Genomic DNA, 113,684 nt, shown 5'->3' on the forward strand with positions numbered 1-113,684 from the left:
GGGGCGTCGTCCGTGAGAGGCGTCAGCCGGCCAGCGGCACCGACTCGCCGTCGGGCAGGTCGATGTTCACGGTGGCGCTGCCACCCTCCTCGACCGTGAACTCCACGATGCCGCCGAGCTCGCTCGCGGCCGTGCCGAGCTCGGTCGCGGCGGGCGCGGTGACCTCGCCCACGGCGTCGTCGACCGTGCTCTGCAGCTCCTCGACCGCGGCGGGCTGGATGCCCTCGAGCTGCGAGGCGAGCTCGGTCGGCAGGCCCTCGGCGAGTCCCTGCACCTCGGCGAGCAGCTGCTCGTCGATGCGGTCGGAGACGCCCGAGAGGATCTCCTGCACGTCGGCCTTCACGAGGTCGACGACGGCCTGATCCGCGAGGGTGGCGTCGGCGGGCAGGCCGTTGACCTCGATCAGGGTCTGCAGGTCGACCGTGACCGCGCCGGAGGCGAGGTCGATCGACACCGCGCCGTCCTCGCTCACGAGGGGCTCGGCGCCGACGTCGGCGATGACCTGGGCCGGGTCGATCGGGAGTTCGGGGATGTCGGTGTGCCCGCCGTTCAGGAGGCCCTCGAGCGGACCGAGGTCGAGCGATCCGGTCTCGACGGCGGCGCGGAGCGCCTCCTCCGCCCGCTCGTCGAGGCCGGCGATGACGGTGGCGAGCTTCTCCTCCAGCTGCGTCGAGGTCTGGGCGACGGCCGGGCTGTCGAGCTTCACGGTCGACGCATCGACCTGAGTGGCCGTGGTGGCGCCGTCGGCCTGCGCGGCCGCCTCGGCGTGGTGGCGCTCGTCGCCGGTCGTGGCGCTGGCGGCCGAGGCGCCGAACGCGGCGCCGGCGATCACGGCTCCGGCCGCACCGACGGCGGCTGCGCCGCGCAGGGTGCGCTGGGTGGTGGACTTCGGGCTCGTGCTCTTCGACATGCAGTCGATTCCCTTCGTTCCGGTTGCCCCTCCGCGGAGTTCGCGGAGGCGGTGCCCCACGGGGCACGTCGGCGACGTTAGGCAGATCCGTCCGCCCGTCTCAAACGCACAGCCGGGCTCACACGCGATGCATAACGGCCTTTCAGACACGCCGCCGCGTGCGTCCCGGGCGTGTCCCGGCGGCGACGCGCGGCGCCGGATCGTCGCCGGGTCAGCGGTGATCCACGTCGGAACCGGACCAGAGATCCGCGCACTCGACCTGATGCGCGTCGTGCGCCGCGAGGTAAGGCCGCGCGCCCCGGTCGCCCGAGACCGATGCGGCGACGGCGTCGAGGTGGTCGGCGCCGAGCAGCACCGGATGACCGGGGCGGCCCGCGTAGGTCGCCTGCACGAGGGCCGCGCGCGGAGCATCCAACGCCGCGGCGAGGACGCGGGCGACCGCCTCGGGAGGGGTGTCCGGGGTGTCGACGGGGAGGATCACGACGGCGTCGGGTTCGCGTCGTCGGGCGGCCGCGATCCCGGCGCGCAGGGAAGCGGAGACTCCCTCGGCCCAGTCATCCGCGACGACCTCGCGCGCTCCGGGCGGGACGAGCGCCGCCGCCTCGCCCTCGCCCGCGCCAAGCACCACCAGCACGTCGTCGCATCCGCCCGCCCGCAGCGCGTCGACCGCGCGCGCGATCCACGGCGTGCCGTCGGGAGTGCGGGCGAGAGCCTTGGGGCCGCCGAAGCGTGTGCCTGCCCCGGCCGCGAGCACGATGCCGCAGACGGCGGGGGCGGCGGGCGTCATGAGTCGCGAGTGTAGCCGCGCGCGGGCGCGCCGGCCTGCCCCCCGAAGTGCCGGTTCGCAGCGGCATCTCGGGGACACGGGCGCCGAGATGTCCCCGAAGTGCCGCATCCATCCGGCAACTCGGGGACACGGGCGCCGGGATGTCCCCGAAGTGCCGCATCCATCCGGCAACTCGGGGACACGGGCGCCGGGATGTCCCCGAAGTGCCGCATCCATCCGACACCTCGGGGACACGCCGACCCGACGCACGGGCGCGCCGTTGCTGTAGCGCACCGGAAACATGGCGGGGCTAGCGTTGCCGCATGTGGGAACTCGCGGACCGGCTGCGCGACCGGCTTGAGGCGGGACGACGGGTTGCGGTCGTGACGATCACGGGCGTGGCGCGAAGCGCCCCACGCGGCCTCGGAGCATCGATGGCGGTGACCGACGAGGGCGAGGTGATCGGCTCGATCTCGGGCGGCTGCGTCGAGGGCGACGCGGTCGTGCTCGCGCACAGCGTGCTCGCGACCGGCACCGCGGCCACCGCGCGGTTCGGCTTCGATGACGCGACCGCGCACGCCGCCGGCCTCGCGTGCGGCGGGCAGATCGATGTCATCGCGTACGAGGCGCGGCGGGATGACCCCGTCCTGACGCGGGCGCTGGCGGATGCGGCGGCCGACCGGGCCGTGACCGTCGGCCTCGCGCTCGAGGGACCGGATGCCGGCCGGCTGATCGACGACCCGGATGCGGCGACCGCCGCGGGGCTCGACGCGGCCGCCCTGCTCGCCGAGACGCGCGTCATCGCCGGCGCATCCGGATCCGTGCTCGCCCTGTCGCACGCGCCCCGGCCCCGGCTGATCGTGCTTGGCGCGGGAGATCACGCCGCCGCGCTGTGCCGCGTCGCGTCGGCCGCGGGCTTCGCCGTCACGGTGTGCGACGTCTGGCCGACGCTCGTCACGCGCGAGCGGTTCCCCGAGGCGGTCGAGCTGGCGGCCGAGGAGCCGGCGGCCTACCTCGAGGCTCAGGCGGGCCGCGTCGACGCCCGCACCGCGGTGTGCGTGCTGACGCACGACACCCGCCTCGACGTCCCCGCCATCCGCACTGCCCTGCGGCTGCCGGTGGGCTTCGTGGGCGCGCTCGGCGCCCGGGCCACGGTCGCGCGCCGCGCCGCGCTGCTGCGCGAGGCCGGCGTCAGCGAGGCGGACCTCGCACGCCTTCACTCCCCGCTGGGCCTCGACCTCGGCGGCGCCGCCCCGGAAGAGGTCGCGATCGCCGTGCTGGCGGAGATCGTGCAGACCCGCCACGGTGCGACGGGCCGCCCGCTGCGCGAGGCATCCGGACCGCTTCACCGCCCGCACGCACGCGCCGACGAGGCGTCGCCCGCGGCCGCATCCTGCGCCCTGCCCGTCCCGGCGCCGGGGGCCTGAATGGACCTCCACACCGTCACCTCGTTCCGCCGCGCGCGCACGCGGGAGGATCTCGCGCTCGCGCCCGGCGAGGCGTTCGTCGCGGGAGGCACGTGGATGTTCGGCGAGCCGCAGCCCGACGTCACCGGCCTCGTCGACCTGACCACCCTCGGCTGGGCCGACCTCGAGGCCACGGACGCGGGCCTGCGCATCGGCGCCACCTGCACGATCGCGCGGCTGGTCGCCTTCGCGCGCGAGGCGCCGCCCGCCTGGCCCGCCGCGCGCGTGATCCCCGACGCGGCCGACGCGCTGCTCGCGTCGTTCAAGATCTGGAACACCGCCACCGTGGGCGGCAACATCGCGCGCTCGTACGCCGCCGCGGCGATGGTGTCGCTCGCCGCAGGGCTCGACGGCGAGGCCGAGATCTGGACGCCGGATGGCGGCAGCCGCCGGATGCCCGTGTCCGCGATCCCCGCCGACAACGGCGTCAGCACCCTCGCCCCCGGCGAAGTGCTGCGCGCGATCGAGCTCCCCGCGCGCACGCTGCGCTCGCGGTTCACGCTGCAGAAGATCGCGCTGGCCGAGCTCGGCCGATCCGGATCCGTCGTCACGGGACGCGCGGACGACGACGGATCCGCGACCTTCGTGATCACGGCCGCCACGCGCACGCCCGTCGTGCTGCGCTTCGGGGCGCTGCCGGCCGCGGGCGAGCTCGCCGCGGCCGTGCGGGACGCGCCGGGTTACTACACGGATCCACTCGGCCCCGCCGACTGGCGGCGCGGGGCAAGCGTCGTGCTCGCCGAGCGCGCGCGGATCACGCTCGAGACGGAGGCGACGGCATGAGGATCGACGTCGACGGCACCCCGATCGAGACCGACCCGCGCCCGGGCCAGGTGCTGCGCACGCTGCTGCGCGAGCACGGCGCGACCCAGGTGAAGAAGGGGTGCGACGCGGGCGACTGCGGTGCGTGCGCGGTGCTGCTGGACGGCGAGCCCGTCCACTCGTGCCTTGTCCCCGCCGTGCGCGCCGAGGGCCGCGCGGTCACGACCGCCGCGGGGCTCGCGCCCGGCGACGACCTGCATCCCGTGCAGGAGTCGCTCGTCGAGGGCTTCGGCTTCCAGTGCGGCTTCTGCACGCCCGGGATGAGCGTGACGGCGTCGTGCCTGACGGCCGACGACCTGCCCGAGCTCGACAAGCGCCTCAAGGGAAGCCTCTGCCGCTGCACCGGCTACCGCCCCATCCGCGACGCGGTGCGCGAGGCCGTGCTCGGACCCGTCCGGGAGACCGGGCCACGGGCCGCGACCCCGGAGGACGCCGGCGTCGGCCGCTCCGTCGTGCCCGAGGCCGCCCGCCGCGTGGTGCAGGGCCGCGAGCCGTACGCGTTCGACGAGGTGCCGCAGGATGCGCTCATCCTGCGCGTCGTGGGATCCCCGCACGCGCACGCGCGGATCCTGTCGATCGGCGTCGAGGCGGCGCGGGCCGTGCCGGGCGTGGTGGCGGTGTTCACGCACGAGGACGTGCCCGCCATGCGGTACTCGACCGCGCGGCATGAGCACCGCGAGGACGACCCCGACGACACGCGGATGCTCGACGACATCGTGCGGCACGTGGGCCAGCGCGTCGCGGCCGTCGTCGCCGAGACGGCGGCCGCGGCCGAGGAGGCGTGCCGGCTGATCCGCGTCGCGTACGAGCCGCTGCCCGCCGTGTTCGACCCCGAGAAGGCGCGCACGCCCGGCGCTCCCCGCGTGCATCCCGACCGCACGCCCGCCGACCGGGTCGCGGACGCGTCGCGCAACGTGGTGGCGGCGCTGCACTCGGGGTACGGCGGCGATGTCGACGCCGCGCTGGCGTCCAGCGACGTCACCGTGTCGGGAACGTGGCGCACGTCGCGCTCGATCCACGCCCAGCTCGAGACCCACGGATCCGTCGGCTGGATGGATGACGACGGTCGGCTCGTGATCCGCTCGTCCACGCAGGTGCCGTTCCTCACCCGCGACGAGCTGTGCCGGCTGTTCGAGCTGCCGCGCGAGCAGGTGCGCGTGTACGCGCCGCGCGTGGGCGGCGGGTTCGGCGGCAAGCAGGAGATCTTCACCGAGGACCTCGTGGCGCTCGCGGTGCTGCGCACGGGGCGCCCCGTCGCGTACGAGTTCTCGCGCGAGGACGAGTTCTGGCGCTCGGCACTGCGGCATCCGATGCGCGTGTCGGTCTCGCTCGGCGCCGACGCAGACGGGCGCCTCACGGCGATCAAGCTCGACGTGCTGAGCGACACGGGCGCGTACGGGAACCACGCGATCGGCGTCATGTTCCACGGCTGCACCGAGTCGGTGACGCTGTACCGCTCCCCCGTCGTGCGGGTGGACGCCGAGGCGGTCTACACGAACAACGTGCCGTCGGGTGCGTTCCGCGGCTACGGCCTCGGGCAGGTGACCCTCGGGATCGAGTCGGCGCTCGACCTGCTGGCGCAGCGGCTCGGCATGGATCCGTTCGAGCTGCGCCGGATCAACGCGGTGCGTCCCGAGGATCCGCTGCGCCACGCCGACGGCACGATCGACCACGAGACGGTGTGGGGAAGCTACGGCCTCGACCAGTGCCTCGACCTCGCGCAGGATGCCCTCGCGCGCGGCAACGGCACCGCGGCGCCGGACGGCTGGCGGGTCGGCGAGGGGATGGCCGCGTCGATGATCGCGACGCTCGCGCCGCGGGGCCACGTCGCGCACGCTTCCGTGACCCTGCGCCCGGACGGCACCTTCGCGCTGCGCACCGGCACCGCCGAGTTCGGCAACGGCTCCACCACGGTGCAGCGCCAGATCGCCGCGAGCGTGTTCGGCGTGGGCCTGGACCGGATCGCCCTCGCGCACGCCGACACGGACGTCGTCTCGTACGACACGGGGGCGTTCGCGTCGGCCGGGATCACGGTGGCCGGCAAGGCGCTGCACGCGGCGTGCCTCGCGCTGCGCGACCGGATCACGACGGCTGCCGCCGAGCGGGCGGGCGTGCCCGCGCCGGAGTGCGCGCCGGAGCCGGGCGGCGTGCGCACCCCCGCCGGGCTGCTCACCTACGCCGAGCTCGCGGGGCCCGACGGGCTGACCGCGACCGGCGAGGAGCACGGCGACCTGCGCTCGATCGCGTTCGACGTGCACGCGGTGCGCGTCGCAGTCGATCCCGAGACGGGAGCGGTGCGCATCCTGCAGTCGGTGCACGCGGCCGACGCCGGTTTCGTGATGAACCCCGCGCAGTGCCGCGGGCAGATCGAGGGCGGCGTCGCCCAGGGAATCGGCGGGGCGCTGTACGAGGAGGTGCTGGTGCAGGACGGCGTCATCCAGAACGCCGTCTTCCGCACCTACCGCGTGCCGCAGTCGGTCGACATCCCCGACACCGAGGTGCTGTTCGCCGAGACCTCGGATGACCTCGGCCCCTTCGGCGCCAAGTCGATGAGCGAGTCGCCGTACAACGCGGTCGCTCCCGCGATCGGCAACGCGATCGCCCGCGCCCTCGGCGCCCGCCCGTTCGTGCAGCCCTTCACACGGGATCGCGTCTGGCGCCTCGCGCAGGGCGGCTGACAGGTCCGGCGCATTTCGCGCGCCATCCCGCCCTTGCGTGAAGCGCGAGCTTCACGGATTTACGTGGGCGAAACCGTGGGGAAACGGCCGGGAGCGGCGGGCGCGATTGACTGCGGGCAGCGCGATCCCCGCACCGGCGTCCCGCCCGCACGCGCACCGTCCCCCACGAAAGGCGCCCCTATGTCCCCTCGCCGTCTGCTCGTCCCCGCCGCCGCCCTCGCCGCGCTCGCCCTGACCGGATGCTCCGTCGGCACCGGCACCGCCGCGGACACCGCGGATGCCGCCCCGGGAGAGACCGTCACCGTCAAGGTCGGCACGCTGCGCGGCCAGCCGCACTTCTACGCTCCGTTCCTCTACGAGGACCACGCGGTCGACGGCGTCGAGTTCGAGGTCGTCACGCTCGACACCACCCCGGCGCTGAGCGACGCGCTCGTGGCCGGCACCGTCGACTTCGCGATCAGCGGCGTCACGCCGACCATCTCCTCGATCGCCCAGGATCGCGACCTGAAGATCGTGGCATCGGCCGCGGACGGCGGAGCGGGCTTCGTCGGCAACGACGAGGTCGCCTCGCCCGCGGACCTCGTCGGCAAGACGGTGGGCTACATCCAGGGATCCGCGCAGGAGGTCGCGATGCGCCTCACGCTCGAGGAGGCCGGCGTCGACCCCGAGGACATCGACCTCGTGACCGTGCCGGTTCCCGAGATGGCCGGGCAGTTCGCGGCGGGCGATCTCGATGCGTTCTTCGGCGTCGAGATCGGCGCCTCGATCGCGCTGCAGAACGGCGGCCAGGAGTTCGCCGACCCGTACGCGACCCCGATCGGCAAGGTGAACATCGGCCTCATCACCACCGGCGCCCTGATCGAGGAGAGCCCGGATCTCGTCCAGAAGGTCGTCGACACGCACGTCGCCACCACCGAGTGGATGACCGGAAACGAAGAAGAGTGGCTCACCGAGATGGTCGACACGTTCGGCGGCGATCAGGCGATCTTCGACACCGCGATCGAGAACTTCTGGATGCGATCCGACCTCTCCGACGAGTACCTCGGACAGCTGGAGGCGCTCGCGGGCGAGATGGCCGAGCTCGGCTTCATCGAGGACGCTCCGGCGATCGAGGACATCGCCGACACCTCGTTCGTGGAGTGATCGTGACCGCCACCGCCACCCCGCTCGCCGCCCCGGCCGCCGCGGTGGCCAGGCCACGATGGCGACGCGGCCCCGGCCGCTCGGCCGCGGCGCGCGTCGCGCTCGGCCTCGTCGTGCCGATCCTGTTCGTCCTGTTCTGGCACATCGGCCGGCAGATCGAGCTGGAGCTGCCGTTCGGCATCCGGATGGGCTACCTGCCGTACCCGGTGGACGTGGCCGTGACGCTGTGGGACTTTGCCTTCGGCGGGCTGCGCGACGACGCCTTCAGCGCGACGCTGTGGCAGCACCTGGGGGCGAGCGCCGCGCGCGTCGGCGCCGGCTTCGGGATCGCCGCGCTGATCGGCGTGCCGGTGGGCGTGCTGATGGGGCGCTTCTACACGGTCGACACCCTGCTGGATCCGTTCATCAACCTGATCCGGCCCATCCCCGCGACCGCCTGGGTGCCGCTCGTGGCCCTGCTGATCGGCATCGGGGATCAGGCGACGATCTTCCTGATCACCCTGTCGGCGTTCTTCCCGATCGTGCTCGGCGCCGCGAGCGGCACGCGGCAGGTGTCGGAGCGGCTCGTGGAGGCGGCCCGCATGCTCGGCACCACGCGCGCCGCGGTGCTGTGGCGCGTGATGGTGCCCGCCGCGGCGCCGGCGATCATGAACGGCCTGCGGGTCGGGCTCGGGCTCGCCTGGGTCGTGCTGGTGCTCGGCGAGACGACGGGCGTCAACGAGGGCCTCGGCGCCACCATCACGCTCGCGCGCGACATCGTGCGCACCGACCTCATCGTCGCCGGGATGATCGTGATCGGGCTCGCCGGCTTCCTGTCCGACAAGCTGCTCAGCCTCGTGCTGCGCCTGATGGTGGGACGCCGTCCGGTGTTTCAGAAGGGAGCGCGCTGATGAGTGCGGAGATCCGGATCGAGGGGCTCGAGAAGCGGTACGAGACGCCCTCCGGCGACGTGCTCGCGGTGGCCGACGTGACGCTGGACGTCGCGGCGGGCGAGTTCGTCGCGGTCGTCGGCGCGAGCGGCTGCGGGAAGAGCACGCTGCTGCGCATCCTCGCCGGCTTCGAGGAGCCGAGCGGTGGCACCGTGACGGTCGCCGGCGCGCCGATCACCGGGCCGGGGCCGAACCGCGGCGTCGTGTTCCAGGACTACGGCCTGTTCCCGTGGCTGACCGTGCACGAGAACGTCGCCTACGGCCCGGTGCGGCGCGGCCTGTCGCGCACCGATGCCAGGGCGAAGGCCGACCGGTACCTCGAGACCGTGGGCCTCACGCGCTTCGCGAAGAAGTTCCCGGGCGAGCTGTCGGGCGGCATGCAGCAGCGCGTCGCGATCGCCCGGGTGCTGGCGAACGATCCCGCGGTCATGCTGATGGACGAGCCGTTCGGCGCGCTCGACGCGCTGACCCGCAGCGACCTGCAGGCGCAGCTGCGCGGCCTTCAGCGCGCCGAGGGCCGCACGGTCGTGTTCATCACCCACTCGATCGAGGAGGCCGTCTACCTCGCCGATCGCGTCGTGGTGATGACGGGCGGCGCCTCGCACGGGCTGCCGGGTCACATCCGCGAAATCGTGCAGATCACCCTCGGAGACGATCGCGACGTGACCTCGCCCGCGTTCAACGCCTTCAAGCGCCAGATCTCGGAACTCGTGCACGAGCGCGCGGCGGCCTGAGCCGCGACCCTACGCCACGGGCTCGGCCCCGAGGTGGGCGACCGCCTCGGCGAGGGCGCGGAGCCCGAGGGCCACGTCCGCGGAGGACACCGCCTCGTCCGGGTGATGGCTGATGCCGTCCGGGTTGCGCAGGAACAGCATCCCCACGGGCGCGACGGCGCCGAGTGACATGCCGTCGTGGCCCGCGGGGCTGAACAGCGTGGCCGGCTCGGCGGCACCCGTGCCGGCGACGATGCCCTCGCGCACGACGTCCTGCAGCAGCGGCGCGCAGAACACGGCGGGCGCGCTGTGCACCTCCCGGGCGTGCCAGCGCAGGCCGCGCCGGCCCATGATCTCGTCGAGCTCGCGCTCGATGGCACCCCAGGCCCTATCCCGCCGCTCGTCGAACTCGCCGCGCAGGTCCAGGCTGAACCGCGCCTCGCCGGGCACGACGTTCACCGCTCCGGGGAACGCCTCGAGCTGGCCGACCGTGCCGATGATGTGGTGCTCGCCGCGGCAGATCCGCTCCACCGCCAGCGCGGCCTCGCTCGCACCGAGCAGCGCGTCGCGGCGCATGTCGTACGGTGTGCCGCCCGCGTGCCGGGCCTCGCCCTCCACGACGAGCTGGAACCGGCGGGCACTCGCGATCGACGACACAACGGCGAGCGATTCGTCGCGGCGGTGAAGCTCGGGCCCCTGCTCGATGTGCGCCTCGAGGTACCCGACGAGCTCTCCCGGCCGCCGCGCGGCCTCGCCGATGCGGCCGGGGTCGAGACCGAACTCGCGGAATGCCTCGCGCAGGCTCGTGCCGTCGGCGTCGGTCAGGTCCCACCACGCATCGTCCCATGTGCCGGCGACGGCCGAGGATCCGAGCAGCGCCTTGCCGAAGCGGGTTCCCTCCTCGTCGCTGAACGCCGCGACCTCGATGCCGAACGGGAACGGCGAACGGGATCGGCCGTCCTCGCCCTCGACGCGGAGCAGGCGGACGACCTCGATCGCCATCAGCACACCCACGATCCCGTCGAACCGTCCGGCGTCGATCACGGTGTCGAGGTGCGATCCGAGCATCAGCACGGGCGCATCCGGATCCGCGGCGGGAAGCAGCCCGAGCTGGTTTCCCGCGGCATCCTGCCGGGCGGTCATGCCGGCCTCGCGCATCCACTCGGCCGCGAGGCGGTTCACGCGCGCGTGCTCGGGCGACAGGTACACGCGCGTGATGGCTCCCTCGTCGGCGCTCACCCGGGCGAGCTCGTCGCAGCGGGCCATGACGCGCCGTGCGGCGGCCGCGACGACGTCGGGCGCGAGCTCGCGCAGCCGCGTCACATGGCCTCCCGCACGGACGACGCCGCGAACACGTCGGCGGCGGCCTCGACGCCACCGCCCGCCGGCACGGAGACGCCGTAGCGGCGCAGCACGGCCTCGAGGGCCGCGAGCGTGGTGAGCACCGTGTCCTTGCGCGCGTTGGCGCCCATGGTGCCGATGCGCCAGACGCGGCCGTGAAGCGGGCCGAACGAGGTGCCGATCTCGATGCCGAAGTCCTCCAGCAGCGCCCCGCGCGCCTCGTCGCCGGGCAGCCCCTCGGGGATCTCGACCGCGACGACGTTGTTCATCTTGTGCGCGACGTCGCCGAACACCGTGAGCCCCAGCCCCTCGACCCCGGCGAGCATGGCGGCACCCGCGACGCGGTGCCGGTCGATCACGGCGGAGCGCCCCTCCGTCAGCATCACGCGCGCGCACTCGCGGGCCGCGTAGAGCATCGACGTCGCCTCGGTGTGGTGGTTCAGGCGGCGCGGGCCCCAGTAGTCGAGGATCATGCCGAGATCGAAGTAGTTCGACCGGATGAAGTCAGCCGAGTTCTCGTCGCCCTCCTCGCGGATCCCCGCCTCGATCCGCTTCCGGGACCGGATCACCTCGACCGCGCGATCCGACAGCGTGATGGGGGCGGACCCGCTGGGCCCACCGAGGCACTTCTGCAGTCCGGCGGTGGCGGCGTCGACGCCCCACGCGTCGGCGTCGAACTCGTTGCCGCCGAGCGACGCCGTCGCGTCCGTGTAGAACAGCACGCCGTGCTTCGCACACAGCTCGCCGACCTCGTCGAGCGGCTGGTTCATCGTCGTCGACGTGTCGCCCTGCACAAGCGCGAGCAGGTGCGGCTTGACGCGCACGATCGCCTCCTCGATCGCCGACAGCGGCACCACCTGGCCCCACTCGACCTCGATCGTGTGCACCTCGGCGAGCGCGCGCTCGGCGATCTCGGCGAGCAGGTGGCCGAAGCGGCCGAAGACGGGCACAAGCACGCGGTCGCCCGGCTTCACGAGCGACACGATCGCTGCCTCGATGCCCGCCCGCGCGGTGCCGTCGATCAGCAGCGTCGCGTCGTTGCGGGTCGCCCACACCTGGCGGTACAGCTCCTGCGTCTCGGTCATCGTGGCGGTCATGAACGGGTCGTACTGGCCGATCAGCGGCGACGACATCGCGCGCAGCACGCTCGGGTAGGCCGAGATCGGGCCGGGCCCCATCAGCAGCCGGGCGGGCGGGTCGAGCGGGGCGATGTTCATGCGATCTCCAGGGTGGATGCGAGCTGCCGCGCGAGGCGGACGAGCGCGATGTCGGTGCCCGCGCGCGAGGCGAGGCACACGCCGACGGGCGCGGGCCCGAGGCGCGACGGGATGGTGAGCAGCGGGGCCGACACGGCCGGGATGCCGGCGACGGCGACGGGCGTCGTGAGGCGCAGCGTCGCGGTGCGCACGGCGTCCACGCGGGCGCCGTCGGCCGTGCGCATCGGGGCGGGGCCCGGAACGGTCGGCAGGATGAGCACGGCGTCGGCCACAACACCCTCGATCCGCTCCTTCAGCGGCTCGAGGGCCGCGCGGGCGTCGCGCTCCTGGTCGGGCGTGATCGCCGCCGCGGCGCGGAAGCGCTCGGCGACGGCAGGCCCCACGGATCCCGGGTGCGCGCGCAGCCACTCGCCGTTGTTGCGCCAGGCCTCGGCGCCCTGCACGATGCGGAACGGCTCCTGGTACGCGGCGAGCGCGCCGATCCCGATCCGCTCGACCGGCAGCTCGAGCCGCTCGAGCAGCGCCTCGAATGCCGCGCGGGTGTCGGGCTCGACGATCTCGAGCGCCTCGGCGGGCACCACCAGTCGGCGCGGAAGCTCGTCGCTCGATTCGCCGTAGACGTTCTCGGTCGATGCGGATCCGTCGTAGCTGAGGCACCAGTCCGCGACCCGCTGCAGCGTCGCGCCGTCGCGCGTGAGCCAGCCGACGGTGTCGAACGACTGCGCGAGCGGCAGCAGGCCTTGCCGGGGCACGAGGCCGTGCGTGGTGCGCAGGCCCCACAGCCCCTGGTACGACGCCGGCACGCGGACGGATCCGGCCGTATCGGTCGCGAGCCCGATGTCCGCGTGCCCGGTCGATACGGCTGACGCGGGGCCGCTCGAGGATCCGCCCGGCAGTGCGCCGGGAACGGCGCCGTTGGGCGGGGTGCCGTAGTGCGCGTTGTCGCCCGCGACCGAGTACGCGAACTCGTCCGTGCGGGCGATGCCGCGCAGCGACGCTCCGCCGCGCAGCAGGTCGGCGACCGCCGCGGCCATGCTCGTCTCGGGCTTGACCGACTCCAGGTACGCGGGGTTCCCCGCGCCGATGCGGTAGCCCTTGATCGCGAACAGGTCCTTCACCGCGACCGTGAGCCCGGTGAGCGGGCCCTCCCACGCCCCCTGGAACAGCGGATCGCCCACCGTGCGCCAGATCGCGCGATCGAACGCCCGCGGGCGCGGCGAGACGTGCGCAGCGGTGATCCGCCAGCCCTCCGCTGTGCGGGTCCACACCTGGGTCTGCAGCCCACGGCCACCGGCGTGGAAGCGGGAGACCGAGGTGATCAGCGCGACGTCGTCGGCGAGCGCGCGGTGCTCGATCCGCTCGATGTCGCGGCCCGAGACGCCGCCGCGCAGCGACCGGAAGGCGCTGATCGCGTCGTGGCCGACGAGCAGGCCCGCGTCGTCGCCGCGCATCGTGCCCTCACCCGGCGCGAAGAACGCATCCAGCGCGTCGAGGTCGTTCGCCAGGATCGCGCGCTCGTAGGCGAGGAAGGCGGCGAGCAGGTCGGCGGGCACGGTCTCGGCCCCGGGAATCGCAATGCCGTCCACGTGCTCGGTGTCTTCCACGCGCTCAGTGTCTTCCACGGGCTCAGTCTCGGTCATCCGGCGCCTCCTCGAAATCGGACAGCCGGATGCGCGCGTGAACGCCCGACACGATGTCCACGACCTGCGAGATGTCGAAGTCGGTCGCGGCGGACAGATAGGCGTACGCGAGGTGCTCGTCCATCCCCCACCGGGCCTGGATCAGCGCGATCGCGGCGCGCACCGCCTTGCGCATCGCCTCGCCGAGGTCGGCGTCGAGGCCCGTCGGAACGAGGTACTCGGGGGTGCGCACGAGGGGCCCGGCGACCTCGCCGAACGCGGCGAGCGCCTCCGCGCGGGGCACCACGTCGAACCGCAGCGTGGCGCGCAGCGATGCCTCGAGCGCCGTGAGCGCCACCTCGCCGTCGCCCTGCGCGAAGTGCGGGTCGCCCACGTAGGCGAGCGCGCCGTCGACCTGCACGGGAAGGTGCAGCTGGGTGCCCTCCACGAGCAGCTTGATGTCGATGTTGCCGCCGTAGTCGCCCGGCGGCACGGAGTGGGGCCGCTCGCCCGTCGCCGGCGCGACGCCCATCGTGCCGAGGAACGGCGCGAGCGGGAAGGTCACGTCGCGCGGCCCGCCCTCGACCCGCGGCAGGGCACCGACGAGGCGCCCGTCGCGGCGCTCGACCGGCGCGAACACGCTGACCGTCGCGCCCGACCGCGGCAGCTCGCCGGGAACGGCGCCGCGGCCGTGCCGGTTGGAGATCACGCCGTAGGGAACGCGCGGCTCGAGCCGCAGCACCGTGATGCGCAGCAGGTCGCCGGGGCGTGCGCCCTCGACGCGGATCGGCCCCGTCACGACGTGCGGGCCGTCGGCGGCGGCATCGCGCGGCGACTCCGCGGCGATCGCCATCGCGTCGCGCAGCACCGCACCCTCCGCCACCCCGTGCCCGGCGAAGAACGCGGCCGGATCCTGCCCCTGGTCGGGAAGCAGGCCCTCGTGGCTGACCGTGTCGATCACGACCGAGTCGCCGGATCGGATCGTCAGCACGGGCGCGTCCGTCGCGCAGGGAAGGCGCCCCCACAGGATGGTCCCGGGCCCCGCGGGGAGGTACGTCGCGCCATCCGGCACGCGCTCCCCCGGCTGCAGGATCGGCAGGTCGGCGAACGCGGGCACGTCCGATCCGCGGCCGAACACGTTCGATCCCGGCGCGGGGGTCATGCCGCACCGCCCGCGAGCACGTCGCGCCCCTCGCGGGCGAGCACTCCCTCGCCGTCGCGATAGACGACGCGGCCGTGGAGGTACGTCTCGGTCACGACGCCGCGCAGGGTCGCGCCGTGCCACGGCGACAGCTTGTTGCGGTACTCCAGCCGCGCGGCGTCGACCGTGTGCTCCCGCTCGGGATCGAACGCGGCCAGGTGCGCGGGCGCGCCCGGCGCGATCCGGCCCCGGCCGCCGAGCCGCACGAGATCGGCCGGCCCGGTCGTGAACAGCGGCAGGATGCGCTCGAGCGGGATCCCCCGTCGGCGCGCCTCGGTCCAGACCGCGGTGAGCCCCGTCTGCACGCCCGAGATCCCGCCCCACGCCTCGCCGAGGTCGGGCCGCAGCTTGAGGTCGGCCGTGGCGGGCGAGTGGTCGCTCACGATCGCGTCGATCGTGCCGTCGAGCACGCCCTCCCAGAGCAGGTCGCGGTTCGCGGCGTCGCGGATCGGCGGGCAGCACTTGAACGTGCCGGTTCCGTCAGGCACGTCCTCCGCCGTGAGCGCGAGGTAGTGCGGGCATGTCTCCACGGTGATCCGCACGCCGTCGGCCTTCGCGGCGCGCACGTCGTCGAGCGCGGCCGCGGCCGAGACGTGCACGATGTGCGCGCGGGCGCCCGTGCGCCGGGCCGCCTCGATCACGATGCGGATGGCGGCGACCTCGCCCTCGGGCGGGCGGGAGGCGACGAAGTCGCGGAACACGGGCCCGGATGCCTCGTGCAGGTGCTCCTCGAGCTCGGCGTGCGCGATCAGCAGGCCGTCGCCATACGCGCGCAGCTCAGTGAGCGCGGCCTCGATCTGGCCGGCGTCGAGGTGCCCGAACTCGTCGATGCCGCTGGGGGCCATAAAGCACTTCACGCCCACGACCCCGGCGTCGAGCAGAGCACCGAGCGATCCGAGGTTCTCCGGCACCGCGCCGCCCCAGTATGCGACGTCGACCGCGAGCTTGCCGCGGGCGGCGTCGCGCTTGACTGCGAGCGCCTCCGGATCCGTCGTGACCGGCACGCTGTTCAGCGGCATCTCGACGACCGTCGTGATGCCCGCCGCCGCGGCCGCGGCGGTGCCGGTGGCGAAGCCCTCCCAGTCGGTGCGGCCGGGCTCGTTGAGGTGCACGTGCGAGTCGACGAGCCCCGGCAGCAGCACGAGCCCGTCGTCGAGCACGACGTCGGCGGTGTCGTCGAACGGATCGACCGAGGCGATCCGTCCGTCGGCGATCCGGACGGTCGCGGGCGCGAAGGCGCCTTCGAGGAGCACGCGCTGCGCGGCGATCGAGCCGGGCGCAGCGGCGGATGAGGGGGTCATGCCCCCACGCTAGCGACGCGCGCCGTCGCCGCCTCACCGGCGGCCACCTCCGCCGGCCGCACGGGCGGCGGCGCGTACTCGTCGCGCTTGCTCGTGCCCACGCGCATGCGCACCATCGCGGCGACCAGCCCGGTCGCCGCGGCGACGCCGTCGATCACGGGCACACCGAGCCGCTCCTGCAGCCGGTGGCACAGGTCGGCCATGCCCGCGCAGCCGAGCACGATCGCGTCGGCGCCGTCCTCGCGCACGGCGCGCTCGCACCACCCCAGGATGTCCTCGAAGGCTTCGGATCCGGTGTCCTCGAGCTCGAGCACAGGGATCCCGGTGCCGTACGCCGCGACGCAGGCGCGCTCGAACTCGTAGCGCGCAAGCAGATCCTGCGCCCGGCCCAGCGTGCGCGACAGCGTCGTGACGATCGCGAACGACCGCCCCGTCATCGCCGCCACGTGCATGGCGGCCTCGGCGATGCCCACCACGGGCACGTCGACGAGCTCGCGGGCGGCGTCGAGGCCGGGATCGCCGAAGCAGCCGATCACGTAGCCGTCGCTTCCGCCTGCCGCGAGATCGGCGCGCACCGCGTCGATCACTGCCGCTCCGGCGGCGATCTCGTCGACGTGGCTCTCGACGGCCGCGGGGCCGGCTCCGGGAGCGGGGCAGACCGCGACGATCTCGACGCCGGGGCCCGCCACCTCCCGGGCGGCGTGACCGATCTTGTCGGTCATCGCCCGGGAGGTGTTGGGGTTGATCAGGGTGATGCGCATCGCTCCGTGTCACTCCTTGGCGCCGGCGGCCGCCGGCTGCTCGGTCTCGTCCTCGGCGGGTGCCGACCGCAGGGCGGCCTCCGCCTCGACGATCGCCACCGCGGCGGTCGCGGTGTCGGGGTAGCCCTCCCGCACGTCGGGCCCGAACACCGAAGGCACGGTGCCGTCCGACACTCCCGCGGTCTCGCCCTCGAGCGTCGGCACCCGCGGGTGAAGGCGCTCGAACAGCACGAGGAACACAAAGCCGAGCCCGCAGCCGACGAACCAGCTGAAGTCGCTGATGGTCCCCCAGCCCGCGTCGAGCACGCCCGCGAACACAAGCGACTTCGGGATGATCGCGACCGCGATCGTCGGCACGCCGGCCGCGAGCAGCGCCCACATCGCGTTGGGGTTGTAGCCGCGGCGGTACCAGTACCGCGCTCCCTCGTCCATCGTGTACATGTCGTCAACGTGGATGCGCTGCCGCGCGATCACGTAGTAGCCGGCGATCAGGATGCCGAACAGCGGCCCGATGAGCGCGGCCAGGATGCCGAGCGAGTAGTGGATCGCCTGGTCGTTTCCGTACCAGTTCCACGGCGTCAGGATCACGGATCCGACGGCGGCGATCATCCCGCCCATCCGCCAGCTGATGCGGTGAGGCGCGACGTTCGAGAAGTCGAACGCGGGCGAGATGAAGTTGGCCACGATGTTGATGCCGACCGTCGCGGTCACGAACGTGAGGCCGCCCAGCAGGATCGCGAACCAGTGGTCGATCCGCTCCACAGTGTGGATCGGGTCGGTGATCAGCTCGCCGAACACCGGGACGGTCGCCGACGCCGTGATGACGGTCAGGATCGAGAAGAACAGGAAGTTGATCGGCAGGCCCCAGAAGTTGCCGCGCTTGACGGCCTGGAACGACTTCCCGTACCGGGCGAAGTCGCCGAAGTTCAGCATCGGACCCGAGAAGTACGACACAACGATCGCGATGGCCGTGAGCATGACCGGGATCGAGGCCCAGAAGTCGAGCGGCTCGCCGCTGGACAGGTCGAGGCTGATGTTCTCCCATCCGGCCTGCGAGACGAGGTAGATCGCGAGCACGATCATCACGACGTAGACGGCGGGCCCCGCCCAGTCGATGAACCGGCGGATCGCCTCCATCCCGTTCCAGAACACGGCGGCCTGCGCGACCCACAGGATCGCGTACGAGATCCAGCCGAGCGCGTTCAGCCCCAGGAAGCTCGGCTCGAGCAGCGCCGCGCTGCCCGGGATGAACTTGAGGAAGATGATGTTCAGCGATTCCGCGGCGAGGAACGTCTGCACGCCGTACCAGGCGATCGCGATGATTCCGCGGATGATCGCGGGGACGTTGGCGCCCTTGATGCCGAACAGGAACCGGTTCACGACCGGGTAGGGAACGCCCGTCCGCTGGCTCGGCTTGGCGACGAGGTTGGTGAAGACCTGCACGATCAGGATGCCGACGATCAGCGCGATCAGCACCTGCCAGCTGGCGATGCCGAGGGCGAACAGGGATCCGGCGGTCACGTACCCGCCGACCGAGTGAACGTCGCTCATCCAGAACGCGAAGATGTTGTACGACGACCACTTCTGCTTGCGCAGCGGCGCGAGGTCCTCGTTGGCGAGGCGGTGGTCGTAGCCGGGCCGCATGTTGCCGGAGCCGACGGGATGGCCCGCGGCCTCGACGACGTCCTGCGGCTTGGCCAGGGGCGCCGGTGTGGCGGCGTCCAGGGGGATGCTGCTCTGAGTCACGGTGGAGCCTTTCGAGTGGGGGACGGTCTCGAGGCGGAAGCTCCGGAGCGTGGCGCTCTCTCCGGACGGCGGATCGTGGTGTGAAGTTATCGCTTCACACTCACCGCACCCGTGTCAGACGTGTTTCGAGCGCGTAAATCGTGCCGGGAGGCCCGGCATCCGCGCCGGTTAGCATGGCCGCGTGACCGACACCGCCACAGGGACCGACGCGGACGCCGACGCCGATCGGGGCCACGTCGGACGGCGCCTGCGCGAGGTGCGCGCGCGGGCCGGGGTCTCGGTATCGGAGCTTGCGCGGCGGCTCGGGATCTCGACGAGCGCCGTCTCGCAGATCGAACGCGGCGTGATGCAGCCGTCCGTGTCGCGCCTGATCGCCATGACCGATGCGCTGGGAGTTCCGCTCGCCACCGTGTTCGGCCCGGGCGGAGACCAGCCGGCGGCGGATGGCGCCGAGCCGGCCGGCTACACGCTCTCGCGCGCCGCAGACGCCGCGCCGCTGCCGCTCGGCGGGGGCGTGACGTTCCGCCGCCTGTCCCCGGGCGACAGCCCCGGCATCGACTACTTCGAGTCGACCTACCCGCCGGGAAGCACCGCCACGGGAAAGGACCGGCTCTTCCGCCACGAGGGGTACGAGATCGGCGAGGTGCTCTCGGGCGAGCTCACGATCGACTTCACGCACGAGATCGTGGTGATGCGCGCGGGCGACACGATCAGCTACCCGTGCGACGTGCCGCACCGCCTGCACAACACCGGCACCGAGCCCGCCGTCGCCCGCTGGCTCATCGTCCACCCGGCCCGCTGACCCGAGCCCGGCGCGAAACGATCGCGAAACACGCCGCGCGCTAGCCTGACCCCGTGCTGCTCGACGACTTCCATGCCCTGCCGACCCACGAGGCCGCGTCGGTCGTGCGCGTGTGGGCGGATGTGCCGGGCTGGGTCACCACGCTGGTCGCGGAACGCCCCTACGCGTCGATCGACGCGCTCGCGGCGCGGGCCCAGCAGCTGGCGGCCGGGTGGACGAGCGACGACCTCGACGCCGCGCTCGCGCACCACCCGCGCATCGGCGAACGCCCCACCGCGGCCGGGGCCGACGGCGACCACTCCCGCCGCGAACAGGCCGCCATGGCCGACGCCGACGAGACGATCGCGGCGCGGATCGCGGCCGGCAACGCGGAGTACGAGCGGCGCTTCGGGCGCGTGTTCCTGATCCGCGCGGCGGGTCGCACGCCGGACGAGATGCTCGCCGAGCTCGAGCGGCGCCTCGCGAACGACCCCGACGCCGAGGCGCGCGAGGCCGCGGGGCAGCTGGCCGAGATCGCGCTGCTGCGGCTGCGCGCCGCGTTCGACGATGGGGAGGCCTGATGCCGCACCTGACCACGCACGTGCTCGACGCCGCGACCGGAACGCCCGCCGCGGGCGTCGCCCTGACCCTCACCGCCGCCGACGGCACCCCGGTCGCCACGGGCGCGACCGACGCGGACGGGCGGGCGGGCCTCGGCCCCGACCGGCTTGCTCCCGGTGACTACACGCTGCGCTTCGAGACCGCCGCGCACTTCGCGGCGCGCGCGGTCGAGACCTTCTACCCCTTCGTCACGGTGACCTTCGCCGTGACCGACGAGCGGCACCTGCACGTGCCCATCCTGCTGAGCCCGTTCGCCTATTCCACCTACCGAGGGAGCTGACGTGACCTACGTCCCCGCCGCCGAAGTCTCCGTCCACCTGGGCCCGAACAAATACGGCAAGGCCGAGAACCGGCTCGTGCGCATCGCGCGCGACGGGGCCCGGCACGAGATCGAAGATCTGAACGTCACGTCGCAGCTGCGCGGTGCCGCCCTCGCCGGCTCGTTCCTCACGGGGGACAACTCGCGGATCGTCGCGACCGACACCCAGAAGAACACGATCTTCGCGTTCGCCAAGAAGCACGGCATCGGGTCGCCCGAGCGGTTCCTCCAGATCCTCGCCGAGCACTTCACCGGCGAGTTCGACTGGATCGAGGGCGGCCTGTGGCAGGCCGAGCAGTACACCTGGGAGCGGATCGTCGCGGGCGGCGCCGAGCACGACCACTCGTTCGTCCGCACGGGGCAGGGAACACGCCTCGCCGCCGTGCAGGTCCTCGACGGCGCGACACACGTGATGGGCGGCGTGAAGGATCTCACGGTGCTGAAGTCGACCGGATCCGAGTTCTGGGGCTACCCGAAGACCGAGTACACAACGCTGCCCGAGACGACCGACCGGATCATGGCGACGTCCGTGACCGCGCGCTGGCGCTACCTGCCCGACGCGGTCGCGGCGGGCATCGACTACAACGCGCTGCACAACGAGGTGGTCGCGGTGCTGCTGGAGCAGTTCGCCGTCGTGCACTCGCTCGCGCTGCAGCAGACGCTGTACGAGATGGGCCGCGCCGCGATCGCCGCCCGCCCGGAGCTGGCGGAGATCCGCTTCGCGATGCCCAACAAGCACCACTTCGTGTACGACATCGGCCGCTTCGGGCTCGACAACGCGAACGAGGTGTTCATCGCCGACGATCGTCCCTACGGGCTGATCGAGGGAACCGTCGTGCGCGACGGCGTGGCGGACGCGCCCGACGCCTGGCGCGACGTCCCGAGCTTCATCTGACGGTTCGCCGCCCCGGGCAGGCCGGGGCGGCGGGGCGTCAGACGTTCTTGAGCGGGTGCATCCCCATGCGCGTCAGCGCCACGTCCTCGATGACCTGCATGAGGTTGTACAGGATGAGCGCCGCCGCCGTCACGAGCACAACCGACGCCCACACCTCGGGGAACTTCGACTGCGAGATCGCCGGACCGATGCCGCCGCCGATGCCGTCGCTCGTCGCGAGCCATTCGGCCAGCAGCGCGCCCGTGATCGCACCGGGAACGGAGATCCGGACCGCCGCGAAGAACGCCGGAAGCGACGACGGCAGCGCCACCTTGCGCAGCGCGGTGAACGCGGATCCGCCGTAGACGTGCACCACGTCGGTCATCTGCGGCGAGGCCGAGCGCAGTCCGAACACGATGTTCACGAGCGCCGGGAAGAGCACGACGATGCCGCCGATCACTGCGACGGTCCAGAGGTCGCGGCCGAAGACGAGCGTGATGACGGGCGCCATCGCGACGAGCGGCACCGAGCGCAGCAGCATCGCGAGCGGCATGAGCGCGTGCTCGACACCGCGGTTCAGCTGGAACAGGATCGCCGCGGCGAGCGCGACGACGAGTCCCGCCGCGAAGCCGATGAACGCGTGGCCGAGGGTCACCCAGAGGCGGCCGAGGAGCAGATCCCGGTTCTCGGGCGCCGCGGGAGCCGTGACGAGGAACGCCCAGATGTCGGCGGGTCCCTTGCCGACGTAGGCGTTGACGCCGAAGGCCCACAGCAGCACCTGCCACAGCACGGTCACCACAACGAGCGTCACGGCGAACATCAGCAGGCCCCGCCCGAGCACGCGGGCGGTGGAGGTGGCGACCTCGCGGCGGAGCGAGGTACTGGTCGCGGCTTCGACGGACTGAGCCTCGGGTGGCGGGCTGTATGACGAGAGGGCGGTCATCCTCATGCCCCCTTCGACCAGGGTGCGGCTGCGCGCGCGACGAGCCCGACGATCCAGTAGCCGACGAGCGCGACGAGCCCCGAGAGGATCGCGAGCGCCCACACGAGCGGCGGGTTGAAGTCGACCTGGGCGATCATCATCGCCCGCCCGACACCTGCCTGCACCTTGCCGAAGAACTCCCCCAGCACGGCGCCGAGGAACGCGGCGGGCACCGCGATCTGCAGGGCGTTGAGGATGGCCGGCAGCGCCGCGATCAGTCGCACCTTCCGCAGCTGCGTGAAGCGGGATCCGCCGTAGACGGTCACGACGTCGAGCGCGCTGCGGTCGGCGGCCTTGAGCCCCAGCAGCGAACCCACGACCGTGGTGAAGAACACACTCAGGGCGGCGAGGATCACCGACGTGAGCGACGGGCGCCCTGCCTGCGGGATCGGCAGCATCACGATCAGCACCATCCCGATCGCCACGATCGGCAGGCAGTAGGTGATGGTGGCGAGCTGCATGACGAGGCCCTCGACCTGCGGCACGACGAGCACGAGCGCGGCGAACACCAGCGCGAGCCCGTTTCCCCACAGGTAGCCGAGGCCCGCCTCGGCGAGCGTCACGCCGAACTGCGGCGCAAAGAACGACCAGCCACGCTGCACGGTCTCGGCGAGCACCTGCGCGGGCGTCGGGATCGGCTGCGCGCAGTTCGGGCCGAGGCACGACAGCACCGTTGCCGCCAGCACCCACCACAGCGCGACGATGCCGGCCACACCCACGACGCCCCACGCCCACGCGGGGACGGGGCGGCGCGCGGGTCGCGCGTCAGTGCTCATCGGCGTACGCGGCGGCGGGCGCGCCGAACAGCAGGTCGGATGCGTGGTCCACGTACGCGTGGAATTCGGGGGTCCGCATCATCTCGGGCATGCGGGGACGCGGCAGGTCGATGTCCATGACCTCCTTGATCCGGCCCGGCCGAGGCGTCATCACGGCGACCTTGTCGCTCAGGAAGATCGCCTCGGAGATGCCGTGCGTGACGAGCAGCGTGGTCGCCGGCTTCTCGGTCCAGATGCGCAGCAGCTCGAGGTTGAGGCGCTGGCGCGTCATGTCGTCGAGCGCGCCGAACGGCTCGTCGAACAGCAGCACCTCGGGCTTCATCACGAGCGAGCGCGCGATCGAGACGCGCTGGCGCATGCCGCCGGACAGCTGCGCCGGCTTCGCCTTCTCGAAGCCCGTGAGGCCCACGAGGGCGATGAGCTCGGCGACGTAGTCGCGGTCGACGGGCTTTCCCGCCACCTCGAAGGGCAGCTGGATGTTCGCCTGCACGCTGCGCCACGGAAGCAGCGCCGAGTCCTGGAACGCGATGCCGAGACTGTTCGACGCGCGCAGCTCCTTTGGCGACTTGCCGTCGACGCGCGTGGTGCCGCTCGTCGGATCCTCGAGCCCGGCGAGGATGCGCAGGATCGTCGACTTGCCGCAGCCGGACGGCCCGAGAAGCGACAGGAACGTTCCCTGCTCGGTGTGGAGGTTCGCATCCTGCAGGGCGACGACGTCGCGACGCCCCTGCCGGAAGGTCTTGTTCAGTCCGCTGATGTGCAGACCGGTGCCCAGGACGTCCTGGGCACCGGTCGCGGTCTCCGTGTGGGTCACGGTGTGGATCTCCGTTGGTTCTGGCGAAGGCCCGGGGTCAGCCGGCGTAGTCGACGAGCTCGGGGTTCTCCGCGTAGACCTCGTCGAGGAGGCTCAGGTCGAAGATGTCCTCGACCGCGACGTCGATGCCGGCCCCGGCGAGGCTGTCGACCGTCGCCTGCTGCATCTCCTCGGTGACGGTGAACAGGCCGTTCGCCTCGGTGTCGGGGGTCGAGATCAGCTCGGCCTGGGCGTTCATCGCCTCGAGGGTCTTGACGGGGTCGAGGTCGGTGCCGAAGTCGGCGACGACGTCCTCGGCGGCCTGCTCGGGGTCGGCGAGCACGTCGGTCCAGCCCTTGATCTCGGCGACGAGGAAGTCCTTGAGCAGCTCGCGGTTCTCGGCGAGGTACTGGTCGGTGACCGAGACCGTCTCGGCGACGAGCGGGAAGCCGTTGTCGGCGAGCGGCAGGTTGGTGATCTCGTTGCCCGCGAGCTTGACGGTGAGGGCCTCGTTGGTCAGGTAGGCGTAGAAGCCGTCGACCTCGCCGTTCGTGAGCGGCGCCGGGTCGTACTGCACCGCGACGATCTCGAGCTCGTCCTGGCCGATGCCGTTCGCCTCGAGGAACGCGTCGAACGCCGCGCGGTTCGAGTCCTGCACGCCGATCTTCTTGCCCTTGAGGTCGTCGACAGTGGCGATGTCGGCGCCGTCCTTGAGCGACAGCACGGTGAACGGGTTCTTCTGGAACGTCGCACCGATCATCTTGATCGTGGCGCCCTCGTTCGCGACCGCGGCGCCGACGGCGAGCGGGTCGTTCAGGGCCACCTGGACCGTGCCGCCCATAAGCTCCGCGACGCCGGTCGAGGGGCCCTCGAGCAGCGTGACCTCGTCGAAGCCGGCCTCCTCGTAGTAGCCCTTCGAGGTGGCGTAGAACTCGCCGGCGAACTCCTCGTTCTTGATCCAGCTCTGCTGGACGGTGATCGAGCCGTGGCCCGCGTCCTCGGTGTCGCCCTCGGCGGCCGGTGCTGCGCCTGCGGCGCAGGCCGACAGCGCGATGGCGCCGGTCAGGGTGAGCCCGGCGGCTGCGAGGCCACGACGGATGTAAGGGGTGCGGATCATTCGGGTACTCCACTCATGCGGGGATGGGGCGCGATCCGACATCCGGCGGGTACCGGGGGGTCTCGCGCCGGGAGGCACGATCAGCGGGAAGTCGGTCGGTCATTCCACCGTAGGTGCGGCGAATGAGCGCGACCGGACACCAGCGTTTCGGCGATGTAAAACATTCTGCCGGGGCGCAATGCCGCCGGATGCCAGATGCCAGATGCGCCACCCTGCGGTCACAGGTGTGTATCGAAGCGCCCCCGCCGTGGGCGAAGGCGCGATGGGATCCAACACATAGACTGTTGTCTATGAATCCGGATCACGTCTCCTCCCGGCCGCTCGTCGGCGAGTTCCTCGGCAGCGCGCTGCTCGCGGCGATCGTCGTGGGGTCCGGGATCATGGCGCAGCGGCTGTCGCCGGGTGATGCGGGCCTGCAGCTGCTGCAGAACGCCTTCGCCACGGCGCTCGGCCTCGGCGTGCTGATCGCGCTGTTCCAGCCGATCTCCGGCGCCCACTTCAATCCCGTCGTGACGATCGCCGACGCCGTCCTCGGCGCGCGCCGCTGGCGCGAGGCCGGCCCCTATCTGCTGGCGCAGATCCTCGGCTGCATCGGGGGCGCGGTGCTCGCCAACGTCATGTTCGACGCGCCCGCAGTCTCGTGGAGCACGACGGCACGGGCCACATCTGCCCACCTGATCGCCGAGGTCGTGGCGACGGCGGGACTGGTGCTGGCGATCTTCGTGCTGGCGCGAACGGGGCGGGCTTCGCTGGCCGCGCCCGTCGTCGGCGCATACATCGGCGCCGCCTACTACTTCACGGCATCGACGAGCTTCGCGAACCCCGCGATCACGATCGGCCGGATGTTCTCGGACACCTTCGCGGGGATCGCGCCGACCTCGACGCCCGCGTTCATCCTCGCTCAGCTCGTCGGCGGCGCGGTCGGCCTCGCTCTGGCGGTGTGGCTGACGCCGCAGCAACGGCCGGCGGCGACGGTGCAGCGAGCCGACCTCGTGCAGGCATCGCCTGACCGATGATGTCTTCGAATCTGGTCATCCAAAGATACGTCTGACATCGAACGAATGTCGGAGGCCCCTGGCAGACTTGCCCCATGGCCAGGACGGGCTTCGCGCAGAGATGGGACCTCGATCCCGCGCGCCGTGACGCGCTGAACGCGATCATCGACGGGGTCGCCGCGGCCGACCAGATGATCGCCGGCGTCACCGCGATCAAGGCGAACCTGCTCGCGCGGGCGCAGCTGTTGGCCGAAGATCTCATCCACGAGGCGCAGGCTCCGGCGAGGTGGGACCTTCCGGTGCGGGCGATCGCGGCCGACATCGCCGTGGCGACGAATGCCTCCGACCGCACGCTGCGCGCGCGGATGGAGGACGCCACCGTGCTGATCTCGAAGTTCCCCGCCACCTACGGCGCACTGTGCGAGGGGCGGATCTCCCCCGCTCACGCCACCGTCATCGTCGACGAGGGCGAGCGACTGGACGACGCCCACGTGCGCTCCCGCTACGAACGCGTCGTCGTCGGACGCGCCGCCGAGACGACACCCGGGCGGCTGCGCCCGATCGCGCAGGCGGTCGCCGAAGAGCTCGAACCGATCCCGTTCGTCGAGCGGCATGAGGCCGCCCTCGAGCAGCGTCGCACCTGGGTCGACGACCTCCCCCACGGCGTCAGTCACTTCAACGCCATCATCGAGAGCGTGCGCGCGCACGGCATCCAGGACATGCTGACGCAGATGGGGCTGTCGATCATGGATGCCGGCCCGCTCCCCGGCGACGTGCCTCTCGATGACGAGACGGCAGCCGCGACGAGCGCGGACACCCGTACCCTGCAGCAGCTGCGCGCCGACGCGTTCGTCGACTCGATGCTCGCCGGGGCCGCCAAGGCGCTCTCGGGTGACGGCGCGGCAGACACGACAGCGTGCTTCCAGCCGCGCGTGCAGATCACCATCCCGGTCGACACCCTCCTCGGCATCGGCGACGAACCCGCGTTCCTCGCCGGCCACGGCCCCGTCTCACCCGAGGTCGCGCGCCGCCTCGCGGGCCGCACTCACACCTGGGCGCGGCTGTTCGCCGATCCCGACACCGGATGCCTCCGCACCGTCGACACCTACGTCCCGACGGCCGATCAGAAGCGGTTCCTCGCCGCCCGAGACGAGCACTGCTGCTTCCCGGGCTGTCGGCAGCCGGTGTATCGCTGCGACCTCGACCACACGGTCGCGTATGCGGAGGGCGGTCGCACCGAGGTGAGCAACCTCGCGCCGCTGTGTCGCAGTCACCACGTGCTGAAACACAACTCCGACTGGGATGTCGAACACGGGCTCGACGGGCTGATGGCCTGGATCAGCCCGACCGGACGCCGGAAGACCGACGTGCCCGCCCGGACGGTGAGGTTCGTCGCCGCGATCGAGGCCTCCGCCGACCCGGACCCGCCGCCGGAGCCCGCCTGGCTTGACCCTGCTCCGTTCTAGGCGCCGGGGACGGGGTCGGCCGGCGCCGCCGAGCCGCGTGAGGCGGTGAACCGAGGCACTGAGCTCAGACGGTGAGCGTCAGGTACCGAGCTCAGACGGTGAGCCCAGGCAGTGAGCCCGGGCAGTGAGCTCAGGCGGTGAAGACCGTGTGCACGTCGCCCACCACGGCGCGGCCGCCGAGGTCGGTGAGCTCGAGGACCACGGCGGAGCCGGCGACGGCCGCGCCGAGCTCGGTCACGAGGCTCTGCGCCGCCGCGAGCGTGCCGCCGGTGGCGAGCACGTCGTCGAGCAGCAGCACGCGCTCGCCCTCGCGCAGCACTCCGGGCGCCTCGATCGTCGCCGTGCCGTACTCGAGCTCGTATGAGACCGCCGCCGCAGGGCGCGGCAGCTTGCCGGCCTTGCGGATCTGCAGCATGCCCACACCCCCGAGCGCCGCGGCGTATCCGGCGAGCAGGAAGCCGCGGGCCTCGATACCCGCGACGATGTCGTAGGTGCCCTCGAAGGGCCGGATCAGCTCCTCGATCACCGCGCGCAGCGCCCGGCCGTCCGCCAGCAGCGGCGACACGTCGCGGAACAGCACGCCGGGCTCGGGATAATCCGGGGTCAGGGCGATCAGGGACTCGGCGCGCGTGAGGGCATCCACTCCCCCATCCTCGCGCACGTACGCTGGTGACATGCCCCGACTTCAGGCCGATGCCGACCCCTCGCGCTGGGTCGCCGTGACCGGATCGCTCGGGCTGCGCGGGCGTCGGCACCGCAAGGCGGCGATCCGGATGCTGCTGGGCCAGGGCTCCCGGATGATGGGCGGCCAGGGCCGCGGCAGCGGCCTGCTCGCGTGGACGCTGAGCCAGGCAGCGCCGCTGATGCTCCGCCGCGCCGACGGCCGCGTCCTTGTGTGGGTCTGGAAGGATGATCCCGAGCTCGTTGTGGTCGCGGCGCAGGTGCAGGAGATCACCCCGCAGCTGCGAGCCGCGCGCGCGATGATGCCCATGGAGTACGACGACACCGAACCGTTCCAGGGCGCCTACCTCGGCATGGGCGAGAAGCTCGTGCTCGACCGCCCGGATGCGGCCGGCGCCCCGCCCATGGCGGAGTACACGTGGGACACCGGCGCGCACTTCGTGACGGTCACCGCCCTGTGCGGCGACCCGCAGCGCTTCGGCACGGTGATCGGAGCGGTGGATGCGCTCGCGCGCATCGTCCGCCTGACCGATGACCTTCGCGTCACGGAGACGACGGGCGTGCTCCGGCTCGGTCCCGCCTGACCCAGATCGCGCAAGGATCCGCAGGCGCATGCCTGTAGCCGCCCCGGGAAAGGGACGGTGCAGGCGCCGGATGATGTCTAGCGTTGCCGGGCGAGCGGCCTGGATCGCCGCCTGGCTCGACGCCGGGTGAGTGCGGTGGGGGCCTTGCGGTAGATGCCGCGCGGGTCGATCCACGGTGGTGCCTTGATCTCGGGCACGCCGAGGTTCATCCGGATGCCCCAGCCCGAGGTCTCGATCGTGTGGTGGTGCCACCAGCAGAGCAGCACTCCGTTGTCGGTGTGGGTCGGGCCGCCGGAGGCGTGCTCTTCGACGTGGTGCACCTCGCACCAGGCCGCCGGGACCGTGCAGCCGGGGATGACGCAGCCGCCGTCGCGGGCGGCGATCGCCTTGCGCTGGTGGTGGTTGAAGAGCCGCTCCTTGGTGCCGAGCCGGACGATGCGTCCGTTCCGATCGAAGACGACCTTCTGCACGGCGCCGGTGCAGGCGATCCGGTGCGCGACGGTGGCGGGCACGGGAACGTCCACGCCCTCGATGGCCGCCGTGCCGTTGGGGGCGGTGAGGTCTTCGAGGGCGACGTGGACGAGCAATGTCGGGGCCGCGCCGCCGAGGGTGGGGGTCTGTTCGCTGCGGGTGGCGGCGTCGAGGGCCGCCTGCAGGATGTCGTGCCGCTTCTGTGCGGGCGTGCGGAGGTCGGCGATGACCTCGTCCCCAGTCCACGGCTCATCCGGGCCCTTGTCGCCGGGAAGGGGCCCGAAGCGGACGGCGGGATTTGCGTGCGCATCCCAGAGGCGCTGCAGCACTCCGATGAGCTCCGGGGTGGCGTACCCGTCGACCCGGTGCACCCCGTCCTTGAGTGCGCCGACGGTGATGCCGCGGCGAGCGGCGGCCCGCTCGGGGTCGGGAGGTGTGCCGTCCTGGTCGAGCAGGATGCCCCAGGTCTGCACGTTCACCTTCAGCTCGGCGAACGTACACGGCAGAGCCCCGGTCTCGGACCCGGTGGCGAGGTCGACCAGCGCCTGTTCGGCGAGTGCGGCAATCTCGGGATCGGCGCGGTGCTCGACGCCGGCGAGCATGTCGGAGATCTGGGAGGCGGCCTGCGTGCCGATGCGTCCCTCATCGATCGCGCTCGCCAGCTCCGGAAGCAGTGGCGGGAGGCTCTCACCCGTGAGGGAGAGGCGAGACGAGGTGCGCTTGTCGAGTCGCACGCGACGGAGCACCTCGCCCGTCGGCGTCTGTGTGACGCGCTCGATCAGCTCCGTGCCGTTGCGGCAGCCGCGCTGCGCGGCGAGGTTCTGATCGCCCGGGCGGAGGGAACGCTTCGCCACTTCGCCCGCTGCGCGCACCCGAAGTGCGTCGAGGGTGCGGCCGCATTCCTCCACCACGCGGGCGAAGTCGACCGCGTCCGCGTCGGAGAGGCCGCTGATCCTGCCGAGCTGATCGCGCAGGTCCCAGCATGCGAGCCCGACTCGACTGACCGCGTCGAGCGGATCTTCGAAGTAGGGTACCTCATCCATGGCCTCAGTATAGTAGATACGTAGGACATTGGGAAGAACACCTCGCCACCATCGGCGAACATCTCCCCGAACGCCGCACGGGCCGGCGCGACCCAAACTCCCGCTCAGCGGAACGTCTAAGCGCATGTTCCCAGCGGATGTCAAGCCCCTGCCGACCTCATCCGCATCTCCGTAACGTGATTGTCGCGGGAGATCCCCGCAGGAAGGGAGCGCGTCATGGGCTTCATCGCATTCATCATCCTCGGACTCATTGCCGGAGCGATCGCGAAGGCGATCCTGCCTGGACGGCAGGGCGGCGGCTGGATCGCAACCCTCATCCTGGGCGTCGTCGGCGCACTGCTGGGTGGTTGGCTCGGCGGTCTGATCTTCGGTGCGAACCTCGAGGGATTCTTCGATATCACCACGTGGCTCCTCGCCATCGGTGGCGCGATCATCGTGCTGCTGATCTGGGGCCTCATCACGGGCCGCAACAAGACGGCCCGCTGACACCCAACAGACGTCGGCGCACCCCCTCGCGTCCGACCGCAAGGGGATCCCTCCTTCACGAGCCACCTGACCCCGCGGATCGCGGGTCGGCCCCGGAGGGTCGAGGATCCCGGCAAGCGAACGCCCGTCGCAGATGCGACGGGCGTTCTGCCGTGCACGGGCACGTGCAGAGCACACGGGAGGCAAGAAGAGAGCCCGGAGAGGACATCCTCTCCGGGCTCTCGCGCGGATCAGTCAGCCAGCCGGAACCAGACCGTCGCGAGCGGCGGCACCGCGATCTCCGCATGGCTGTCCGCGGGCACGTCGACGCGGCCGAGGTTCCCGACGCCCGAGCCGCCGTAGCCGGACCCGTCGGTGTTGAGCACCTCGTCCCACGCGCCCGGCTGCGGGAAGCGCAGCCGGTAGCGGTCGTGCGGCTGGGCCGAGAAGTTGCTCACGGCGACAAGCCGCGATCCCTCGCCGTCGGCGCGGGCGAACGCGAACACGTTCGCCCCCGCGTCATCAGCGACGAGCCATTCGAAGCCGGCCGGCTGGGTGTCGAGCGCCCACAGCGCCGGCGTCTCGCGGTAGCGCGCGTTGATGTCGCGCATCGCGTGGTGCACGCCGCGGTGGTCGGGAAGGTCGAGCAGCCACCAGTCGAGCTCGCGGGCCTCTGCCCACTCCGACTCCTGGGCGAACTCGCTGCCCATGAACAGCAGCTGCTTGCCGGGATGCGCCCACATGTACGCGAGATACGCGCGCAGGGTGGCGAGCTGGCGCCAGCGATCCCCCGGCGCCTTGCGCAGCAGCGATCCCTTGCCGTGGACGACCTCGTCGTGCGAGATCGGAAGCACGTAGTTCTCGGACCAGGCGTACACGAGCGAGAACGTCATCTCGCCGTGGTGGTGCATGCGGTGCACGGGATCGCGCTTGAGGTAGCCGAGCGAGTCGTGCATCCAACCCATGTTCCACTTGAACCCGAAGCCGAGCCCGCCACCGGAGGTCGGTCCGGTGACGCCGGGCCACGACGTCGATTCCTCGGCGATCGTCACCACGCCGGGGACCCGGCGGTAGACGGTCGCGTTCATCTCCTGCAGGAACTGCACCGCCTCGAGGTTCTCGCGGCCGCCGTGGATGTTCGGCGTCCACTCGCCGTCCTTCCGGGCGTAGTCGAGGTAGAGCATCGAGGCGACCCCGTCCACGCGCAGACCGTCGGCGTGGAACTCCTCGAGCCAATAGAGCGCGTTGGCGTAGAGGAAGTTGCGCACCGGCGGATTGCCGAAGTCGAAGATGTTCGAGCCCCACTCCTTGTGCCAGCCGCGCTGGGGGTTGGGGTCCTCGTACAGCGGGGCGCCGTCGAAGCGCGCGAGCGCCCACTCGTCGGTGGCGAAGTGACCGGGCACCCAGTCGAGGATGACCCCGATCCCCGCCTGGTGCAGGCGGTCGATCAGGTAGCGGAGGCCATCCGGATCGCCGAAGCGGCTGTCCGGGGCGTAGTACGACGTGACGTGGTAGCCCCAGGACCCGCCGAACGGGTGCTGCATCACGGGCATGAACTCCACGTGCGTGAAGCCGAGGTCGCTGACGTAGCCGACGAGCTCGTCGGCGAGCTGCGCGTACGTCTTGTCGCGGCGCCAGGAACCGAGGTGCACCTCGTAGATCGCCATCGGCTTGTCGGTGTGCCCCCGCGCGGCGTCGGCCGCCCGCCGGTCGAGCCATTCCGCATCGCCCCAGCGGTAGGACGACTCGTGCACGATCGAGGCGGTCAGCGGCGGCTTCTCGGCGTAGCCGGCCATCGGGTCGGCCTTCTCGCGCCAGACGCCGTCGACACCGAGGATCTGGTACTTGTACCGGGTGCCGGTGCCGACGTCTGGCACGAACAGCTCCCACACCCCCGACGAGCCGAGGCGGCGCATCGGATGCTCGCGGCCGTCCCAGTCGTTGAAGTCGGCCTTGACGCGCACCGCCCGTGCGCGCGGCGCCCACACGGCGAACGCCGTGCCGATGACGTCAGGCGCGTCGCCCCAGCCCTCGTAGCGGTGGACGTGGGCGCCGAGCACGCGCCACAGCGCCTCGTGGCGCCCCTCGCCGATCAGGTGCTGGTCGACCTCGCCGAGCGTCGGCAGGAAGCGGTACGGGTCGTCGCGGTCGTGGACGACCCGGTCCTCACCCTCGCCGTACGCGGTCTCGACGCGGTACGGCGGCACGTCTCCGGAGGCGACGCCCGGGAGCACGCCGACCCAGATGCCCTCGTGCTCGTGCTCGAGCTCGACCGCGGCCCAGCCGTCGGGGAACCGCCGGGTGGGCGCCGTCTTGTACCGCACCGTCACGCCCGCGGCGAGCGGCTTCAGCACGCGCACCGTCACGCCGCCCTCGTGCGGGTGCGGGCCGAGCACGGAGTGCGCGTCGTGATGAAGGCCCGCGGCGACCGCGGTGAGGGTCGGCTTGTCGACGGGCAGGATTGTCGCGTCGGTCATCATCCACCGATCCGTTCCAGCGCGGCCAGCGGGATCGCGATCCACGACGGCCTGTTGCGCTTCTCGTAGACGGCCTCGTACACGGCCTTATCCGCCACGTACGCATCGAGCAGCACGCTCTGCTGCGGGGAGAGCTCGGGGCCGTTGCCGAGCGCGGCGACGTACCCCTCGAGGAAGTGGCGCCGTGCGCGGGCCGACCACTCGCGCGCCCGCTGGGCGCGCAGCGGCGCATCCGGATCCTCCCCGCCGCCAGTCGACATCTCGACAACGCGCGCCGCGTAGTCGAACGACCGCAGCATCCCCGCGACGTCGCGCCAGGGCGAATCCGGCAGCGCGCGCTCGGCGAACGGACGCCCGGGCTCGCCCTCGAAGTCGACGATCTTCCAGCCGTGCGAGGTGCGCAGGGTCTGACCGAGATGCAGGTCGCCGTGCACGCGCTGCACGTCGAGCTGACCGAGTGCGGCGACCGCGTCGTACGCCGCACGCAGCCGCGCGGCGTAGGGCTCGACCTCCGGCACGACCCGGCGGGCCTGCTCGAGGCGCGCGATCATCGCGTCGGCGAGCTCGCCCGTCGAATCCTCGCCGCGACCCTGTTTCGGGAAGCTGTCGCGCAGCATCCTGTGCACCTCGGCGAGCGCCTCGCCGAGCCGGGTCGCCTCGCCGGCGAAGTCGCCGCCCGACTCCTCGACGCTGAGGTCGAGGTGCGCGAGCAGCGTGCGGACGCTGCCCGTGGCGAGCTCGAAGCCGTCGCTCGCAGTGCGGAGGAACTCCTGCAGCATCGCCAGCTGCAGCACTCCTGCGTCCTCCGGCAGGTCGATCTCGATCCAGCCGTAGAGGTCGGCGACGTACTCGGACCCGCCGCGCGTGAGCACCTCGTGGATCTCGATGTCGGGGTTCACCCCGGGGCTGACCCTGCGGAACAGCTTCATGATCGCGGTGTCGTCGAACTTCACCGACGAGTTCGACTGCTCGCCCGTCAGCGGCGCCGACTGCAGCTCTGGGTTCAGCGCGACGCCGGGCACGCGGCGGAACCGCATCCCGCCGAGCTGGGCGGTGCCGGTCGCCTCGGCCTCGACGAAGCCCTCGAGCCACAGCGTCATGGCCGCGCGGTCGTGGGCGGCGTCGTACAGGTGGACGGGGTGGCCGTCCTCGCCCTCGACGGATCCGACGAAGGCGTACGCGATGCGCTCCTGCACCTCGTCGTAGCGCGACAGCGGCACGTGGTACTGCTCGGCGCCGCCCTCGTCGTCGGCGTACTCGACCGTGACGAGGTAGACGGTGACGCGCCCCGCGCCCTCCGGTGCGGGGTCGACCGGGAGCTCGGCGAACCGGCGCACGCCGCTGACGTGGAAGGGCCGGCCCTTGCCGCCGAACCACCGGGTGCGCGACAGATAGCCCTCCCAGAGGGCGTCTTCGTTCTCCAGGGACTCGCTCACAGCAGGCCCACCTCCTCCTCGTCGACCGGCGCGTGCAGCTGGAACCAGTAGAACGCGTGCCCGCCGAGTGTCAACAGGTACGGCAGCTCCCCGATCCGCGGGAAGGGAACCCCGCCGATCAGCTCGACCGGCACCATCCCCTGGAACCGCCGCAGGTCGAGTTCGACCGGCTGCGGGAACTGCGACAGGTTGTTGACGCACACGATCACGTCGACGGATCCGTCGGGGTTCGTGTGCTCACGCGAGTACGACAGCACCGCCGGGTTCGACCCGCCGAGGTCGTTGAAGCTGCCGAGCCCGAACGCCGGGTGGCGCTTGCGCGCCTGGATGATCTGCCGCGTCCAGTGAAGCAGCGACGAGCGGTTCTCCTGCTGCGCCTCGACGTTCACCGACAGGTAGCCGTAGACCGGATCCTGCACCACCGGCAGCGACAGCTTGCCGGGGTTCGCGGTCGAGAAGCCGGCGTTGCGGTCGCTCGTCCACTGCATCGGAGTGCGGACGCCGTCTCGGTCGCCGAGCCAGATGTTGTCGCCCATGCCGATCTCGTCGCCGTAGTACAGCACCGGCGATCCCGGCAACGACAGCAGCAGCGCGGTGAACAGCTCGATCTGATCGATGTCGTTCTCGAGCAGCGGGGCGAGACGGCGGCGGATGCCGATGTTCGCCTTCATCCGCGGATCCTGCGCGTACTCGTTCCACATGTAGTCGCGGTCCTCGTCGGTGACCATCTCGAGCGTGAGCTCGTCGTGGTTGCGCAGGAAGATCCCCCACTGGGTGCCGGACGGGATGGGCGGCGTCTGCGCCAGGATCTCGCTGATCGGGTAGCGCGACTCTCGGCGCACCGCCATGAAGATGCGCGGCATCACCGGGAAGTGGAAGCACATGTGGCACTCGTCGCCGCCGACGTCCGGATTGCCGAAGTAGTCGACGACGTCGGCCGGCCACTGGTTCGCCTCCGCCAGCAGCACCCGCCCGGGGTACTCCTCGTCGACGATGCGGCGCACCTTGCGCAGGAACTCGTGCGTCTCGGGCAGGTTCTCGCCGTTCGTGCCCGGGCGCTCGTAGAGATACGGCACCGCGTCGAGGCGGAAGCCGTCGAGGCCCATGTCGAGCCAGAACCGCATGGCGTCGAGCATGGCCTCGTGCACCCGGGGGTTGTCGAAGTTGAGGTCCGGCTGGTGCGAGAAGAACCGGTGCCAGTAGTACTGCTGGCGCACCGGATCCCACGTCCAGTTGCTCGGCTCGGTGTCGACGAAGATGATGCGGGCTTCCTCGTACAGCTCGTCGGTGTCGCTCCACACGTAGAAGTCGCCGTAGGGGCCATCCGGATCCGACCGGCTGGCCTTGAACCACGGGTGCTCGTCGCTCGTGTGGTTCATGACGAAGTCGATGATCACCTTGATGCCGCGCGCGTGGGCGGCGTTGAGGAACACCTGGAAGTCCTCGACCGTGCCGAGCTCGGGCAGCACGCCCGTGTAGTCGGAGACGTCGTACCCCCCGTCGCGCAGGGGCGACGGGAAGAACGGCGGCAGCCACAGGCAGTCGACCCCGAGCCACTCGAGGTAGTCGAGCTTCTCGATGAGGCCGCGGAAGTCGCCGATGCCGTCGCCGTCGCCGTCCTTGAACGAGCGCACGAGCACCTCGTAGAACACGGCGGTCTTGAACCACTCCGGCTCGGTGGCGTCCGGGCTGTCGGGGAAGGGCTCCTGCGAGAGCACAGGGATGGACGAGGTGAACGGTGCCGGCTCGGGGGTCATCCGGCGCTCCTCACGCTCAGGATGTGCGCGACGTCGCCCGCGGGATCCAGTCGCACGTAGTTGTCGGCGCCCCACACCCACTCCGCCCCGGTGAGCTCGTCGCGGACGACGTAGCTCTCGGGAAGGCCCGCGGCCGCGAGGTCGAGGTGCACCGTCGTCTCGTGCGCTCCGTGCGGGTCGAGGTTGATCACCACGATGACGGTGTCGTCACCGTGGGTCTTGGAGAAGCACAGGATGTGCTCGTCATCCGTCGAGTGGACGACGAGGTTCCGCAGCAGCCCCAGCGCGGGGTGGCTGCGGCGCAGCTCGTTGAGGGTGCGGATGTACGGCATGAGCGTCTTGCCCGACCGCTCCGCTGCCTCCCAGTCGCGGATCCGGATCTGGTACTTCTCGCTGTCGAGGTACTCCTCGCTGCCGGGCTTGACGGCCACGTGCTCGAACAGCTCGTACCCGGCGTACATGCCCCACGCGGGCGTCGCCATGGCGGCGAGCGTCGCCCGGATCGCGAACATCGCCGGCCCGCCGTACTGCAGGGAGGCATGGAGGATGTCGGGGGTGTTCACCCAGAAGTTCGGGCGCATCAGGTGGTCGCTCTCGCGCGACACCTCGCGCAGGTAGTCCTCGATCTCGCCCTTCGCCGTGCGCCACGTGAAGTACGTGTACGACTGGTGGAAGCCCACCGATCCGAGCGTGTGCATCATCGCCGGACGGGTGAACGCCTCCGAGAGGAACAGGACATCCGGATCCGTCTCGCGGATGTCGCCGAGCAGCCGCTCCCAGAACGCGACGGGCTTCGTGTGGGGATTGTCGACCCGGAAGATGCGCACGCCGTGCGACATCCACAGCCGCACCACGCGCGTGACCTCGGCGACGACGCCCTCGAAGTCGTCGTCGAAGTGCATCGGGTAGATGTCCTGGTACTTCTTCGGCGGGTTCTCGGCGTACGCGATCGTGCCGTCGGCGCGCGTGCGGAAGAACTGCGGATGCGTCTTCACCCACGGATGGTCGGGCGCCGCCTGCAGCGCCAGGTCGATCGCGACCTCGATTCCCAGGCCGTTCGCCTTCTTCACGAAGGCGTCGAAGTCGGCGAAGGTGCCGAGATCCGGATGGATCGCGTCGTGCCCGCCGTGCTTCGACCCGATGGCCCACGGCGATCCGGTGTCGTCCGGGCCGGGGGTCAGCGTGTTGTTGCGCCCCTTCCGGTTGATCTCGCCGATCGGGTGGATGGGCGGCAGGTACAGCACGTCGAAGCCCATCGCGGCGACGCGGTCGAGGCTCTTCGCCGCGGTCCTGAAGCTGCCGCTCGTGACCTTGCCGGTCTTCGCGTCGAGCGTCGCACCCTCCGAGCGCGGGAAGAACTCGTACCAGCTGCCCGTCAGCGCCCGCCGCCGATCGGCGTACAGCGGGAACGGGCCGGCGACCGTGAGCAGGTCGCGCAGCGGATGACGCGCGAACAGCTCCTGCGTCTCGGGGCTCTCGAGCACCGCCAGCCGCGCCTCGACGGGCCGGATCTCGTCGGTCGCCGCGTCCTCGGCGGCGGTGAGCGCCGCCTCGTCGTCGGCGCTCAGGTCCGTCGCCTCGGCGCGGATGCGCTCGAGCAGCAGACGGGCTTCGAGGAACATCAGCTCGACGTCGACGCCCGCCCGGATCTTCAGGCCCGCGTCGTGCGTCCAGGTCGCCAGCGGATCGGAGAACCCGTGCACCTCGAACGCCCAGTCACCCTCGGCATCGGGCGCGTCCCACGCCTCGTAGCGGTCGGTGCCGCGGACGAGCTCCCTCATGCGCACCGGGGGCCGGCGTTCGCCGTCCGGGCCGATCAGCACGAGCTCGGCCCCGAGCTGATCATGCCCCTCGCGGAACACGGTCGCCCGCACCGGCAACGGCTCGCCCACTGTGGCCTTCGCTGGGCGCGCACCGCCGTGCACGACGGGGTGGACATCGATGACGGGAATGCGTCCGACCATGTGCCCAACTTGTCACAGACTGGTCACGGGGGCCACCTGCGGGCGGGGTCTTGCCAGAGACTTCACGAGGGTGTAACCGGTCGCGACCTGCCGCCCCCGGTCGTCGCCACTACCGTTGGCCTATGCGTGCGATCCGCCGATTCACCGTCCGTCCCGTGCTGCCCGAGCCGCTCGCCGCGCTCGGTGAGCTTGCCGGGAACCTGCGCTGGTCCTGGCACCTCGAGACGCAGGACGTGTTCGCCCACGTCGACCCCGAGCTCTGGCGGCAGCTGCAGGATCCGGTGCGCCTGCTGGGGTCCGTCAGCCCGTCGCGCTTCGACGAGCTCGCCGCCGACCAGGAGTTCCTCGAGCGGCTCGGCCGGGTGCGCGACGACCTGCGCGGCTACCTCGCCGACGACCTCTGGTACCAGCGTGAGGTGCCGGATGCGCCGCGCGCGATCGCATACTTCTCGCCCGAGTTCGGCATCGCGGCCGCGCTGCCGCAGTATTCGGGCGGCCTCGGCATCCTCGCGGGCGACCACCTCAAGGCGGCGAGCGACCTCGGCGTCCCGATCATCGGCGTGGGCCTGCTCTACCGCCACGGCTACTTCGCGCAGTCACTGTCGCGCGAGGGCTGGCAGCAGGAGTCGTATCCCGTGCTCGACCCCGACGAGCTGCCGATCACGGCGCTGCGCGACGGTGACGGCACGCCGGCCGAGATCGCGATCGCGATGCCGGGCGGCCCCGACCTTCGCGCCCGCATCTGGGTCGCGCGCGTGGGGCGCGTGCCGCTGCTGCTGCTCGACACCGACGTGGATCAGAACCCGGATCACTACACGGACGTCACCGACCGGCTGTACGGCGGAGGGAGCGAACACCGGCTCCGCCAGGAGCTGCTGCTGGGCGTCGGCGGCGTGCGCGCGCTGCGGGAGTACAGCCGCCTCACGAGCGCCCCGGTGCCCGAGGTCTACCACACGAACGAGGGCCACGCCGGGTTCCAGGGCCTCGAGCGGATCCGCGAGCTCACCGTCGGAGAGGACGCCGGACTCGGCTTCGACGACGCCCTCGAGATGGCGCGCGCGTCGACCGTGTTCACGACGCACACCCCGGTTCCCGCCGGCATCGACCGCTTCGACCGCACGCTCATCGCGCAGTACTTCGCGACGGAGGGCGGCGTGCTCCCCGGCGTGCCGACCGACCGCGTCCTGGCGCTCGGGGCCGAGGACTACGAGGGCGGCGACCCCGCGGTGTTCAACATGGCCGTGATGGGCTTCCGGCTCGGGCAGCGCGCGAACGGCGTCTCGCAGCTTCACGGCCACGTCAGCCGCGACATGTTCAACGGCCTGTGGCCGGCGTTCGACGAGTCGGAGGTGCCGATCGGGTCGATCACCAACGGCGTGCACCTTCCCACGTGGCTCGCGCGGGAGTTCCGCGAGCTGCTCGACGAGATCGGCGCCGACATCGACGGCGACCTCGGCGCGTTCGCGCGGGCCCTCGACACCGTGCCGTTCTCGCGCGTGTGGAACATCAAGCGCGACCTCCGCGAACGTCTCGTGACGGATGCCCGCGCGCGCCTTCGCGCATCCTGGAGCAAGCGGGGAGCCGTCGACGCCGAGCTCGGATGGATCGACGAGGCCCTCTCGCCCGACGTACTCACGATCGGCTTCGCGCGGCGGGTCCCCTCGTACAAGCGCCTGACGCTGATGCTGCGCGACAAGGACCGCCTGAAGCGCCTGCTGCTGGATCCGGAGCGCCCGATCCAGCTTGTGATCGCCGGCAAGGCGCATCCCGCGGATGAGGGCGGCAAGCGACTGATCCAGGATCTCGTCCGCTTCGCGGACGCAGCCGACGTGCGCCACCGCATCGTGTTCCTGCCGAACTACGACATCGGCATGGCGCAGCAGCTGTACCCCGGCTGCGACGTGTGGCTGAACAACCCGCTGCGCCCGTACGAGGCGTGCGGGACGAGCGGCATGAAGGCGGCCCTGAACGGCGGCCTGAACCTGTCGATCCTCGACGGCTGGTGGGACGAGTGGTACGACGGCGAGAACGGCTGGGCGATCCCCTCGGCCGACGGCGTCGCCGACCCCGACAAGCGCGACGAGCTCGAGGCCGCGGCACTCTACGACCTGCTCGAGCGCGAGATCGCACCCCGGTTCTACGCCCGCAACAGCGAGGGCGTCCCCGTGCGCTGGATGGAGATGATGCGGCACACGCTCGAGTCGCTCGGCCCGAAGGTGCTCGCGACCCGCATGGTGCGCGACTACGTCGGGCAGCTGTACGCACCGGCGGCCGCGTCGGCCCGCGCTCTCGACGGCGACTTCTCGGGGGCGATCGAGCTCGCCGCGTGGAAGCGGCGGGTGCGCGACGCCTGGCAGGGAGTGCGCGTGGAGCACGTCGAGTCGCACGGCGTCGACGAGGCGGCCGAGGTCGGCGCCGAGCTGAACGTGCAGGCCCACGTCGCGCTCGGCGGACTCACGCCCGACGACGTCGAGGTGCAGCTCGTCTACGGCCGCGCCGATGCCGACGACCAGCTGCGCGCGGTGCACTCCGCGGCCCTCGCCCCGCGCGAGGCGTTCTCGGGCGGGCGCTGCGCGTTCACGGGCACGGTGCGCCTCGACCGTGCCGGCCCCTTCGGCTACACGGTGCGCGTTGTGCCGAGGAACCCGCACCTCGCCTCGACGGCCGAGCTGGGCCTCGCCGCCCTGGCGTAGCGCCAGCGCGGGCCGCGCCTGTACCCCACCGGTTGCTGAGCGAGCGCCAGCGAGCCGAAGCGACCGACCCCAAGCCGCCCACCCGCGCGAGCCGTCATCTCGACTCGCAAGCTCGCTCGATAACCGGGCTGGGGTTCGCCCCACCGGTTGCTGAGCGAGCGCCAGCGAGCCGAAGCGACCCGCCCCAAGCCGCCCACGCGTGCAAGCGGGTCATCTCGACTCGCACGCTTGCTCGATAACCGGGGTTAAGCCAAGGGCCGGTACCCCCAGCGCGGTTGCTGAGCGAGCGCCAGCGAGCCGAAGCGACCGACCCCAAGCCGCCCGCCCGTGCGAGCCGTCATCTCGACTCGCTCCGCTCGCTCGATAACCGGGGTGGAGTACCCACAGAGGTGCGGCAAACGCAGCGATCGAGGCCCGCACAGATGCATACGCCGCACCTTTACCCCACCGGTTGCTGAGCGAGCGCCAGCGAGCCGAAGCGACCGACCCCAAGCCGCCCGCCCGTGCGAGCCGTCATCTCGACTCGCTCCGCTCGCTCGATAACCGGGGTGAGGCCAAGGGCCGGTACCCCAGCGCGGTTGCTGAGCGAGCGCCAGCGAGCCGAAGCGACCGACCCCAAGCCACCCGCCCGTGCAAGTCGTCATCTCGACTCGCTCCGCTCGCTCGATAACCGGGGTGAGGCCAAGGGCCGGTACCCCCAGCGCGGTTGCTGAGCGAGCGCCAGCGAGCCGAAGCGACCGACCCCAAGCCGCCCGCCCGTGCGAGCCGTCATCTCGACTCGCTCCGCTCGCTCGATAACCGGGGTGGGCCCGCGCAAAGGTGCGGCAAACGCACGGAACGAGGTGCGCAAAGGTGCACACGCCGCACGTTTACCCCACCGGTTGCTGAGCGAGCTTGCGAGCCGAAGCGACCGAGCCCAAACCACCCACCCGTGCGAGCCGCTTCTGAAAAGAACGCCTAGAGGGAACGCACCACCACGACGGTATGGGCGTCGAGCCTCATCGAGGTGCCGGCCTCGATGCGGGATCCTTCGGGGACGTCCGGATCGGTGGACAGCACCACCTCGCCGACGCGCACCCACTCGTTCTCGGGGAGCGCGACCTCGATCGCGTGGTCGTGCGCGTTGAACCAGAGCAGGAACGACGCGTCGAGCATCTGCTGGCCCTGAGGCCCCGGCTCGCGCAGCGGGCGGCCCGAGACGAACATGCCGACGGCCTTCAGCCCGGCGTCGCCCCAGTCGCCGTCGGTCATCGGGCGTCCGGCGGGGTGAAGCCAGACGAGGTCCCTCGGCCCCGCGGCGATCGTGGGGCGCCCTTCGAACCAGTGTCGCTGGCGCAGCGCGGGGTGCTCGCGGCGCAGGCGCAGCGCGGCCTTCGTCACCTCGTAGACGTCGAGCCAGGCGTTGTCGGCGCCCCAGTCGATCCACGAGATCTCGTTGTCCTGGCAGTAGGCGTTGTTGTTGCCGCCCTGCGTGCGGCCGCGCTCGTCGCCCGCCGTGAGCATCGGCACGCCGTTCGACAGGCACAGGGTCGCCATGAGGTTCGCCGCCTGCCGGCGCCGCAGGGCGAGGATGGCGGGGTCGTCGGTCTCGCCCTCCACGCCGTGATTCCACGAGCGGTTGTTGTCCGTGCCGTCGCGGTTGTCCTCGCCGTTCGCCTCGTTGTGCTTGTGGTCGTAGGACACCAGGTCGCGCACCGTGAACCCGTCGTGCGCGGTGATGAAGTTGATGCTGTTCGAGGCCGTGCGGCCGTCGTCGGCGTAGAGGTCGCTCGATCCGGCGAGGCGCGTCGCCACGGCGTGGATGGGGGCGCCCCCCCGCCAGAAGTCGCGGATCGTGTCGCGGTACTGGTCGTTCCACTCCGCCCACTGCGGCGGCATCCGGCCGACGAGGTACCCGTCCATCGACACGTCCCACGGCTCGGCGATCAGCTTGACGTGACGCAGGATCGGATCCTGGCCGATCGCGATCAGCAGGGCGCAGTTGAAGTCGACGTCGTAGCCGGTGCGGGTGAGGGCCGACATGAGGTCGAACCGGAACCCGTCGACGTGCATCTCGGTCACCCAGTACCGCAGCGAGTCGAGGATGAGCCGCAGGGCGAGCGGGTTCCACGCGTCGACCGTGTTGCCGCAGCCGGTGACGTCCCAGTAGCGGTCGTCGAAGCCGCCGTGGGCGGGATCCGGCAGCACCCGCTTGTAGAAGCCACGGTCGTCGAGACCGCGGAACGACAGCGTCGGACCGTCGGGGCCGGCCTCGGCGGTGTGGTTGTAGACGACGTCGAGGATGACCTCGATGCCCTCGCGGTGAAGCGCCTTCACCATGTTCTTGAACTCGGCGACCTGGCCGCCGCGGTCGCCCGACGAGCTGTACGACGCATCGGGGGCGAAGTACGAGATCGTGTTGTAGCCCCAGTAGTTCGTCAGCCCGCGGTCGAGCAGCGCCGGTTCGGAGAAGAACTGCTGCACGGGCAGCAGCTCGACCGCGGTGACGCCGAGGTCGCGAAGGTAGGAGGTCGCGGCGGGGTGGGCGAGCCCGGCGTACGTGCCGCGCAGCTGCTCGGGGATGCGGTCGTGGAGCTTCGTGAAGCCCTTCACGTGCAGCTCGTAGATCACCGTCTCGCGCCAGCGTGTGCCGAGCAGCTCGTCGCCCTCCCAGTCGAAGGACGGATCGACCACGACGCTGCGGGCGGTGTATCCGGACGAGTCGGTGAGGTCGCGGACGGCCGGCTCGCCCTCCCGCGCGCCGTAGATCGGCTGCTCGGCGATGATCGTGCCGCTGGTCGCGAGACCGTACGGGTCGAGCAGCAGCTTGTGCGGGTTGAACCGGTAGCCGTTCTTCGGGTCCCACGGTCCGTCGACGCGGTAGCCGTAGCGCTGCCCGGGGCGGATTTCGGGCAGGGCGCCGTGCCAGATCCCGAGCGTCTGCTCGGTGAGCTCGTAGCGCGTCTCGCGGTCGTCCTCGTCGAACAGGCAGAGCTGCGCGCTCGTCGCGTTCGGCGCGTAGACGGCGAAGTTCGTCCGCGCCGGCGTCCAGGTGGCGCCGAGGGGCCATTCCCAGCCCGGCCAGATCGGCGCGGTCTCGCCGAGCGTCCGCCAGGTGACAGGGCTCATCGGTCTCCATCCTCGTGCGAGCGCTGCTGCGGAGGCGTCCACAGCACGAGCTCGGCGCTGCGGCGCACGCGCGTGCCGGCGCGCAGCGTGACGACGGATCCCGTCGCCCCGGCCGCGAAGACGCGCGCGCCCGGGCGGGCGGCGCGTTCGGCCTGCAGCGCGTGCCCGAGGTCGCGCACGCGGCGGCGCAGGTCGCGCACCTCGTCCTCGAGATCGAGCACGCGCGCGATGGCGGCGAGGCTCATCCCCTCACCCGACAGCTTCGCGACCTCGCGCAGCTGCGCGATGTTGCGGGCCGAGTAGCGCCGCGAACCGCCGCGCGTGCGGCCCGGCACGACCAGGCCGATCCGGTCGTACTGACGCAGGGTCTGCGGATGCATCCCCGCGAGCTCGGCGGCCACGGCGATCGCGAAGACGGGCGCGTCCTCGTCGATCTCGTACGTGTCGCTCATCCCGTCCTCCTCTCGCTCGTGCCGTGTGTCCAACTATCCGTTCGCTGAGCGAGCGAAGCGAGTCGAAACGCGGTGATCATCGCCGTCGGCTCGGCTGCACCGTTTCGACTCGGTCGCTGCGCTCCCTCACTCAACGACCGATCAGCCCGACGCCTTGCCCATCAGGTCGGCGCGCGGGTTGCCCTGCGGGCCGACCTCGACGAAGCGGGCGAGCGCCTCGCGAGCCTCGTCACTCAGGTGGCTCGGCACGACCACCTGCACCTCGGCGAGCAGGTCGCCGGTGCCCTTCTGGGAGACGATGCCGCGGCCTTTGACGCGCAGCACGCGGCCGGACGGCGTGCCGGGCGCGACGCGCAGCTTCACCGGATCGCCGCCGAGCGTCGGCACCTCGATCGTCGCGCCGAGCGCGGCCTCGGCGAACGTCACCGGCACGACGACGCGCAGGTTGAGCCCCTCGCGCGTGAACACCGGATGCGGCCGCACCGCGATCTCGACGACGATGTCGCCGGGCTCGCCGCCGTCGGGCGAGGGACGGCCCTTGCCGCGCAGGCGGATCTTCTGCCCGTCGGCCACGCCGGCCGGGATCTTGATCTTGAACGGCTTGCCGTCCTCGCTCTGCAGCGAGATCGTCTCGCCCTTGGCCGCCGTGACGAAGTCGATCGTCGTGCGGGCTCGGACGTCGCCGCCCTTCTGCGGTCCGCCGAAGCCGCGGAAGCCGCCGCTCGGCTGGCCGAAGCCGCCGTTGCCGAATCCGCTCTGGCCGAAGCGTCCGCCGCGACCGCCCTGGTTGAACATGGCGAAGATGTCGTCGAAGTCCTGAGCGGATCCGCGGTTCTGCGTGAACGCGCTGAACACGTCGTCGAAGCCGCCGTTCGAGCCGCCCGCCGTGAAGCGCGCGCCCGATCCCATCGCGCGGAGCTGGTCGTACTCCTCGCGCTGGGTCGGGTCGGAGAGCACCGAGTACGCCTCGCTGATCTCCTTGAACTTCGCCTCGGCCGCCGTGTCCCCCGGCTTGGAGTCGGGGTGATACTGCCGCGCGAGCTTGCGGTACGTCTTCTTCAGGTCGGCCGCGCTGACGTCCTTCGACACACCCAGGACCTTGTAGAAGTCCTTCTCGAACCAGTCCTGACTGGCCATTTCCACCTCTTCGTAAGGCTTGGCGGTTTCGACTCGGTCGCTTCGCTCGCTCGCTCAACCAACACTGTTCGTTGAGCGAGCGGAGCGAGTCGAAACGGGCCGAGCCGACCCGGATGTCGAACTACTCCGCCGGGACGGCGACGACGACCTTCGCGGCCCGCAGCTCGATGTCGCCGAGCCGGTAGCCGAGCTCGACGACCTCGAGGATCGTCGCCTCGGTCGTACCGGGGACCGGCTGCTGGAAGATCGCCTCGTGCTGCTGCGGGTCGAACGCCTCGCCCGCGGCGCCGTAGGCGACGAGGCCCATGCGCTCGGCCACGCCGCGCACCTTCTCGGCGATCGCGGTGAAGGGCGTGCCCTCGCCGAGGTCGCCGTGCTTCTCGGCGCGGTCGAGGTCGTCGAGCACGGGGATGAGGCCCTTCACTGCCTCGCCCTTCGCGCGCGCGATCTCGATGTGGCGCTGCTCCTCGGTGCGCCGGCGGTAGTTGGCGTACTCGGCCTGGAGGCGCTTGAGGTCGTGCAGCAGCTGCGTCTCGTCCTCGCTCACGAGCTTGTCCTGCTCCTCGGCGTCATCGCTCTGGCCGATGTTCAGGATGTCCTCGACCGTCAGCTCGGGCTCACCCTGCTCGGATCCGCCGGGGCCGTCGGCCGTGTTCGCCGCGTCCTCGTCCGCGGGAGCAGCTTCCTGCGCCTGCTGCTCGGAGGTGCCCTCCTGAGGCGCCTCAGGGGCGGTCGCGTCGTGCGCACCCGCCCCCTCGGCCTCAGGCTGGACCTCGTCGCCGTTGTTCTGCTCGTCGGGCTGCTCGAAGTCCTTGCGGGTCATCAGCTCTTCTTGTCCTCGTCGTCCTCGACCACCTCGGCGTCGATCACGTCGTCGTCCGCGGCGGGCTGCTCACCGGCCGGGGCGCCGTCGGCGGGCGCGGCCTGCTCGGCCTGCTCGGCCTGCGCCTGGGCGTAGATCGCCTCGCCGAGCTTGGTCTGGCTCTGGTTCAGCTTGTCGAACGCGGTCTTCACGGCCTCGTCGTCATCGCCGGCGAGGGCCTTCTTGAGCTCGTCGACATCCGCCTGCACCGACTCCTTGACGTCGGCGGGCAGCTTCTCGTCGTTCTCCTTGATGAGCTTCTCGATCGAGTACGAGAGCGTCTCGGCCTGGTTGCGGACCTCGGCCGCCTCGCGGCGCTTCTTGTCCTCGGCCGCGTGCTCCTCGGCCTCGCGCACCATGCGCTCGATGTCGTCCTTCGGCAGCGACGAGCCGCCGGTGATCGTCATCGACTGCTCCTTGCCGGTGCCCTTGTCCTTCGCCGAGACGTGGACGATGCCGTTCGCGTCGATGTCGAAGGTGACCTCGATCTGCGGCACGCCGCGCGGCGCGGGGGCGATGTCGGTCAGGTCGAACGTGCCCAGCGGCTTGTTGTCGCGCGTGAACTCGCGCTCACCCTGGAAGACCTGGATCGACACCGACGGCTGGTTGTCGTCGGCCGTCGTGAACGTCTCGCTGCGCTTGGTCGGGATGGCCGTGTTGCGCTCGATGAGCTTGGTCATGATGCCGCCCTTGGTCTCGATGCCGAGGCTCAGGGGGGTGACGTCGATGAGCAGGACGTCCTTGCGCTCGCCCTTGAGGACGCCGGCCTGGAGGGCGGCGCCCACGGCGACGACCTCATCCGGGTTCACGCCCTTGTTGGGCTCCTTGCCGGTCTCGCGCTTGACGAGCTCCGACACGGCGGGCATGCGGGTCGAACCGCCGACGAGCACGACGTGGGCGATGTCGGACACCTTGATGCCGGCCTCGCGGACGACGTCCTCGAACGGCTTGACGGTGCGCTCGAGCAGGTCCTTGGTGAGCTCCTCGAACTTGGCGCGCGTGAGCGTCTCGGACAGCGACACCGGGCCCGACTCGGTCAGCGAGAGGTACGGCAGGTTGATGGACGTCGAGGTCGAGCTCGACAGCTCCTTCTTCGCCTGCTCCGCGGCCTCCTTGAGGCGCTGCAGGGCGATCTTGTCGCCCGAGACGTCGACGCCGGTGGTGTCCTTGAACTGCTTGATCAGGTGGTCGACGACCCGCTGGTCCCAGTCGTCGCCGCCGAGGCGGTTGTCACCGGCGGTGGCGCGCACCTGGATGGTCGAGAAGTCGTCGTCCTTGCCCACCTCGAGGAGGGACACGTCGAACGTTCCGCCACCGAGGTCGAAGACGAGGATGAGCTCGTCCTCCTTGCCCTTGTCGAGGCCGTAGGCGAGCGCCGCGGCGGTGGGCTCGTTGATGATGCGCAGCACGTTGAGGCCGGCGATCTCACCGGCGTCCTTCGTCGCCTGGCGCTCGGCGTCGTTGAAGTACGCGGGCACGGTGATGACCGCGTCGGTCACCGTGTCGCCGAGGTACTGCTCGGCGTCGCGCTTGAGCTTCATCAGGATGCGCGCCGAGATCTCCTGCGGCGTGTACTTCTTGCCGTCGACGTCGAAGGACCAGTCGGTGCCGATGTGGCGCTTGACCGACGCGATCGTGCGGTCGACGTTGGTGACGGCCTGGCGCTTGGCGGTCTCGCCGACGAGCACCTCGCCGTCCTTGGTGAACGCGACGACCGAAGGCGTGGTGCGGAAGCCCTCGGCGTTGGCGATGACCTTCGGCTCACCGCCCTCGAGGACGCTGACGACCGAGTTGGTCGTTCCGAGGTCGATACCCACAGCACGTGCCATGTGATGCTCCTTCTTCTGGACGTTCAGGAACTGACTGTTCCGACAAGCCGTCTCGCGAGTTGAGCCGCGATGACTCAAGGATAGACCGGGGCCGTTCCGCTGTCAATCGAACTTGATACGACCAGACTCAACTTTGCTTCCGGATCGCACGGATCACGCGCTGTGTCGGAGTACCGGATGTTCACCCGGCACCCCTAGCGTGTGGGCATGACGTCCGAGCACGACTCCGCCCCCCTCACCCCGCCGACGGTCGCCCGCACCGGCGCCCTCGGCCAGATCGGACGCGGTGTCGACCCGGAGCCCGCCCCGCGCAAGGTCGTCGTCTCGTGGGCGATGTGGGACTGGGCGATGCAGCCGTTCAACACGGTGATCCTGACCTTCGTCTGGATCGCGCTGTACCTGACCTCGCGCCAGTTCCTCGATCCGGCGGTGCGGGAGTCGGGGCTTCTCGCCGACGGCAGCTACATGAACTGCAACCAGTCGGAGTACATGGGCAGCGCGTACTGCCAGGGACTCACCGACCTGTCCGAGTGGTGGGGCTGGGCGAACTTCGCCGCGGGCATCCTCATCCTGATCCTCGCGCCCGCGCTCGGACAGCAGGTCGACGCCCGCGGCACGAAGAAGAAGTGGCTCATCGGCGCGACGATCGCGATCGCGCTCATCCAGTTCGCCCTCTTCTTCGTCGAGGCCGACCCGAAGTACTTCTGGTTCGGCGCGCTCGCCGTCGCGATCGGCGCGGTCGTCTCCGAGATCGGCAACGTCAGCTACTACGCGATGCTCTCCGAGGTATCGACCCCGCAGACGGTCGGCCGCATCTCGGGGCTCGGCTGGGGTCTCGGCTACATCGGCGGCGTCGTCGCGCTCGTCGTCTGCATCCCGGTGCTCTTCGGGCTCGGGCAGGACAACCCGCTCTCGTACAAGCTCGTCGCGGTCGTGTGCGCGATCTGGACGCTCGCGTTCTCCATCCCGATGTTCCGCAACGTGCCCGAGTCGCCGGCCTACGCCGAGGCCGAGAAGGTGAACTTCCTCCGGTCGTACGTCGTGCTCGCGAGGAACCTCGCGAAGCTGTTCCGGACGAACCGCTCGACGTTCTGGTTCCTCCTCGCCGCGGCCGTCTACCGCGACGGCCTCGCCGGCGTGTTCGCCTTCGGCGCGGTGCTCGCGGCGCAGGGCTTCGGCTTCTCGTTCCTCGAGGTCATCATCTTCGGCCTCGCCGCGAACCTCGTCGCCGGCATCTCGACGATCATCGCCGGCCGGATCGACGATGTGATCGGCCCGCGGAACCTCATCATCATCGCGCTGTGCGGTCTCGTCGCGATGGCGTTCGTCGTCTTCCTGCTGCGGGATCTCGGCACGATCGTGTTCTGGATCTGCGGACTGCTGCTGTGCGCCTTCGTCGGTCCGGCCCAGGCCGCGAGCCGCGGGCTGCTCACGCGCCTCACGCCGCCGAGCATGCAGGGCGAGATCTTCGGCCTGTACGCGACGACGGGACGCGTCGCCTCGTTCCTCGCGCCGCTGGCGTGGTCGCTGTTCCTCGCCTGGTTCGGCGGCATCGTCTACGGCGTGCTCGGCATCGCGGCCATCTTGCTGATCGGCCTGATCCTGCTGCTGTTCGTCAAACTGCCGCCGCACGTCCGGGCCTGATCGACGCGCCGCGGGGCGGTCGGATCCGGAATACGCGCCGGACGGGGCAGGTTGCGCCTGGCGTGGTGATCCTCCTCCCCCAGGCACCGCCGATCCCTCCGGCGGATCGCGACGGCGCCCGCGACGCGCGCCCGCCCCGGGATGAGGGCGCGGTCGAGCGGCTGCTCGAGACGCTTCGCTGGAGCGTGGGCGCGATCGAGCGGGTCGCGCTCGGGGATGCGGAGAGCCTGACGCTCGAGGCGGGCACCGCCACCCTCGTGTACGTGATCGAGGGCGCGGTCCGCCGCACCGGTGAGGACGCGACGCACGCCATCCCGCAGTTGCGGAATCGGCCCGCGCTCACCCAGGGCGCAGTGCTGTTCGCCGTCGGCCGCCGGCCCGTCGCCCTGCGCGCACGGGGCGACGCGCAGCTCGCGGTCGCGCGCCTGCGTGCCGCCGAGGACGCCGAGCGCGTGCTGTCGGCCGTCCCGGACGTGCTGTGGGTCGACGACTTCTCGGCGCTCGAGCCCGGTGTCGCGGCGATGGCGGCACACCTGGGCGCCAAGGCGACGGGCGAATGCGAGGCCGACGGCGGCCGCATCGTCTGCCGACTCATGGCGACCACTCTCGTCATCGCGACGCTGCGGGCGTGGGCCGCCGCCGGATGTGCCCCCGCCGACTGGGCGGCCCGCGCGCAGGATCCGTTCCTCGCCCGCGCCGTGGACGCGATCCACGCCGATCCGGGCGCCGCCTGGAGCGTCGACCGGCTCGCCGCGCGCGCCGCGATGTCGCGCTCGGCGTTCGCCGCACGCTTCCGCGCCACCTTCGGCAGCGCCCCCGCCGAGTACCTCACCGGGGTGCGCATGGACCTCGCGAAGTCGCTGCTCCGCGATCCGGATGCGAGCGTCTCGGCCGTCGCCCGGCGCCTCGGCTACGAGTCCGACGAGGGATTCAGCCGGGCGTTCCGCCGGCACACCGGCGAGACGCCGTCGTCGTGGCGGGCCCGCTCGGCGGGCCACGCCACGACCGCCTGACGGTCAGTCGGCGCGGCGGGCCGCCGTTCCGAAGATCAGCGCGCCCACCGCGACCGCGATCACTCCCGTGATGTAGGTGACCTCGACACCCGAGAGGTCGACGATGAGCCCGCCGATTCCCGCGGCGAGCATGATGGCGCCCTGGAATCCGGCGACGACGAGGCCGCCGCCCTCCTCCAGCCGGTCGGGCAGGCGCCGGCCGATCCAGGCGTTCAGCACGATCAGCCAGGCGGCGAACGAGGCGCCCCACACGAGCACGGCGGCAGCGACGAGCGCGAGCGAGTGCGGCCAGAGCACGATGGCCAGGATGGGCACCCCCACCAGCACGGGGACGACGCCCGACAGCAGCGCGAGGTGGCGGTCGACGATCGCGGCCGTCACCACGTTGCCGATGACGCCGCCGGCGCCGAACACGGCGAGCAGCAGCACGATGGCGCCCTCGTCGAGGCCCGTCGCGGCGGGACCCACCTCGATCCGCTCGAGCGCGAGGCGGATGTACGTGTAGGCGGTGATGTGCCCGAACACGATCAGCACGTGGCCGACGAGGCCGAGAGCCACCCCGGGGTGAATGAGCGCCGCGCCGAGGTCGCGCAGGCCGGCCGCCCCCTCGGCGGGCACGCGGGGAAGCAGCAGCCGCAGCGCGATCGCGACGGCCGCGCTCACGACGGCCGCGCCGACGAACACGGCGCGCCAGTCGGCGAAGGCGCTGAGCAGCACTCCCAGGGGCACACCCGCCACCGTCGCGAGCGAGACGCCCGCGGTCGTGAACATCACGGCGCGGCCGAGGTGCTCGGGCCCGGCGATCCGCGCCGAAACCGTGAGCGACATCGACCAGAACCCGCTCAGCGCGGCGCCCAGCAGGATGCGCGCGGCGAGCACCGTGACGAGGTTCGGCGCGATCGCGACGAGGAGGTTCGACACGGCGGCGCCGACCGTGAGCCAGACCAGCAGCGTGCGGCGGTCGAGGCGGGGCACCATGAGCCCGATCGTCGGGGCGACGAGGAAGCCCACCAGCGCTGTCACGGTGACGGCCTGTCCTGCCTGGCCGGGCGTCACCCCCAGCCCGTCGGCGAGCTCGACGAGCACGCCGTTCGGCAGGAACTCGGCGGTCACGAGCACGAAGCTCGTCACCATCATCGCCACCAGCGCGGCGTACCGGATCCGGTGCGGCGTGGCGGATCCCTCGTGGATCGTCGAAAGCGAGGCGGTGTCGGTCATGCCTCAACGCTCACAGACGCCGACGCCCGGCACCCGACCGCGCATCCGCGGCATCCGACCGATCGTCCGCGCACCGCCGATCAGACCTCTCGCCGCGCGAGGGGACGGTGATCCCGCCGTCGGCGATATGGCAAGCGGGATGGGCACTGCTCCCCATCCCGCTTCCACTCACCGGATGCGTCACCCCGCTGTAACAGGAAACCTGTGAAGATGCTCGGATCGGTCGCGCGTCCCCACCGATGCCCCCCCGGGCATCATCCACGCGCGATCCGATCGTGCGGCCATCCGACCGCGCGATCGTTCTATCCCCGGAGGAACAGTGAAGAAGAGCACCACATGCGCGCTCGGCACAGCGGCGATCCTGCTGGCCGGCTCGCTCCTCGTGCCGACCGCGGCATCCGCCGCCCCGGCGCCCGCGCCCGACGCCGAGTCGCACGCCGAGGAGCACAGCCACAACCGGCCCGACGCCCTCGCCGAGAAGCGCACGGCCAAGAAGCAGAAGGCGGCGCAGCTCGTCGCGAGGGGCGACGCCAAGGTCACCACCAAGGGCAAGGCCGGTCGCCAGAGCAAAGTCGTCGAGCTGAAGCCCGGCGAGTACGTCGAGTACGGCACGGCCGAGACCGCACAGCTGTTCACCATCCTCGTGGAGTTCGGTGACACGGTCGACCCACGCTTCCCCGCGGCACCGGCCGGCCCCGTCCACAACGAGATCCCCGAGCCCGGCGAGTCCGACAACTCCACGTACTGGCTGCCCGACTTCTCGAAGGCGCACTACGAGGAGATGTTCTTCGGCGAGGGCGAGTCGATGGAGGGCGTGTACGACGAGATGTCATCGGGCCGCTTCGACCTCGAGGGCGCCGTGTCCGACTGGGTGCAGGTCGAGACCAACGAGGCGTCGTACGGCCAGACCGAATCGCAGCAGGACATGACGCGTTTCATCCAGGACACCGCGAACGCCTGGTACGACGCGCAGATCGCCGCCGGCAGGACCGATGACGAGATCGTCGCGGAGCTGCAGTCGTACGACGTGTGGGACCGCTACGACATGGACGGCGACGGGATCATCAACGAGCCCGACGGCTACATCGACCACTTCCAGGCCGTGCACGCCGGCGCCGGTGAGGAGGCAGGCGCTCCCGAGTGGGCGATCTGGTCGCACCGCTGGGCCGCCGGCCAGTCCGGCCTCGGCACGCAGGGACCCTCGGGCTACGAAAAGCTCGGCGGCGTGCAGATCGGCGACAGCGACATCTGGATCCGCGACTACACGACCGAGCCGGAGAACGGCGGCCTCGGCGTGTTCGCGCACGAGTTCGGGCACGACCTCGGCCTGCCCGACTACTACGACACGAACGGCGGCGACAACGGCACCGCCTACTGGACGTTGATGAGCTCGGGCTCGTGGCTCGGCCACGGCGACGGCTCGATCGGCACCACGCCCAACCACATGGGCCCGAACGAGAAGCTGTTCCTCGGGTGGCTCGACTACGAGGTGGTCGAGGCGGAAGCCGATGGATCGGTGGACCTGGGACCGGCGTTCCACGCCAGCACGCGCGGAGCGCAGGCCGCGATCGTCGACCTGCCCGATGGCGAGGAGTTCGTCGAGGTCGGCGAGCCCTATGAAGGCACGCAGCACCTGTTCTCCGGATCCGGCGATGACCTCGACAACACCGCGACGAGCCCCGAGTTCACGGTGCCGGCGGACGGTGCGCTGACCGCGCAGGTGAACTACGACATCGAGGTTGATTGGGACTACGCGTACGTCGAGGTCACGACCGACGGCGGCGTCACGTGGACGCCGGTCGACACCGACCACTCGACGACGGACGACCCGAACGGCCAGAACGGCGGCTTCGGCATCACTGGCGCAACGGAGGGCTGGACGCCGTTGACCGCCGATCTGTCGGCGCACGCGGGTGAGACCGCGCAGGTGCGCTTCCGCTACTGGACCGACGTCGCGGCGACCAACCCCGGCTTCCAGGTCGACGCGATCGCCGTCGGCGACGCGCTGACCACGGATGACGGCGCCACCGACTGGACGCTCGAGGGCTTCTCGCGCATCGAGAACGGCGGCTACCTGCAGCCATACAGCCACTTCTACATCGCCGAGAACCGCGTGTACGGCGGCTACGACGCGACGCTGAAGACCGGTCCGTACAACTTCGGCTGGGCGCTGACGGCACCCGACAAGGTGGAGCACTTCCCGTACCAGGACGGCATGCTCGTCTGGTACGTGAACAGCCTGTACGGCGACAACAACACGTCGCAGCACCCGGGCGGCGGCCAGGCCCTGCCGGTGGACGCACGCTCCCAGGCGCTGACGTGGTCGGACGGCACGCTCGCGCGCAACCGCATCCAGTCGTTCGACGCGACGTTCGGCCTGCAGAAGACCGATCGCATCGCGCTTCACCGCGAGACCGAGGCGGGCATGACCACGCTCAGCGTGCCGTCGCAGAAGGCGCAGCCCACGTTCGACGACACCGACCCGTACGCGTACTACGACGAGGCGAACCCGCAGGGCTCGGTCATCGTCGGCGGCACGGGCACGTCGATCACCGTCACGAAGGAGAACGTCAAGAAGGGGACCATGACGATCTCCGTCGAGCGCGGCGAGCCGGCCGCGGGCTGACCGCCCGCTCGTCGCGGGCTTCGCGGCGGCCTTGCACGCGGATGGCCGCGTCCCGGATTCCGGGGCGCGGCCATCCCGCATTCTCAGGGCGCACGAGGAGTGCGCGTCTTCGGCGGCTTCGGCGGTCGCGTCAGGGAACGGGCGACCGCCGCCGCGATCCACTCGTCCAGCTGCTCGTCTGTTGGATGGGAGAGGCCGACGAAGCCGCTCATCGTGCGCTGACCCATCGAGAGCGGATGCGCGCCGCGAGCGAGCGCCTCGTGGAGCTCCAGCTCGCCGAGGGGGATGAGCAGCTCCGAACGGATGGCGCCGGCCACCATGTGTCCGCGCATCGTCCAGCAGAGCCCCCCGAACATCCGGATCTCGCGGGTCTCCGGGGTGTCCGGCACGTACGCGCGGATCCGATCCGCCAGCTCCTCGTCGTAGGCCACGGGCACAGGGTACGCCCGGCGGAGTGTTCCGCGGCGGCTCCGGCGGGGACCTACGCTGAGGGGGTGAGCATGCTCGAGCCCTGCCCCTGCGGAAGCGGGCAGGCGTACACCGCGTGCTGCGGCCCCCTGCACACCGGCGCCCGCCTCGCCGAGACGCCCGAGCAGCTGATGCGCTCGCGCTACAGCGCCTTCGCGCGACGCGACGCCGACTACCTGCTGCGCACCTGGCATCCGGGCACGCGGCCGAAGACGGTCGAGTTCGAGGAGGGCCTGCGCTGGGCCGGCCTCGAGATCGTCGACGCCTCCGGGGACGAGGTCGAGTTCGTCGCCGTGTACGAGACACCGCTCGGGATGGGCGCCCTGTCCGAGCGCAGCCGCTTCGCGCAGCGGGGCGGCCGGTGGGTCTACGTCGACGGCGACGTCAAGGCCTGACACACCTTTCCGACGGATCTTCGACGCCACGTCACCCGCCCGCCACCCCGCCGGGCGAGTCGTCGCCAGGTCGTCAGCCCGCGGTCATCCGCGGCGCGCCCGCGCCCGGAAGCGTGGAGGAGGTCAACGCTCCCCATCGAAACGGAGATCCTCGTGCGCATCCGCCACCTCACCGCCACCGTCGTCGTCGGCGCCCTCGCCGCCGTCGGCGCATCCACCCCCTCGTTCGCCGCCCAGCCCGAGAAGGTGTCGGTGGTGACCACGGCCCACCGCGGCGCCATGGCCTATGCCCCGGAGAACACGCTCGCCGCCTTCCAGCTCGGCATCGAGCAGGGCGCCACCTGGATCGAGTCGGACGTCCAGCTGACGAAGGACGGCGAGACCGTCCTGATCCACGACACGACCCTCACGCGCACGACGAACGTCGAGGAGGTCTTCCCCGACCGCGCGCCGTGGAACGTCAAGGACTTCACGCTCGCCGAGATCAAGCAGCTCGACGCCGGCTCGTGGTTCGGCCCCGAGTTCGCGGGCGAGCCGGTGCCGACCCTCGCCGAGATGATCGAGCAGGTCCGCAAGAGCCGCGCCGGCATCATCATGGAGCTCAAGTCGCCCGAGCTGTACCCGGGCGTCGAGCAGAAGGTCATCGACGTGTTCGACTCGTTCCCGGGCTACGTGAACTCGGCCCTGGCGAGCGGCCGCCTGTCGGTGCAGAGCTTCAACTGGACCTCGATGAAGACGTACTCCGACCTCGCGCCCGAGACGCCGGTCGGCCTGCTGGGCAAGCCCGCGGTCGCCGATCTTCCCGCGTACGCCGAGTGGGCCGACCAGATCAACCCGAGCGCCGGCCAGACCACCGAGGACTACATCGACGCGGTGCACGCCCTCGGCCTGGACGTCAACGTCTGGACCGTCAACGACGTGCCGACGATGACGCGCCTGCTCGACTGGGACGTCGACGGCATCATCACCAACACCCCCGACGTGCTCGAGAACCTGCTTCACGAGCGCAACCAGGGCTGATCCGACGGCGGAAGCCCCCGGCGGCCATCGGTCGCCGGGGGCTTCTCGCGTCGTGGGCGGGTCAGCGCCGCCGCTGGGCGTCGCGCGGGTCGACGCCGACCCGCACCGCGGCTCCCGAGGCGGCCGCGGCGAGCGCCTGGTCGATCTGCGTCAGCGGGTAGCGGGCGCTCACGAGCTCCTCGAACGGGCGCTCCCCCGCGTGCTCGCACAGCCAGCGGATGGCGCCGTCGAGGTCACGCGGGGCGTAGTTGTGGACGCCGCGGATCGTCACGAGTCCGCGCACAAGGCGCTCCGGGTCGAGCTGCAGCGGCTCGGTGGGGAAGACGCTGCCCACGAGCAGAACCACGCCGCCGACGCCCACCGCGTCGATCGCCGAGCGCAGCGCCCTGGGCGATCCCGACGCCTCGAGGACGACGTCGTACTCGGGCCGTCCGGTGGCCGCCAGGGCAGCCGTGAGGCCGCGGGGATCCGTCGGATCGGCGACCTGCGCCGCCCCGAAGCGCATGGCGAGCGCACGGCGGGAGGGATCCGGATCCGCGACGACGACGGTCGCGCCGCGGTCGACCGCCATCGCGCACGCGGTCAGGCCGATGAGCCCGGCCCCCAGGATGAGCATCGTCGCACCGTCGAGATCCGCGATGTCCTCGGCCCCCTCGAGCGCGGCCCAGGCGGTGGTGCCGCCGCAGGCAGCCGGGGCGGCGACCTCGGCGCGCAGGGCCTCGCCGATGCGCACGATCGCCGTGCCCGGCCGCAGGTGCGCGTGCGTCGCGAAGCCGCCGGTCAGCTCCCAGTGCACCTGGATGCGCTCGTGGCCGTACTTCAGCAGCGACCGGCACTTCTGCGGCAGGCCGCGCCGGCAGCGGTCGCAGTCGCGGCAGCCGGCCATGATCGACCAGACGATGCGATCGCCCACGTGCACGGGCGCGCCGTCCACCGCGCGCACCCCGTCGACGACGTCGATCACGCGGCCCACGTACTCGTGCCCCAGCACCAGCGGCGCCGGCGCGGGACGGCGCCCCTCGACGGTGTGGACATCGGATCCGCAGACGGTGGCGAGCTCGATCGCCACGAGCGTCTCGCCGGGGGCGAGTACAACACCGGGGACGGCGACGATCTCGTGCGGGCGTCCGACGCCCGTCCACACCATGGCGACCGCCGGCGGCTCGAGGACGACGTCGCGCGTGACCGGGGCGGATGCCGGGGTGGGCGTCGGGATGAGGGCCGGCGTCGCCACGTCAGACACCGCCCGAGGTCGCCATGGGCGCGACAGCGGGCAGCCCGATGAGCGTTCGCAGGCCGGAGACGTCGTCGATCACGTGGTGGGCGCCGGCGGCTTCGAGCGTGGCGCGGTCGTGGGCGCCGCTGAGCACGCCGACGACGAGGCCCGCGCCGGCCGACAGCCCCGAGGCGACGTCGCTCGCGGTGTCGCCCGCCACGGCGACGGCCGCGATGCCGGAGACCTGGGCGAACAGCGCCGCGCCGAGCACGAGGTCGGGGGCAGGACGGCCGCGTCCGACGTCGACGGGCGACAGCGCCACGTCGATCAGGTCGCCCCAGCCGAGGCCCTCGATCAGGGCGTCGCGGGTCACGGGCGCGAAGCCCGTCGTCAGGACGACGGCGATGTCGGCGTCGCGGAGGTCCTCGAGCAGCTCGCGCGCGCCGGGGATGGGCTCCACGCCCTCCTCGACGATGAGCTCGGCGTAGGCGCGTTCGAAGGCCGCGGTCGCCTCCTCGGCGCGGACGACGTCGCCGCCCGCGAGGTGGGTGAACACGTCGATCTTCGACTGCCCCATGGTGTCGCGGACGTACTGGAGGGCGTCGTCCCAGCTCATCCGATCGGCGACTCCTGTGCGCTCGTGGGCGCGCTGGAAGGCGCGCTCGACGACGCCGTCGTCGCGCACCGTCGTGCCTGCCATGTCGAGCACCACGAGCTCGATCTGGCGCGTTCCGGAATCGGCCATGGGGTCCCCTCTCGAAGCCGATCCGGCGGCTTCGCCGGATCGAACACCCCAGCCTGACACCCGGTTTCGCGCGGACTTTTCCACGCCGGGCATTGTTCAGGCGCCGTTAACCGAGCCTTCCGCCGGCACCGGGAGAGCCTTCACGCTCCCGCCTTCTGCTTCCCTACGTGCAGAGGCACCCGCGCCGCGAATCCGGCCTCGATCCGGCTCAGGTCTCAAGCCCCCGAAGCGGCGCTCCCCGCGCCCGACACATCCGTGCGGTGGAAGCTCTGGAACGAGCGCGACGCCGTGGGCCCGCGCTGGCCCTGGTAGCGGTTGCCGTACGCGCCCGAGCCGTAGGGATTCTCGGCGGGCGAGGTGAGTCGGAAGAAGCAGAGCTGGCCGATCTTCATGCCGGGCCACAGCTTGATCGGCAGGGTCGCAACGTTCGACAGCTCGAGCGTGACGTGGCCCGAGAATCCGGGATCGATGAATCCGGCGGTCGAGTGGGTCAGCAGGCCGAGGCGGCCGAGCGACGACTTCCCCTCGAGGCGCGCGGCGACGTCATCCGGCAGCGTGACGGTCTCGTACGTCGAGCCCAGCACGAACTCGCCGGGGTGCAGGATGAACGGCTCGTCCGGCGCGACCTCGACCAGGTGCGTCAGGTCGGGCTGATCCTCGGCGGGGTCGATGAAGGGGTACTTGTGGTTGTCGAACAGCCGGAAGTAGCGGTCGAGCCGGACGTCGACGCTCGACGGCTGCACCATCGCGGGGTCGTACGGGTCCAGGCCGACGCGGCCGGAGTCGAGCTCGTCTTTGATGTCGCGGTCCGAGAGCAGCACGCCACCACTGTATTGCCAAGCGGGCGTGGCCATCCGCCGCCCGTCCCCGCGGTGGTGACGCGACGCGTGGCACACGTTCCCCGCGCACGTCAACCCGCGCGCGCTTTGCACCGCATCGGCGTTAGATCGGAGGCAGAGTTCACGACGCCGGAAGGAGACGCCATGTCCCAGAACGAGACGAGCAGCGCAGACACCGGGGCGAAGCCGACCACCGCCACGGGCGCGAAGGAGGCGGCCGCCGCGGCCGCGGGCACGACGACGCCGGACGAGACGAGCACCACGCCGGCGAGCGACACGAGCACGACAGGGGCGGGTGCTGCGGGTGCGGGTGCGGGCGACCCGGTCGGCGACACGTCGCCTTCGTCCGAGCAGTACCTCACCGAGCCGAACGCCGCGCAGCAGAAGGTGGCCGAGGGCCTGCGCACCGCCGGCGAGAAGGTCGCCTCACTCGCCGGTAGCGAGGGCGTTGTCGGCGACATCGCCGGCAAGGCGTCGGACGGCCTGAAGCACGCTTCAGACTGGGTGTCCGAGCAGGACGCCGGGGCGATGCTGACCGAGACGAAGTCGTTCGTGCGCCGCAAGCCGTGGGTCGCCGCGGCCATCGGCGTGGGAGCACTGATGGTGCTCAACAAGCTGACGCGCGCCATCACGGGCGGCGGCAAGCGCTGACACGAGCCAGCGGAGGCGGCATCCCCGGATGCCGCCGCCTCCGCTCCTGCGCGCGATCACATCCGGTGCGCCTGGCGCACATCCCCGCCGCGATCGCACATCCCGCAGGCTGTTCGGTCGCGCGGAGGATGTGCACTCGCCGATGCCGGGCCGACATCCGGAGCGCTGTTATGCTGGCTCTCACGCGCTCCGGCGCGTACGGGGCTGTAGTTCAATGGCAGAACTTCTGCTTCCCAAGCAGACAGCGCGGGTTCGATTCCCGTCAGCCCCTCCATTGGGATGTTCGCGAAACTCGCGACATCCGTTCGCGAAACTCTGGCTGCCCGGCCCGCGAGGTCTCGCGTCTGCTTGCCCGACGAACCACGGCCCGTGAACGTCCCGGGCTTTCAGGAGTACCGGGCGACGCCGACCGCGATCAGCGCGGCACCAGCTGCCACCAGCGCCATCGGCGCGTATCCGCCTGCCGCCGTCGCAGCGAGCGGTCCGAGGGCGGGCCCGATCGCGGAGACGATCGTGATGGGGGCCGCGAACACCCCGTTGATGCTGCCGTAGCTGCGCGCACCCCAGCGTTCGATCACGGCGGACCCCTGAACGAGAGTCTGCGCGCCGCGGACCGCGCCCGCGGCGACCGCGATCACGACGAGCAGCCACTGCGGTCCCGGGACGAGGGCGAGCGCCGACAGGGCAACGGCTGCGAGGGACGCGGTCACGACGAGGGGCACCCAGGGACGGGCGGTATGCGGGATTGCCACATACAGAAGCCGGCCCGCGACCTGGCCGGCGCCGAGAAGGCCGAGCGACCAGGCAGCGAGTTCATAGCTCATGCCCTTCTCCGTGAAGAGCGGGATGATCGCGAGGGTGACCATGTACAGCCCGGTCACCAGCAGGAGGGTGGCTATCTGCAGCGCCCAGAACCGACGCGTCCGGAGCACGCCGCGGACGCTGTGGGCATCCGGCTCCGCATGCCGGTCGGGGGCCGGCGCCCACCGTCGTTCGAGCGTGAACCAGTGCACCGGGATGGTCACCACCGCGAGGACCACCGTCAGGATCAGGAACGTGGTGCGCCAGTCGGTGATGGCCAGCAGGGCAGCAACGATCGGAGCGAAGATCGTCGAGGCGAGTCCGCCGGCAAGGGTGAGGATGGTCATCGCACCCCGCCGACGCAGGTCGTAGCGGCGGGCGAGGACCGTGAAGGCGGCCTGGTAGAGCACAGCCGACTGGGCCGCGCCGGCGATGACCCAGCCCAGGCCGAAGATCCAGGGCGAAGGAGCGACGCTCACGACCAACAGCCCCGCCACTCCGACGACACTGCCCGCGGTCATGATGTCGCGCGGGCCGTGCGCATCGAGCCAGCGGCCTACCGGCACGCCCACAAGCGCGGACACGACAAGGCCGATGGAGAACAGCGTCGTGACCAGGGGCAGCGGCCAGCCGGTGTCATCCGTGACGACCGGGGCGGCGACGATCATCGCGTAGAAGAGGATCCCCCAGCTCACAACCTGCGCGACAGACAGCGCCGCGAGTCGCCAGGGCTGCCACGGCTCCGTGCGCGCGGCCGACTCGCTCGAGCCGGCGTGGCTCACGCGGTCGCGGTGGGGCGCAGTCGCTCGGCCAGACCCGTGACCGCCTCGCGGATGTGGTCCCGCAGCTCGCGGACGCCGTCTTCATTCCAGTTCGCGGGATCCGGGAAGGTCCATTCGACGAGCTCCCCGGCGACCGGTCCGGGGAGCGTGAGCCCGGGCTTCATCGTGACGACGACATCGGCCGTCTGGAGGTCTTCGGGGGTGACGGCGCGCGGGAATGCGTGTGAGGCGTCGACGCCCAGCTCGGCGAGTGTCGCGACCGTCGTCGGGCTCGGCGCATCGGCGGGGGCGATGCCGCCGCTGATCGCGGTGAACCGGTCTCCGGCAACGAGGCTGAGAAGGTGGGCACCGAGCTGGGAGCGGCCGGCGTTGTGCGTGCAGATGAACAGCACGGTGGGGCGATCGGTGGTCGCCGGGTCGACTGTGGCGTCGGTCATGGTGATTCCTCGGTGTCGGAGTGGCGTGCCGACGTTACGGCACGCTGGTTGCCTGGCGGTGAACAGGCAGAGGGGCGGCCGCCCGGAATCGGCCGCCCCGGTATCGGTGACTCAGCTGGCGTGCGCGGCCGGGGCGATCTCGGAGATCAGCGCTTCGACGTGCTCGCGGATCTCGTCGCGGACGCGGCGGACGCCGTCGACGTCGAGGCCCTCCGGGTCGGCGAGGTGCCAGTCGAGGTATCGCTTGCCGATGTACACGGGGCAGGCATCGCCGCACCCCATGGTGACGACGGCGTCGGCGGCGCGCACAACGTCATCGGTGAGGGGCTTGGGGAACTCGGCCGACACGTCTGCGCCGATCTCCGCAAGCACCTCGGTGACGACGGGCAAAATCTGCTCGCCGGGCTGTGACCCAGCGGAGCGGACGTGGACGCGATCGCCGGCGATCATGCGGGTGATCGCGGCGGCCATCTGCGAGCGGCCCGAGTTCTGAACGCAGACGAACAGCACCTCGGGCACGGCCTTGTCGATCAGTCCCTTGGACTGCGCCAGGGCGAGAAGGCGGTCCTGTGCGAAATGCTCAGCGAGAGGTGGCAGCAGCGTAGTGACCTTCGCGGTGCGGGCCAGGGCGGTGTACGACTCGAACACGATTCGCTCGACGGTCTCCTCGCCCACGATCCCGTCGAAGCGGACCGCGAGCCGCTCGGCCGCGCGATGCAGCACGGCGTCTGCGGACAGGAGCCCGCCGGGGGCGTTCATGCCGCTTCCTCTGCCGGGGCGATCTCGGCGATCAGCGCCTCGATGCGGGTGCGGATCTCATCGCGGATCGGGCGGACGGCGGCGATCCCCTGGCCTGCCGGGTCGTCGAGCTCCCAGTCCTCGTACCGCTTACCGGGGAAGATCGGGCAGGCGTCGCCGCAGCCCATGGTGATCACCACGTCCGACTCCTTGACGGCCTCGACGGTGAGCACCTTCGGGGTGTTGCCGGCGATGTCGATGCCTTCCTCAGCCATGGCCTCGACGGCGACGGGATTGATCTGGTCTTTCGGGGCGGAGCCGGCAGAGAGCACCTGCACGCGGTCACCGGCGAGGGCCTGCAGGTATCCGGCGGCCATCTGCGAGCGGCCGGCGTTGTGGACGCAGACAAACAGAACTGTGGGCTTGGCGGTGTCGGTCATGAGTGCTCCTCGCTGGGTGGACGTACAAGAAGCATAGATCACCATCTATGTATTGTGAAGTGCGTTTACCCGCCACCTCCTCTCGACGTTCATATAGGCGAGTATCGATACACTCGGGATGTGAACGCCCTGTCGCCGGTACCCGGCCATTCGTCGGGAAACCCCCTCGCCCGCGACACCGCGGAGGAGTTGGCGCGGACCCTGCGTGCGGTGGCGGACCCGACGCGGCTGCAGCTGCTCAGCGTGATCCTCGGCTCGGATGGCGAGCGGGCGACCATCGGCCAACTGGCGGACGCACTCGGGGTGAGCCAGCCGACGGTGACCCACCACGTGCGGATCCTGGACGAGGATGGGCTTCTCGTGCGCGAGCGTGAGGGGAAGTTCATCTGGCTCTCGATCGCGCCACACCGGCGAGCCGCCGTGGAGGACCTCCTGCGGTGAGCGCTCACCGGATCGGGCGACCGCTCGACGTGGACGAGGCACAGGCGCGCGCGAGGCAGGCCGCTGTCCTCGGGGAGGCCCTTCACCTGCGGGTGTTGAGCGCCATCGCCGCCGGAGCGCCCTCCGACGCGTTGGCCGAAGTCCTGCACGTCTCCGCCGAGCGCGCCCTGGCCGCCCGCGACGTCCTCCGCGCGGCCGGCATGATCCACACTGACGAATCGGGCGCCGCGGAGCTGACCGCCGATGCCTGGGTGCGGTTCGGTCGCATGCTCGCCGTCGTACCCCCGCACGCTCCTGAGGAGACCGAGGAACGGCCGATCGTGGCGCTGCCGCCTGCGATCGAGAGCGTGGCGCGCGATCTCGCCTACCGCTTCGGCTCGACATTCAGCCCACAGACCGTCTCCCGCTATGTCGCCGAGAGCTATCTGCTGCTGAGCCAGCGAGCGAAGGCGCAGGGACACCTCGCCACGTTGACCGCCCGGTATGCCGCTGAGCGGCTCGACGCCCTGGCCACCTCGACGTCGCGAGTGCTGCGAGGCACCCCCGAGGTGCTGTTCGTCTGCGTGCAGAACGCAGGCCGCTCCCAGATCGCCGCCGCGTACATGAGGCATCTGGCAGGCGGTGCGGTGCACGTGCGCACCGCGGGCTCCGCGCCACGGCACGCCGTTCACCCCCGGATCCATGCGGTCCTCGAAGAGGCCGGCGTGCCGATCACGGACGACTTCCCCAAGCCGCTGACCGACGAGGTCGTCCGCGCCGCGGACTACGTCATCACGATGGGCTGCGGCGATGCGTGCCCCGTCTACCCCGGACGCCGGTACATGGAGTGGGAGATGGACGACCCGCTGCTGCTCGATGACGCCGGCCTCCGAGGGGTTCGCGACGGCATCCGAGCGCGGGTCGAGGACCTGCTCGAGGAGATGCGGGTGCTCTGAGGCAGCTCAGCAGGCCAGACGGTACCCGACACCGACGACAGTCTGGACGGCGAGCTCCCCGGCAGTGGAGGACTCCGAGAGGCGGACGCGGATCCGGCGGATGATGCGGCGGGCAGCGAGGTAGGGGTCGGTGCGGTTGCCGATGTACTGCTGGGCGATCTCGTCGATGGTCGCCAGGTACGGGTAGGCCCGGGCGAGCGTGAGCAGCGCGGCGAACTCCTGCGGCGGGACGGCGATGATCTCCCCGCGCCAGGTCACCTGGTGCCGTCGCGTGTCCACGACCAGGTCACCCGCGGCATACACCGGATCGGACGTCGCATCCCCCGCACGGATACCTGGCAGGGTCCGCACGAGCCGCGCGACGCGGTCCGGCGTGAGCGGCAGGGCCACAGTGCCCCGAGCGCCGGCCGCGAAAGCCGCGCGGATGCTCTGCTCGTCGACGTCTCTGCCGAGGCCGAGGAAGACGGGTGCGTCGCATGCCACGGCGGCGAGCTCAATGACACGCGCGGCCGCGTGCCCGGCGAGGTCCGAGGCGACCACAAGCGCCGATGTCGGTTCCCTGCGTGTCTCCGCGATCGCGTCGAGCGGGTCATCGCGGGCAACGATCGTCGCTCCGACGTGGCGGAACTCCGCGGCGGATCCGCGCACGGCCACCGCCGGATCGACGAGGGCGATGAATCGCACCGCGTCGTCCGGCGGAATCATCCGAACCTGCCGGAGATGTAGTCCTCGGTGCGCTGGTCGCGCGGATGCTCGAAGATCTGGGCAGTCTTGCCGTACTCCACGAGCACGCCGGTGCGGGATCCGTTGGTCGCGTCGACCTGCGCGGTGAAGAATGCGGTGCGGTCGGCGACCCTCGCAGCCTGCTGCATGTTGTGGGTGACGATCACGATCGAGTAGTCGCGGCGCAGCTCGTGCATCAGGTCCTCGATGCGCATTGTGGCGATCGGATCGAGCGCCGAGCACGGCTCGTCCATCAGGATCACGTCCGGCTTGACTGCGATCGTGCGGGCGATGCACAGGCGCTGCTGCTGTCCACCCGAGAGCCCGAACGCCGACTGCTTGAGTTTGTCCTTCACCTCTGCCCAGAGGGCCGCTTTGGTGAGGGCCTCTTCGACGAGGTCGTCCATGCTGTCGACCTTCATGCCGGTGACGCGCGGGCCGTACGCGATGTTGTCGTAGATGGACTTCGGGAAAGGGTTCGGCTTCTGGAAGACCATGCCGATACGGCGGCGCACCTCGATCGGGTCCACGCCGGCGGCGTAGATGTCTTCGTCGAGGAAGACGACCTTGCCGCTCACGTGCGCGCCTTCGATGAGGTCGTTCATGCGGTTCAGCGAGCGCAGGACGGTGGACTTGCCACAGCCGGACGGACCGATGAGCGCGGTGATCTCGTGCGTGCCGAACTCGAGATCCACGCCGGTCACAGCCCGGAAGGAGCCGTAGTAGACATCGACATCCTCGCAGCGCAGCAGCCCGGACGGCTTGTCGGCGAGGGTGCGACCGCCGCTCGAGTGGAACTGAGGATGCGGATCGTGTGCGCCCGCGGACGTAAGGATCGGGTCGGTCATCGGGTTACCACCGTTTCTGGAACTTGTTGCGGATGTAGATGGCGAGGGCGTTCATCATCAGCAGCACGACTAGCAGCATCACGCTGGTGGCGGCGGCAAGCTGGTGGAAACCCTCCTGAGGGCGGCCCGTCCAGTTGAAGATCTGGATCGGCAGCGTCGTGTACCCGCTGAGCAGCCCGTTGGGGTCGAACGTGATGTAGACGAGAGCGCCGAGCACCAGCAGAGGCGCTGCCTCGCCCAAGGCTCGCGACAGGGCGAGGATGGAGCCCGTCGCGATGCTCGGCACGGAGGCCGGGAGCACCTGCCGCCAGACGGTCTGCCATTGCGTCGCCCCCAGCGCGAGGGACGCGTCCCGGATCTCGCCCGGCACGGATCTGAGCCCCTCGCGGGTGGCCATAATGATGACGGGCAGGATGAGCAGCGACAGCGCCAGCGCGCCACCGATGACGATGTTCTTGTTCGACACCTGCAGGAGTGAGAGGAACCCGAGCGCCAGCAGTCCGTAGATGATCGAGGGCACGGCGGCGAGGTTCTGCACGTTCAGTTCGATGAGCCGGTTGTACCAGCGGCTGTTGTCGGCGAACTCTTCCAGGTGCACGGCCGCGGCGATGCCGAGGGGCAGGGTCAGCACGGCGGTGGTGATGATGACCCATACCGAGCCGAGGAATGCCGGGCGCGCGCCAGCCTCGGCCGGGTCGGCGGACGGATAGTCGGTGAACAGGCGGGTCGACAGCATCGGCCAGCCTTCGAGGAGGATCGTCACGAGCAGGGTCGCGAGGACGGCGAAGGCGACGAGCAGCGACAGCCACAGTGCCGCGAGGAACAGCAGCGGCAACGGCCGGTACTCGCGGGGCACGCCACTGCGCAATCGCGCGGGGCGGATGGTCCTGGTGGCGTGCATCAGTAGGCCTCCCGGAAACGACGGACGAACCGGATGCTGATGAAGTTGATCGCCAGCGTGATGAGAAACAGCAGCAGCCCGACCGCGAAGAGGGTGTTGTACTCGAGACTGCCGACGCGGGAGTCACCGAGCGCGGCGTTGGCGATGAAGCCGGTCATGGTCTGCCCCTGCTCGAGGGCTCCGCCGACGATGCGTGCCTGGTTCCCGGCAGCGATCGCGACGATCATGGTCTCGCCGACGGCGCGGGAGATGCCGAGCACGACTGCAGCGACGATCCCGGAAAGCGCGGCCGGCACGACGACACGCAGCGAGGTCTGCATGCGGTTGGCTCCGAGAGCCGCGCTGCCTTGGCGCAGCGCGCTGGGGACCGCGGACATGGCGTCCTCCGACAGGGACGCGATGGTGGGGACGATCATCACGCCCATCACCAGACCTGCCGCCAGGACGCTGAAGGCGTCGGTTCGCAGCTGCAGCCACTCCTTCAGCACCACGTTCTGCACGAACTGCAGCGCGAAGAACCCGTAGACGACGGTCGGCACGCCGGCGAGGATCTCCAGCAGCGGCTTCAGCACCCGCCGCAGGCGCGGGTGGGCGTACTCGGACAGCATGATCGCTGCCCCGAGCCCCAGTGGCACCGCGACGACGAGCGCGATCGCCGTAGTCCACAGGGTCGCGGTCACGAGCGGTACGACCCCGAAGGAGGCGTCGGCGAACCGTGGCGCCCACCTCGTGCCAAACAGGAACTCGAGCACGGGCACCTCGGCGAAGAACTCCACCGACGGGATCAGCAGGGCGATCAGGATGCCGACGGTCGTGATGATCGTGAACAGCGCGGCGACACGCAGGATCTGCTTGATGATGGCCTCGCCGATGCGGCGGCGGGGCGCGAATTGGCCGTGCGGCCGAGGGCCCGAAGACGTCTTCGGGCCCTCGACTGTCGCGGTGGTGGATGCCATTCGGCGATCCCTCCTGTGTTGCGAGCGGTCAGGCGAGGTCAGCCGAGCGAGGCGAGCTCGTCCTGTGCGGTGACGATCTGGTCGTCGGTGAGCGGCACGAACAGGGCGCGCTCGGCGATCTCGACCGCGTTCTCGACGTAGTAGTCGACGAACGCCTTCACCTGGGGCTTCTCGGCGTACGACGCGTTGTTGACGTAGATGAACAGCGGCCGGCCGAGCGGCGTGTAACTGCCGTCCTGCACGGTCTCGACGCTGGGCGTGACGCCGTTCACAGACGCTCCGACGATCACGCCCTCGTTCTCCTCGACGTAGCTCAGGCCGAGGAACCCGATGCCACCCTCGGCGCCCGCGACGCCCTGGATCGTGATGTTGTCGTCCTCGGACGGGCTGTAATCGGCGCGGATCGCACCCTCTTCGCCGTTGATGGCGTCGGTGAAGTAGTCGAATGTGCCGGAGTCGGTACCGGCGCCGAACAGGGCGAGGGGCACATCGGGGAACGACGCGTCGACCTGGTTCCAGCTGGTGACCTTCCCCTCGGAATCGGGCGCCCAGATCTTGTTGAGCTGCTCGACCGTGAGGTCGGTGGCCCAGTCGTTCTCGGGGTTGATGATGACCGACAGGCCGTCGTTGGCGGCGACGATCTCGGTGTACTCGATCCCCGCCGCCTCGCACGCCGCGGCCTCCTCGTCCTTGATCGCGCGCGAGGCGTTGGAGATGTCGGTTTCGCCGGCGCAGAAGGTCTTGAATCCGCCGCCGGTGCCCGATGTGGCGACCGAGACGTTGACGCCGGGCTCGACGTCGCGGAACAGGTCCGCTGCGGCCTCGGTGAGCGGGCCGACCGTCGAGGAGCCGTCGGTGTTGACGGCGCCGCTGGCCGCACCGTCGCCGGAGCCAGCCGAGTTGGCGGCGGCCGGCTCCTGCTGCTGGCCGCCGCAGCCGGCGAGGAGGAGGGCGATGACGCCGAGCGCGGCCGGCGCGAGGATCTTGGCTGTGGTCTTTTTCACGATGCTCTTTCGGTGCAGGGCCGTGTGGCCGTGGAGACCACCGCAGGGCACGGCAGTCAGATAGGTGAGCTTCTATCTGACTCAGATAGAAAGCCATCTATGTGAACGGGGGGTGAACGCCCGGCCTGATTCGCGCGAACTCTGCGCGCAGCCGCCGGAGCAGGCGGTCCGAGGACTGAAAGGATCGCCTCATGCACCTCGTCATCGTCGGCGGCAGCGACGCCGGCATCTCCGCTGCTCTCCGTGCCCGAGAGCTCGCTCCCGAGCACGATGTCACCGTCGTCGTCGCGGACGCCTACCCGAACTACTCGATCTGCGGCATCCCGTACTACTTCTCCGGCGACGTGACCCCCTGGCAGTCACTCGCTCACCGCACCCGCGAGGACCTCGAGGCCGCCGGTATGGCACTGCGCCTGGACACCCTCGCGACCGCCATTGACGTCGAGCGGCGCCGGCTCAGGGTGCGTGACGCATCCGGGGAGAGTGACATCGCGTACGACGAGCTGATCGTCGGGACCGGCGCCCTTCCGGCGCATGCCGGGATCGCGGGGCTCGATCGGCTCGGCCCCGACGACGGCGTGCACGTGCTCCACTCGATGGGCGACACCTTCGCGCTCGACCGGTTCCTCGCAGAGCGTCAGCCGCGTCGGGCGACCATCATCGGCGCGGGCTACGTCGGCCTCGAGATGGCCGAAGGGTTCATGGGGCGCGGCATGGAGGTCACCATCCTGCAGCGCGGCCCTGAAGTGCTCTCGACCCTCGAGCCCGAGCTCTCCGCGCAGGTGCACGCCGAGCTCGTCGACCACGGCGTGATCGTACGCACCGGATCCGCCGTAAGCGGCATCGAGAAGGGCGAGGACGGATCGCTCACGGTCGTCGCGACCGACGGCACGCACGAGGCAGACGTCGTCTTGCTGGTCGTGGGAGTACGCCCCAACACCGCGCTGCTCGAAGCTGCCGGCGCGCGACTCGGTGCCGGCCGCGCCGTTGCGGTCGATCCGCAGATGCGCACCGGACTACCGCACGTGTGGGCGGCTGGGGACGGCGTCGTCACACACCACCGTCAGCTCGGCGAGACTTACCTGCCGCTGGGCACGACATCCCACAAGCAGGGCCGGATCGCGGGCGAGAACGCGGTCGGCGGATCAGTGACCTTCGCCGGATCCGTGGGCACGCAGGTCGTCAAGGTCTTCGATCTGGTTGCGGCGCGCACCGGGCTGCGCGATCACGAGGCGACGGCAGCCGGGTTCGGTCCGTTGAGCGCGACTGCGGTCGCCGACGACCACAAGCGCTACTACCCGGGTGCGCAGCCGATCACCATCCGCGTCACCGGCGATCGCCGAGATCAGCGACTGCTGGGCGCGCAGCTCGTCGGGCGCCTCGGCACCGAGACCGCCAAGCGGGTGGACACCTTCGCGGTCGCGTTGCACGCGGGGCTCACGGTGCCGCAGGTGAGCGAACTGGATCTGTCGTACACGCCCACGTTGGGATCGCCGTGGGATGCGGTGCAGGCTGCGGCGCAGGCCTGGGAGCGCACCGCCGGCGAGCGCTGAGTTCCCCCCGGCGGCTCAGACCAACTCGTCGAGCAGCACGCGCACGCGGGTTTCGATGTCGTCCCGGATGGGCCGTACTCCGGAGAGTGGCAGACCCGCAGGATCATCGAGGTCCCAGTCGAGGTAGCGACGCCCCGGATACACCGGGCAAGCGTCGCCACAGCCCATCGTGACCACGACATCCGCTGCGCGCACAGCCTCGTCCGTGAGTGGCTTGGGGTACTCGCCGCCGATCGGCACGCCGATCTCGTCGAGCGCCGTCGCAATGGTCGAGCGCATGTCGGGCGCGGGCATCGAGCCGGCCGTGCGGACGCTCACTCGATCGCCGGCGAGGTGGCGCAGGATCGCTGCCGCCAGTTGGGAGCGGCCCGCGTTCTGCACGCATACGAACAGCACCTCAGGGCGGTCTCGATCGGTGCCACGGGGTCGCGCAAGGGCCTCGAGGCGGGAAGCGGTGAACGCGGCCGTGCGCGACGCGAGGAGGGGCGGCGGGGATCCGTCTCGCGCGAGCAGTTCGGCGCTCTCGTGCACGTACGCCTCGACGGTTTCGGGGCTGAAGACGCCGCGGAAGCGCACGGCGAGATCGGCGGAGATGCGGTCCAGGTCGGGCGGGGCGCTGTCTGGTTCAGCGCCGACGAGTGCGGCGACCATGTCGTGATGCTCCGGAACGAGCGCGAACCAGACGATTCGACCCTCCGGGCGGCGAGTCACGATGCCGGCGGACAGCAGGGCCTTCATGTGGTGCGTCACGGTGGGCTGGCGCAACCCGAGCGATTCGGCCAGCTCTCCGACCCGTGCGTGCTGGTTCGGCGCGGACAGGATCAGCCGCAGGATCCGGTGGCGCGTCGGGTCTGCGATCGTCGTGAGCACCGTCCCCGAATCCATAGATCGCAGTCTATGACGACCGCAGTACCGAGACATGCGATCGTGACGATTGCCCATCCCATAGACTGCCATCTATGAATAGTGAGGCCAGGCCCATGCGTCCCGACTCGGTCGCTCGCCCGCTGACGGCGGAGTTCCTTGGAAGCCTGCTGCTCGCGGCGATCGTCATCGGCTCGGGGATCATGGCGCAGCGACTCTCGCCAGGGGACGTCGGGCTCCAGCTCCTCGAGAACGCGTTCGCCACCGCTCTCGGCCTCGGCGTGCTCATCATCCTTTTCCAGCCGATCTCGGGCGCACATTTCAACCCGGTCGTCACGGTCGCCGACGCGATCGTCGGCGGTCGGCGCTGGCGGGACGTCGGGCCGTACGTTGCCGCGCAGGTGCTCGGCTGCATCACGGGCGCGATCCTCTCGAACGTGATGTTCGCCGCGCCGGCCGTTGCCTGGAGCACCACCGCACGGGCGACGCCGATGAATCTGATCTCCGAGGTCGTAGCGACGGCGGGCCTCGTCCTCGTGATCTTCATGCTGGTGCGCACCGGACGGGGGCATCTCGCGGCGCCCGCGGTCGGCGCATACATCGGAGCGGCATACTTCTTCACCGCGTCAACGAGTTTCGCCAACCCGGCCATCACGATCGGGCGGATGTTCTCCGACACCTTCGCGGGGATCGCTCCAGCGTCCGCACCCTGGTTCCTCGTCGCTCAGTTCGTCGGCGGAGCGCTCGGGCTCGTGCTGACCTCTTGGTTGACGCCACAAGCACGCTCGGACCGCCCCATGGCGGGCGCTCGCCGCGGTGACAGCTTGCGCGCGGGCTTCCGTCGCGACGGTCGCGCCGTGAGCACTCGGTAGCATCCTGCTCATCTCGCTCATCGAGCCGCGTATGCCTGCCCCCTCCGGCGGGCGAAGGGCCCGAGCGACGACAGCTGAGCCGTCCCGGGATGGCAGAAGTCATACCGTGGTATCCCCCAGATGACACCTGCAGGCTGATTCGCCGCCCCCGCGCGCGCCGTACGTTTCCGGCATGGAGATCTTGGATGTCGCGCGGGAGCCGCGCGTGAACGCCCCCGTCGCCCTGGCGGACCCGCCTGCGCCGGCAGCGGCCGCGTTCGGCCTCGTGCTGCTTCACGTCGCGTTCTTCGCCGCCGGCAGCGTGCTGCTCATCATCGGCTTCGCAGCCTCGGGCGCGCAGCGGCTGGCAGCCGTGCTGCGCAGCCTCGGTCGACGATGAGCCAGGCATGGGCCCCGCGTCCGAGTGACGCCGCCACCATCCACGCGCCGCTCCCGGCGACGGTCCATCGCGGGCTCGTCGCATCCGGAGCCGCCGGCACCCGGCCTCGTCGCCTCTCCGGCAACGGGACGCGCCGGCCCGCCGACCGGTCGCGACGACGCCCCACTCCCACCGTGTCGATCGTCATCCCCGCACACGACGAGGAAGAGGTGATCGAACGGTGCCTGCTCGCCGCCGCCGACCAGACCGTCGCGGCCTGGGAGATCCTCGTCGTCGACAACCGCTCCAGCGACGCGACCTCCTCGATCGCCCGGCGCGTCGCCGAGCGCCACCCCGACGCGCGGATCCGGGTGATCACCCAGCATGCGCAGGTCGGTCTGATCCCCACGCGCGACATCGGGTTCGTGGTGGCGAGCGGCGACGTCCTCGGCCGCATCGACGCCGACACCGTGATCGGCCGCGACTGGGTCGAGCAGGTCACCGCGGCGATGAGGGATCCGGCCGTCGGCGCCGTGTCGGGACCGGTCGCGTACTACGACCTGCCTTTCCGCGGCCCCGCCGTCTCGGACGACCTCGCGCGCCGGGCACTGCGGCGCCTCGGTCGCCGCTACCCGTTCCTGTACGGCTGCAACATGGCGATCCGTGCGAGCGCGTGGCGGGAGATCCGCGACGAGGTGTGCCCCGATCCGCTCGACCTGCTGCACGAGGACATCGACCTGTCCGTGCACCTCTACGACGCCGGAATCGCGGTCCGCTATCTCCCCGCAATGCGCGCCGGGGCATCGGCGCGGCGCTTGTCGTCGTCACCCGCCGCATTCAATGCCTACGTCGAGCGCTTCGAGCGGACGTACGCGGCGCACGGAATCGACGAGTGGTACCTGCGCGCGCCGCAGCTGCTGCTCAAGGCCGCGTACTGGTGGGCGCGCGTGCTGCACGCGGTCGTCCCCGCCCGGCGCGCCGCCCCGGCCCCGGCCGTCCGCGCAGACGCTGTCGACACCGCGACCACCCAACAGCCGGAGGCGGTGCCCGCATGAACGCGCAGGTGTCGGCCGCGGGCCGAGGGCTCGCCGTCGTGCCGCGGCGAGGAGCCGTTGGCATCCAGGACTGGCGGGAACGCCCATGGACCTGATCTTCGCCTTCTTCGTCGCCCTGCAGGACGCTCTCGTCGCCGCCGCGACGTCCCCGTGGATGCCCCTCGTGCTGTTCGCGGTGTGCGTGCTCGACGGGTTCTTCCCTCCGGTGCCGAGCGAGACCGTCCTCGTCGCGAGCACGGTCGTCGCCTGGACGAACTCTCCCGCGATGCTTCCGCTGATCCTGGTGGTCGCGATCGTCGGCGCATGGATCGGCGACAATCTCGCCTTCGCGGCCGGCCGCCGGATCGCCGCCGCCTCCGCGCGGGGCCAGGCCTCGCGGCGGTCATCTCCCCTGGTGCGACGCCTCCAGCGCGAGATGGACTACCGGCCGGCCGGGATCATCCTGACGGGCAGGTTCATTCCCGTGCTCCGCGTGGCGGTGAACGTTGCCGCAGGAGCCGCGGGGATGCCGTGGCGGCGGTTCGTGCCCCTCAGCCTGCTCGCCGCGACGGGCTGGGTGACCGTGACGACCGCTCTCGCCCTGGTGGTGGGCACGCTCGTGCCGCTCGATCCGCTCGCCGTGTCGATGATCGCCGTGGGCATCGCGCTCGCGGCGGGTCTGACCGCCGATCGGATCGTGGCCTGGAGGCGCGATCCCGCGACCCGCAGTGAGACGGTGTGAGCTCACGCCGATCGCGGTGACAGCCGTCCGGCAGTGACCTCGGCCGGGCGCGTCACCGGATCAGACGACCGCCTCCCACGGGCCGTTCGCGTCTCCCGGTGTCTGGTTGCGCGTCCACCACTTCGCCTCGAAGACCTGGCCCTCGTGCGCCACGCGGTCGCCGGCCTCGAAGATGCGCGACGCCGTCCAGGCCGGCACGCCGTTCTCGTCCTCGGCGCCGAGCTCCTGCCACGGACCGTGCGGGTCGCCGGGCTCCTGACCCTTCGCGTACCAGGATGCGAGCCACTCCGCGCCCCCGAACGAGACGATGTCGCCCGCCTCGAAGACGGTCTCGGCGTCCCACGCGCGCACCGGTTCCGCAACGGTGACCGTCGCGGTCTGCGTGACGCCGTTGACCGTGACCGAGAGGGTCGCGGCGCCCGGGGCGACCGCCGTCAGGGTGCGAGTCTCCGGATTGAAGCGCACGACGTCGGCGGCCGCCTCGAGCGAGGCGGTGTCTCCGTCGTCGACGACCACGCCGTCGCCGCCCCACTGGGCGCTGACGGGCCAGCCCACCGGGACGAGTCGGGTGGTGTCCTGCGTGATCGTCGCCTCCACATCCGCCTGCGCGCCGACCTCGAGCGTGGCCGGCACACCGGTGAGCGTCAGTCCGTCGACGCGCGGACGCACCTCTGCCTGCAGCCACGCAGTGCGGTCCGCCACGGGCTCCGGATCCGCGACGACGCCCTCCTTCGCGTCGATGCCGAGCATGGCCCAGCCGGTGAAGCCGCCCTTGTCGACCGCACCCGACGGGCTCTTGCCCGAGTTGCCCACGGTCAGGTAGCTGACGCCCTCGGCACTGCGTCCGGCGAAGTTGCCGACGTGACCGTTGACCACCGCGATGGACTTGCCCGTCTCGGCCCGGAACTCGGCGAACGTCGCCTCGAGTTCGCGCGCCTCGACGCGATCGGCGAGCTGGCTGTGATCGCCGACGAGGTGATCCTGGGTCGGGTGGTGGAAGAACACCGTCACGCCCGTGATCTTCTTGTCGGCGGCGGCACCGGCGAGCGCGTCCTCCAGGAACTGCAGCTGGTCCACGGCGTCGCCGCCCCGGCCGAGCGTGCCGTAGGCCGAGTTGAGCGTGATGACGCGGGTGCCCTCGACGTCCTGCACCGTGCGGGGGTCGCCGAACTCGGCCTGGAAGTTCGCGATCTCGGCGCCCATCACCTCGTGGTTGCCGGGTACGTACACCCAGCGCAGCGCGTCGCCCACCTCCTCGTCCAGGATGCGGCGGGCGAGGTCGAAGTCGGCCTCGCTCGCCTCGTCGACGAAGTCGCCGTTGATGATCAGCAGGTCGGGCTGCGCCGCGACGATCTCGCGCAGCGTGCGGCGGGCGGCCTCGACGATCGGGCTGTCGGGGTCGCGCGCGACGAACTGCGAGTCGCTCATCACCGCGATCCGCGTCGGACGGTCATCCGCCGTGCCGTTCACCGCGATCACCGGATCGTGCACGGGGGCGGCCTCGGGCTGCTGCACCTCGGGCGCGTAGACGATGCCGAGGTCGGCCACCTGGATCGAGCCGTGATAGCTGGCTGCCGCGCGGGTCTCCATGATCCGGATCCGCTCGAACGTCAGGGGGAACGCGGTGCCCTCCGGCACCGTGAACTCGACCTTGCGCCAGCCCTCCCACGTGATCTCGGGGCCGTCGAGGTTGGTCGAGGCGGTGGCGCCGGCGGGGCGCACCTGCAGGCGCGGCCAGGCTCCCGAGCCGTCGCCGTTGATCCAGAGCGTCACGGCGCGCGGCTGGTTCGGCAGCGCGACCGGGGCGGGGGCGATGGCGTAGAAGCCGCGCGTGGCGGTGCTGGTGGTGAAGTCGTAGTCCAGGCTCAGCGCGTTCTGGCCGTCGGGACCCGCGCCGGGTGCCGGCGTGAGCGTGCCGGTCGCCCGCGCGACGCCCTGCGTCCACGACGCCGCGTCCGAGAAGTCGAGCACGACGTCCTCGGCGAGGCCGACGGTGGCCGGGGCCTCGAACGTGTGGCCGGCGACGGTGAAGCGCACGGTCGTGGCGCCCGAGGAGACCTGCGGCGAGACGGTGAACGTGTCGCGACCGGTCGGCTCGACCTTCACCCCGGGGCCGGCTTCGACCGCGATGTCCGATGTCTCGATCGGGGCCGCGTTGCCGTCGCCGTCGTAGCCCGTGATCCGGATCGTGGCGGTCTCCGCGGCATCCAGCATCGCGATCGCGCCGGTGCTTCCCTGGATGTGATCGAGCTCGCCCAGCACACGCAGCTCGAGCTCGCCGCGTTGCCCGCCGTCACCCGTGAAGCGCACGGAGCCGGTGCCGGCCTGCGTGCCCGTGACCGTCGCGGTGTCGCCGTCGGCGTCGCGCACCTCGAGCGGGCCCTTGGTGCGGAACGTGCCGGTGACCGCCACTCCCCCGAGGTCGTTGTCGAGGCCGGTCGCCGTGACCGTGCGCGCGAGGCCGGGGAACACCGCGTCGGCGCCGTCGATCTCGGGCGCGACGATCGCCTCGTCGGTGACGCCCTCGGGCGCGCTCGAGAAGAACGCGAGCGAGTTCGCGACGGCGCGCTCCGAGCCGTCCGAGGGGCGGTTCAGGAACTCCAGCTCGGTCTCGCCCGCCGGGCGACCGAGCATCGTAGCCGATCCGCCGCCGTCGAGGTTGACGGCGTTGTAGGCGCCGAGGTCGAGCATCAGCTGCGCGAGCTCCTGCACGGTCTGGCCGCGGCTGTCCGATGCGCGGCCGTCGATGGTGACGACGTAGATCTTGGTGCCGTCGCGATTGACGCCGACCGCCGTGCGTCCGGCCTCGACCTGGTCCTCGGTGCCCTTCTTCCCGTCGATCACGAGACGCTGGCTGCCGCTGACGGCGAGGTCGACGTCGGCCGAGGGGCCGACCTCGATCGCGACGCGGTCGCCGACCACGAGTGCGCCGATCACATCGGCGCCCGTCTCGCGTCCCACGAGGACGTGTCCGCCGTCCGGGATCTGCGGATCGCCGGCACCGTCGGCGACGGCCGTCACGACGCCGTCGACGACGGTGGCCCGGGCCACGTGCGCGGACATCTCGGCGGGACCACCGACGGGGTAGTCGAGCGTGAAGTCGCCCCACGCCGAGGTGTACACGCCGATGCCGTTGCGGGGGATGTCGGGGGCGTTGACCGCGGCGATCGGGGTCTCACCGGCGTCGGTGGAGAGCGTGCCGGTGGCCATCAGGCTCTGCACGGCGGCGACCCCGTCGGTGACCGTGAAGGCCTGGCGCGGTGACGCCGGTGCCGTGCGCAGTCCCTGGCTCGACACGTTGGTGCCGACCGGGGCGCCCGTGCGGTTCATGTCGAAGTAGTCGCCGTTGACGGCGGCCACCGCCCCCGTGCCCGCCACCTGCGCGCTGACGCCCGCGACGCTGGCGACCTCGCCCGAGTCGAGCACGTCCATCGACAGGGTCGGGGTCGTGAGATCGGCGACCAGGATGTCGCCGGTCACCCAGCCGCCGCCCTCGATGCGCGAGAAGGCGACGTGGTCGAGGCCCGGCGCGATGCGCTGCGACGACGCCTCGAGCAGCGACGATCCGCCGCCGGTGAGGTCGAGGCCGAGGGTGTCCTCGGGGAGGGCCGCGGCGGCGGGCGCGGTGGCGAGCAGGGAGCCGGCGAGCACGAGGCCGGCCGCGGCCGCGACAGTGCGGGAGGAGCGCATTGACAGTCCTGACGATCGGGTGGGAGGAACCGCACCACGGTAGGAAGGGCACATGGCCGCGAGGGTGCGCCACGATGAACGCGCGGTGCCCGTGAGCGCCGGCGCATGGGGACTTCTCCCCTGGATGCGGTCGTCGCGCCGTCAGCCGACGGAGCTCGAGAGCCGTGCCGCAAGCGGAGCCGCCGCGGCGCGCAGCGGGGCGGGCCCGACAACGGTGAACGGCGCATCGAAGCGCAGCACCCATGCGAGGAGGCCCACCCACGACCATGCGCCGACGCGCACCCGGGTCGTGCCGTCCGGCAGCTCCTCGAGCAGGCCGTCGCCGATCCACGGGGCGACCGACCGGGCGGGCAGCCCGATGACGAACTCCCCCTCGCACGGCCAGCGATCCTCGGCCTCCGACCCCTTCGCCCGCGCGGCGACGAACGCGGCGGCGTCGCCGGTCGGCAATGCCCGACGCGCGAACGGCGCCCCGCCCGGCGTGCGCGGACGCATCCGGTCGAGCCGGAAGATCCGCCACTCCGACCGCCCGAGGTCCCACGCGACCAGGTACCAGCGCTGGTTCCGTGAGACGACGGCATGCGGCTCCACCCGACGCGCCGGACGCTCTTCGTCGTCGCCGTAGTCGAACCGCAGGGTGCGCGTATCGCGTACCGCCGCGCTCACCGCCTCGAGCACAGTCGGATCCACTCGCTCCGGCGGTGGCGATCCGGTGAACGCGACCGCGTCCACACGGTGCCTCAGGTGCGAGGGCATGACCTGCCGCACCGTCGCGAGCGCCCGGGCCGCTGCCTCCTCCAGCTCGACGCCGCCCGACGCCGCCGAACGCAGCGCGACGGCGACGGCGACCGCCTGCTCCTCGTCGAACAGCAGCGGCGGCAGCTCCGCGCCCGCCGCGAGCCGGTACCCGCCGAGCGATCCCTTCGTCGCGGCGATGGCGTACCCCAGGTCGCGCAGCCTCTCGATGTCGCGGCGAACCGTGCGTCCGGTCACGCCGAGCCGCTCGGCGAGGGCGGGCCCCGTCCATTCGTGCCGCGCCTGCAGCAGCGACAGGAGCGACAGCATCCGCGATGAGGTTCCGGGCATACCGCCAGTCTCCTCGACATTGCGGACTGCACCTGTCCTCATTGCCGGCGATCGTTGATCCTGCGGCACACGGCCGCGGATCCTCGCCCCGAAAGGCACACGATGACCATCACGACCACCACCCACCTCAACTTCCGCGGCACGGCCCGCCAGGCGCTGGAGTTCTACCAGGACGTCTTCGGCGGGCAGATCACGGCTGCCACCTACGGCGACGTCGGTATGCCGGCGGATGCCCCGGGGGCAGACAGGATCGTCTTCGGCCGTCTCGACAGCGAGAGCGGCCTCCGGCTGATGGCCTATGACATCCCGGGCGAGGATGCCGCCGACAGCGCCGGGACGGCCGGCGAGACCCGCCGGGAGAACGGCCTGACCTTCACCGACCGGACCTTCTTCCAGTCGCTGCAGGGCGAGACCCTCGACGAGGTCGCCGCGTACTGGGAGGGGCTGTCCGCCGGCGCCGAGATCGTGGAGCCGCTCGCCGCGTCGCCGTGGAGCCCGGGGTTCGGCATGCTCACCGATCGGTTCGGGGTCACGTGGGTCGTCGACGTCCGCTCGCCTGACGCGGGCTGACCTACGCGGCCCCTGTCCCCGAGATGCCGCTGCGGAACGGCACTTCGGGGACACACCCGCGGTCCCGTCCCCGTGATGCCGCTGCGGAACGGCACTTCGGGGACACACCCGCGGCCCCTGTCCCCGAGATGCCGCTGCGGAACGGCACTTCGGGGACAGGGGCCCGTCACGGCGACACGGGACAACGTCGGGCCGGACGGGTTGCTGCCGGTACCGTTGAACCCATGACGCTGGACCCGCGTGACGACGAGGTCGACCTCCTCATCGACGCGTGGTCGCGCCGGCTGCCGGACATCGACCTGACTCCGCTGGATGTGATGTCGCGACTGCGGCGCGCGGCGAACAGGCTCACGCGGCTCCGTGCCGACGCGTTCCGCGGCGCGGGGCTCACGGCATGGGAGTTCGACGTCCTCGCCGCGCTCCGCCGCGAGGAGCCGCCGCACGAGCTCAGCCCGATGCAGCTGGTCACGGCGACCATGATCGGCAGCGCCGCCATGACCAACCGCATCGACAAGCTGGTCGCGCGCGGGCTCGTCGAGCGCCGACGTCACCCCAGCGACGGGCGAGGCGTGCTCGTGCACCTGCTCCCGGAGGGCATCGAGCGTGCCGACGCCGCCATGACGACCCTGGCGAAGCACGAGGCGGAAGAGCTCAGCGCGCTCAGCCGCGCTGACCAGGCAACCCTCGCGCGTCTGCTGCGGGTGCTCGCCAGCACCGAGCGCGGCTAGCCGACCGCTGTCAAGCCCGTACGGCGGCGGCGGGGCCGGCCATAGCGTGGTGCTCCCGAGCAAAGGAGGCGCGTCATGGTCGAGCCGGGACCCGCTCGCCGCGGCCGTACGCCCGCTGATCCCACGCGGATGCGCAACCAGCCTGCCCTTCACACGCCAAAGCGCTGGATCTGGCTCGTGCCGGGACTGCTGCTGGCGGTCGCGCGATCGTCGCCTTCGCCCTCGCGCTGCCGTCGAACTGGGCGCTCGCATGGATCGGCATCGCGTTCGTGGTGGCCTCGTCGGTCGGCCTGATCACGGCCGCACTGACCATCCAGGTCGACCGCACCCGCAACCTCACGATGGCGGGACTGATGGCGATCATGGCGGCGATGTCGCTCATCCTGCTGCTCGCGATCCTGTGGCAGACCCAGCTGCCGAACGTCTGAGGGGACGCGGGGGGCTCATCGGATCGGACGTCCTCCCAGTCCTCGGAGCCCGGCCGCGCACTCAGCGCGCGAACAGCTCGACGAACCGTCGCAGGATGCGGCCCGTCTCAGTGACCGGTACCCGCGCGACGGCCGCGAGGGTGTCTTCCAGCTCGTCCGGGGCGAAGTACCCGTGGCGGACATACGCGCGAATGCGCGTCGCGATGCCGTCGACGTCGAGCTCCGGGTGGAACTGCGTGGCGTAGACGCGGCGACCGACCCGGAACATCTGCACCGGCGAGCCGGGGGACGACGCCAGCAGCACGGCGGAGCCCGGCAGCGAGCTGATCGCCTCCTTGTGCCCGACGAAGGCGTTGAACGTCGGCGGCATCCCCCGCAGCAGGGGATCCGTCAGGCCCGCGTCGGTGAGCGTCACGGGGACGACCCCGACCGGCTCCCCGAACTCCTGGCCGATCGTGGCCCCGATGTGGGAGCCGAGCGTCCCGACGCCGTAGCAGGCGCCGAGAAACGGGATGTCCCGGGCGACGACCTCGCGCAGCAGCACCTCGAACTCGGCCTCGACCCGACGTTGGACCTGCGGCTTCCGCTCATCCGGATCCGAGGCGTTGAAGGGGCTGCCGCCGACGAAGATCCCCGAGATGGCGTCGAGATCGAGCACGGGCATCGGTCCTGCCTCGAGTCGCACCCGGATGAGGTCCTCGGGGCGAAGCCCGCCGTACCGGAGGAACAGCGCGTACTCCTCGTCCGCGGGTCCATCTTCCGGACGCGTGGCGAGAAGGACGAACGGGCGCATGCGGCTCACGATGCGTGGCCAGTAACACTCTCTCCGGCGAGCGCGGCGAGCACCTCGGCGGCGGTGCGCTCCTCGCGCAGGTCGCCGACCCCGAGGCCGGCGTTGATCGACATTCCGCGGGGGTCGTCGGCGGCGTTCGCGGCCGCGAGCTGCTCGGCGGCGGCGCCCTCGACGCCGTCGGCCCAGCGTCGCGTGAAGTCGTTGGCGAGCACTCGCTCGGGGATGTCGGCCGGCCAGCCGTAGCCGGCCGCCTGGTCGAACGCGGAGGTCAGGATGGTGTCCTCGGGCCGCGCCTCGATCAGCGCCCGGCGCGTTCCCGGCGAGGCGAGCGACTCGCGGCACGCGGCGAACGCCGTTCCCACCCACACTCCGCTCGCACCACGGTCCATGGCGCGTCGCACATCCGCCGCCGTCGCCATCGCCCCGGCAGCGAGCACGGGCCGCGAGGTCAGGTCCGTTGCCGCGTCGAGCAGCGCATCACGGTCAGCGAGCGGGCGCCCGTGGCCGCCGGCCTCCCGCCCGCGCACGACGATCAGGTCGGCACCGGCGGCATCCGCACGCTCGACACCGGCCGCGTCGAACACCTGGGCCGCCGCGAACACACCGCGGTCGTGAGCCCGGGCGATCCAGTCGACGTCGTCGCCGAAGCTCACCGACAGCACCACGGGCTCGGCGTCGAGCGCGAGATCGAGCAACCCAGGCTCCTTCCGCACGACCCAGTCGACGAGGCCGATCCCGACGCCCACGCCTGGGGGCACGAGAGGCAACTGCCGCTGCAGCGACGCGACGCTCCCCGAACTCCCCATGCCGATCATCCCGAGCCCGCCCGCCTGGGAGACGGCGGCGGCGAGCGCCCCGCCTGCGATGCCGCCCATCGGCGCGTTCAGGATCGGGACCCGGATGTCAAAGGGAAGCGCAGCGACCATGCCCCGATTCTCTCAAGGCCGAGCGCTTCGCGGATCCGGATGACGGTGCACGTCGCCGGGACCAGCCGCCGCACACGCTACGCCAGCGGCTCCGCCACGGGCTCGGGCCGACGTCGCCCGCGCGAGGTCCACACGGCGCCGGCACTCGCGCACACGACGAGCACCAGACCGAGGATCTCGAGCCAGGCGAGCTGCTGGCCGAGCAGGATCCACCCGGCGAGCGCGGCGGTCGCCGGCGCGAGGCTCATCAGGATGCCGAAGGCCGCCTCGGTGAGTCGGCGCAGCGCGATCAGCTCGAGCGCGTACGGGATGGTGGAGGACAGGATGGCCACCGCCGCGCCGAGTGCCAGGAGGTCGGGCCGCAGCAGCGCCGGGCCCGCCGTCGCGATGCCCAACGGCAGCGAGATCACGGCGCCGATGGCCATCGCCAGCGCGAGCCCTTCGAGCTTCGGGAACGCCCGCCCCACACGCGCCTGCCCGCGGATGTAGAACGCCCAGCTCACCGCCGCGCCCAGCGCGCACAGCACGCCGACGGGGTCGAGCCGATCCCATCCCCCGCCGCCCAGGGCGATGACGCCGACCAGGGCGAGACCCGCCCAGACCCAGGCGGTGCGGGTGCCGGCGACGAGGATCGACAGCGCGAGCGGACCGAGCACCTCGACCGTCACTGTCACCCCGAGGGCGAGGCGCTCGAGGGCCATGTAGAAGAAGCCGTTCATGACGGCCAGCGCGATGCCGAGCCGCGCGACCGTGGCCCACTCGTGGCGCGTTCGGCCCCGCACGGACGGCCGCGCGATCGCGAGCAGGATGACCGCCGAGAACACGAGCCGCAGCATCACCATCCCGAGCGGGCCGGTGTGCGGGAACAGCATCACCGCGATGGCGGCGCCGATCTCCTGGCAGGCGAGCCCGAGGGCGACGAGCCCCGCCGCGAACCCGGACGACGAGCCCCGGGACGTCACTCTGCCGCGTCGTCGATCGGGCAGATCGCGCGGTCGGCGACGCGCTGGTGGTAGTCGTCGGCGGTCCAGGGAAGGCCGAACTCGGGGGCGGTCTCGCCCCCACGCGCCGGCACCTTCGACACGATCGCCGCGAGCTCCTTGGCCAGGTAGCCGACGAGCGACTCCGGGGCCGCCGAGTTGTTGAGCACCACGGCGACGGTGAGGCCGTTGTCGACGTCGGCGTATGCGCTCGTCAGGTACCCGGGCGTCGCGCCCTGCTGGCCGATCATCGAGCCCGCGATGAAGGTGCCGCCGGCGTACTGGTACCAGGAGTCGCTCTTGGTGCTGACGGGCTTGGCGCCGCTCCATCGCGGAGCAAGGCCGTCGCCTTCCTTGGCGCGGGCGGCGAGGGAGGCGGTGTACACGCCGAGCTCATCGATCGTCGACACACCACCCGAGTCGGTGAAGCCGAAGCTCGACGACAGCACGGTGTAATCGCGCGGAGCGGTGCAGCCCGCGTCGCGGTCCGCCTGGTCCGAGAAGTACCCCGGCAGCGCGGGATCTCCCGGAGCCGCGGCCGCCGCACCGGGCAGGCCGGTCGCCTGCAGTCCGAGCGGCTGGGTCACGTACTCCCGGATGAGCGCGGGCATCGACTCGCGGGCCGCGTTCTGCAGCGCCATGCCGAGCAGCAGGTAGCCGGTGTCGGAGTCGGTGAACGCCACGCCCGCCTCGCTGCTCTCCTTGCCGAGGCCCGCCGCGGCCACCTCGCGCGGGTGCCACTGGCGCTCGGGGGTGCGCAGCACGTCGTGGATCAGCGTGTCGCTCGACCGCCCGAGGCCCGAGCTGTTGTCACACAGGAGCCGGAGCGTGACCTCGCCGAGGTTCGGCGTGCTCGGCACGTACTGGGCGACGCTGTCGTCGAGTCCGACGATCCCGTCCTCCACCATTCCGTAGAGCACGTCGCACGTCATCGGTCGCGTCATCGAGGTGATGCGGAACGCCATGTCGGTCGTGACCGGGGTGTCCGAGTCGTGCGCCGTCGTGCCGAGGCCGCTGACCCAGGCGCCCGCCCAGGGCACCCAGACCCCGACGATCGCGCCGGAGGATCCGGTCGCCGCCATCGCGTGCTCGACCGCCGACTGGAGCTGCTCGACAGTGTCGGCGGGAAGCTCCCCCGCGACCTGCTGCGGCGTCCCCGCCAACGTCGTCTCGCCCCCCGTGCACCCGCTCAAGGCCACGGCAATCGCCGCGGCCGCCGCGAGCGCTGCCACTGCGCGACGTGCTCGACCCGTCATCCGCATGACACCCCCGATCGCCCGTCCACAGAGTCTACGGTGTGGCGGCCGCCGTCCCCGTTGCGGCCGCGGCCTGCCGCTGCTCCCACACGACGCGCATGAACCGGCGCACATCCTGGTCGACGCGGATGTCGCTGGGCCGCAGCGGGCGCGAGAGGTACAGGCCCTCCAGCGAGGTCAGCCGGCTGAGTGCGACGTAGGTCTGCCCGGGGGCGAAGGCGCCGGCGCCGAGATCCACGACGGCCCGGTCGTATGTCTTCCCCTGCGACTTGTGGATCGTGACGGCCCACGCGAGGCGCAGCGGGAACTGCGTGAACTCGGCGACGACCTCGCGCGTGAGCTTGCGGCCGATCGGGTCGTACGCGTAGCGGTACTTCTCCCACACGGCCGGCTCCACCTCGACCTCTTCGCCGTCGACGTCCACGCGCACGGTCTCGCCGACGATCCGGGTGACGGTGCCGATCGTGCCGTTCACCCAGCGCGGCGGCTCCCCCGGCGATCCGGTGTCGTTGCGGAGGAACATCACCTGCGCGCCGATCTTGAGCTTCAGGTCGGGATCGGCGGGGTACACGTCCCCGCGGCCGAAGTCGCCGCTCACCTCGGCCTTCGCGGTCTGCTCGCGCCCCGGCAGCTGCGCCAGGTGCTTCGCGTTGATCGCGTTGACGCGGTCGTTGCGCGTCGCGAGCGTGATGATCGGATGATCCGGATCCTCCGGGGGCGTGCGCGCGCCCTTGGCGTTCAGGATGTCCGCGATCTCCTTCGTCACGCGGCCGTAGCGGACGGCGTTGAGCATCGCCTTGAACGCGTCGTCGTCCTGCCGATGGATGTGGGTGAGCTCGCGGATATGGAGCTCGGCGCCGTGCCGGCCGAGCTCGATCAGCCCGTCGCCCTCCGGCTCGCGCCCGGCCCAGACGTGCGCGTCGAAGAACCAGAACGACCGGTAGTGGTCCTGGATGTACCGCGCCTCGTCGCCGCGCGGCGGCACCGGGGCCAGCTGGTACGGGTCGCCGAACATCACGATCTGCACCCCGCCGAACGGCTCGCCGCGGCGCCCCCGCGCCTGGCGCAGCGAGCGGTCGATCGCGTCCATCAGGTCGGCGTTGACCATCGAGATCTCGTCGATCACGAGCGTGTCGATCGCGTTGAGCAGCTTGCGGGTCGCGTCGTTCTGCTCGATGTCGCTGTCGGCGATCAGTCCGATCGGCAGCTTGAACAGCGAGTGGATCGTCTGCCCCTCGACGTTCAGCGCCGCGACGCCGGTCGGCGCGCAGACCGCGATCTGCTTCTTCGTGTTCCACGAGAGGTGGTTCAGCAGCGTCGACTTGCCGGTGCCGGCGCGTCCGGTGACGAAGACGTGCTCGCGCGTGTCCTCGATGAGGCGGAAGAGCTCCTCCTGCTCGGGGGACAGCGCGGGCATGACATCCATCCTCCCATCGGATGCCGTGTGACGCGGTCAGCTGTGCACTCTCGCCGCGCATCGGGCGCCGATGACACCATTCAGGATGAGCCGGAACGGGCTTTCGTAGACTGGCCCAATGGATCAGGCGACCGCGACGGCGACCCCGGCCGCGGCGGCGCCCGGCGGCACGGCGGATCCGGCGGAGCGCCGGGCGCGCTCCCGGCTCACGCGCGACCTGCTGCTGCTCGGCATCGTCGGCGTCCTCCTCGCCGCGGCGATCTGGGCGGGCTTCTCGTCGCTGTACCGCCTGTTCTGGGGCCCCAGCGCGTTCGTCGAGCGGTACATCGGGATGATCGCCGACGGGGACGCCGCCGCCGCGCTCGCCGTCCCCGGCGTCGCTCTGGACGACACCGATCTCGAGGCCGCGGGGCTGCCCATCACGTCGTCCGACGCGCTGCTGCGCAGCGCCGCCCTGACGTTCGAGCTGACCGATGTCGCCGTCACCGAGAAGCCCGTCGGCGACGAGGAGATCGAGGTCACCGCGACCTACGCGATCGACGGCGTCGCCGGGAAGACGACCTTCCACGTCACGCAGGTGGGGTCGGACGGCCTCACACCGCGCTGGGGTTTCGCGACGAGCCCGCTCGCGGAGATCCGCGCGACCGTGCTCGGATCGATGCAGTTCTCGGTCAACGGCTTCGAGATGGACAAGCGCCAGGTCTCCCCCGACAGGGAGAAGGCCGATCCGGTCGCCCCGGTGTCGCTGCTCGTCTTCTCGCCGGGCATCTACAGCGTGGAGGTCGACACCGCCACCGCCGAGACCGGGCCCGTGAAGGTGCTGGCCGACGCGGCGCTGAAGAGCGTTCCGCTCGAGGTGCAGGCCGAACCCACCAAGGCGTTCACGCAGGTTGTCAAGGAGAAGGTGTCGGCCTTCCTCGCCGAGTGCTCGACGCAGCAGGTGCTGCAGCCGAGCGGCTGCCCATTCGGCATCCAGATCGACGACCGGGTGTTCGCCGACACGATCGCCTGGAGCATCCCCTCGGAGCCGAACGTCGAGATCGTGCCCGACGGCGCCTACTGGGCGATCTCGCCCGCGACCGGCACGGCGCACATCGAGGCCGACGTGCGCTCGATCTTCAACGGCCTGATCTACCACTACAGCGAGGACGTGCCGTTCGTGATCGACGGCACGGTCGACATCCTGTCCGACGGCACGGCGTCGATCCTCGTGGGCAGCCCCGCGCTGCGCTGAGTAATCATCGATCGCGAGCGCCAGCGCGGAGCGTCGGCTGAGCGATCGATCCGGGTCACCGCCCGCTGTACCCCTCTGGGAGCGAAGCGACCGTGCCGCGGAGCGGCCAACCAGCGCGCCCCGGATGGAGCGAAGCGACAGCCAATCGAGCGCGAGTGCCGGCGCGGAGCGTCGGCCGAGCGATCGATCAGCGCGCGGCCAAGAAAGGACCGCGATCGATCAGCGCGCGGCCCTACCGGCTGCCTCATCGCGCTCCGCGATGCGGGCGAGGCGGGCGTTGTAGGCCTCGAGCTCGGCGTCGTCCGTGCGGTCGGCGTGCCGGTCGGAGCGGCGCTGCTGGCGCTCATCGCTGCGGCTCCACTGCACGGCCACCACGATCGCGGTGATGAGCGTGGGGATCTCTCCGATCGACCACGCCACGCCGCCGCCGATGTACTGGTCCTCCATCGGCGTGGGGCCCCACGTGCGCCCCATCGCGCCGAACCACTCGGCGACCATCAGGCCCGACTGCATCATCATCGCGACGCCGAAGAAGGCGTGCATCGCCATGACCGCGATGAGCGTGACGAGGCGGCCCGGGTACGGCATCCGGTACGGAAGCGGATCGATCCCGGTCAGCGACATCACGAACAGGAACCCCGAGATGAGGAAGTGCGTGACCATCCACACGTGCCCCAGGTGGTCGTACAGCGACCAGCGGAACAGGTCTGTGTAGTAGAAGACCCAGAGCGAGCCGACGAAGATCCCGGCCGCGACGAGCGGATGCGTGACGACGCGCGCGAAGGGGCTGTGCACGGCCCACATGATCCACTCGCGGCCGCCGCGCGTGCCGTCGTCGCGCTTCTCGATCGCCCGCAGCGCGAGCGTGATGGGCGCCCCCGGCACGAGCATCAGCGGGATGGCCATCGTCAGCAGCATGTGGCCCAGCATGTGCAGGCTGAACAGGTAGTCCTGGTAGGCGTTGACCGGCCCCGAGGTGACCCAGAAGAGGGTCAGCATGCCGAGCACCCACAGCACCGTGCGATAGACGGGCCAGCGGTCGCCGCGCCGGCGCATCCGGATCACGCCCGCCAGGTAGAAGACGATCCCCGCACCCGCGACGAAGGCCCACAGCAGGTCGACGTCCCAGGTGGTGAACCAGCGGTCGAAGGTCAGCTCGGGCGGCAGCGGTTCGTCGGTCAGGATCTCGGCGGGCGTCGACGAGTACGGCGTCTCGGTCGCCGGCGGCGGGGTGCGCGCGAGCGCGGCGGCGGCACCCGAGGCGATGCCCATGAAGGCCAGTTCGACGGCGATGAGGGTCCAGAACGCGCGGCCGGCCCTCGCGGCGCGGGCCGCGTTCGCCGAGTCGATCCGTCCGATCAGCAGGCGCCGGTACCAGGCGCCGAGCAGGCCCATCAGCACGAGGGTCGCGACCTTCAGGCACAGGATGCCGCCGTACGGCGTCGCGAGCTGCTCCCACGCGCTGATGGCGGACAGGGTGCGCGCGAAGCCCGAGAGCGCGACGACGACGAACGCGACGAGCGCGATCGACGAATACCTCCGCAGCACGGCGGGAACGCGCCGGGCATCCAGCACCGGACGCAGCACGACGAGCAGCACGAGCCCGCCGAGCCACACCGCGGCCCCGACGACGTGGAGGCTGAGGGCGGTGACGGTGGCGTCGTGGCTCGCCAGCTCGCCCGAGTGGCCCTGCGTCGCCATGGGGATGAGCGAGACGAGCGCCAGGATGGCCGTCAGCAGCGTCGCCGTCCACGACCGAACCGCGAAGGTCAGGATGGTCACGACGGCCGCGGCGATCATCGTGATCAGCCACGTGCGTCCGAGTTCCACCTCGGTCAGGAACCTGCCGAGCTGCGCGCCGAACTCGGGCCCGGCCGACAGCTCGGGGTTGAACGAATCGAGGAACGTCAAGAAGCCGACGGCGCCCGACGCGACGGTGAACACCGCGGCGCCGATGGAGGAGACGTCCAGCGCGCCGTCGAACTCGCGGTCACCGGCCTTCAGGGCGAACAGCGCGAGCACGAGCGATCCGGCCATCACGGCGGCGGACACGTTCACGAGCATCTTCGCGATCGGCAGACCCCACCGCACGAACGGCCCGGGATCGCCCGTCGCTAGCGGATCGGCCGCGCCGCCGTAGGCGAGGGCCGCGACGGTGGTGAGCACCGCGGCGACGATCAGGATCGCGGGCCCAGCGGCCCGCAGCGCGCGCGGATTCACCCGTTCAGCCTAGATCGCCGACCCTGTGACGGCTCTGACCCCATACTCCGGTTGCTGAGCGAGCCTGCGAGCCGAAGCGACCACCCCAAGCCGCCCGCGCGTGCGAGCCGTCATCTCGACTCGCAAGCTCGCTCGACAACCGGGGTTAGGCAAAGGGCCTGCACCCCCACCGGTTGCTGAGCGAGCTTGCGAGCCGAAGCGACCGCCTCCAAGCCGCCCACCCGCGCGAGCCGTCACCTCGACTCGCTCCGCTCGCTCGATAACCGGGGGTGGGCAGCGGGCCGGTACCCCCACCGGTTGCTGAGCGAGCTTGCGAGCCGAAGCGACCGACCCCACGCCGCCCACCCGCGCGAGCCGTCACCTCGACTCGCTCCGCTCGCTCGACAACCGAGTTAGGCAACGGGGCCCGTGCGCCCACCGGTTGCTGAGCGAGCTTGCGAGCCGAAGCGACCGACCCCACGCCGCCCACCCGTGCAAGCCGTCATCTCGACTCGCTCCGCTCGCTCGACAACCGGGTTAGGCAACGGACCTGTGCGCCCACCGGTTGCTGAGCGAGCTTGCGAGCCGAAGCGACCCGCCCCACGCCGCCCGCCCGTGCGAGCCGTCATCTCGACTCGCTCCGCTCGCTCGACAACCGGGGTTGAGCAAAGGGCCTGCGCCCCACCGGTTGCTGAGCGAGCGCCAGCGAGCCGAAGCGACCCGCCCCACGCCGCCCGCCCGTGCAAGCCGTCATCTCGACTCGCTCCGCTCGCTCGATAACCGGGGTGGGGTAACGAACCTGTACCCCTGTGCGAACGAAGTGAGCGTGGAGCGAAGCGACCAACGCAGCGCGAGGCGCTGCCGCAACGGAGCGTCAGCGACGTTGCCTCGCTCGCCGAGTGGCGGCGCGGAGCGTCGCCCGAGCGCGTGCGAGCCGCTTCTGAAAAGAACCGTGCGAGCCGCTCTTAAATGGAAAGTCAACCCCGGTGACTGGGAGACTTGTTCGCCCCTACGGTTGCGCCATGAGTATCGGAACCGGAGTTGTTCTCTTCGTCATCGGCGCGATCCTGGCGTTCGCCCTGGAGGTCGACGTACCCGGCATCAACATGGACCTGGTCGGGTATCTCCTCATGGGCGCCGGAGTCGTCGTCTTCATCATCGGCCTCGTGCTGCTGATGCGCCGCCGCTCGGCGATCGAGCGGACCCGCACCATCGACGGCACTGGCGCTGCCGGCGAGCGGGTCACCGAGCGTCGTACGGATGTCGACCCGTACTGATCCGTCGACGCCTGATCTGACAGGACGACGAAAGGGGTGCCTCCACTCGGTGGAGGCACCCCTTTCACGTCTGCGGCGCTGATTACTTGGCGGCGGCCTTCAGCTTCGAACCCGCGGTCACCTTGACGCGCTTGCCGGCCGGGATCTTGATCTCGGCACCGGTCTGGGGGTTGCGGCCCGTGCGGGCAGCGGTCTCGACCTGCTCGAAGGCGATCCAGCCGGGGATCGAGACCTTCGAGCCCTTGGCGACGGCCTCGGAGACCGTGGTGAAGAGGGCGTCGAGAACGCCCGAGACGGCGGCCTGGCTCTGACCGGTCGCGCTGGCGATGCTCGCAACGAGCTCGGTCTTGGTGATGGACTTGTCGGCCATGTCATCCTCCAGCGGCGCCATCAGGACGCCGCAACGTGATCAATGGACCGGAGACGGATGCCCCCGGGCGATCGTCGATCGCGCCTCGAATGTATCAACGAGGCCCGGAGTTCCGCGGATTCCGGCGGGTTTCCTGGCGATTCGGGCGGCGTGTCGCCCTCAGATGTGGCCAATGTGACGGATGTGACCCGTTTCCGGGAGAACCGCGGGATTCCGCGGAATGACGATCCCGGGCGCCGCACGTGGGTTCAGTCGTGCAGCGAACGCAGCGCCGAGACGACATCGGCGTGCCACCGGCGGGCCACGGCGAGCACTCCGGTGAAGATGACCGTGTCGTGCGTGGCACCGAGATACTGCACGGCGCTCGCCTCGACGCCCGCCTCGCGCAGGGCGGCGGCGTAGGCGGTGCCGTCGCCCCGCAGCGGGTCGTACTGCGCCGTCAGGATCACGGCCGGGGGCATCCCCTCGAGCGACTCGGCGCGGATCGGAGACGCGTACGGCTCCCGCGCCATCCGCCGGTGCGGAAGATAGGTGCGCGCGACGGAGGCGAGTTCGCGCGCCATCAGCAGGCTCGGGATGCCCAGCGCGCGCGAGGCGCCGAAGTCGATGTGCCGGCCGGTGAGGTCCACAACGGGGACCTCGAGCAGCTGCAGGCGCACCGGCAGCGCGCGCCGGTCGCGGTTCATCAGGGCGACGGCCGCGGCGATGTTGCCTCCGGCAGACATGCCGGCGAGCGCGATGCGCGCGGGGTCGATGCGCAGAGTCGCGGCGTGCGCGACCACCCACTCGAGCACGGCGTGACCCTGCACCACGGCGGTGGGGTACTTGTGCTCGGGTGCGAGGGCGTAATCGGCGGCGATCATCGCCACGCCCGCCTCCGCCGCACGGCGGCGGCTCGCCGCATCCGTCGTCGGGAAGTCGATCCCACCGATCCGGAACGCGCCGCCGAAGAACGTCACGCAGGCGGGGACCGCCGAATCGGGAAGCCCCTCGGCCGTCGGGTAGTACACGCGCACACGCACGGACGGGTACCCGGCGACCGGCACGACGTGCTCGACGGTGTGCACCGCCGGCGCGGGCGTGCCGACCTTCCGCTGCTCCTCGCGATCCCAGGACAGCGCGATCGCCCGGTGCTCGGCGCGGCGCCTGCTCGGCTGCGGCCGCTGCACGACGCGCTCGCGCGTGGCGGTCTCGTGCGCGCGGGCCTTCTCGGCGGGCGGCGCGGTCTTGACCGCCCCCTCCTCCGACGGGCGCATGAACCACGGCCAGCCGAGGCGCTGCTTCAGGATGTCGAGCGCCTGCGCGATCATGTACTTCTTCTGCCGCTTGAGACGGTCGGCGAAGAACGGGTCGAGGGGCATGCTCCGATCCTATGAATCCCGGACACGCGAAAGGGGCGAGGATCCGGATGGATCCTCGCCCCTTCAGGCGGTGGTGGTGCTTACCAGCTCGACTTGGTCACGCCGGGCAGCTCGCCACGGTGCGCCATGTCGCGGAAGCGGACACGCGAGATGCCGAACTTCGTCAGGACACCGCGGGGGCGGCCGTCGATGACGTCGCGCGAGCGGACGCGGATCGGCGACGCGTTGCGGGGCAGCTTCTGCAGGCCCACGCGAGCGGCCTCGCGCTCCTCGTCGGTCGCGTTGGGGTCGATGAGCTGCTTCTTGAGGGTCGCGCGCTTCTCGGCGTAGCGGGCGACGATCTCCTTGCGCTGCTCGTTACGAGCGATCTTGCTCTTCTTGGCCATGATTAACGCTCCTCGCGGAAGTCGACGTGCTTGCGGACCACCGGGTCGTACTTCTTGAGCACGAGGCGGTCGGGGGTGTTGCGGCGGTTCTTCTTGGTCACGTACGTGTAGCCCGTGCCCGCCGTCGAACGCAGCTTGATGATCGGACGGATGTCCTGAGCCTTCTTGGCCATTAGAGCTTCACACCCTTCGCGAGCAGGTCCTTCACGACCGACTCGATGCCACGGGCATCGATGACCTTGATGCCCTTAGCCGACACGTTCAGCGTGATCTTGCGACCAAGCGAGGGAACGAAGTAGGTCTTCTTCTGCACGTTCGGGTCGAAGCGACGCTTCGTCCGGCGGTGCGAGTGCGAGATGTTGTGACCGAAGCCGGGAACGGCGCCGGTCACCTGGCACACAGCAGCCATAGTGTTTTCTCCTTCAATACCGTGGAGTCAGACGACGCCACCCAAGGTCTCTTGTCTGCACACGACCGACCCGACCCTTGCGGGCTGTGTTCGGGAGGGGGTGTACGAACTGCGCACAGGAGTGCACGCAGACGATCGCCAACTCTACCACACCGGGCGTGTCGCGCTTGACTCGAGCGGATCGGGACGTCCCGGTCGGGGAGAATGGACAGGATGCCCTCCTCCGACTCCCGCCCCGCAGACGACCACCCGGAGCGCTGGACGTCGGATCTGCGCCATGCCTTCACCGGCCTGATCCGGTTCCCCGCCTCGCCCGTGCCCCGCTGGCCCGTCGCCACGCAGGCATCGCTCGCAATCGCCGTGCCGATCGTGGTGATGATCCTGCTCGGCCGTTCCGACATCGGCTTCCAGGCGTCCACCGGGGCGTTCGCCGCGCTGTTCGCGTCGCGCCTGCCGGCCATCGACCGCGTCCGGGTGGTGCCGTTCGTGGCCCTGGGTCTCGTGATCTGCGCGGCGCTCGGCGCCCTCGTCAGCCCGTCGCTTGCCGCGACGCTCGTCGGGCTCGTGATCGTGTCGATCGCGAGCGCCGCGTTCGCATTCGGCTTCGCGCTCGGCCCGCCCGGGCCGCTGTTCTTCGTGCTGGTGTTCGGGCTGTCCGCGCACGTGTCGGCCGGGGGCGCCGATGGGGTCACGCTCGTGTGCGCAGTCGCCGGCGGCAGCGCGTTCGCGTGGGCGATCACCGCAGCCCCGCTCCTGCTCGGCCGCGCCCGCCGCGTCGTACCCCGCCCGCTGCGCGAGCTGCTTCCCGGCCCGTCGTGGCCGCTGCCCGCCCGGCTGCTGCTCGTGCGCGTCGCGATCGTCGCGGTCGTCGGCACGCTCGTGGGCGTATGGCTCGACCCCGAGCGCGCGTACTGGATCGTCGGCGCCGCGGTAGGTGTGATCGGCACCGCCGCCGACCGGCGGTCGGCCTTCAGCCGCGGTGTGCACCGCACGGCCGGCACGGTGGCCGGCGCTGGCCTGTGGCTGCTGCTCGCGCTGCTTCCCTGGCAGGGCCTGTGGCTCGCGCTCGCGCTCGGCGTGCTGCAGTTCGCGATCGAGCTCGTCGTCGTGCGCAACTACGCGCTCGCGCTGCTGTTCATCACGCCGCTGGTGCTGCTGCTGACGGGGGCGGCGACGGGCGACATGCACTCCCCCGCGATCGCCGCCGAGCGCATCGTCGACACGCTCGCCGGCGCGCTGCTCGGCGCGGTGACGGGCGTGATCCACGCCCGTCGGCGCGACTGACCTCGCGTCCTAGGACGCACCGCGGCCCGGGCGGAACACCGAGACGGTCGGGTCGCCCGGGATCCAGAACCGCCACGGGTAGGCCGCCGTCCCGGCGATGCCGGCGACGCCCACGCGCGGGCCGGTCGCGATCCCGGCGAGGGGCCGCTCGAGCACCCGCAGGCGGGCGACGGCGTCGGCCCGGGGCTCCCCCGTGACGGCGTCGATGCCGTCGTGCAGAGCGTGGCGCAGGCCGACCGCGTCGCCGAGCCGTCCGGGGCCGCGGGCGAGGTCGCGGTCCGTGCGCGCGACGCCCTTCGCCTCGCGGCGCCGGCGCGCGACATCCGCTCCCTCGACGATCTCTCCCGCGCGCAGCAGGATGCCGTCGCCGCGGCCGACCGGTCCGCAGACGACGTTCACGCACGAGTGGATGCCGTGGCTGAGGTACACGTACAGATGCCCCGCCTCGCCCCACATCGTCGCGTTGCGGGCGGTCGGCCCCATCCTCGCGTGCGACCCGGGGTCGGCGATGTCGCCCGATCCGAGCCCGTGATACGCCTCGACCTCGGTGATCCTGACCGTCACGTCGCCGTCGGGAAGCGAGGTCGACAGCAGCGCGCCGAGCAGGCGGGGCGCGACCTCGACCGGCAGTCCGGCGAGATCCTCGCGGCGGACGGGGCGGTGCGGCCCCTCGGCCGCGGACGGGCGCGCGATCACCACGGGCCGGTCGTGCACCAGGAGATGTCGAACCCGGCGAGCGCCGACACCTGTTCGCCCGAGTCGACCTCGATGATGTGGGTCTGCAGGGTGCGGGGCATCGGCAGGCCGCCGACGTCGTACGGGTTGTTCACGATGTCGGGGGCGACGAGGGCGGCGACATAGCGTCCGCTCGGCGAGACGCAGGCCTGCAGCAGCGCGTCCTGCGACTCCGCCTCGAACAGGGGCCTCGTCGTGCCGTCCTCGGCGACGTGGGCGAGCACCTGCGCGGTGGGGTGCCCGGCCTCGTCCATCCGCTGGAACTGCCGGATGGTCCCCGCGCGGCCCTCGGCGCCTTCGGGCACGGGCGTGACCCGGCCGAGCTGACCGAGGTTGCGATCCGGTTCGACGAGCGCGCTCTCCTCGCCCGTCGTGAGGTCGAGCTGCCCGATGCCCGAGCCGACCCGTTCGACGATCGCGGTGTAGGTGCCGCGAGCGATCGCGTCGATCGTGACGGCGCCTCCCAGCAGCGTCGGATCCGCGTCGCTCTGCGGGTCGGTCAGGATGAGCTCGCCGTCGAAGTCCACAAGCAGCAGCGCTGACGAGTCGGGCACGAACCGCCACTGGTCGACGCTCACCGCCTCGCCGCCGACCTCGATCGGCGTGGGCATCGCCGACGGGTCGCGCAGCTGCGACGTGAACAGCACGCTCGCGTTCGGGGCCCCGGATGGATCGGAGTATGTGTACCCCACGAGGTCGCCGCGGTGAGAGACCTGCAGTCCCTGCACGATCCCCTCGCCCGGCAGCTCGATCGGGGCGACCCCCGACCCGTCGCGGTTCATCACCTGCAGCGCCGAGATCCCGTCGTCGGCGGTCGCCACCACGAGCCGCGTCGACGTCGCGCGGAAGTCCTCGATCACGGGGGCCGAGTACACCGGCACCGCGTTCTCGCCGTCGAGCGTCGAGCGGAAGATCGTGTCGTCGCCCTCCGGGTCGCGCTGAAGCAGCATCACCTCGGCGGGCGGGGTGCGGAACGCCGTCTCGAGGGTCCGCTCCGGACCGCCGCCCACGGCGCGGGCGCCGTCGATGCGCACCGTGTAGTCGGTGTCGTCGTCGAGCGGCACGGTGAACCGCACCCCGACGCTGCGGCCGGCGGCATCCACCGTGAACGGCGCGGCGGGGCTCACGCTCACCTGGGCGGGATCGATCTCGGCGAGCGCCTGGTTCACGGTCAGGATGACCCGCGAACCCGAGACCTCGATCGCCGAGGCGGGGTCGACCTGCACCTCGCTCACGCGCGGCCCCTGGGCGAGGCTCGCCGCCCCGCCGGCACCGGCGAGCACGGCGAGCGCGCCGAGCACCCCGGCGAGCGTCAGGGCGAAACGGCGCAGGCCGGCGCGGCGCCGCTCGCCGCGCCGGGTCGGCTCAGTACTCATACGGATCGTCCGGGGCCGGGATGGGAGTGATCTCGCGCGGCTCGACGACGAGCGCACCGGAGGCGTTGGTGGTCACGACGCCGTCGACCTCCACCCAGGCTCCGGTCTCGAGGTCGTCCTGCCAGCCGGGCGAGGTGACGGGAAGGGACGCGGGCTGCGCGTCGATCACGCAGTGGGTGATGACGAGGCGACCGAGCCGCATCGTCGCGTCGTCTGCCTCGTCCGGCGTGACGAAGCCGGTCAGGGTGACGTGCGCGCCCTCGAACGTGTCGGGGTTGGTGGCGGTGGCGAACACCGAGGCCCAGTCGCCGACCCCGAAGGTGCTCGTGTCGGCGGCGGCGAGCAGCACGTCGTCGGCGCCGGCGAACAGCGGCGCCGTGCCCGTGTCACGCGCCATCGCGAGCTCGACGGACAGGGGCGCGGGCGGCAGCACGATCGCTCCCACGGCGACGGCCGAGGCCGCCACGCCTCCGGCCCAGGTGGCGGCGCGGGACAGGGACGATGCCGCGGCGCGAGGAACCACGGGGCGCCCCCGTCCCTCGTCGGGCTCCTCACCGCGCGCGGCCCCGTGATCGTTCCCGTGATCGTGGCCGTGGTCGTCCTCCGCGCCCAGCGGCAGGGCGAACGAGGCGACGGCGCCGACGAGCGCGAGCACCGCCATCCCGATCGCGAACCACGACTGATCCGGATTGATGTAGAGCGCGAGGCGCCCGGTCGCCGCGAGACCGAGGGTGACGACGGCGAGCACCGATGCGAGCCCCACGCCGAGCCAGCGTGTGGCGGCGGATCCCCAGAGGTCACGCAACGAGGTTCACCCCGATCCCGATCGCGAAAGCCGACAACAGCACGACCGCGACGATGCCCGCGAGCGTGCGGGTGGTGAAGGTCGTGCGCATCAGCGCGAGCATCTTCACGTCGACGAGCGGGCCGACCAGCAGGAACACCACGAGCGAGCCGGGCGAGAAGGTCGAGGCGAACGACAGCGCGAAGAACGCGTCGACGTTCGAGCAGATCGCGACCGTCATCGCCAGCGCGGTCATCGCGACGATCGACAGCACGGGGTTCGACCCGATGGCCAGCAGCGCGTCGCGCGGGATGATCACCTGCACGGCGCCGGCGATCGCCGATCCGACGATCAGCGCGGGCATCACGGCGCGCAGCTCGACGACGAACTGAGCGAGGCTGCGCCGCCCCCGGCCGCCGGTCTCGTGCGCCACGACCTCGCACGTGTCGAGGAAGCGCCCCGTCAGCAGACTCGTCGGATCGGGGTGGCGGCTGTAGATCCATCCGATCAGGTTCGCGATCAGCCATCCGCCGACGATGCGCGCGATCAGGATGCCGCCGTCCCATCCGAATGCGGCGTGCGTCGTGATGATCACGATCGGGTTGACGATCGGCGCCGCCACCAGGAACGTCAGCGTCTCGGCGGGCGAGATGCCGCGCATGAGCAGCCCGCGGGCGAACGGCACGTTGCCGCACTCGCACACCGGGATCAGCATGCCGAGCAGCGATAGGACGGCGCGCCGCGCCCACGCCCGCCGGGGCATGATCCGCTCGATCACGCCCGCGGGAAGCCAGACCTGCACGGCGATCGACAGGATCACGCCGAGCATGACGAACGGGAGCGACTCGATCAGCACGCTGAGCGCGAGCGTCAGGCCGTCCTGCGCGCGCGTCGGCAGCGCCTGCGGGAACAGGCCCGGCGCCAGCACGTCGATCGCGATCAGCAGCGCCACGGCCGCGAGGCCGAGCCCCACGGCGACGACCGGGCCGTTGCGACGCGGACGGCGCGCCGACGGTGCCGGCGCGTGGGAGTGCGTGCGGTCCTCGACCGTCATGCCTTCTGGGCCGCGCACGACTCGCACAGGCCGAAGATGTCGACGACGTGCTCGGCGTCACGGAATCCGTGCTGCGCCGCGGTGTCCTGCGCCCACTTCTCGACGGCCGTTGCCTCGATCTCGACCGCGAGCCCGCACGAGCGGCAGATCAGGTGGTGGTGGTGGCCGCTCATCGCGCACGCACGGTAGAGGGCCTCGCCCTCGGGACTCTGCAGCGAGTCGGCCTGCCCCGCAGCGGCGAGTCCGGCGAGCGCGCGGTAGACGGTCGCCAGGCCGATGCCGGTGTTCTCGTCCCGCAGCGCGGCGTGCAGGCTCTGCGCGCTCACGAAGCCGCGCGCATCCGCGAGCGCATCGCGCACCCGCTCGCGCTGCCACGTGTTCCGCTGAGCCATGATCCGAGTCTAGGCCGCGACCCTCAGGGCGACCTGGGCGCTGCGCGCGGCGCGCGCGCGGTCCTGGCGCCACGCGATCGCGCGGCACACGACGTAGATGAGGAACGAGATCGTGGTGATGTACGGGCTGACCGGCAGAGTGCCGGCTATCGCGAGCAGGATGCCGCCCACCGCCGAGACGAAGCCGAACAGCGCGGCGAGCAGCGGCACGCCGAGCGGTCCGTGGCTGACGCGCATCGCCGCCGCGGCCGGGGTGACGAGAAGCGCCATCACGAGCAGGGCGCCGATGATGTGCACGGCGACCGCGACGATCAGGCCGAGCAGCAGCATGAACACAAGGCTCACGGCGCTCGTCGGCACACCTCTTGCCTCGGCCGACTGCCCGTCGAGCGAGTCGAACCGCAGCGGGTTCCAGACGAGCAGCAGGCCGACGAGCACGACGACCGAGATGCCGATCAGCCAGCCGAGATCCGGGCTCGAGACCGACACGATCTGGCCCGTGAGCAGGCTGAACCGGTTGGCGCTGCGGCCCTCGTAGAGCGAGAGGAACAGGATGCCGAGCCCCAGGCCGAACGGCATCAGCACGCCGACGATCGAGTTGCGGTCGCGCGCGCGGGCGCCGAGCAGGCCGATCAGCGCCGCGGCGGCCACGGCACCCGCGATCGAGCCGACCACGACGCTGCCGCCGAACAGAAGCGCGGCGGCAGCGCCGGCGAACGACAGCTCGCTGACGCCGTGCACGGCGAACGCCATGTCGCGTTGCATGATGAAGACACCGATCAGGCCGCCCACGATGCCGAGCACGGCCCCGGCGACGACCGAGTTGCCGACGAGCTGCAGCAGCGCACCGTAGTCGTCGAACGAGAAGACGTCGCCCCACTCGAGCGCTCCGACCATCCCCGTTCCGGCGATCCCCGTGCCGAGGCTCACGCGGCGCCCGCCTCGAGCGCCGCCGCCGGGATCTCGCAGTGGTCGTCGGCGTCGGGGATGCCCACGACGACGAGCCGACCGCCGGTGCGCAGCACGTGCACGGGAGCGCCGTACAGGTCGGTGAGCACCTCGGTGCGCAGCACCTCGTCAGGAGTGCCGAGCGTGAAACGCCCGCCGGCGATGTACAGGATGCGGTCGACGCGGTCGAGGATCGGGTTCACGTCGTGCGTCACGAACAGCACCGCCGCGTCGCGCTCACGCCGCTCGCGGTCGATGATCGCCGTGACCGCCTGCTGGTTGGCGAGGTCGAGGCTCGACAGCGGCTCATCGCACAGCAGCAGCACCGGCTCGTCCGCCAGGGCCTGCGCCACGCGCAGCCGCTGCTGCTCGCCGCCGCTGAGCAGCCCGACGGGGCGCTCGGCGTAGTCGGTCGCGCCCACCGCCCCCAGCAGCGCGTCCACGCGGCGCCGATCGCCGGGACGAGGGATGGGCAGGCCGAACCGCGTTCCCTGGATGCCGAGGGCGACCAGGTCGCGGGCGCGCAGGCTGGTGCCCGGCGGCAGCGGACGCTGCTGCGGGATGTAGCCGATGCGGCGATCGCCGCGGCGGGCGGGTGCCCCGGCGACGCGGATCTCTCCCGCGCTGAGCTCCTGCAGGCCGAGGATCGCGCGAAGCAGCGTTGTCTTGCCGGAACCGCTCGGCCCCAGCACGGCGACGAACTCGCCGGGGCGCACAGCCAGATCCAGCCCGGCCCACAGCTCCCGGCCGCGCAGGCGCAGGCCGGCGCCGGAGATCTCGAGCACGGGTGCGGTCATGGGACAAGCCTACTGTCGTACTGATAATCGTTCTCTGGGAGCGGGTCGCGAGACGCGGATCGCCGGGCACCGCCCCGGTGGGAGCGGCGCCCGGCGATCGGGCGCGAGAGCGTGTCAGCCGGCGAGCGCCTGCTCGAGCGCCTGGGCGTTCGCGGTCATCCAGGACACGTACGTGTCGCCCTCGGGAAGCGTCTCGGCGTACTCCACGACGGGCACTCCGGCCTCGCCGGCGGCGTCGATCACTCGCTGGGTCTCGGCTCCCGCGGTCTGCGTGTTCGTGATGAGCACGTCGATCTCGCCGCCCTCGATCGCGTCGAGCGCCGCGAGCAGCGTGGCGGGGGGAACGTCCTGCCCCTCCTCGACGGCCTCGGCGAAGCCCTCGGCCGTTGCGTCCTCGAGCCCGGCGGCCTCCGCCAGGTAGCCGCCGACGGGCTCGGTGAAGAAGACGTGCGCGCCGCCGTGGTCGGCCGCGATGCCCTCGAGCGACGCCTCGAGGCCCTCGATGTCGGCGAGGAGGTCCTCCTGGGAGGCCTGGATGTCGGCACCGGCGTCGGGGAGCAGCTCGCCGAGCTCGGCGCCGAGCGCCTCGACGAGGTCGGCCATCGCGTGCGGGTCGTACCAGACGTGCTCGTTGAAGCCTTCGATGTGGTCGTGACCCTCGTGCTCGTGGTCGTGCGCCTCCTCGGTGGCCTCGCCCTCGACGTGCTCCTCCTCGGCGTGCTCCTCCTCGGCGTGGTCGTCCTCGGCGCCGGGGTACTCGTGCGAGTACTCGACGGCGGTGATCACGTGCTCGACGCCGGCCTCATCGGCGAGCTGGTCCATGAAGGGGTCGTAGCCGCCGCCGTTGAGCACAACGAGGTCGGCCTCCTGCACGGCGAGCTGATCACGCGCGGTCGCCTCGTACGAGTGCGGATCCTGCGTGGGCGAGTCGACGATCGCGGTCACCTCGGCCGCGTCGCCGACGAGCTCCGACACGAGCGACGCGTAGACGCTCGTCGACGCGACGACCGAGAACCCGGATCCCTCCGCCGCACCGCCGGCGTCCGCGTCGGCACCGGCCGACGAGCAGCCGGCGAGGACGAGCGTGGGAAGGGCGAGGGCGGAGGCGAGGACGAGGCGACGACGGGGCATGGGCACGATCGTAGGCGTAATGAGAATCGTTTTCAAATCGCCCCGGCGCCGCGATCCTGACGCTCGCCGGCTCAGTCGAGCAGCAGCGCCGGCTCCTCCAGGATGGCCGCGACGTCCGCCAGGAAGCGGCTCATCGCGTCGCCGTCGACCACGCGGTGGTCGAACGATCCCGACACCGTCGTCACCCAGCGCGGGCGCACCTCGCCGTCGACCACCCACGGCTTCTGCCGGATCGCGCCCATGGCGACTATCGCCGACTCGCCGGGATTGATGATCGGCGTCCCCGCATCCATCCCGAACACGCCGATGTTGGTGATCGTGATGGTGCCGCCCTGCTGATCCGCCGGCGTCGTCTTGCCCTCGCGCGCCGTGAGCGTGAGGCGCTCGAGCGCCTTGGCGAGCTCGCGCATGCTCAGGTCCTGCGCATCCTTGATGTTCGGCACCAGCAGACCGCGCGGGGTGGCCGCGGCGATGCCGAGGTTGACGTAGTTGCGCACGTGGATCTTCGCGCCGTCGTCGCCGTCGACCCACGCCGAGTTGATCATCGGCGTCCGGCGCGCCGCCCACAGCACCGCGCGGGCGACGATCAGCAGGGGCGAGACCTTGATGTCGGCGAAGTCGGGCGACGACTTCAGCCGCTTGACGTACTCCATCGTGCGGCTCGCATCGACGTCGGTCCACACCGACACGTGCGGGGCGGTGTGGGCCGACCCGACCATCGCCGCGGCCGTCGCCTTGCGCACGCCCTTGACCGGCACCTCCTCGATGCGCGCGTCGGGCGCGACCTGGGCGGCCGGCTTCGGCGGCACGGGGATCTCCTGCTCGCGCTCGGCGGGCCACTCGGGCGTGGAGATGTTGCGGAACACGCTCGCCTGCTGCGCGTGGCCCATCACGTCGTCGCGCGTGACCTCGTTCGACGGCCCGGACGGGCGCACCTCCGACAGGTCGACGCCGAGGTCGCGCGCGAGCTTGCGGATCGGCGGCTTCGCGATGACGCCGACCGACGAGGCGACGGGCTTCTCCGGCTTCTTGCGGCGGCGGGTCTTGGCCTCGCCGCCCGTGCCGTACCCGACGAGGACTGATCCGCCGCCCTCGGTCTCGGCGTGCTGCCCGGGGCCGGTCGGCTCGTGGGCGTCGCCGCCCGCGTCCGTCGCGGCGTCCGCGGGGACGACCGTGATGATGGGCGAGCCCACGTTCACGGTGTCGCCCTCGGAGACGAGGAGCTCGCCCACCGTTCCCGCGAACGGCGAGGGGAGCTCGACAAGCGACTTGGCGGTCTCGATCTCGGCGATGACGTCGTCGACCGCGACCGCGTCGCCGGGGGCGACGTGCCACGAGACGATCTCGGCCTCGGTCAGGCCCTCGCCGACATCGGGGAGGTGGAAGGTCTGCATGATGCGATCCTTACGTCAGTGCCGTCAGTATGCGAGGGCGCGGTCGACCGCTTCGAGCACGCGGTCCGCATCCGGAAGGTACGAGCCCTCGAGCTTCGCGGGCGGGAACGGCGCGTCGAAGCCCGACACGCGCAGCACCGGAGCCTCGAGCGAGTAGAACGCGCGCTCGGCGATCGTCGCGGCGATCTCGCTGCCGACGCTGGTGCTCTGCGGCGCCTCCTGGGCGACCACAACGCGCCCCGTCGAGCGGACCGAGTCGAGGATCGGGCCGTAATCGATCGGCGAGAGCGAGCGCAGGTCGATGACCTCGCAGCTCGTCCCCTCCGCCTCGGCGAGCGCGGCGGCCTGCAGCAGCGTCGTCACCATCGCGCCGTGGCCGACGAGCGTCACGTCTGTGCCGCGGCGGACGACGCGGCTCGCGTGCAGCGGCAGCGCGCGGCCCGACAGGTCGACCTCGCCCTTCTGCCAGTACTTCGCCTTCGGCTCGAGGAAGATCACCGGATCCGTCGAGGTGATCGCATCCTGGATCATCCAGTACGCGTCGTTCGGCGTCGACGGGCTGACGACCCGCAGGCCGGGGGTGTGCGCGAAGTACGCCTCCGGGCTCTCCTGGTGGTGCTCGATGGCGCCGATGTGGCCGCCGTACGGGATCCGGATGACGACCGGCAGCGAGATCGCCCCCTCGTGCCGGTTGGTGAGCTTGGCCAGCTGCGTGGTGATCTGGTCGAACGCCGGGAACACGAACCCGTCGAACTGGATCTCCACGACGGGCCGGAAGCCGGTCATGGCGAGGCCGATCGCGGTTCCGACGATTCCCGACTCGGCGAGCGGGGTGTCGAGCACGCGGCGCTCGCCGAACTCGGCCTGCAGCCCCTCGGTCACGCGGAACACGCCGCCGAGGCGGCCGATGTCCTCGCCCATCATCAGCACGCGGTCGCTGTCGACCATCGCCTTGCGCAGGCCGGCGTTCAGCGCCTTGGCCAGGGTCATCGTCTCCATGCCGCTCACGCGCCCTCCTCGAACGAAGCCTCGTAGTCGGCGAGCCACTTCCGCTGCTCGTCCATCAGCGGGTGCGGCTCCGAGTAGACGTGCGTGAAGATCGAGTCGCGGGTCGGCGCTTCGAGCTGCAGCGTGCGGGTGCGGGCGTCCGCGGCGAGCGCGGCGGCCTCGGCGTCGACGTCGGCGAAGAACGCCTCGGATGCGCCCCGCGCCTCCAGGAACGCGCGCATCCGCGTGATCGGATCGCGCGCGATCCACGACTGCTCCTCGTCGCTCGTGCGGTACTTGGTCGGGTCGTCGCTCGTGGTGTGCGCGCCCATCCGGTAGGTGACGGCCTCGATCGCCTGCGGGCCGCCGCCGGCTCGCGCCTCGTCGAGCGCGACCTTCGAGACCGCGTAGCTCGCCAGCACGTCGTTTCCGTCGACGCGGACGCTCGGCATGCCGTAGCCGCCGGCGCGGTTCGCGAGCGGCACGCGCGACTGCGTCGCCACGGGCACCGAGATCGCCCAGTGGTTGTTCTGCAGGAAGAACACCTGCGGGGTCTGGTAGCTCACGGCGAAGACCATCGCCTCGTGCACGTCGCCCTGGCTGGAGGCGCCGTCGCCGTAGTAGACGATCACCGCCTCGTCCTTCTCGGGATCGCCGGATCCGCTTCGCCCGTCGAATTCGATGCCCATCGCGTAGCCCGTCGCGTGAAGGGTCTGCGACCCGAGCACGAGCGTGTAGATGTGCGTGTTGCCGTTCTTCGGGTCGGTCGGGTCCCATCCGCCGTGGCTCACGCCGCGCATGAGCTTGATGATGTCGACCGGATCCACCCCGCGGATCGTGCAGACAACGTGCTCGCGGTACGAGGGGAAGATGTGGTCCTGCGCGCGGGCGGCCCGGGCGGATCCGACCTGCGCGGCCTCCTGGCCCTGCGACGGCGGCCACAGGGCGAGCTGGCCCTGACGCTGCAGCAGCGTCGCCTGCCGGTCGAACGCCCGGATGACCGTCATGTCGCGGTAGAACTGCTCGAGATCGGCGTCGCTCAGCGCGTCGATCAGCGGCAGGTACCGGTCGGCGCTCGCCGACGGCGCGATTGTGCCGTCGGCGCCGAGGATGCGGACGGTCGGGTCGATCTCAGGTTCTGCGGAACCAGCTCCTGGGGAAGTCACCGTTCCACGCTATCCGCGGGGCGGTGCCGGATCGACGAAAGACTCGGGACAACGGATCCGGCGATCCCCTGGACATTCCCCACAGACTCATGCGCGGCGGACGATATGAGCGCCCCTCAGACGCCGCCGTGGGAGCTCAGGCGCGCAGGGCGCCGGCGATCTCGAGCACCTTCTCGAGCGACTCGTGCTCGCCGATCGAGATGCGCACGCCCTCCGGGAACGGGCGCACGATGATCCCGGCGGCATCGAACGCCGTGGCCACGGTGGTCGACTCGAGCGCCTCGGACGCGGGAAGCCAGACGAAGTTGCCCTGCGCATCCGGCACGTCCCAGCCGATCTGGCGCAGACCGGCGACCAGCGCGCTGCGGCGGGCGACGATCTCGTCGACGCGCTCGTCGAGCTCTGCCTGGTGGGCGAGGCTCGCGACCGCGGCGGCGACCGCGGTCGCGGTGACCGACAGCGGCGTGACCGTGCTGCGACCGGCATCGAGCACGCGCGGGTGGCCGATGGCGTAGCCGACGCGCAGCGCCGCGAGGCCGTACGCCTTCGAGAAGGTGCGCAGGACGACGACGTTCGGGTGGGGCTCGAAGACCCGCTCCCCCAGGCCGTCGACGGCCTCGGGGCCGCGGACGAACTCGGCGTACGCCTCATCGAGCAGGATGAGCACATCCGCCGGCACCTTCTCGACGAACGCGTGGAACTCGGCGCTCGTGATGATCGGACCTGTCGGGTTGTTCGGGGTGCACAGCAGGATGACGCGGGTGCGGTCGGTGACCGCCGCCGCCATCGCGTCGAGGTCGTGGCGTCCGTCGGGCAGGTTCGGCACCTGCACGCTGCGCGCACCGGCCACCAGAGCCAGGCTCGGGTACGCCTCGAACGAGCGCCACGAGTAGACGACCTCGTCGCCGGCGGTCGCCGCGGCCTGGATGAACGCCTGCAGCAGGGCGACGCTACCCGCGCCGACGAGCACCGCCTCGGGCTCGACGCCGTACTTCTCGCCCAGCGCCGCACGCAGGTTCGCCGCGGTCGCGTCGGGGTACCGGTTGAAGTCGACCGCCGCGCGCGCTGCCTCGACGACGCCGGGCAGCGGCTCGAACGGGTTCTCGTTGCTCGACAGCTTGAACCCGCTCGGGTCGGCCGCGCGCCCCTGCTTGTACGGCGGCAGGGCCGCGATCTCGGGGCGGATGCGGGGCAGAACCGGCTGCTCGGACGTCATGCCCGCCAGTCTATTGAGGCCCTCCCGCGTCGTTGAGCGGAGTGGGCGCCGAGCGGCCGGAGGGTGTCACTGCTCCCGGTCGTTGAGCGGAGTGAGCGCCAGCGAACGCAGTCGAAACGGGGTGAGCGACGAGCGCCAGCGAGGAGTCGAAGCCATCGGCCGAGCGCCCGTTGCACGGCTTCGACTCGCGAAGACCCGCACTGAGCGAACGAAGCGAGTCGAAGTGTCGCTCGGCCCGTTTGGACTCCGCTGCGCTCCGCTCAACGACCAGAGGAGCGCGAGCCCTTCGAAACCGCCTCCCACAAGCCCTGGAGGTAGCTGGCGCCGAGGGCGCGGTCATAGAGGCCGTAGCCCGGGCGACCGGTCTCGCCCCAGATCATGCGGCCGTGGTCGGGGCGGATGAAGCCGTCGAAGCCCGCGTCGTGGAAGGTCCGGACGATGTCGTACAGGTCGAGCGATCCCTCCGACGACAGGTGCGCCGATTCGTAGAAGCGGCCACGCCCCTCTCCAGGACTGTCCTGCCAGCGGATGTTCCGGATGTGCGCGAACGGCACGCGCCCCTCGCCGGCGAACTCCCGCACGATGTCCACGACGCTGTTGTCGGGGTTGGCACCGAGGCTGCCCGTGCAGAGCGTGAGGCCGTTGTTCGGGCTCTCGACGGCGTCGAGGATCCAGCGCAGGTCGTCGCGGTTCGACACGACGCGGGGAAGGCCGAACAGCGGGTGCGGCGGGTCGTCGGGGTGGATCGCCATCGAGATGCCGACCTCCTCGCACACCGGGACGATCGCCTCGAGGAAGTACTTCAGGTTCTCGCGCAGCACGGTCGCATCCACGCCGTCGTACTTGGTGAACAGCGTCCGCAGATCGGCGAGGCGCTCAGGCTCCCAGCCGGGCAGCACAAGTCCCGACGTCTCGCTCTCGTACTGGGCGAGCAGGCCCTCGGGGGTGATCGCCTCCGACACCGAGCGGTCGTACTGCATCGTCTTCGAGCCATCGGGAAGCTCGTACCAGAGCTCGGTGCGCAGCCAGTCGAACACCGGCATGAAGTTGTAGCAGATCACCGAGATGCCCACCGCGCCGAGGCGGCGGATCGTCTCGCGGTAGTTGTCGATGTACCGGTCCCGGGAGGGGAGGCCGATCTTGATGTCGTCGTGGATGTTGACCGACTCGATGACCTCGAGCGCGAGCCCGGCATCCTCGACCTGCTTCTTGAGCGCGCCGATCTTGTCCTCCGGCCACGCCTCGCCGACGGGAACGTCGTACAGCGCGCCGACGACGTCGCGCACCCCGGGGATCTGCCGGATGTGCTGCAGCGGGATCGGGTCGTCCTGGGCGCCGAACCAGCGGAAGGACATTCTCATCGGGTGCTCCTTACGAGTGGGCGAGAGAGAACAGGGCCGAGCGCACGGCGCCGGGGCCGTGCAGCAGCGAGCTGAGGTGGGCGATGACGGTGGGCGCGACTCCCGCCGCGACGAGATCCACGCCGAAGATGGACGCGTCCGTCAGGAACTCGCGCGCGGCCGTCGCCGTGCGCGGCTCACCGAAGCGCACTCCCGCGAGCCGCTCGTCGAGCTCGGCGAGCAGCGGATCCGGGCTGCGCTCGAAGGCCGCACCCTGATCGTCGACGGCGAGCAGGTACCGGATCCACGCCGCGATCGCGAACGGGATCCAGGTGAGCTGCGCGGCGGTGCCGGCCGCGACGTGGCGGCGGATCGTCTCGCCGAAGCGGATGCCGATCTTCTGCGACGTGTCCGACGCGATGCGCTGCGGGGCATCCGGAAGCCCGGGGTTGGGCAGGCGCTTCTCGATCACCTCGCGGAGGAACGCGGCCGGATCCATCCCCTCCGGGGTGTCGACGACCGGCAGACCCTCCACGGCCCCGACGCCCACCACCATGCGCCGGATGTCGGAGTCGCGCATCATCTCGGCGATGCGCGTGAAGCCCAGCAGGCACCCCGTGACCGCCATGGCGGTGTGGAGCGGGTTCAGGCACGTGCAGACCTTCATGCGGTCGGCGCGACCGACGGTCTCGCGGTCGCCGAGCACAACGCCGCCGCTCTCGAACGGCGGCCGGCCGTTGGGGAAGTCGTCCTCGAGCACGAGGTAGCTCACGGGTTCCGTGTTGGAGAAGGCCGCGAGCGGCCCGCCCGATGCGCGCTCGGTGATCCGCGTCGTCTCGAGCCCGAGGGCGGCGAGTGCCTCGCCGACCGCGGGCGAGGGGGCCGGGGTGATCCGGTCGACCATCGTCGAGGGGAACGTGGCCGAGCTTCCGTCCTGGAGCCATGACGCGAACGCGGCGGGCGCCCGGCCGTCCGCGGCCCACGCCTCCGCGACCCGATTCACGGCGGTCGCGAGCCGCTCACCGTTGTCGGAGAAGTTGTCGGTGCTGACAAGCGCGATGGGTGCGGCACCCGCCGCGAAGCGCGCGAGCAGCAGCGAGGCGAGCGCCGGGATCGCGCCGCCGGCACGTCCGGGGCCGCGTGCGACATCCTCATCCGAGACGACGTAGCCCTTCTCCGTCACGGTCAGCGTCACCAGCTGCAGCGACGGGCTCTCGAAGACCTCGGTCACACGCGCCCAACCGGCATCCGAGCCGAGATGGTGGCTCTCGGCGACCGACGCGATCACGGTGGGCTCGAGCGATCCGTCCTCCCGCATCACCGCGTTGACGAACAGGTCGTCGGTGGCGCGGGAGTTCTCGATCACCGCGGGATCGCGCAGGTTCGCGAGGATCACTCCGGTGTCGTGGCCGGCGTCGAGCATCCGCTGCGCGACGACCGCGTGCAGGCTGCGGAAGAAGTTGCCCGCCCCGAGGTGCACCCAGCTCGGCCGCTCCGCCGTCGCGGCGCGCATCGCGCGCACGTCGTACCGCGGCACGCCGAACCCCGCCGCCTCGAACTCGTCGAGGCGGTCGAGCGCACCCGCGTCCAGCACGAGGCTCACGTCGACACCAGCGGCACGTCGAAGCGGAAGTAGCGCACGGCGTTGTCGTGGAAGACGTCGCGCAGGATCGACTCGAGCGTCGCGTCGTTCGCGGGGAACTCCCCCGACTCGACCCACTGCGCGACGATGTCCACGACGATGCGGCGGAAGTACTCGTGGCGCGGGTACGACAGGAACGAGCGCGAATCCGTCACCATCCCGACGGCCGCGGGAAGGAAGCCGACCTCGGCGAACGTGCGGATCTGAGCCGCCATGCCGGCGATCGTGTCGTTGAACCACCACGCATTGCCGAGCTGCACCTTGCCGGGGATGCCGGCTCCGGGGAAGCAGGTGGCGAGCACCGCGAGCTGCGTGTTCTGGGCCTCGTCGACCGTGAACAGCAGCGTGCGCGGCAGGGCGTCGGCGGCCTCGAGCTCGCCGAGGAACTCGCGCAGCGCCTCGATCGGGCGGTCCTCGCCGATCGCGTCGAAGCCGGTGTCGTGCCCGATCCGCCGCATCGCGCGCGGGTTCGCGTCGCGCAGCGCGTTGAGGTGAAGCTCCATCACCCAGTCGCGCTGGTGGTACAGCGTCGCGAGACGCCGCATCAGGGCCCAGCGGAACGCCTCCACGTCGTCGGCGGCGAGCGCCTCGCCGCCGAGCCGGCGACGCAGGATGGCATCCGCCTCGGCATCCGTCGCGGCGCGCTTGGGGAAGATCTCGAGCGACTGGTCGGACACCGTGCAGCCGCGCTCGTCGAAGTACGCGATGCGCTGCTCGAGAGCCGCGACGAGGCCCTCGAAGTCGGAGATCGCCGCGCCCGTCGCCTCTCCCAGGCGCTCGACGTACGGGCCGAAGGCGTCGCGCTCGATGCGCAGCACGCCGTCGGGGCGGAAGCCGGGGACGACGAGGGTGTCGAAGTCGGCCTCGGCGAGGGCCGCGTGGTGCTCGAGCGCATCGAGCGGGTCATCCGTCGTGCAGATGACCTCGACGCCGCTCGCCCGCACAAGGCCGCGGGCGCTGAACTCCGGCCGGCGCAGCTTCTCGTTCGCGCGCTCGTAGATGTCGCGCGCGCTGTCGGCATCCAGGACGTCGTCGATCCCGAAGTAGCGCTGCAGCTCGAGGTGCGACCAGTGGTGGATCGGATTGCCGATCGCCCGGCCGAGCACGCTCGCGAACGCGTGGAACTTCTCCCAGTCGTCCGCGTCGCCGGTGATCAGGCGCTCGTCCACGCCGGCGCCGCGCATCAGGCGCCACTTGTAGTGATCGCCCCCGAGCCACACCTCGGTGATCGACGCGAAGCGGCGATCCTCGGCGAGCTCCTGCGGCGACAGGTGGCAGTGGTAGTCGACGATCGGCAGGTCGGCGGTCGCCGCGTACAGGCGCCGTGCCGTCTCGGAGCCGAGCAGGAAGTCGGGGCCGAGGAACGGCCGGATGGCCGCGGCCGCGTCGGAAGGAGTGTCGAGCGCCATCGATCGCCTCACAGGTCAGAGGGGTTGTCGGTCACGAGTCTTGCGCATTGTCAGCGGGCGACCGGATCTCCGCCCGCGACGAGTTCCGCGATGTCGCGCCGGGTGGGCATCATCTCCCAGTCGCCGTCGCCGCGGCAGGCGCAGGCTCCCGCCGCAGCCGCGGTGCGCATCCGGTCCTCGAGGCCGAGGCCGGCGAGGCGCTCGGCGAGGTAGCCGCCGACGAACGCGTCGCCCGCGCCCACCGTGTCGGCGACCTCCACGCGGAACGGCGGCTGCTCGTGCGCGCGGCCGTCCTCGAGCGCGTACGCGCCGCGCTCGCCGAGCTTGATGACGACCTCGCGGGGCCCGAGGTCCGCGATGCGCTGCGCCAGCTCGGGCGGTGCGCCCGCGCCGACCGCGATCGCTGCCTCGTCGTCGCCGGCGAAGACGATGTCGGCGAGGGCGATCGCCTCGCGGTACGCGGGGGCTGCCTCCTCGGCGCGCCACAGCTTCGAGCGGTGGTTGATGTCGAAGGAGACGGCGGCACCGGCCTCCTTCGCCGCACGCGCCGCGGCGAGCACCGTGTCGGAGGACGCGGCGCTCAGGGCGAGCGCGATACCCGTGAAGTGGAAGATCTCCGCCCCGGCGAGATGCTCATGCGGCACGTCCTCGGGAGCGATCCGGCTGCCGGCGTTGCCGGCGCGGTAGTAGACGACGCGGGTGCGGCCGAGCGACGGGCGGTCCTTGATCATCAGCGCGGTCGGCGCGACCGGATCGACGCTCGCCTCGACCGTGACGCCTTCACCGCGGATGCCCCGGATGATGCGGCGGCCGAACGCATCGTCGCCGACCCGCCCGATCCAGGTGGCCGCGGCACCGAGCCTCGCGGCCGCGATCGCGACGTTGCTCTCGGCCCCGCCGAAGCTGACCGTGGCGTCGGTGGTGGTGTCGAAGCCTCCCGCCCGCGGCGAGTAGACGAGCGCGAGGCTCTCGCCGACGGTGACGAGCCCGCTCATGCGCCGGAGCCGCCCTCGGCGACCGAGGCCGCGATCTCGACCGAGGCGCGGACGGCCTCGGCGACCGCATCCGCACCCTTGTCGAGCATCGCGCCCGAGGTCAGCCAGCTGCCGCTCACGGCCGTGACGGCCGGGTGGGCGAGGTGCTCGGCGAGCGTCGCCTGCGAGACGCCGCCGGAGGGCATAAAGCGCATGTCGCCGAACGCCGCGCTGAGCGCGTCGATCAGCGTGAGGCCGCCGAGGACGTTGGCCGGGAACAGCTTGACGAACCGCAGCCCGGCCTGACGCGCCCGCAGCACCTCGGTCGCCGTGGCGACTCCCGGAACGATCGGGACACCGCGGCGCTTGGCGACCTCGACGATGTCGTCGGCGTAGCCGGGTGTGACGAGGAACTGCGCGCCGGCGTCGAGTGCCGCCTCCGCCTGGGCGGCGTCGAGCACGGTGCCGGCGCCGACGATCAGCTCGCCGTGGGAGGCGAGCTCCCCGAGCGCCGTCATCGAGTACGGGGTCCGCAGTCCGACCTCGACGATGTGCAGCCCGCCCCCGAGGAGACCGTCGCGCAGCGCGGCCGCCTGCGCCGCGTCGGCCGGGGCCGCGAGCGGCACGAGTGCCTGACCGTCCAGCACGCTCGTCGTCGAGTGGTTGTTCATCGGGACCTCCGTGGTGCCGTCACAGCGTGTTCCGCTCAGCGAAACTGCGTTCTATAATCCACTATACGAGCTCGGGGCGACAGCGCCAGGTGGGAGATGCGGCATGACGGACCTCAAGGAGCGCCTGAGCGCCGGCGAGAAGACCCTGGCCGTGCTGTCGGCCGCGCTCGACCACTCGCGCTTCAGCGACATCGTCGCCGCGACGGGGCTGCCGAAGGCCACAGTTCACCGCGTCCTCGCCACGCTCATCGCCACGAACTTCATCGCGGGGGACGGCGAGCGCGGCTACGGCGCCGGGCCCGCACTGCTGTCCCTGTCCGGCCGGGCGCTCTCCTCCGTCGACATCACCGACGTCGCCGCGCCGATCGTCGACCGCCTCGTCGCCGAGGTCGACTGCACGGTGCACGTCGGCGTCGCGACCGGCAGCGAGATCGTCTACCTCATCCGCCGCGATGCCTCGAAGCCGTATCAGATGAAGTCGCGCGTCGGTCACGGGATGCCGCTCCACTGCACCGGGATGGGCAAGGCGGTGATCGCCTCGTGGCCCGAGGAGCGCGTCGCCGAGCTGGCATCCCGCGTGGGGCTGCCGGCGCGCACCCCGCAGACGATCACGACGCTGGATGCGCTTCGCGCCGAGCTCGCCCGGGTGCGCGCGCGGGGTTTCGCCACCGACCTCGGCGAGAACGAGTTCGGCACCGTCTGCGTGTCGGCCGG

General features: G+C 71.3%; 102 protein-coding genes, 1 tRNA gene and 1 pseudogene (1 of these 104 only partly in view). 36 read left to right on the plus strand and 68 right to left on the minus strand.

Annotated elements, in window-relative coordinates; genetic code table 11:
• Positions 1 to 22: 22 nt before the first annotated feature.
• Together ABD161_RS05495 and ABD161_RS05500 are read right to left on the minus strand one after the other, a co-directional pair.
• Positions 23 to 910, minus strand: a complete 888-nt coding sequence (locus ABD161_RS05495; protein WP_344000434.1) for a choice-of-anchor G family protein — start codon at positions 908 to 910, stop codon at positions 23 to 25.
• Positions 911 to 1,121: 211 nt separating this feature from the next.
• Entirely contained in the window at positions 1,122 to 1,697 is a 576-nt protein-coding gene (locus ABD161_RS05500) for a nucleotidyltransferase family protein (protein ID WP_344000436.1), read from the minus strand.
• Positions 1,698 to 1,999: 302 nt separating this feature from the next.
• On the opposite strand from ABD161_RS05500, the gene ABD161_RS05505 reads away from it, so the two are divergent.
• The 6 genes from ABD161_RS05505 to ABD161_RS05530 all read left to right on the plus strand — a co-directional run bounded on the left by ABD161_RS05505 (position 2,000) and on the right by ABD161_RS05530 (position 9,448).
• A complete protein-coding gene (locus tag ABD161_RS05505; protein ID WP_344000438.1) occupies positions 2,000 to 3,103 on the plus strand; it encodes an XdhC family protein in 1,104 nt (367 codons plus the stop codon).
• Positions 3,104 to 3,925, plus strand: a complete 822-nt coding sequence (locus ABD161_RS05510; protein WP_135114021.1) for an FAD binding domain-containing protein — start codon at positions 3,104 to 3,106, stop codon at positions 3,923 to 3,925. It begins immediately after the preceding gene.
• Positions 3,922 to 6,642 carry a molybdopterin-dependent oxidoreductase gene (locus ABD161_RS05515; protein ID WP_344000441.1) on the plus strand — a complete coding sequence of 907 codons (2,721 nt, stop codon included), beginning with the start codon at positions 3,922 to 3,924 and terminating at the stop codon, positions 6,640 to 6,642. Before ABD161_RS05510 ends, ABD161_RS05515 begins: the two co-directional genes overlap by 4 nt.
• Before the next feature lie 180 nt (positions 6,643 to 6,822).
• The gene (locus ABD161_RS05520) at positions 6,823 to 7,785 is read left to right on the plus strand and encodes an ABC transporter substrate-binding protein (RefSeq protein ID WP_344000443.1); all 963 of its coding nucleotides are present in this window, start codon (positions 6,823 to 6,825) and stop codon (positions 7,783 to 7,785) included.
• Positions 7,786 to 7,787: 2 nt separating this feature from the next.
• On the plus strand, positions 7,788 to 8,675 hold the full coding sequence (locus tag ABD161_RS05525) for an ABC transporter permease (protein ID WP_344000444.1): 888 nt from the start codon (positions 7,788 to 7,790) through the stop codon (positions 8,673 to 8,675).
• On the plus strand, positions 8,675 to 9,448 hold the full coding sequence (locus ABD161_RS05530) for an ABC transporter ATP-binding protein (RefSeq protein WP_344000446.1): 774 nt from the start codon (positions 8,675 to 8,677) through the stop codon (positions 9,446 to 9,448). The genes ABD161_RS05525 and ABD161_RS05530 overlap by 1 nt, the downstream gene beginning before the upstream one ends.
• A 9-nt stretch (positions 9,449 to 9,457) precedes the next feature.
• On the opposite strand, the gene ABD161_RS05535 is transcribed toward ABD161_RS05530, so the two are convergent.
• Genes ABD161_RS05535 through ABD161_RS05565 form a run of 7 tightly spaced genes read right to left on the minus strand, consistent with a single transcriptional unit; the run spans position 9,458 to position 18,613 of the window.
• Entirely contained in the window at positions 9,458 to 10,750 is a 1,293-nt protein-coding gene (locus ABD161_RS05535) for an allantoate amidohydrolase (RefSeq protein ID WP_344000448.1), read from the minus strand.
• Entirely contained in the window at positions 10,747 to 11,985 is a 1,239-nt protein-coding gene (locus ABD161_RS05540; RefSeq protein WP_344000450.1) for a pyridoxal-phosphate-dependent aminotransferase family protein, read from the minus strand. Before ABD161_RS05540 ends, ABD161_RS05535 begins: the two co-directional genes overlap by 4 nt.
• On the minus strand, positions 11,982 to 13,625 hold the full coding sequence (locus ABD161_RS05545) for an AtzH-like domain-containing protein (RefSeq protein ID WP_344000452.1): 1,644 nt from the start codon (positions 13,623 to 13,625) through the stop codon (positions 11,982 to 11,984). The genes ABD161_RS05540 and ABD161_RS05545 overlap by 4 nt, the downstream gene beginning before the upstream one ends.
• A complete protein-coding gene (locus tag ABD161_RS05550; protein WP_344000455.1) occupies positions 13,612 to 14,766 on the minus strand; it encodes an acetamidase/formamidase family protein in 1,155 nt (384 codons plus the stop codon). Before ABD161_RS05550 ends, ABD161_RS05545 begins: the two co-directional genes overlap by 14 nt.
• Positions 14,763 to 16,106 (minus strand): allantoinase AllB, encoded by a 1,344-nt coding sequence (allB, locus tag ABD161_RS05555; protein ID WP_344000457.1) that lies wholly within the window; start codon positions 16,104 to 16,106, stop codon positions 14,763 to 14,765. The genes ABD161_RS05550 and allB overlap by 4 nt, the downstream gene beginning before the upstream one ends.
• The gene (locus tag ABD161_RS05560; RefSeq protein WP_344000460.1) at positions 16,103 to 16,867 is read right to left on the minus strand and encodes an aspartate/glutamate racemase family protein; all 765 of its coding nucleotides are present in this window, start codon (positions 16,865 to 16,867) and stop codon (positions 16,103 to 16,105) included. The genes allB and ABD161_RS05560 overlap by 4 nt, the downstream gene beginning before the upstream one ends.
• A gap of 9 nt (positions 16,868 to 16,876) precedes the next feature.
• Positions 16,877 to 18,613, minus strand: coding sequence for an NCS1 family nucleobase:cation symporter-1 (locus ABD161_RS05565; protein WP_344000462.1), 1,737 nt, complete (start codon positions 18,611 to 18,613; stop codon positions 16,877 to 16,879).
• A gap of 181 nt (positions 18,614 to 18,794) precedes the next feature.
• On the opposite strand from ABD161_RS05565, the gene ABD161_RS05570 reads away from it, so the two are divergent.
• Genes ABD161_RS05570 through pucL form a run of 4 tightly spaced genes read left to right on the plus strand, consistent with a single transcriptional unit; the run spans position 18,795 to position 21,229 of the window.
• Positions 18,795 to 19,415: a helix-turn-helix domain-containing protein gene (locus ABD161_RS05570; RefSeq protein ID WP_344000464.1), complete on the plus strand. Its 621-nt coding sequence runs from the start codon at positions 18,795 to 18,797 to the stop codon at positions 19,413 to 19,415.
• A gap of 53 nt (positions 19,416 to 19,468) precedes the next feature.
• Complete coding sequence (gene uraD, locus ABD161_RS05575; protein WP_344000466.1) at positions 19,469 to 19,975, plus strand: 2-oxo-4-hydroxy-4-carboxy-5-ureidoimidazoline decarboxylase; 507 nt, start codon at positions 19,469 to 19,471, stop codon at positions 19,973 to 19,975.
• Positions 19,975 to 20,295, plus strand: coding sequence for a hydroxyisourate hydrolase (gene uraH / locus ABD161_RS05580; protein ID WP_135114009.1), 321 nt, complete (start codon positions 19,975 to 19,977; stop codon positions 20,293 to 20,295). Before uraD ends, uraH begins: the two co-directional genes overlap by 1 nt.
• Before the next feature lies 1 nt (position 20,296).
• Positions 20,297 to 21,229 (plus strand): factor-independent urate hydroxylase, encoded by a 933-nt coding sequence (gene pucL / locus ABD161_RS05585; RefSeq protein WP_344000469.1) that lies wholly within the window; start codon positions 20,297 to 20,299, stop codon positions 21,227 to 21,229.
• Between the two features lie 37 nt (positions 21,230 to 21,266).
• On the opposite strand, the gene ABD161_RS05590 is transcribed toward pucL, so the two are convergent.
• The 4 genes from ABD161_RS05590 to ABD161_RS05605 are packed head-to-tail and all read right to left on the minus strand — an operon-like array spanning position 21,267 to position 24,876.
• Positions 21,267 to 22,151: an ABC transporter permease gene (locus tag ABD161_RS05590; protein ID WP_344000471.1), complete on the minus strand. Its 885-nt coding sequence runs from the start codon at positions 22,149 to 22,151 to the stop codon at positions 21,267 to 21,269.
• A 2-nt stretch (positions 22,152 to 22,153) separates the two neighbouring features.
• Positions 22,154 to 22,966, minus strand: coding sequence for an ABC transporter permease (locus ABD161_RS05595; protein WP_344000473.1), 813 nt, complete (start codon positions 22,964 to 22,966; stop codon positions 22,154 to 22,156).
• Positions 22,956 to 23,780, minus strand: coding sequence for an ABC transporter ATP-binding protein (locus tag ABD161_RS05600; protein ID WP_344000475.1), 825 nt, complete (start codon positions 23,778 to 23,780; stop codon positions 22,956 to 22,958). Before ABD161_RS05600 ends, ABD161_RS05595 begins: the two co-directional genes overlap by 11 nt.
• A gap of 37 nt (positions 23,781 to 23,817) precedes the next feature.
• On the minus strand, positions 23,818 to 24,876 hold the full coding sequence (locus ABD161_RS05605) for an ABC transporter substrate-binding protein (protein WP_344000477.1): 1,059 nt from the start codon (positions 24,874 to 24,876) through the stop codon (positions 23,818 to 23,820).
• A 290-nt stretch (positions 24,877 to 25,166) separates the two neighbouring features.
• Here ABD161_RS05605 and ABD161_RS05610 point away from each other — a divergent pair, with 290 nt between their 5' ends.
• Positions 25,167 to 25,892: an aquaporin gene (locus ABD161_RS05610; RefSeq protein WP_344000478.1), complete on the plus strand. Its 726-nt coding sequence runs from the start codon at positions 25,167 to 25,169 to the stop codon at positions 25,890 to 25,892.
• 74 nt (positions 25,893 to 25,966) lie between these two features.
• On the plus strand, positions 25,967 to 27,337 hold the full coding sequence (locus ABD161_RS05615) for an HNH endonuclease signature motif containing protein (RefSeq protein WP_344000480.1): 1,371 nt from the start codon (positions 25,967 to 25,969) through the stop codon (positions 27,335 to 27,337).
• Positions 27,338 to 27,467: 130 nt separating this feature from the next.
• Here the strand turns inward: ABD161_RS05615 and ABD161_RS05620 are convergent, their stop codons facing one another.
• Entirely contained in the window at positions 27,468 to 27,980 is a 513-nt protein-coding gene (locus ABD161_RS05620) for an adenine phosphoribosyltransferase (protein WP_344000482.1), read from the minus strand.
• A gap of 31 nt (positions 27,981 to 28,011) precedes the next feature.
• Between ABD161_RS05620 and ABD161_RS05625 the strand changes: the two genes are divergently transcribed.
• Complete coding sequence (locus ABD161_RS05625; RefSeq protein WP_344000484.1) at positions 28,012 to 28,602, plus strand: hypothetical protein; 591 nt, start codon at positions 28,012 to 28,014, stop codon at positions 28,600 to 28,602.
• A 77-nt stretch (positions 28,603 to 28,679) separates the two neighbouring features.
• On the opposite strand, the gene ABD161_RS05630 is transcribed toward ABD161_RS05625, so the two are convergent.
• On the minus strand, positions 28,680 to 30,116 hold the full coding sequence (locus tag ABD161_RS05630; protein WP_344000486.1) for an HNH endonuclease signature motif containing protein: 1,437 nt from the start codon (positions 30,114 to 30,116) through the stop codon (positions 28,680 to 28,682).
• Positions 30,117 to 30,332: 216 nt separating this feature from the next.
• Here ABD161_RS05630 and ABD161_RS05635 point away from each other — a divergent pair, with 216 nt between their 5' ends.
• The gene (locus ABD161_RS05635) at positions 30,333 to 30,602 is read left to right on the plus strand and encodes a GlsB/YeaQ/YmgE family stress response membrane protein (RefSeq protein WP_344000488.1); all 270 of its coding nucleotides are present in this window, start codon (positions 30,333 to 30,335) and stop codon (positions 30,600 to 30,602) included.
• A gap of 230 nt (positions 30,603 to 30,832) precedes the next feature.
• Here the strand turns inward: ABD161_RS05635 and glgB are convergent.
• From glgB to ABD161_RS05655, 3 genes and pseudogenes are all read right to left on the minus strand, one after another.
• Positions 30,833 to 34,494: pseudogene (gene glgB / locus ABD161_RS15960) on the minus strand (1,4-alpha-glucan branching protein GlgB).
• A complete protein-coding gene (gene treS, locus ABD161_RS05650) occupies positions 34,491 to 36,251 on the minus strand; it encodes a maltose alpha-D-glucosyltransferase (protein ID WP_344000494.1) in 1,761 nt (586 codons plus the stop codon). Before treS ends, glgB begins: the two are co-directional and overlap by 4 nt.
• On the minus strand, positions 36,248 to 38,215 hold the full coding sequence (locus tag ABD161_RS05655; RefSeq protein WP_344000496.1) for a maltotransferase domain-containing protein: 1,968 nt from the start codon (positions 38,213 to 38,215) through the stop codon (positions 36,248 to 36,250). Before ABD161_RS05655 ends, treS begins: the two co-directional genes overlap by 4 nt.
• 122 nt (positions 38,216 to 38,337) lie before the next feature.
• Between ABD161_RS05655 and glgP the strand changes: the two genes are divergently transcribed.
• The gene (gene glgP / locus ABD161_RS05660) at positions 38,338 to 40,908 is read left to right on the plus strand and encodes an alpha-glucan family phosphorylase (protein ID WP_344000497.1); all 2,571 of its coding nucleotides are present in this window, start codon (positions 38,338 to 38,340) and stop codon (positions 40,906 to 40,908) included.
• Positions 40,909 to 41,865: 957 nt separating this feature from the next.
• On the opposite strand, the gene glgX is transcribed toward glgP, so the two are convergent.
• From glgX to dnaK, 5 genes are all read right to left on the minus strand, one after another.
• Positions 41,866 to 44,016 carry a glycogen debranching protein GlgX gene (glgX, locus tag ABD161_RS05665; RefSeq protein ID WP_344000499.1) on the minus strand — a complete coding sequence of 717 codons (2,151 nt, stop codon included), beginning with the start codon at positions 44,014 to 44,016 and terminating at the stop codon, positions 41,866 to 41,868.
• Entirely contained in the window at positions 44,013 to 44,468 is a 456-nt protein-coding gene (locus ABD161_RS05670; protein ID WP_344000501.1) for a heat shock protein transcriptional repressor HspR, read from the minus strand. The genes glgX and ABD161_RS05670 overlap by 4 nt, the downstream gene beginning before the upstream one ends.
• 141 nt (positions 44,469 to 44,609) lie before the next feature.
• Positions 44,610 to 45,605 (minus strand): DnaJ C-terminal domain-containing protein, encoded by a 996-nt coding sequence (locus tag ABD161_RS05675; protein WP_344000503.1) that lies wholly within the window; start codon positions 45,603 to 45,605, stop codon positions 44,610 to 44,612.
• A 121-nt stretch (positions 45,606 to 45,726) separates the two neighbouring features.
• Positions 45,727 to 46,428, minus strand: a complete 702-nt coding sequence (gene grpE, locus ABD161_RS05680; protein WP_344000505.1) for a nucleotide exchange factor GrpE — start codon at positions 46,426 to 46,428, stop codon at positions 45,727 to 45,729.
• A complete protein-coding gene (gene dnaK / locus ABD161_RS05685) occupies positions 46,428 to 48,296 on the minus strand; it encodes a molecular chaperone DnaK (protein WP_344000507.1) in 1,869 nt (622 codons plus the stop codon). Before dnaK ends, grpE begins: the two co-directional genes overlap by 1 nt.
• A 207-nt stretch (positions 48,297 to 48,503) precedes the next feature.
• On the opposite strand from dnaK, the gene ABD161_RS05690 reads away from it, so the two are divergent.
• Both ABD161_RS05690 and ABD161_RS05695 read left to right on the plus strand, forming a co-directional pair.
• Positions 48,504 to 49,940 (plus strand): MFS transporter, encoded by a 1,437-nt coding sequence (locus ABD161_RS05690; RefSeq protein ID WP_344000509.1) that lies wholly within the window; start codon positions 48,504 to 48,506, stop codon positions 49,938 to 49,940.
• A gap of 65 nt (positions 49,941 to 50,005) precedes the next feature.
• Entirely contained in the window at positions 50,006 to 50,953 is a 948-nt protein-coding gene (locus ABD161_RS05695; protein WP_344000511.1) for a helix-turn-helix domain-containing protein, read from the plus strand.
• Between the two features lie 3 nt (positions 50,954 to 50,956).
• On the opposite strand, the gene ABD161_RS05700 is transcribed toward ABD161_RS05695, so the two are convergent.
• On the minus strand, positions 50,957 to 52,171 hold the full coding sequence (locus ABD161_RS05700) for an MFS transporter (RefSeq protein ID WP_344000513.1): 1,215 nt from the start codon (positions 52,169 to 52,171) through the stop codon (positions 50,957 to 50,959).
• 319 nt (positions 52,172 to 52,490) lie between these two features.
• Here ABD161_RS05700 and ABD161_RS05705 point away from each other — a divergent pair, with 319 nt between their 5' ends.
• Entirely contained in the window at positions 52,491 to 54,797 is a 2,307-nt protein-coding gene (locus tag ABD161_RS05705) for an immune inhibitor A domain-containing protein (protein WP_344000515.1), read from the plus strand.
• A gap of 83 nt (positions 54,798 to 54,880) precedes the next feature.
• Here ABD161_RS05705 and ABD161_RS05710 read toward each other — a convergent pair whose 3' ends face one another.
• Positions 54,881 to 55,228: a hypothetical protein gene (locus ABD161_RS05710; protein ID WP_344000516.1), complete on the minus strand. Its 348-nt coding sequence runs from the start codon at positions 55,226 to 55,228 to the stop codon at positions 54,881 to 54,883.
• Between the two features lie 69 nt (positions 55,229 to 55,297).
• Here ABD161_RS05710 and ABD161_RS05715 point away from each other — a divergent pair, with 69 nt between their 5' ends.
• Both ABD161_RS05715 and ABD161_RS05720 read left to right on the plus strand, forming a co-directional pair.
• On the plus strand, positions 55,298 to 55,660 hold the full coding sequence (locus ABD161_RS05715) for a YchJ family protein (protein ID WP_344000694.1): 363 nt from the start codon (positions 55,298 to 55,300) through the stop codon (positions 55,658 to 55,660).
• A 153-nt stretch (positions 55,661 to 55,813) separates the two neighbouring features.
• Entirely contained in the window at positions 55,814 to 56,680 is an 867-nt protein-coding gene (locus tag ABD161_RS05720) for a glycerophosphodiester phosphodiesterase (protein WP_344000518.1), read from the plus strand.
• A gap of 61 nt (positions 56,681 to 56,741) precedes the next feature.
• On the opposite strand, the gene ABD161_RS05725 is transcribed toward ABD161_RS05720, so the two are convergent.
• The 3 genes from ABD161_RS05725 to dcd form a co-directional block, all read right to left on the minus strand.
• Entirely contained in the window at positions 56,742 to 57,923 is a 1,182-nt protein-coding gene (locus tag ABD161_RS05725) for a zinc-binding dehydrogenase (protein WP_344000520.1), read from the minus strand.
• Entirely contained in the window at positions 57,916 to 58,641 is a 726-nt protein-coding gene (locus ABD161_RS05730) for an HAD family hydrolase (protein ID WP_344000522.1), read from the minus strand. The genes ABD161_RS05725 and ABD161_RS05730 overlap by 8 nt, the downstream gene beginning before the upstream one ends.
• A 215-nt stretch (positions 58,642 to 58,856) precedes the next feature.
• Positions 58,857 to 59,462, minus strand: coding sequence for a dCTP deaminase (gene dcd, locus ABD161_RS05735; protein ID WP_344000524.1), 606 nt, complete (start codon positions 59,460 to 59,462; stop codon positions 58,857 to 58,859).
• A 162-nt stretch (positions 59,463 to 59,624) separates the two neighbouring features.
• Between dcd and ABD161_RS05740 the strand changes: the two genes are divergently transcribed.
• Positions 59,625 to 60,131 (plus strand): zinc-binding metallopeptidase family protein, encoded by a 507-nt coding sequence (locus tag ABD161_RS05740; RefSeq protein WP_344000526.1) that lies wholly within the window; start codon positions 59,625 to 59,627, stop codon positions 60,129 to 60,131.
• A gap of 200 nt (positions 60,132 to 60,331) precedes the next feature.
• Positions 60,332 to 60,405 (plus strand) — tRNA-Gly (locus ABD161_RS05745).
• Positions 60,406 to 60,517: 112 nt separating this feature from the next.
• On the opposite strand, the gene ABD161_RS05750 is transcribed toward ABD161_RS05745, so the two are convergent.
• From ABD161_RS05750 to ABD161_RS05765, 4 genes are all read right to left on the minus strand, one after another.
• Complete coding sequence (locus tag ABD161_RS05750) at positions 60,518 to 61,714, minus strand: MFS transporter (protein ID WP_344000528.1); 1,197 nt, start codon at positions 61,712 to 61,714, stop codon at positions 60,518 to 60,520.
• Entirely contained in the window at positions 61,711 to 62,151 is a 441-nt protein-coding gene (locus ABD161_RS05755; RefSeq protein WP_344000530.1) for an arsenate-mycothiol transferase ArsC, read from the minus strand. The genes ABD161_RS05750 and ABD161_RS05755 overlap by 4 nt, the downstream gene beginning before the upstream one ends.
• A gap of 111 nt (positions 62,152 to 62,262) precedes the next feature.
• On the minus strand, positions 62,263 to 62,910 hold the full coding sequence (locus ABD161_RS05760) for an arsenate reductase ArsC (protein ID WP_344000532.1): 648 nt from the start codon (positions 62,908 to 62,910) through the stop codon (positions 62,263 to 62,265).
• Positions 62,907 to 63,329 (minus strand): arsenate reductase ArsC, encoded by a 423-nt coding sequence (locus ABD161_RS05765; RefSeq protein ID WP_344000534.1) that lies wholly within the window; start codon positions 63,327 to 63,329, stop codon positions 62,907 to 62,909. Before ABD161_RS05765 ends, ABD161_RS05760 begins: the two co-directional genes overlap by 4 nt.
• Before the next feature lie 120 nt (positions 63,330 to 63,449).
• On the opposite strand from ABD161_RS05765, the gene ABD161_RS05770 reads away from it, so the two are divergent.
• Positions 63,450 to 63,770: an ArsR/SmtB family transcription factor gene (locus tag ABD161_RS05770; RefSeq protein ID WP_344000536.1), complete on the plus strand. Its 321-nt coding sequence runs from the start codon at positions 63,450 to 63,452 to the stop codon at positions 63,768 to 63,770.
• Entirely contained in the window at positions 63,767 to 64,705 is a 939-nt protein-coding gene (locus tag ABD161_RS05775) for an arsenate reductase ArsC (protein ID WP_344000538.1), read from the plus strand. Before ABD161_RS05770 ends, ABD161_RS05775 begins: the two co-directional genes overlap by 4 nt.
• Positions 64,706 to 64,711: 6 nt before the next feature.
• Here the strand turns inward: ABD161_RS05775 and ABD161_RS05780 are convergent, their stop codons facing one another.
• The 5 genes from ABD161_RS05780 to ABD161_RS05800 form a co-directional block, all read right to left on the minus strand.
• Positions 64,712 to 65,410 (minus strand): hypothetical protein, encoded by a 699-nt coding sequence (locus ABD161_RS05780; RefSeq protein WP_344000541.1) that lies wholly within the window; start codon positions 65,408 to 65,410, stop codon positions 64,712 to 64,714.
• Positions 65,407 to 66,180, minus strand: a complete 774-nt coding sequence (pstB, locus tag ABD161_RS05785; RefSeq protein WP_425560802.1) for a phosphate ABC transporter ATP-binding protein PstB — start codon at positions 66,178 to 66,180, stop codon at positions 65,407 to 65,409. Before pstB ends, ABD161_RS05780 begins: the two co-directional genes overlap by 4 nt.
• Before the next feature lie 100 nt (positions 66,181 to 66,280).
• A complete protein-coding gene (gene pstA / locus ABD161_RS05790) occupies positions 66,281 to 67,177 on the minus strand; it encodes a phosphate ABC transporter permease PstA (protein WP_344000545.1) in 897 nt (298 codons plus the stop codon).
• Positions 67,177 to 68,133, minus strand: a complete 957-nt coding sequence (gene pstC, locus ABD161_RS05795; RefSeq protein ID WP_344000547.1) for a phosphate ABC transporter permease subunit PstC — start codon at positions 68,131 to 68,133, stop codon at positions 67,177 to 67,179. The genes pstA and pstC overlap by 1 nt, the downstream gene beginning before the upstream one ends.
• Before the next feature lie 38 nt (positions 68,134 to 68,171).
• Entirely contained in the window at positions 68,172 to 69,137 is a 966-nt protein-coding gene (locus tag ABD161_RS05800) for a PstS family phosphate ABC transporter substrate-binding protein (protein ID WP_344000549.1), read from the minus strand.
• A 191-nt stretch (positions 69,138 to 69,328) separates the two neighbouring features.
• On the opposite strand from ABD161_RS05800, the gene ABD161_RS05805 reads away from it, so the two are divergent.
• On the plus strand, positions 69,329 to 70,690 hold the full coding sequence (locus ABD161_RS05805; RefSeq protein WP_344000551.1) for an FAD-dependent oxidoreductase: 1,362 nt from the start codon (positions 69,329 to 69,331) through the stop codon (positions 70,688 to 70,690).
• A gap of 15 nt (positions 70,691 to 70,705) precedes the next feature.
• Here ABD161_RS05805 and ABD161_RS05810 read toward each other — a convergent pair whose 3' ends face one another.
• On the minus strand, positions 70,706 to 71,575 hold the full coding sequence (locus ABD161_RS05810; RefSeq protein ID WP_344000553.1) for a metalloregulator ArsR/SmtB family transcription factor: 870 nt from the start codon (positions 71,573 to 71,575) through the stop codon (positions 70,706 to 70,708).
• A gap of 95 nt (positions 71,576 to 71,670) precedes the next feature.
• On the opposite strand from ABD161_RS05810, the gene ABD161_RS05815 reads away from it, so the two are divergent.
• The 4 genes from ABD161_RS05815 (at position 71,671) to ABD161_RS05830 (ending at position 74,560) form a co-directional block, all read left to right on the plus strand.
• Positions 71,671 to 72,426 (plus strand): MIP/aquaporin family protein, encoded by a 756-nt coding sequence (locus ABD161_RS05815; RefSeq protein ID WP_344000555.1) that lies wholly within the window; start codon positions 71,671 to 71,673, stop codon positions 72,424 to 72,426.
• Between the two features lie 172 nt (positions 72,427 to 72,598).
• Complete coding sequence (locus ABD161_RS05820) at positions 72,599 to 72,805, plus strand: hypothetical protein (RefSeq protein ID WP_344000556.1); 207 nt, start codon at positions 72,599 to 72,601, stop codon at positions 72,803 to 72,805.
• Complete coding sequence (locus tag ABD161_RS05825) at positions 72,802 to 73,839, plus strand: glycosyltransferase family 2 protein (RefSeq protein WP_344000558.1); 1,038 nt, start codon at positions 72,802 to 72,804, stop codon at positions 73,837 to 73,839. Before ABD161_RS05820 ends, ABD161_RS05825 begins: the two co-directional genes overlap by 4 nt.
• Positions 73,840 to 73,924: 85 nt before the next feature.
• Positions 73,925 to 74,560, plus strand: coding sequence for a DedA family protein (locus ABD161_RS05830; RefSeq protein WP_344000560.1), 636 nt, complete (start codon positions 73,925 to 73,927; stop codon positions 74,558 to 74,560).
• Positions 74,561 to 74,620: 60 nt separating this feature from the next.
• On the opposite strand, the gene ABD161_RS05835 is transcribed toward ABD161_RS05830, so the two are convergent.
• A complete protein-coding gene (locus ABD161_RS05835; RefSeq protein ID WP_344000562.1) occupies positions 74,621 to 78,250 on the minus strand; it encodes a phosphodiester glycosidase family protein in 3,630 nt (1,209 codons plus the stop codon).
• A gap of 141 nt (positions 78,251 to 78,391) precedes the next feature.
• Positions 78,392 to 79,336 (minus strand): helix-turn-helix transcriptional regulator, encoded by a 945-nt coding sequence (locus tag ABD161_RS05840; protein WP_344000564.1) that lies wholly within the window; start codon positions 79,334 to 79,336, stop codon positions 78,392 to 78,394.
• 102 nt (positions 79,337 to 79,438) lie between these two features.
• Here ABD161_RS05840 and ABD161_RS05845 point away from each other — a divergent pair, with 102 nt between their 5' ends.
• The 3 genes from ABD161_RS05845 (at position 79,439) to ABD161_RS05855 (ending at position 81,062) form a co-directional block, all read left to right on the plus strand.
• On the plus strand, positions 79,439 to 79,906 hold the full coding sequence (locus ABD161_RS05845) for a VOC family protein (RefSeq protein WP_344000566.1): 468 nt from the start codon (positions 79,439 to 79,441) through the stop codon (positions 79,904 to 79,906).
• A gap of 224 nt (positions 79,907 to 80,130) precedes the next feature.
• Positions 80,131 to 80,634, plus strand: coding sequence for a MarR family winged helix-turn-helix transcriptional regulator (locus ABD161_RS05850; protein ID WP_344000568.1), 504 nt, complete (start codon positions 80,131 to 80,133; stop codon positions 80,632 to 80,634).
• A gap of 269 nt (positions 80,635 to 80,903) precedes the next feature.
• The gene (locus tag ABD161_RS05855; RefSeq protein WP_344000570.1) at positions 80,904 to 81,062 is read left to right on the plus strand and encodes a hypothetical protein; all 159 of its coding nucleotides are present in this window, start codon (positions 80,904 to 80,906) and stop codon (positions 81,060 to 81,062) included.
• Positions 81,063 to 81,123: 61 nt separating this feature from the next.
• On the opposite strand, the gene ABD161_RS05860 is transcribed toward ABD161_RS05855, so the two are convergent.
• From ABD161_RS05860 to ABD161_RS05880, 5 genes are all read right to left on the minus strand, one after another.
• Positions 81,124 to 81,855, minus strand: a complete 732-nt coding sequence (locus ABD161_RS05860) for a glutamine amidotransferase (RefSeq protein WP_344000572.1) — start codon at positions 81,853 to 81,855, stop codon at positions 81,124 to 81,126.
• Positions 81,856 to 81,860: 5 nt separating this feature from the next.
• On the minus strand, positions 81,861 to 82,781 hold the full coding sequence (locus ABD161_RS05865; protein WP_344000574.1) for an NAD(P)H-dependent flavin oxidoreductase: 921 nt from the start codon (positions 82,779 to 82,781) through the stop codon (positions 81,861 to 81,863).
• 77 nt (positions 82,782 to 82,858) lie between these two features.
• Positions 82,859 to 83,743, minus strand: a complete 885-nt coding sequence (locus tag ABD161_RS05870; protein ID WP_344000576.1) for an EamA family transporter — start codon at positions 83,741 to 83,743, stop codon at positions 82,859 to 82,861.
• The gene (locus ABD161_RS05875; protein WP_344000578.1) at positions 83,740 to 84,960 is read right to left on the minus strand and encodes a serine hydrolase domain-containing protein; all 1,221 of its coding nucleotides are present in this window, start codon (positions 84,958 to 84,960) and stop codon (positions 83,740 to 83,742) included. The genes ABD161_RS05870 and ABD161_RS05875 overlap by 4 nt, the downstream gene beginning before the upstream one ends.
• 91 nt (positions 84,961 to 85,051) lie before the next feature.
• A complete protein-coding gene (locus ABD161_RS05880) occupies positions 85,052 to 86,434 on the minus strand; it encodes an ATP-dependent DNA helicase (protein WP_425560795.1) in 1,383 nt (460 codons plus the stop codon).
• A 118-nt stretch (positions 86,435 to 86,552) separates the two neighbouring features.
• Between ABD161_RS05880 and ABD161_RS05885 the strand changes: the two genes are divergently transcribed.
• Positions 86,553 to 87,668, plus strand: a complete 1,116-nt coding sequence (locus ABD161_RS05885) for a hypothetical protein (protein ID WP_344000582.1) — start codon at positions 86,553 to 86,555, stop codon at positions 87,666 to 87,668.
• A gap of 219 nt (positions 87,669 to 87,887) precedes the next feature.
• Here the strand turns inward: ABD161_RS05885 and ABD161_RS05890 are convergent, their stop codons facing one another.
• Positions 87,888 to 89,888, minus strand: coding sequence for a bifunctional copper resistance protein CopD/cytochrome c oxidase assembly protein (locus tag ABD161_RS05890; protein WP_344000584.1), 2,001 nt, complete (start codon positions 89,886 to 89,888; stop codon positions 87,888 to 87,890).
• A gap of 1,001 nt (positions 89,889 to 90,889) precedes the next feature.
• Between ABD161_RS05890 and ABD161_RS05895 the strand changes: the two genes are divergently transcribed.
• Entirely contained in the window at positions 90,890 to 91,144 is a 255-nt protein-coding gene (locus ABD161_RS05895) for a DUF6458 family protein (RefSeq protein WP_135115036.1), read from the plus strand.
• 82 nt (positions 91,145 to 91,226) lie between these two features.
• Here the strand turns inward: ABD161_RS05895 and ABD161_RS05900 are convergent, their stop codons facing one another.
• The 5 genes from ABD161_RS05900 to rpmB all read right to left on the minus strand — a co-directional run bounded on the left by ABD161_RS05900 (position 91,227) and on the right by rpmB (position 93,670).
• Positions 91,227 to 91,514, minus strand: a complete 288-nt coding sequence (locus tag ABD161_RS05900; RefSeq protein ID WP_135115037.1) for an HU family DNA-binding protein — start codon at positions 91,512 to 91,514, stop codon at positions 91,227 to 91,229.
• Positions 91,515 to 91,762: 248 nt separating this feature from the next.
• Entirely contained in the window at positions 91,763 to 92,875 is a 1,113-nt protein-coding gene (locus ABD161_RS05905; RefSeq protein WP_344000588.1) for an alpha/beta hydrolase, read from the minus strand.
• An 80-nt stretch (positions 92,876 to 92,955) separates the two neighbouring features.
• The gene (gene rpsN / locus ABD161_RS05910) at positions 92,956 to 93,261 is read right to left on the minus strand and encodes a 30S ribosomal protein S14 (protein ID WP_135115039.1); all 306 of its coding nucleotides are present in this window, start codon (positions 93,259 to 93,261) and stop codon (positions 92,956 to 92,958) included.
• A 2-nt stretch (positions 93,262 to 93,263) separates the two neighbouring features.
• Positions 93,264 to 93,434 (minus strand): 50S ribosomal protein L33, encoded by a 171-nt coding sequence (gene rpmG / locus ABD161_RS05915; RefSeq protein WP_055987916.1) that lies wholly within the window; start codon positions 93,432 to 93,434, stop codon positions 93,264 to 93,266.
• A complete protein-coding gene (rpmB, locus tag ABD161_RS05920; RefSeq protein WP_018187658.1) occupies positions 93,434 to 93,670 on the minus strand; it encodes a 50S ribosomal protein L28 in 237 nt (78 codons plus the stop codon). The genes rpmG and rpmB overlap by 1 nt, the downstream gene beginning before the upstream one ends.
• A 213-nt stretch (positions 93,671 to 93,883) precedes the next feature.
• Here rpmB and ABD161_RS05925 point away from each other — a divergent pair, with 213 nt between their 5' ends.
• A complete protein-coding gene (locus tag ABD161_RS05925; protein WP_344000596.1) occupies positions 93,884 to 94,954 on the plus strand; it encodes an FUSC family protein in 1,071 nt (356 codons plus the stop codon).
• A gap of 9 nt (positions 94,955 to 94,963) precedes the next feature.
• Here the strand turns inward: ABD161_RS05925 and ABD161_RS05930 are convergent, their stop codons facing one another.
• The 17 genes from ABD161_RS05930 to ABD161_RS06010 form a co-directional block, all read right to left on the minus strand.
• Positions 94,964 to 95,668 carry a DNA-3-methyladenine glycosylase gene (locus tag ABD161_RS05930; protein ID WP_425560797.1) on the minus strand — a complete coding sequence of 235 codons (705 nt, stop codon included), beginning with the start codon at positions 95,666 to 95,668 and terminating at the stop codon, positions 94,964 to 94,966.
• Positions 95,647 to 97,065: an Ig-like domain-containing domain gene (locus ABD161_RS05935; protein ID WP_344000598.1), complete on the minus strand. Its 1,419-nt coding sequence runs from the start codon at positions 97,063 to 97,065 to the stop codon at positions 95,647 to 95,649. Before ABD161_RS05935 ends, ABD161_RS05930 begins: the two co-directional genes overlap by 22 nt.
• On the minus strand, positions 97,055 to 97,828 hold the full coding sequence (locus ABD161_RS05940; protein WP_344000600.1) for a TIGR03943 family putative permease subunit: 774 nt from the start codon (positions 97,826 to 97,828) through the stop codon (positions 97,055 to 97,057). The genes ABD161_RS05935 and ABD161_RS05940 overlap by 11 nt, the downstream gene beginning before the upstream one ends.
• A 34-nt stretch (positions 97,829 to 97,862) precedes the next feature.
• Positions 97,863 to 98,903 carry a permease gene (locus ABD161_RS05945; protein ID WP_344000602.1) on the minus strand — a complete coding sequence of 347 codons (1,041 nt, stop codon included), beginning with the start codon at positions 98,901 to 98,903 and terminating at the stop codon, positions 97,863 to 97,865.
• Positions 98,900 to 99,295 carry a Fur family transcriptional regulator gene (locus ABD161_RS05950; RefSeq protein WP_135115044.1) on the minus strand — a complete coding sequence of 132 codons (396 nt, stop codon included), beginning with the start codon at positions 99,293 to 99,295 and terminating at the stop codon, positions 98,900 to 98,902. Before ABD161_RS05950 ends, ABD161_RS05945 begins: the two co-directional genes overlap by 4 nt.
• Before the next feature lie 9 nt (positions 99,296 to 99,304).
• On the minus strand, positions 99,305 to 100,192 hold the full coding sequence (locus tag ABD161_RS05955) for a metal ABC transporter permease (RefSeq protein ID WP_344000699.1): 888 nt from the start codon (positions 100,190 to 100,192) through the stop codon (positions 99,305 to 99,307).
• A gap of 29 nt (positions 100,193 to 100,221) precedes the next feature.
• Positions 100,222 to 101,040 (minus strand): metal ABC transporter ATP-binding protein, encoded by an 819-nt coding sequence (locus ABD161_RS05960; protein ID WP_344000605.1) that lies wholly within the window; start codon positions 101,038 to 101,040, stop codon positions 100,222 to 100,224.
• 114 nt (positions 101,041 to 101,154) lie between these two features.
• Positions 101,155 to 102,171: a metal ABC transporter solute-binding protein, Zn/Mn family gene (locus ABD161_RS05965; protein WP_344000607.1), complete on the minus strand. Its 1,017-nt coding sequence runs from the start codon at positions 102,169 to 102,171 to the stop codon at positions 101,155 to 101,157.
• 71 nt (positions 102,172 to 102,242) lie between these two features.
• Positions 102,243 to 103,565: a dihydrolipoamide acetyltransferase family protein gene (locus ABD161_RS05970; RefSeq protein ID WP_344000609.1), complete on the minus strand. Its 1,323-nt coding sequence runs from the start codon at positions 103,563 to 103,565 to the stop codon at positions 102,243 to 102,245.
• A gap of 24 nt (positions 103,566 to 103,589) precedes the next feature.
• A complete protein-coding gene (locus ABD161_RS05975) occupies positions 103,590 to 104,564 on the minus strand; it encodes an alpha-ketoacid dehydrogenase subunit beta (RefSeq protein WP_344000701.1) in 975 nt (324 codons plus the stop codon).
• 5 nt (positions 104,565 to 104,569) lie between these two features.
• The gene (locus tag ABD161_RS05980) at positions 104,570 to 105,718 is read right to left on the minus strand and encodes a thiamine pyrophosphate-dependent dehydrogenase E1 component subunit alpha (protein ID WP_344000611.1); all 1,149 of its coding nucleotides are present in this window, start codon (positions 105,716 to 105,718) and stop codon (positions 104,570 to 104,572) included.
• A 136-nt stretch (positions 105,719 to 105,854) separates the two neighbouring features.
• Positions 105,855 to 106,934, minus strand: a complete 1,080-nt coding sequence (locus ABD161_RS05985) for a histidinol-phosphate transaminase (RefSeq protein ID WP_344000613.1) — start codon at positions 106,932 to 106,934, stop codon at positions 105,855 to 105,857.
• Positions 106,935 to 107,194: 260 nt separating this feature from the next.
• The gene (gene uxuA, locus ABD161_RS05990) at positions 107,195 to 108,295 is read right to left on the minus strand and encodes a mannonate dehydratase (RefSeq protein ID WP_344000615.1); all 1,101 of its coding nucleotides are present in this window, start codon (positions 108,293 to 108,295) and stop codon (positions 107,195 to 107,197) included.
• A 10-nt stretch (positions 108,296 to 108,305) separates the two neighbouring features.
• Positions 108,306 to 109,877 (minus strand): mannitol dehydrogenase family protein, encoded by a 1,572-nt coding sequence (locus ABD161_RS05995; RefSeq protein ID WP_344000617.1) that lies wholly within the window; start codon positions 109,875 to 109,877, stop codon positions 108,306 to 108,308.
• Positions 109,874 to 111,325 (minus strand): glucuronate isomerase, encoded by a 1,452-nt coding sequence (uxaC, locus tag ABD161_RS06000; protein WP_344000619.1) that lies wholly within the window; start codon positions 111,323 to 111,325, stop codon positions 109,874 to 109,876. The genes ABD161_RS05995 and uxaC overlap by 4 nt, the downstream gene beginning before the upstream one ends.
• 50 nt (positions 111,326 to 111,375) lie before the next feature.
• On the minus strand, positions 111,376 to 112,320 hold the full coding sequence (locus tag ABD161_RS06005) for a sugar kinase (protein WP_344000621.1): 945 nt from the start codon (positions 112,318 to 112,320) through the stop codon (positions 111,376 to 111,378).
• The gene (locus ABD161_RS06010; RefSeq protein ID WP_344000623.1) at positions 112,317 to 112,970 is read right to left on the minus strand and encodes a bifunctional 4-hydroxy-2-oxoglutarate aldolase/2-dehydro-3-deoxy-phosphogluconate aldolase; all 654 of its coding nucleotides are present in this window, start codon (positions 112,968 to 112,970) and stop codon (positions 112,317 to 112,319) included. The genes ABD161_RS06005 and ABD161_RS06010 overlap by 4 nt, the downstream gene beginning before the upstream one ends.
• Positions 112,971 to 113,073: 103 nt before the next feature.
• Between ABD161_RS06010 and ABD161_RS06015 the strand changes: the two genes are divergently transcribed.
• Positions 113,074 to 113,684: the 5' portion of an IclR family transcriptional regulator gene (locus ABD161_RS06015; RefSeq protein ID WP_344000625.1), read on the plus strand. It continues 148 nt past the right edge of the window; only the first 611 of its 759 coding nucleotides appear in the window; the start codon lies at positions 113,074 to 113,076; the stop codon falls past the right edge of the window.

Source organism: Microbacterium paludicola (assembly GCF_039529675.1).
GTDB classification, from domain to species: Bacteria; Actinomycetota; Actinomycetes; order Actinomycetales; family Microbacteriaceae; genus Microbacterium; species Microbacterium paludicola.

Coding starts and splice junctions, on each gene's coding strand:
- ABD161_RS05495 (WP_344000434.1), bottom strand. CDS start 910: ATGTCGAAGAGCACGAGCCCGAAGTCCACCACCCAGCGCACCCTGCGC.
- ABD161_RS05500 (WP_344000436.1), bottom strand. CDS start 1,697: ATGACGCCCGCCGCCCCCGCCGTCTGCGGCATCGTGCTCGCGGCCGGG.
- ABD161_RS05505 (WP_344000438.1), top strand. CDS start 2,000: ATGTGGGAACTCGCGGACCGGCTGCGCGACCGGCTTGAGGCGGGACGA.
- ABD161_RS05510 (WP_135114021.1), top strand. CDS start 3,104: ATGGACCTCCACACCGTCACCTCGTTCCGCCGCGCGCGCACGCGGGAG.
- ABD161_RS05515 (WP_344000441.1), top strand. CDS start 3,922: ATGAGGATCGACGTCGACGGCACCCCGATCGAGACCGACCCGCGCCCG.
- ABD161_RS05520 (WP_344000443.1), top strand. CDS start 6,823: ATGTCCCCTCGCCGTCTGCTCGTCCCCGCCGCCGCCCTCGCCGCGCTC.
- ABD161_RS05530 (WP_344000446.1), top strand. CDS start 8,675: ATGAGTGCGGAGATCCGGATCGAGGGGCTCGAGAAGCGGTACGAGACG.
- ABD161_RS05540 (WP_344000450.1), bottom strand. CDS start 11,985: ATGAACATCGCCCCGCTCGACCCGCCCGCCCGGCTGCTGATGGGGCCC.
- ABD161_RS05545 (WP_344000452.1), bottom strand. CDS start 13,625: ATGACCGAGACTGAGCCCGTGGAAGACACTGAGCGCGTGGAAGACACC.
- ABD161_RS05550 (WP_344000455.1), bottom strand. CDS start 14,766: ATGACCCCCGCGCCGGGATCGAACGTGTTCGGCCGCGGATCGGACGTG.
- allB (WP_344000457.1), bottom strand. CDS start 16,106: ATGACCCCCTCATCCGCCGCTGCGCCCGGCTCGATCGCCGCGCAGCGC.
- ABD161_RS05560 (WP_344000460.1), bottom strand. CDS start 16,867: ATGCGCATCACCCTGATCAACCCCAACACCTCCCGGGCGATGACCGAC.
- uraH (WP_135114009.1), top strand. CDS start 19,975: ATGCCGCACCTGACCACGCACGTGCTCGACGCCGCGACCGGAACGCCC.
- ABD161_RS05590 (WP_344000471.1), bottom strand. CDS start 22,151: ATGACCGCCCTCTCGTCATACAGCCCGCCACCCGAGGCTCAGTCCGTC.
- ABD161_RS05595 (WP_344000473.1), bottom strand. CDS start 22,966: ATGAGCACTGACGCGCGACCCGCGCGCCGCCCCGTCCCCGCGTGGGCG.
- ABD161_RS05605 (WP_344000477.1), bottom strand. CDS start 24,876: ATGATCCGCACCCCTTACATCCGTCGTGGCCTCGCAGCCGCCGGGCTC.
- ABD161_RS05610 (WP_344000478.1), top strand. CDS start 25,167: ATGAATCCGGATCACGTCTCCTCCCGGCCGCTCGTCGGCGAGTTCCTC.
- ABD161_RS05615 (WP_344000480.1), top strand. CDS start 25,967: ATGGCCAGGACGGGCTTCGCGCAGAGATGGGACCTCGATCCCGCGCGC.
- ABD161_RS05625 (WP_344000484.1), top strand. CDS start 28,012: ATGCCCCGACTTCAGGCCGATGCCGACCCCTCGCGCTGGGTCGCCGTG.
- ABD161_RS05630 (WP_344000486.1), bottom strand. CDS start 30,116: ATGGATGAGGTACCCTACTTCGAAGATCCGCTCGACGCGGTCAGTCGA.
- ABD161_RS05635 (WP_344000488.1), top strand. CDS start 30,333: ATGGGCTTCATCGCATTCATCATCCTCGGACTCATTGCCGGAGCGATC.
- treS (WP_344000494.1), bottom strand. CDS start 36,251: ATGACCCCCGAGCCGGCACCGTTCACCTCGTCCATCCCTGTGCTCTCG.
- ABD161_RS05655 (WP_344000496.1), bottom strand. CDS start 38,215: ATGGTCGGACGCATTCCCGTCATCGATGTCCACCCCGTCGTGCACGGC.
- glgP (WP_344000497.1), top strand. CDS start 38,338: ATGCGTGCGATCCGCCGATTCACCGTCCGTCCCGTGCTGCCCGAGCCG.
- glgX (WP_344000499.1), bottom strand. CDS start 44,016: ATGAGCCCTGTCACCTGGCGGACGCTCGGCGAGACCGCGCCGATCTGG.
- ABD161_RS05670 (WP_344000501.1), bottom strand. CDS start 44,468: ATGAGCGACACGTACGAGATCGACGAGGACGCGCCCGTCTTCGCGATC.
- ABD161_RS05675 (WP_344000503.1), bottom strand. CDS start 45,605: ATGGCCAGTCAGGACTGGTTCGAGAAGGACTTCTACAAGGTCCTGGGT.
- grpE (WP_344000505.1), bottom strand. CDS start 46,428: ATGACCCGCAAGGACTTCGAGCAGCCCGACGAGCAGAACAACGGCGAC.
- dnaK (WP_344000507.1), bottom strand. CDS start 48,296: ATGGCACGTGCTGTGGGTATCGACCTCGGAACGACCAACTCGGTCGTC.
- ABD161_RS05690 (WP_344000509.1), top strand. CDS start 48,504: ATGACGTCCGAGCACGACTCCGCCCCCCTCACCCCGCCGACGGTCGCC.
- ABD161_RS05700 (WP_344000513.1), bottom strand. CDS start 52,171: ATGACCGACACCGCCTCGCTTTCGACGATCCACGAGGGATCCGCCACG.
- ABD161_RS05715 (WP_344000694.1), top strand. CDS start 55,298: ATGCTCGAGCCCTGCCCCTGCGGAAGCGGGCAGGCGTACACCGCGTGC.
- ABD161_RS05730 (WP_344000522.1), bottom strand. CDS start 58,641: ATGGCCGATTCCGGAACGCGCCAGATCGAGCTCGTGGTGCTCGACATG.
- ABD161_RS05740 (WP_344000526.1), top strand. CDS start 59,625: ATGTCCCAGAACGAGACGAGCAGCGCAGACACCGGGGCGAAGCCGACC.
- ABD161_RS05755 (WP_344000530.1), bottom strand. CDS start 62,151: ATGACCGACGCCACAGTCGACCCGGCGACCACCGATCGCCCCACCGTG.
- ABD161_RS05760 (WP_344000532.1), bottom strand. CDS start 62,910: ATGAACGCCCCCGGCGGGCTCCTGTCCGCAGACGCCGTGCTGCATCGC.
- ABD161_RS05765 (WP_344000534.1), bottom strand. CDS start 63,329: ATGACCGACACCGCCAAGCCCACAGTTCTGTTTGTCTGCGTCCACAAC.
- ABD161_RS05780 (WP_344000541.1), bottom strand. CDS start 65,410: ATGATTCCGCCGGACGACGCGGTGCGATTCATCGCCCTCGTCGATCCG.
- pstA (WP_344000545.1), bottom strand. CDS start 67,177: ATGCACGCCACCAGGACCATCCGCCCCGCGCGATTGCGCAGTGGCGTG.
- pstC (WP_344000547.1), bottom strand. CDS start 68,133: ATGGCATCCACCACCGCGACAGTCGAGGGCCCGAAGACGTCTTCGGGC.
- ABD161_RS05805 (WP_344000551.1), top strand. CDS start 69,329: ATGCACCTCGTCATCGTCGGCGGCAGCGACGCCGGCATCTCCGCTGCT.
- ABD161_RS05810 (WP_344000553.1), bottom strand. CDS start 71,575: ATGGATTCGGGGACGGTGCTCACGACGATCGCAGACCCGACGCGCCAC.
- ABD161_RS05815 (WP_344000555.1), top strand. CDS start 71,671: ATGCGTCCCGACTCGGTCGCTCGCCCGCTGACGGCGGAGTTCCTTGGA.
- ABD161_RS05820 (WP_344000556.1), top strand. CDS start 72,599: ATGGAGATCTTGGATGTCGCGCGGGAGCCGCGCGTGAACGCCCCCGTC.
- ABD161_RS05825 (WP_344000558.1), top strand. CDS start 72,802: ATGAGCCAGGCATGGGCCCCGCGTCCGAGTGACGCCGCCACCATCCAC.
- ABD161_RS05830 (WP_344000560.1), top strand. CDS start 73,925: ATGGACCTGATCTTCGCCTTCTTCGTCGCCCTGCAGGACGCTCTCGTC.
- ABD161_RS05835 (WP_344000562.1), bottom strand. CDS start 78,250: ATGCGCTCCTCCCGCACTGTCGCGGCCGCGGCCGGCCTCGTGCTCGCC.
- ABD161_RS05840 (WP_344000564.1), bottom strand. CDS start 79,336: ATGCCCGGAACCTCATCGCGGATGCTGTCGCTCCTGTCGCTGCTGCAG.
- ABD161_RS05845 (WP_344000566.1), top strand. CDS start 79,439: ATGACCATCACGACCACCACCCACCTCAACTTCCGCGGCACGGCCCGC.
- ABD161_RS05850 (WP_344000568.1), top strand. CDS start 80,131: ATGACGCTGGACCCGCGTGACGACGAGGTCGACCTCCTCATCGACGCG.
- ABD161_RS05860 (WP_344000572.1), bottom strand. CDS start 81,855: ATGCGCCCGTTCGTCCTTCTCGCCACGCGTCCGGAAGATGGACCCGCG.
- ABD161_RS05865 (WP_344000574.1), bottom strand. CDS start 82,781: ATGGTCGCTGCGCTTCCCTTTGACATCCGGGTCCCGATCCTGAACGCG.
- ABD161_RS05880 (WP_425560795.1), bottom strand. CDS start 86,434: ATGCCCGCGCTGTCCCCCGAGCAGGAGGAGCTCTTCCGCCTCATCGAG.
- ABD161_RS05885 (WP_344000582.1), top strand. CDS start 86,553: ATGGATCAGGCGACCGCGACGGCGACCCCGGCCGCGGCGGCGCCCGGC.
- ABD161_RS05895 (WP_135115036.1), top strand. CDS start 90,890: ATGAGTATCGGAACCGGAGTTGTTCTCTTCGTCATCGGCGCGATCCTG.
- ABD161_RS05900 (WP_135115037.1), bottom strand. CDS start 91,514: ATGGCCGACAAGTCCATCACCAAGACCGAGCTCGTTGCGAGCATCGCC.
- ABD161_RS05905 (WP_344000588.1), bottom strand. CDS start 92,875: ATGCCCCTCGACCCGTTCTTCGCCGACCGTCTCAAGCGGCAGAAGAAG.
- rpsN (WP_135115039.1), bottom strand. CDS start 93,261: ATGGCCAAGAAGAGCAAGATCGCTCGTAACGAGCAGCGCAAGGAGATC.
- rpmG (WP_055987916.1), bottom strand. CDS start 93,434: ATGGCCAAGAAGGCTCAGGACATCCGTCCGATCATCAAGCTGCGTTCG.
- rpmB (WP_018187658.1), bottom strand. CDS start 93,670: ATGGCTGCTGTGTGCCAGGTGACCGGCGCCGTTCCCGGCTTCGGTCAC.
- ABD161_RS05925 (WP_344000596.1), top strand. CDS start 93,884: ATGCCCTCCTCCGACTCCCGCCCCGCAGACGACCACCCGGAGCGCTGG.
- ABD161_RS05935 (WP_344000598.1), bottom strand. CDS start 97,065: ATGAGTACTGAGCCGACCCGGCGCGGCGAGCGGCGCCGCGCCGGCCTG.
- ABD161_RS05945 (WP_344000602.1), bottom strand. CDS start 98,903: ATGACGGTCGAGGACCGCACGCACTCCCACGCGCCGGCACCGTCGGCG.
- ABD161_RS05950 (WP_135115044.1), bottom strand. CDS start 99,295: ATGGCTCAGCGGAACACGTGGCAGCGCGAGCGGGTGCGCGATGCGCTC.
- ABD161_RS05955 (WP_344000699.1), bottom strand. CDS start 100,192: ATGGTCGGAGCGCTCGAGTGGGGCGACGTCTTCTCGTTCGACGACTAC.
- ABD161_RS05960 (WP_344000605.1), bottom strand. CDS start 101,040: ATGACCGCACCCGTGCTCGAGATCTCCGGCGCCGGCCTGCGCCTGCGC.
- ABD161_RS05965 (WP_344000607.1), bottom strand. CDS start 102,171: ATGCCCCGTCGTCGCCTCGTCCTCGCCTCCGCCCTCGCCCTTCCCACG.
- ABD161_RS05970 (WP_344000609.1), bottom strand. CDS start 103,565: ATGCAGACCTTCCACCTCCCCGATGTCGGCGAGGGCCTGACCGAGGCC.
- ABD161_RS05975 (WP_344000701.1), bottom strand. CDS start 104,564: ATGGAGACGATGACCCTGGCCAAGGCGCTGAACGCCGGCCTGCGCAAG.
- ABD161_RS05985 (WP_344000613.1), bottom strand. CDS start 106,934: ATGACGTCCGAGCAGCCGGTTCTGCCCCGCATCCGCCCCGAGATCGCG.
- uxuA (WP_344000615.1), bottom strand. CDS start 108,295: ATGAGAATGTCCTTCCGCTGGTTCGGCGCCCAGGACGACCCGATCCCG.
- uxaC (WP_344000619.1), bottom strand. CDS start 111,325: ATGGCGCTCGACACTCCTTCCGACGCGGCCGCGGCCATCCGGCCGTTC.
- ABD161_RS06005 (WP_344000621.1), bottom strand. CDS start 112,320: ATGAGCGGGCTCGTCACCGTCGGCGAGAGCCTCGCGCTCGTCTACTCG.
- ABD161_RS06010 (WP_344000623.1), bottom strand. CDS start 112,970: ATGAACAACCACTCGACGACGAGCGTGCTGGACGGTCAGGCACTCGTG.